The organism is Amphritea opalescens (assembly GCF_003957515.1).
Classification (GTDB): domain Bacteria; phylum Pseudomonadota; class Gammaproteobacteria; order Pseudomonadales; family Balneatricaceae; genus Amphritea; species Amphritea opalescens.
This window is the reverse complement of sequence record NZ_RQXW01000004.1, coordinates 173,015-288,357: the sequence shown is the minus strand read 5'-3', so window position 1 is coordinate 288,357 and position 115,343 is coordinate 173,015. Positions and strand designations below refer to the sequence as shown.

The following is a 115,343-nucleotide window of genomic DNA, read 5'->3' as shown; positions in this document are numbered from 1 at the left end:
ATTGTTTAAATTGAATAAGTGTATAACGGCGGACGTCGAGATTGTGTGTTATCCGTCGAATTGGGGAGCTGAATGCTGAATGATTGGCTGAAGACGGTTTGTTTAATGTTGAGTGGGGTCAAATCGGCGGGTGTTTTCTCGGTATCCACGGGAATGCCTGAGCTGATCTGCCATTGGCCTGAAGATCAAGAGGATGCCCTGTCTCCCTTTATCCAACAGGTCGATTTAGCGGTTGCCAGCGATAATCCGGTGATTAGCTATCTGAATGTAAACGGCGATTCGATTTGCAGTATGAGTCAGAAATTTACCGACCCCGAGGGACAGCGGTTTGTGTTTTTGGCTTGTTTTAGCGGTGCCGATGTGAACCCTCGTTACCAACTCTCGTTGATTGATTGGAGCCTCGTTTGGTATCAACTCTTGGCCCGAAATGTACCGGTAGCCATAGAGACGCCATTAGAAGGGCCAGCTGATCCTGAGCGAGAGGCGACGTCTTGGCTTCAGCGTCTTTATGAACGGGTGAAAGCTCATCGTTTCTACCTGTTAGCCGGTCTGCTTTTCCTGCTGTTCTGTTTATATCTGCCTGTCGATCACGCCATCAAGCCGCCGGTGGTTGTTGAAGGGCGTGTTCAACGCTCTATTACGATTCCGGTGGACGGGTTTATTAAGAGTATTGATGTGTTGGCGGGCGATGTGGTCAAGCAGGGGCAGTTGATTGCGTCTCTCGATGATGCCGATATTCGATTACAGCTCGATCAGCTAAAAAATGATGTCGCGGTGGCTGAAAAACAACATCGCCAAGCACTGTCGCAGCTTAATTATGCGGAAGCACAGCAGTTTTCACTGCAGGCGGATATTGCCAAAATTGATATTCAACGGCTACAGCAAAAGCTTAATCGATTGGCGTTGCGGGCTCCCATCACCGGGCAGATTATCAGTGGTGATATGGGGCGGGCTATTGGTTCTGTAGTGAAACAGGGGCAGGTGCTGTTTGAAATGGCTCCCGTTGGGCAATACCGGATCGTATTTGAAGTGGATGAAGCGGATATTCGTTATGTCAGCGGCGGCGATAAAGGCGAGATACTGCTAACCGGGCTGGGGAATCGAGCCTATCCGGTGGTATTGGATACGGTGTCATCGGTGTTTACGGCGCAATTAGGGCAACGTTTTTATCGTGTTGAAGGTCATATACAAGGGGAGGAAAGCCCGGATATTCGACCCGGGATGAAAGGGGTTGCTGATATCAGGGTGGGCCGCACACGACTCGGTGATGTTTTATTTGGTCCCTTGATTCAATGGGTGCGCTTTAAAGCGTGGCAGTGGTTGCCATGATCGAAAAAAAGATAGGGTTAACGGCGGATGGCCTGTGGGAGCAGTTGAAAAATGCTCAGTTAACCTGTGTGCCGAATATAAAATTTAGTCAGCGTGTTGATGGCGGAGAGTCTTGGTGGTTGATTCAAGCGACGGGCACTGAAAGCCAGTACCGTATTGATGATGTGACGCGAACGATTTTACAGCGTTTAAATGGACGTATGAGTCTGCAGCAGATCTGTCTGAGTGAGAAGGTTACTGTCCCTAAAGATGCCTTGGCTAAGCAGATTGCGCGGTTAATCGAGATAGGCATTGTGGTCCCCGTTGCTAAGGGTGCAGAACCGGTCGAACATCAAACGGGCCAAACAAAACGGCCCTTGAATCCCGTGAGTTTTGTGTTTTATACCTTTAATCCTGACCTTCTATTGCGACGACTATCACCGCTGATTCCTTGGCTTTTTCGCCCCTCGTTTGCGCTAATCTGGTGTTTGATGATCAGCTTGGGGGTATTCCTATGGCTGGAACATAAGTCTGAGCTGTATACCTATCTGCAGATGCGGGCGACCGATCCTATCTATCTTTTCTGGTTTTGGGCGGTTTATCCCGTTCTAAAACTGGTGCATGAAATAGCCCATGGACTGGCTGTCTGGAAAGGTGGCGGTCGGGTCAAAAAAGCCGGTTTGATGTTGTTGGTGTTTATCCCAGTGCCTTTTGTCGACGCATCGGATAGCTCGCACTTCGCCAATAAACGGCAGCGCATGCTGGTGGCCGCCGCCGGGGTGATGGCTGAGATGTTGTTAGCGGCTATTGGGTTAGTGGTTTGGTGTGTTAGTGAACAACCAATTTTGCAGGAAATAGGCTTTATTGTGGCTTTAACGGGGTCGCTATCGACTATTCTGTTTAATGCCAATCCTTTGCTTCGGTTCGATGGGTATTATCTTTTTTCAGACTGGATAGAGGTGCCCAACCTCGCGTCTCGGGCGCAGTTATATTTTCGTCAGCTAGTATTGCGTCGAGTATTCGGTCTTCATGTTGAAACGCCCGTGGTCTGTCAGCCACGGGAGCAGAAGTGGCTGTTGTCGTATGGGCCGGCTGCGCTATGTTATCGATTGTTTATTATTGTGGTCATCGTCGCTTTAGTAAGTGATTACTTTCTCTGGTTGGGGCTATGTATCGCGATTTGGGCTCTTTGGCTTCAGTTGCTCAAACCCTGTGGCATGTTCGTCTATGATCTTTGGGTTATGGCTCGTCGTCAAAATAACGTTTTACGTCCTGTTGTTGTACTGTCATCGACGTTACTCATTGCCTTGCTGGCGTTATTTGTTCCCTTTAAAACGACGTTTATGACCGAAGGCGTCATTGTCTTACCTGAACAGGCTCAGTTACGCTCGATGACTGATGGCCTTGTAACCGGATTGGACGCATCGGGTCGCCATGTCAACGCGGGAGATGCTATCTTTGTTTTGGATAACCCCGATCTGTTGGCAAAGCAGGCGAAGCTCAAAGCGGAGTTGACGATAAAAGAGAATTTACGTCATTCAGCCCTGTTGGATAAGTCGCAACGCGCTTCATTGTTAGTTGAACAGATAGGCGCTTTACATAAAGCCCTTGCTCATGTGGCTGAGGAGATCGGTGGATTATCGATTCGAGCTTCGCAGTCGGGGACGTTGGTTATTGATCGCTGGCAGGACCTCGAAGGGCGTTATGTAGAAAAAGGCGAGCTGCTGGGGTTTGTCTATCAGCCTGGGAATTTTGAGGTACAGGTGGTGGTTTCGGTGGCTCAGGCTGAGATGCTAAAGGAGGCTGGCGTGACGGCGGAGGTGCGATTCGCGAGTTATCTTGATCAGAGTATTAGGGTGGAAAATATTAGAGCGGTTCCTCAAGCTATCGACTTTTTACCCGATGCCGTACTGGGCTCAGCCTATGGAGGTGATATATTAGTGGATATGACGGATGAATCTAAGGTAAAAACGTTACATCCTATGTTTCAGTTCAATTTAGATCTGCCTGTCGCCAGTAGTGAGGTTTTTTTGACTGATGGGGTATTTAGAGAGCGAGTGCCAGCAAAAACGGTTTTCGTAAAGTTTACACATAGTCCTCATAGTTTAGCCCGGGAGCTAGCCTATAGGGCACGTGAGTTTTGGTTTGAAAAAATGCTTTAGTTTGTGGTTGATCGGATGATGCAAAACCATCAAAGGAGTTTGATTTGAGACCGTTGATCTATTTTTTTATCTGCCTGGGTGTCTTTACCCCAGTGATGGCGGAGTCTGAACAAAATGACACACTACCGGCATTGGATTGTATTATCAGCCCGTCTAAGAGTATTGATTTGAGTAGCTCCTCTCCAGGCGTGATCACCGAGGTGTTGGTGAAGCGGGGAGAGCGGGTGACAAAAGGGCAGCCAATCGCTCGGCTTGATGATCGTGTTGAGTTTGCGTCGGTCCAGTTGGCTAAGGCACGGGCGGCTATCCGTTCAGATCTGGATGGTGGATTGGTTAACCTGAACTATGATCGTCTGGCCTCTACTCGAGTGAGTGAAGTGTTTTTGACCCACGCGGCGTCTTCTCAGGATAAAGAGCAGGCAGAGCGGGCGGTAAAATTATCATCGGCCTCGGTTAAGCAAGCTAAAGAGCAGGCGAAAATAAGAGGGTTAGAGTTGGCGCGAGCAAAGGCAGTGCTTGAACAACGGCTCATTACCAGCCCTATTGACGGTGTTGTTCAGCGCAACCTGAAGTATCAAGGGGAATATGTGGATGAAGATCCTGTGGTGAGGCTTGTGGCTTTAAACCCTCTGCATATTGAGACGATGGTGCCAGTGCAGTATTTTGGTAAGTTAACTATCGGTCATACTGCCGAAGTCTATCCTGAAGTTGATGCTCAGCATGCGCGGGTTGCGCGGGTGATTGCAATCGACCCTGTGGGTGACGTCGGTAGTAGTGCATTTGGTGTACAGTTGGAAATGGACAACCCCGAGCTAACTATTCCAGCCGGTATTAAGTGTGATTTAAAGTTTGCTGATAAGGTATCTGAACAGCTGAATGAGCAAGATGCGGCTCCGTTAGAATAAAGGTAGGGCGTTGCGAGTGGGCCTTTAAAAACAGTCATCAATATGAGATGTGCGGAGGTAAAGAACGGCGGACACCTTGATTGAGGCGGGTACAATGAAGTGTTGAGGCTGCTTTCGTCTGTTTTCGGAAAAGTTTAGCCATAGGTGTCAGAGTAGGTTTACGCCTCAAAAGGCGGAGTGGGTGAATGAAGTTATGATGACTGTTTGTTCGCTGGTACTGTGAAGGCGTTAGTGGTGTAAAAAATTAGACCTGCTGTTTCTTAAGCAAAAGCTTGGATAGGTTGATTGTCATGCTGATGCATGTAATAGACGGGAGGTCTGATGTCAGAATTACGGATGAATAAGGCCCCAGCCATGCTCTTGCTGGAGAAGGCCGAGCCTCGGTTGTTATTGTCCGCGGACCCTGTGACATCGGTGTTGTCCGTTGCTATGGATTTCTCGGATGATATCGACAGCGACACTCTGGTTAACCTTGACCAGCTCGTGATGACCGACTTCCCTGATAATACCCCTGCCGTTGATATGCTCACGCAGTCTGATATTGAGTATCCCCAGTCGTTGTCGCCAGATGTTGGGCTGACCGGTCCAGAGAATGGTTTGAATGCCTCAACGTCCGTTTCTGAGCTGATTATCGTTGACAGTCGCGTTACCGATACGGCCACACTGCTTGAAAGTATTAGTCCTAATAGTCAAAACGCTTTGACGATCTTCATTAATCCAGACCATGACGGTGTCGATAGCATTACCGCTGCATTAAATGGTTATTCGGGTATACAAACCATACATCTGATCAGCCACGGTGCTGATGGCGCGCTTCAGTTAGGTAACAGCACCTTAAATAGCGATACCTTAGGTCAGTATTCAGACCAACTTAACCTTTGGGGGAACTCATTAACCGATACCGCGGATATCCTTATTTACGGTTGTAATGTTGCCCAGTCAGCAGAAGGCGAAGCCTTTGTTCAAGCATTGTCGAGCCTAACGACTGCAGATATTGCTGCCAGTGATGATTTAACCGGTGATGCGCTGCTCAGTGGCGACTGGCAACTCGAGTATCAGGTGGGTGAAGTCGATACAGTGACACCTATCAATCTAGCGTCTGAGGCTTGGTCAGGAGTGCTGGCAAGTAATCTCTGGTTCTCCACCGAAGGTGATGTGGATAGTATACCTCAGCCTATTACTTGGAATGATACTGATATTGTTAATTTCGAGCCCATTTCTTTTCTTGGGCTTGGGGGGTTTGGTACTTCTACTGGCGGCAGTATCGAGGTAACGGGTTTTGATATTGAAAGCTTTATCGATGACGAAGATACGAATATTGATGCGATTCATCATGTCACCACTGACATCAGTATTGGTACAGGAACTCCGATTGAACTAAAGGCGGGCGATATCCTGCTTTCATTGGCTGATGATCAAACATTAGACAGTTCAGATTCATCTAGCCTAGAGGTTGAAAAAGAGGATGTTTTCTTCTTTCGCCCGGATACTGTAGGCGACTATAGCAAGGGTACTTTTTCTTTGTTATTTACTAATCCCTCAGATAAAGACATCACGGGGATAACCTTAGTTGAAGAGACAACCGTGGTGGGCGATACAAGCCTGCAAGCCGGTTCTTTTTTATTCACGGTTGACGATGATGGCAGCAATGATCATGGAATTCATATCTTTAATCCCGGAGATCTGTCCGCTGATGCGAGGGATGGTACCGTCAAGACACTCATTGATGGCACTGAAGAAATTCTAGCGGGTCATGACCTGTTTAAGGATAAGTTGACCGGGATAGAGCTGGTTGAAAATGATTATTTGGTCGGCGGAGTTAACTTAGAAGCGGGTACGATCCTGATCACCCTAGATGGTGATCACGGGGTATCCGCTGATAATGTTGTGTCAGGTGAACGTCAGGATGTTTTTGCGTTGAATATGTCGTCAACAACAATAAACGCTTCGCTATTCTTCGATGGCTCAGATATAGGCTTAGAGGAGAGTAGTGATAGCCTTGATGCTATTAGTTTTTACGACTTCCAAGGGGCTGCTAACTCAGCTCCAACAGGTGGCGTTAGCATTGTCGGGGCAGCAACTGAAGATCAGGTTCTTACCGTTGATGTGAGCAGCTTATCGGATGACGATGGCTTAGGTACATTGAGTTATCAATGGCAACGTGATGGCAATACTATCGCTGGGGCGACCGCTAACCAGTATCAACTGGATGATATTGATGTTGGAACATCAATCAGTGTTGTCGTTAGTTATATGGATGGCGGTGGGACAGATGAGGTCGTTGTCAGTGCTGGGACGGCGGCTGTGGAAGCGGTCAACGATCCGATCAGTGGCTTGCCACAGGTTAACGGTGTTAGCGAAGAAAACCAGCAGTTGACGGCTAATACGACTGGTATTAGCGATGTGGATGGACTCAGCAATAGTTTCAGTTACCAGTGGCAGCGGTCCCTTGATGGCGCGAACTGGAATGATATCAACGGTGCTACCGAGGTGAATTACACCTTGGGCAACGCGGATGTTGGGCAATACATGCGCGTTGTGGTGAATATTACTGATGACCAAGGCTTCGATGAAGGCCCCTTGGTGAGCAGTGCTGTCGGTATGGTCAGTGCCGTGAATGATCCGATTACCGGCTTACCACTGGTTAGCGGTACAGCGGAAGAGGATCAGACCCTCACCGCCAATACCAGCGGCATCAGCGATGCGGATGGACTCAGCAACAGCTTTAGCTACCAATGGCAGCGTTCCACCGATGGTGCGATCTGGAATGATGTGAGTGGTGCCACCGGCGTGAATTACACCCTCGATGATGCCGATGTCGGCCAATATCTCCGTGTGGCCGTGAGTATCACCGATGATCAAGGCTTTGCCGAAGGTCCTTTAATCAGCAGTGCCACCGCGGCGATCGGTGCCGTCAACGATCCTATTCTCGGCTTGCCGCTGATCAGTGGCAGTGCTGTAGAAGATCAAACCCTCACCGCCGATACCAGCGGCATCAGTGATGTGGATGGCTTGAGTAACAGCTTCAGCTACCAATGGCAGCGTTCCGCTGATGGCGCGAGCTGGAGTGATCTAGCCGGTGCCACCGGCGTGAATTACACCCTCGATGATGCCGATGTAGGCCAATACCTTCGTGTAGCGGTCAGCATTACCGATGATCAAGGCTTTGCCGAAGGCCCGTTAGTGAGCAGTGCCACCGCGGCGATCGGTGCCGTAAACGATCCGATATCAGGCTTACCGCTGATCAGTGGTAGCGCTGAAGAGGATCAAACCCTCACCGTCGATACCAGTGGCATCAATGATGTGGATGGACTCAGTAACAGCTTCAACTACCAATGGCAGCGTTCCGCCGATGGCACCAACTGGAGTGACCTAGCCGGTGCAACGAACGCTACTTACACGCTGGATGATGCCGATGTCGACCAATACCTTCGTGTGGCGGTGAGTATCACCGATGATCAAGGCTTCGCTGAAGGTCCTTTATTCAGCAGCGCCACCGCTGCGATCGGTGCCGTGAATGATCCGATTGCAGGCTTACCGCTGATCAATGGTGCCGCGGAAGAGGATCAAACCCTCACCGCCGATACCAGCGGCATCAGTGATGTGGATGGACTCAGCAATAGTTTTAGTTACCAATGGCAGCGCTCGACTGATGGTGCCAACTGGAGCGACCTAGCCGGTGCAACGAACGCTACTTATACGCTGGATGATGCGGATGTCGGCCAATACCTCCGTGTGGCCGTGAGTATCACCGATGATCAGAGCTTCGATGAAGGTCCTTTAATCAGCAGTGCCACCGCGGCGATCGGTGCGGTGAATGATCCGATTGTCGGCTTGCCGCTGATCAGCGGTAGCTCAGAAGAAGATCAAACCCTCACCGCCGATACTAGCGGTATTAGTGATGTGGATGGGCTCAGCAATAGTTTCAATTATCAATGGCAGCGTTCCGCCGATGGTGCAAACTGGAGCGACCTAGGCGGTGCCACTGCGGCGACGTACACGTTGGATGATGCTGATGTTGGCCAATACCTCCGTGTGGCCGTGAGTATCACCGATGATCAGAACTTTGATGAAGGTCCTTTAATCAGCAGTGCTACCGCTGCGATCGGTGCTGTGAATGACCCGATTGCCGGCTTACCAACGGTTAGCGGCACAGCGGAAGAGGATCAAACCCTCACTGCCGATACTAGCGGTATTAGTGATGTGGATGGGCTCAGCAATAGTTTCAATTATCAATGGCAGCGTTCCGCCGATGGTGCAAACTGGAGCGACCTAGCCGGTGCAACTAACGCTACTTACACGTTGGATGATGCCGATGTGGGCCAATACCTCCGTGTAGCCGTGAGCATTACCGATGATCAAGGCTTTGCCGAAGGTCCTTTAATCAGCAGTGCCACCGATGTGATCATTGCCATGAATAGTCCTTACGAGGGTGATCTGGTTATTAGTGGCAATGTGGCTGTCGGCGAAGTGTTAACGCTGGATGATACGATTACTGATGCCGATGGCATCACTGCTAAAACCTATCAATGGTATCGCAATGGCGTGGTGATTAGCGGTGCCACGGGTCAAAACTACGTGCTGACCGCAGCCGATGTGGGTAAAGAGGTCTACGTGACGGCTCGTTATATCGACCTAGAGGGGCGTACTGAATCCGTCACGAGTAATATGGTTTTCTTTAGCGTTCCAGAAGTTGAGAGTGTTGCAGTTGTCACTTCAGAACTTGAAGTTGAGGCGTCTGAGGCGCCCGAGGTCGTTGTGGCGGCTGCGACGGATGTCATAAAAAGCATTGAATCTGCTATTGTGCCGTTGGATTCGACCAGTGCTATTGCGCCCTCAGAGGCAACCCAGTTTGTTATTGATGCTGCTAATAATGAAAGGGAGCAGTTTGGCGTTACACCGTTGAATAAAGCGATTGCCCAAGAGGTTAATACACTACGATTCCAGTCAGTGCTTAATACGATGACGCAACCTTTAGCGTTACAGCACTTCGATCAGTTTATGAGCGGTATTGACCAGCTTCAGACTGAAACCGAAGAACAGCATGCTTTGCAAACGATGATGATGGGGGGCGGGATTGCGGTGTCTTCGGGGTTGTCTGTGGGTTATGTGATCTGGTTGGCTCGAAGTGGTGTGTTGCTGAGTACGGTGTTAACGTCACTACCCGCTTGGCGCTTTATTGATCCCCTGCCTATTTTATCGAAGGCTTCTAGTGCCACGGGTTATGCAGCCGAAGATTCGGAACAGCCTGATGAATCGCTGAGTTCGATGGTTGAGGGCGGTGAAGATTCCGACGAAGAGCATACGGATGAGGAGTCCGATGAAGACGATGATACTGATAAGAGAGACCGTCCATGAATTGGTTTAAACGGCTTCTTTCTGCGCGAAGTACCACCAGTCGAATAGCACTAGGTCAGGTGAGTATGTTCATCAGTGTCGCGCTGGTTGCGATCATTATCGGTATTCTGCCTGACTTCTTAGGCGCTCGTTTAAAGGATCGTGTGGCATTAGCGGAAGCTGTTGCGGCAAACGGTTCTGTACTGATTACGCAATCAGATTTGATCCGGCTTGAGTCTGTATTAACACTGGTTGTCGAACGCAATGATGATATTTTATCGGCGGGTATTCGCAATGGGGCTCAGCGGTTAGTTGTCGAAGTAGGTAATCATCGAAATACTTGGCAGCAGAGTAGCGAAGATCGTCCTATTGATCAGCAGATGAGTGTACCTCTGGTTGCGGGCAATCAACCCTGGGGTGCGTTAGAGCTACGCTTTGAACCACTTTATGGCGAGGGTCTTATTGGTTTTTATCAACGTCCTACCGTGCAATTTTTACTGTTTTGTTCCGTTATTCTCTATCTGCTGTATTTCCTCTACTTACGAAAAATGTTGAAACAGCTCGATCCATCACAAGCGATACCGGATCGGGTGCGCTCTGCGTTGGATACCATGGCAGAGGGATTAATTGTTCTTGATAGAAAATTTCAGGTGGTCTTGGCGAATAAAGCATTCTCTGATCTTTTAGGCCGTTCATCCACTTCGCTCATGGGTTATGAAGTGCGTCGCCTGCCTTGGGGGCAAACGGATGCGGCGGACTTCCCTTGGCAGACCGCCCTTGTTAGCGGTGAGACGGTTATGAATAGTATCGTGCGTCTTGAGTTAGAGGGGGGTGTGCGTACTTTTATGGTGAACTGCTCTCCAGTGCTGGCTGATAAAGGGAAGCCAAGCGGCGTTTTGGTGAGCTTTGATGATATCACCGAGTTAGAAGAGAAAGAGATCGAGCTGCGGCGCTCAAAAGAGGAAGCGGAAGCCGCCAATCAGGCGAAAAGTGATTTTCTGGCGAATATGAGCCATGAAATACGCACGCCAATGAATGCGATTCTTGGTTTTACTGAGGCCTTGCGAAGAGGGTATGGCAAGGATGAGCAGAAAAATGATCATTATCTCAGCACGATTCTGGTTAATGGCGAACACCTATTAAACCTTATCAACGATATTCTCGACTTATCGAAGGTAGAAGCGGGCCATCTGGAAGTCGAATCCACTAAGTGTCAACCGTACCAGATTATCAAAGAGGTGATTCAGGTACTGTCCGTTAAGGCGAAGGAAAAAGGACTGGTACTGACATATAAGCCAGAGGGGAACATTCCTGAAACGATATTGAGTGATTCCGCGCGCCTGCGTCAGATCGTCACCAACCTGATCGGTAATGCGATTAAATTCACTGAGCAGGGGGAGGTCGTTGTGTCTACCCGCTTGAGTGATAATCGCAAACGGCTGGTGATTGAAGTGGCCGATACGGGTATCGGTATGACGGAAGAGCAGGCCGCTTTAGTATTTGATCCTTTTGTTCAGGCCGATGCTTCGATTACACGTCGATTTGGTGGAACGGGGCTAGGCTTAGCCATTAGTAAAAAGTTTGCCACGGCGATGCATGGTGATATTTATGCCACTAGCAAAGTCGGCGAGGGCAGTCAGTTTTTCCTTGAACTGGATATACAAACCGATGGCCCTGTCACCCTCATTAATGCACAGAGCATTCTCAACTGGCAAGACCGACTCAGTGTTGCCCAAGCATCCCGTTGGATATTTCCAAAGTCAAAGATCTTAGTGGTGGATGATGGGGCTGAAAACCGAGAGCTAATGCGGTTGGTGATCGAAGAACAGGGGATTGAAACAGATGAAGCCGAAGATGGTGTAGAGGCGTTAACGAAAGTCGCCTCGCAGCAGTATGATTTGATTCTGATGGATGTGCAGATGCCGCGTATGGATGGTTATAGTGCGGTGAAGGCGATACGTGATCAGGGGCTCAACGTGCCTATTATCGCGCTGACCGCTCATGCCATGAAGGGGATTGAACAGCGATGCTTTGACGCGGGCTACACCGGCTATATGAGTAAGCCGATCAATATTGATAAATTATTACTACTGTTGGTGAAAGAGTTAGGCGCAGTTAAACAGGCGGATAGTCTGTCTGACACAGCCGTCGGTGATGTGTTTAGTGCGGGGCAGCCGCCGAAAAGAGCCGAAGTGGTCTCTTCAACGTTAAGTGGTTTAACGCCACTGTATTCAGAGCTGCCGACAACTAACCCTAAATTCGCGACCATTATTGAGCATTTTATCGTTCGTTTAAATGATATTTTCCCCGCGATGCAAGCCTCTTTTCAAGACAATGATGATGAAGCATTAGGGCGTCATGCGCATTGGATGAAGGGGTCTGCTGGCTCGATAGGATTTCCACAATTAACCGATCTGGCTAAACAGCTGGAACAGGCGTTGGCGGATGGAAATCAGACCGATATTGAGATGCTGATGGTAGCGATAGAGCGCGTTGTCGCCCAGATCAATCTAGCGGGTCAGCGCGAAATGAGTGATCAACACTACTCGCCAGCGCCCTATAGTAAGCCCGCTGTGCCCGCCCACTGGACAGTGCCTGAACAGGTAACCTCTGATCTGGCTGAGCATGGCGAAAAATTCAGGGCAATAGTTAAAAAGTTTGTGGTTAAGCTGGGGCCAAGAATCGAAGAGATGGAACAGGCTGTAGAACGGCAAAACTTTGTAGCGTTGAAGGATCATGCTCACTGGTTGAAGGGCGCGGGTGGATCAGTTGGGTTCCATATATTTACGGATATCGCTATCGCTTTAGAAAAAGCGTCACGCATGGAGAGTCAGTCGGAGTGCGCCGCGTTACTCAAGGTAATTAAGCAGATTAATGATAGGATAAGTGTTTGAATATTGGGTTGTCCGAGATGGTCTTATGAAGGTACGAAAGGATAAGAATGCACTGATTATGATGGTTGATGATGAGCCTATCATGATGGAAATTGTTCAGGCTCATTTAGAAGAGGCTGGCTACTCCCGCTTTATCAGTGTTGAAGATTCATCCAAAGCCTTCGATGTATTAGCGCATCAACGACCCGATATCTTATTTCTCGATCTAGTCATGCCCGAAGTGAGTGGTTTTGATGTGCTGGAACGCATTCGTGCTCATCAAGAGTTTGCCTACCTACCGGTTATTGTTCTGACATCATCCTCGGACTCCTTCTCGAAGTTAAGAGCATTAGAGATTGGCGCTACCGACTTCCTCGCTAAACCCGTGGATGCCAGCGAGCTAAAACTTCGATTGCGTAATACGCTGACCCTGAAAGCCTATGTGGATCAACTGTCGAGCTTTGATGCGCTGACGAAGCTAGCCAACCGGAAGTCACTTCGAGAAAAAATGAGCTGGGCATTAAAGCTTGATCAACTAAATGAAAATAAAACCGCTCTGTTAAGTGTTGGTTTGGATCGCTTTGGTCAGGTCAACGAATCTTTCGGCATACAGTTTGGTGATGTGTTGCTCTATCAGGTGGCGCAACGCATTAACGATGTCGTGGCCAGTCGCAACAAACTGCTCGGTCTTGATCGCTCTGAAGCAGAGATCTATCCAGCACGGCTGGCGGGTGATGAATTTGGTGTTCTCATCCCCTCGGTCAATGGGCGAAATCATGCGGCGTCGATTGCTCGACAGATTATTGCAGGGATCTCCAAACCATTTAATATTAATGGCAAGGAGCTGTTTGTGAATGCCCGTATCGGTATTACGGTGGCGCCCGATGATGGCTTGTTGAGCGATGAGTTGATCAACACCGCCAGTACGGCGATGCGCCAGTCAAAAGTCGAGAATGTTGAATCTGTCCGTTTTTATTCACAAACCAATAGCCATGAATTAAAAGAGAAAATCGAATTAGAAACGGCTTTGCATAAGGCGCTCGAAAACAATGAGCTGTTACTGCATTATCAGCCAAAGGTTGATCTTCTAACGAGGAAAGTGAGAGCCGCTGAAGCATTAATCCGCTGGCAACACCCTGAGAAAGGCATGATCTCGCCGGTTGTATTTATTCCGTTGGCGGAAGAGAGTGGTTTGATTCTTGATATCGGTGACTGGGTATTGAATGAAGCCTGTCGGCAGGCAGCGGAGTGGGAGCGTTCTGGGCTTGGGGATATCGAGGTATCTGTCAATGTGTCCGGCCCACAATTTCAAGAAGCTAACTATAAGGCGCATGTAGAAACCGCGCTTAAGGCATCTGGCTTATCGCCCTCTTTGTTAATGTTAGAGCTAACGGAGAGCCTCGCTATGCACAATGTTGAGGCGAGCGTTAAGTTACTTTCCAGTTTAAAAGAGCTAGGGATCGGCTTATCGATTGATGATTTTGGTACGGGCTACTCATCATTGAGTTACCTGAAACGTTTTCCTTTAGACGAGCTAAAAGTCGATCGTTCATTTATCACCGGTATACCGGATAACGAAGATGAGGTGCGGATTGTCTTGGCTATCATCGCAATGGCAAAAGCGCTGCGGCTATCGGTGGTCATCGAAGGTGTTGAAACAGAAGAACAATTGACCCTGCTGCAAGGGACTCAGAGCGACCTTATTCAAGGGTTCTATTTTAGTAAGCCGCTGGCTGCGGATGATTTTAGACTGTTTGTTGAGCAGTTTAATCATTAGCGATTCACTCTTCCGATAAGAGAAAACGATCGCCGAGGCTGCCGGGTTTTATGCGGATAAAGCGTTAGGCTAAATGGCTAGCGGCTGACGTTTGTTGGTGTTTTAGCGATGCCTTTTAATCGACTAATCGACATTACTATATTGATAGACCTGCTGTTTTGGCGAGGCCGTCTGTTAAGGAGTGATCTATGTTAGATATGCTGGTGCGGAATGTGAACCTACCGGATGGGCGTAAAGGTGTTGATATTGCGATCAAGGATGGCAAGATTCTTGAGGTTGCTCCGGCGATACAGGGCCAAGCCGCTAAGGTGATTGATGGCTTGGGGTATTTAGCATCTCCGCCATTTGTCGATAGTCATTTTCATATGGATTCTGCGCTCAGTCTTGGCCAGCCCCGATTGAATCAAAGCGGTACTCTCCTTGAGGGGATTGAGTTATGGGGTGAATTGAAGCCTCAGTTGACCGTTGAGTCTATTAAGCAGCGTGCTTTAGATATGTGTCGCTGGTCGGTGTCTCAGGGAACCTTGTGTATTCGCAGTCATGTCGATATCTGTGATGATCGCTTATTCGCCGTCGATGCACTGCTCGAAGTACGCGAAGAGATGAAACCCTATATCGATCTACAGCTGGTGGCATTTCCGCAAGATGGATTTCTGCGCTATCGCCGTTCGCGGGAAAACCTATTACGTGCCCTCGATAAAGGAGTCGATGTAGTCGGCGGCATCCCCCATTTTGAGCGCACCATGAACGACGGCGCCATAGCGATACGTGAGCTGTGCGAAATCGCCGCTGCGCGTGGTCTGCGGGTCGATATGCATTGCGATGAAAGTGATGATCCCAACTCTCGCCATATTGAAACCCTGACTAGTGAAACCCAGCGACTAGGCCTTAACGGTAGGGTAACGGGATCTCATTTAACCTCGATGCACTCCATGGATAATTACTATGTGAGTAAATTGCTGCCATTGATGAGTGAAGCGGGTATTCATGCGGTGGCGAACCCTCTGATCAATATAACCCTACAAGGGCGTCATGATAGCTATCCTAAGCGCCGCGGTATGACTCGGGTGCCAGAGTTGCTTAACGCCGGTATCAACGTGGCGTTTGGCCATGACTGTGTGATGGACCCATGGTACAGCATGGGCACTCACGACATGCTAGAGGTGGCGAGCATGGGGTTACATGTTGCTCAGATGACTAGCCTGAAGGGGATGCAGCAGGCCTATGATGCGGTCACGGTGAATGGCGCTAAAGTGATGGGGCTAGAGGGTTATGGTCTTGAACCTGGCTGTCACGCCGATCTGGTTATCCTACAGGCGAACAGCCCGGTCGAAGCGCTGCAGTTAAAGCCCAATCGGTTATTCGTTATCAGGCGTGGTGTGGTGATCGCTAGAACCCCTTTACAACAACACTATGTCAACGTGACCGGTACAGAGGAGCCCGTGAATTTTTCAAAAGGTCTATTGTGAGTTGGCAATGATGTTGGCGACTGTGTCTATATTGCCTCTGTCATTGAACCGGTAAATATAGGATAGATGACTCAATATTATTTACCTTGAGAGCGTGCCAGTATGGTGGCTTTTCCTTTACGTATACCGTCGTATTTTTATGTTGCATGGCGATGCGTTTTTATTCGAAAGAACACGCCATAGCGATAAATTATCTATTTTAGCGATTTGCGAGTGATAATAATGAGATCTGCTACTTTTTTACTTTAGTCTATATGATCTCGGCTGCGATGAAATATATCGGTCTAAATAAATATAAGACGCGTTAAATTTAAAGCGTTGTTATGGTTTATCAACGTTTCTATTGCAAAAGCAAAACTAGACTTTGCTTTGTTTTATTGGTTTTTGGAGATGTTGGCGGCATATCGGTGTTTTTAATGTGATTTCGTGTGGTTCTGAATGCTTGTTTTGTGCTCGATTATTATTTTTGTCCTTTCAGTTTAGTTTCAGTATTAGCCTCTAAAGTGTGAATCATCAAGCAGCGACAACCAAATGTCAAAATGAGTAGTTGTTCATATGCCGGTTTGATGTAGTTGCTTATAAAAGAGCATTAGTGGTCTAGGCTTAACGAAGCCGCTCTACAGATAACCGTTAATTAAATGGTGTGTGATGCTTAAAACATGGCGAGCTTGAATGAATGTTTAACTGAAAAGTTAATTGTAAAAATAATTAAAGTAATCTTATCGATTTCATCTGGAGTAATACAATGAACAAGGCAAACTTAGCAGCAGCACTACTTCTCGGCGCATCCACTGCACTTCTTAGCACAGGTACGATTGCCGGCCCTAACAGTCAATTGAAAGTATCTGAAACCGCATCGGCTGAAGTTCAGGCGAAAGTGAATGGTTGGTTAGCCGGCGATAAAATTAGCGGCCGTAAAGATAAGTGTTTTGGTATTGCGCTAGCGGGTGAGAATGATTGTGCTGCCGGTGCAGGTACTAGCTGTGAAGGTACCTCGACTCAAGATTTCCAAGCGAATTCTTGGACTTATGCGCCTAAAGGTACTTGTGAATCCATCGTTACACCGAATGGAACAGGTTCTCTTGCAGGTTAATGAATGCCCCTCGCCTCCGCCATCGTTGATTGCGGGGGCGCATCTTGGTGCCGGCCTTGGTTTAAAGGCTGAGCATCTGGATGATATTTTAGCGTTGCCGACGGGCGAAGAGGTCTGCACTGGTGGTCATTTGTGGTTTGAAGTCCATACAGAGAACTACTTTGTTGCGGGCGGGCCTCGGCTAAACTATCTCCGAGCAATCCGTGAGAATTACGATCTGAGTTTTCATGGGGTAGGGGGCTCACTCGGTTATGATCATCAATCGATGCCTGAACATATCAAGCAGGTTAAAGCGTTAATTAATGAATTTCAGCCAACGCTGATCTCCGAACATGCCGTTTGGTCACGGGCGAGCGGTGCGTATTTTGCCGATTTGATGCCGTTACCTAGAACACAGGATGCTTTACAGTCATTAGTTGACGGGGTTGATCGATATCAATCAGGCATAGGGCGGCGTATTTTAATTGAAAATCCGAGTAATTATTTGGATTTTACCAGCGAAATGGATGAACCCCAGTTTTTAGTCGAAGCGGCACAGCGTAGCGGTTGCGGCTTATTAATCGACATTAATAACCTGTATCTCAGCAGTAAAAATACCGGTATTGATGCCGCGCAGTATTTATCACAGATCCCCGCTGAGTTGGTTGGCGAAATTCATATAGCCGGCCATGATCCAGATCCCGAGTTAGGCCAAGCGTTATTGATCGATAGCCACGCCTCACCCGTCGATTTGCCAGTATGGGAGTTATTGCAACATGCGTTAACACTGTTCGGTCACCGCCCTGTACTGGTGGAAAGAGATGCCAATCTACCGCCGTTTGCTGAATTAATGAATGAACGTCAGCAAGCACAAGGTTACTTAGATCAATGCCGTTATGAAGTTGCCTCTGCTAACGTTTCTCTAGGAGGAACCCGGTAATGTCACTTAGCCCTTATATCGATGCTTTTACAGACTACCTGCGTACCGGTGATGCCGGCGGCATGAATGACTATTGCGTTGATGCAACGCAGATAAAGCGATTAGCAATTTATCGGAATGGTTTTTATAAAGGCTGTATTGACGCACTAGCCGCTAATTTTCCGGTGTGCGAGAAAAGCCTAGGGCGAGAATACTTTAACCAGTTTGCCGGCCTTTATGTGGATCATTACCCGCCGGAGATTGGCACACTGGTCGGCTATGGTGAATATTTCCCTTACTTTATTAGGGATCTGCTGGCGGAATTAGAACAGCAAGGCGGCCCGATGCTCTTGCCCGCGAGTCTAGTTGATTTGGCGCGCTTGGATTATGCCTGGCTAACGAGTTTGATGAGTGCTGGTACGACGCAGACGCTAACCGCCGATAAAATTACTTGGTTGGTTGAACAGGGTGAGGATTTTACTCAAGCGCAGGTGACATTAAATGCCAGTGTTGACCTGCTGCGGTTTAATCCCGGCACCTTGAATCAATGGATTGGTTTTAAAATGAACAGCCCTGATGTCGAGCCACTACAGTTGTCTCCAGAAGGGCATATGAATCTGTCTGAATTGGCGCAAGCCGATAGCTCGATAGCGGTTGATACGGTGATGTTTTGGCAGCTCAACGGTGCAGTGCAAGCACGCTTACTGTCAGCTCCCGAAGTGGCATTGATGCGAGTGTTACAGGATGACGGCGTGCTGGAAAAAGCGTTTGATGCCGCGTTGGCTTTAGACCCCAGTTTTGATGTAAGCGATGTTTTCTCTGCCTGCCTGCAGAATGAAATATTAGATATTGATTTGACGAAATATAATTATAAAAGTTAGGACATTAACATGAAGATGGTAGAGAAGTTTCGCGCGCTATATGTGCAAATGGGTTTGCAGCTGTCTCGGTTTTTAGAGCCCCTGGCCCTGTTTTTTCTTCGTTTTATGGTGGCGAAGGTTTTTCTCGATTCCGGCTTGAGTAAGTGGGATGGCTTCCTGCAGTTTAATGTCGATAAATATGACCTGTTTATGTATGAATTTTTCTGCCCTGATCCTGTCAGGCCCGGGGCGTTGCAGTTGTGTAACCCTGAAACGCTCGATTATGTTGAAGGCTCATTTGTGGTGCGCATGATAGAACTGCTCGCCGTATTTGCGGGTATTGCCGAAGTTGTATTGCCTATATTGCTGATTATCGGTTTGTTGTCCCGTTTTGCGGCGCTTGGTCTGATCGGTATGACAATGTTTATTCAACTGGCGGTTTTCCCTACATGGGATCACTGGATTAACCCCGCATCTTGGTGGGCTATTTCTTTATTAATCATCGTGGCTCGTGGGCCGGGTATTCTATCGATCGATCGATTGCTGGGGCTGGATAGCAAGCCCGTAGTGACTAAATGATAGGTTGTACTCAAGGGATAACGAGCGCATAGTTATTAGGGTGAAGGAACCTTCTGTCATTTGAACGATTCGATTACGTTCATCGCGATCAGAAGGTTTCCATCTCATGTTTATGTGTATTTTATCTCACTCCTTGAGCGAGATGTTCCGCGCGTTTATCCTACACGGCTGCAGTTACCTTTCGGTTGATGATAAAGGTTTTGGCGGATGCTTGGGAGTGGAGCTTAAGTTTACGGTGAATGCTTTGTTTCCTAACAATCTGCATGAGTATATGGATTCAACAGGTGAAAAATTCAGCCGTATCCATTAAGCTATGCCGTAATTACCGCAATGATGTAAGGGGAATGAATGAAGATAGATAAAAGTGTTACTTTGGAAGACTGCTTAACGGATTTAACCTGCGAACAACTCGATACTATTCTGGCTAGAATACCCGACTTAGGTAAGCAAAAACAAAGGAAACGAGAGGAATACCTTTCAAGGAAATTGGCAAGATCCGGCGTTGCTGTCGATATGCCAAAAGCAAGGTCAGTCCTCACCGAAGCTGCAACATTAGGTTATGATTTTGGTGGTTTAGTCAAAGATATGGCGAGATATCAAAAAAACAAACGATAGTTAATGTGCCAGAAAGCTTTTTATTATAGTTAGCATAATATTTTAATTTATTGATTGCGCCATCTGAGTGCATTGCTTTTTATCGACTATTTTTTGTCGATAAATGAAAATATTTTGTACTGGTAAATTTCGTCTTAAGTAGCCTCGAACGTATAAAACGTCATTAATTTTTTGACTACTTTTACGGGTGCCTGTTAATTATGGTGTTAAGCGTTAAATAGACTCTTTATTCTTTGGCTTCTAATCACTGCGAATACCCTGATGAATAATAGGGTGACGATAGATTCTCTTTGGGAATATATTATTCATTGTTTTGCGCGCATGTCGTCTATCGGTTCGTATTAGGATTTGTTGATAAGCTTTGTGCTGTGTCTTGGTTTTATCGTTTTCTATTCAGCTGTTGGTGTTATTAGAAGTAATAGGTTTGCGCATTAAGCATGACAGGCAATTAGCATTGTTATATTGCTCTTTCAATCAATCTTGTTATCATCCCATCATATAGTCGGGGGGCCATTAGGCTGAGATTGAATTTTCCGAAACCCGTTGAACCTGATTCAGTTAACACTGGCGTAGGGAACTATACATCTAGCTTTGTATGATTTGCTCCTCAAGTGTCGTGAAATCTTCAGCTCGATAAGTTCCTATCTGCCCGTGCTAGGAGCTTTTATGTCAACTTCCATGTCTAATAGTACCGCAGTCCCGACAGTCTCATCAGCTTCTACGCCTATAGTGTTAACGATTGCGGGCTCAGATAGTGGTGGTGGTGCGGGTATTCAAGCGGATATTAAGGCGATCTCGGCAACGGGAGGATACGCTTGCTCAGTGATCACCGCGATTACCGCTCAAAACACCCTAGGTGTCTCCGCTATTTTCCCTATCCCGCTTAAACATGTTGAAAAACAGTTGGATGCGGTTTTTACCGATTTGAATATTATTGCCGTTAAAGTCGGTATGTTGGCCGATGCTGAGATCATCAAAATCGTGGCGGCTAAAATAAAACAGTATCAGCCTGCATTTTTAGTGATCGATCCGGTTATGGTCGCGACGAGTGGCGATTTATTGTTACAAGCCTCGGCGATCAATACGCTCAAATCAGAATTATTACCCCTAGCCGATATTATTACGCCGAATTTACCTGAAGGCGCGGCGTTGATCGGTAGTGAGGTACCCAACAACGAAGGCAGTATGGAGGCAATGATCAGCGGCCTTAGGCAACTGGGTGCCAAAACGGTGTTGCTGAAAGGGGGGCATTTAGAGAAAGATGAAAACAGTAATGATCTACTTATATTCCCTGATAATGTTCACCATTTGACGGCGAAACGGATCAATACCCGTAATACCCATGGTACGGGCTGCACACTTTCATCGGCGATAGCCTCCTATTTAGCGCAAGGTTATGATTTGTTGCAGGCGGTCCAGTTAGCTAAACAGTATATCTCCCAGGCGATTGCCCACGCGGATGAGCTAGATATTGGCCAAGGCCATGGGCCGGTCAATCATTTCTTTAATGGGCATGCGGATGTCAGTTGATTGTCGGTCACTGCCGGTCGATAACAGAGCGGTTAGTATCGACATCTCAGGGGGTTATCTGCGTTATCTTGACGTCGCTGAAGCGACGATCAGCGACCTTCATCTTACAATCCCCGCCCAAGCATGGACCTGTATTTTGGGTCGCAGTGGCTGCGGTAAAAGCTCACTACTGCGATATTTAGCCCACTTGCTTGACGATAAGGCGGAGTGGCGCGGTGAGTTAAGTACACAGCCGCTATGTGATCTGAAGGGTCAGATTGCCTATATGGCACAGCAGGATCTATTAATGCCGTGGTTATCGGTATTAGATAACGTGCTGCTCAGTACTCGGTTGGGCGCCAATATTCAAACAGGCGATAGAGCGGCTCTGAAGATTAAAGCGCAGGAGTTATTGCAACAAGTGGGGTTGGCGGATCAAGCCCATTGCTTGCCGCAACAGCTATCCGGCGGTATGCGTCAGCGTGTGGCATTGGCGCGGACGTTGATGCAAGACAAGTCTATCGTCTTGATGGATGAACCATTTTCCGCGCTAGACGCGGTTACACGTTACCGCTTACAAGATCTCGCCTACCGGTTATTAAAAGATAAAACGGTGGTGTTAATCACCCATGATCCCCAGGAAGCGATTCGTTTAGCTGACCGACTCTACATCATGCAGGGGAAGCCTGCGTTTGCTGAGTTATTAGTCGTGCCTACCTCAGAAACGCCGCGCCGTCTTGATGCTGAATGCGTTGTGCTTCAACAAACTATTATGACGCGTTTGGAGCAAGACTATGAGTGATCTGATTCAGCTGGATGCGATCTCCCGTAAGGTCAACAGCCAAGAACGGCTCTCTCATCCGTTAATACGGATATTGATCAGTGCGATGGTGATTATTGGTCTTTGGCAAGCGATAGTCGTTATATTTGAGATGCCGGCCTTTATTTTACCCAGCCCTCTGGATGTGTTTGATCGGCTGGTGGAAAGACATTCAATTCTTCTCAAGCATAGCTGGGTGACGGCTCAGGAGATCATACTGGGCTTGGCGTTTGGCTTAACCATGGGGCTGTTATTCGCGTTGCAGATGCTATTGTTTAAGCCGATGAAACGCTGGTTATTACCACTGTTAATCGCCAGTCAGGCAATTCCGGTCTTTGCCATCGCGCCGATATTAATGTTGTGGTTGGGTTACGGTATCGCTTCAAAAATCGTGATGGCGGCATTAATTATCTTCTTTCCGATTACCATCTGTTGTTATGACGGTTTACGGAATACTCCTGTGGGCTATCTAGATTTGGTCAAAACGATGGGAGCAAGCAAATGGCAGATGTTACGTCATATTCAATTTCCAGCCGCCTTGCCTGCGCTCGCTTCGGGGATTCGTGTGGCTGTTGTGATTGCGCCCATTGGGGCGGTTGCCGGTGAATGGGTGGGGTCCAGTGAAGGTTTGGGGTACCTCATGTTGCAAGCCAACGCGCGGATGATGATCGATGAGATGTTTGCCGCTTTATTTATATTATCAGCTTTATCGATCACGCTTTATTTTGTGGCCGATCGGTTATTAAAAAAACTAATTCCCTGGGAAATTTAATTCCCTGGGTCGTTATTAAGGCATCTATAGGATGCTTATCGAACAATCATCATATGAAAGGACATTTCATGAAAAAAAGTATTCTTGTTGGAGCGCTGGCGCTGGCCGCAACGCTGCTGTCGGCGACGGCTCAGGCGGAAACGAAGCAGCTTAGCCTGATGCTGGATTGGTTTGTAAACCCGAATCACGGCCCGATTATTATTGCGAAGCAGCGTGGTTATTTTGCCGACCAAGGTCTCGAGGTTGAGATTCAAGAGCCTGCTGATCCGAATATGCCTCCTAAATTAGTCGCTGCCAACAAGGTCGATTTAGCGATCAGCTATCAGCCAAATCTGACGATCGATGTCGCGGCGGGTTTGCCGTTGATCCGCTCGGCCACCTTGATTGCAACACCGTTGAATATGTTGATGGTGCTAGATAACGGCAAGATTAATGAGCTTGCAGACCTTAAGGGAAAGAAGATCGGTATCGCAATCGCGGGTACTGAAGAGGCGAGCATCGGCACTATGCTGAACACCGTTGATGTTAACTATGACGACGTTGATATCATCAATGTTGGCTGGGCGCTGTCAGCCTCACTGGCTTCTGGCAAGGTGGATGCTATCTGGGGTGGGTTGCGTAACTTTGAGACCAATCAACTGGCTCTTGAAGGTTTTCAAGGGAAGGCCTTTTTCCCAGAAGAGCATGGCGTACCCGTTTATGATGAGCTGATCTTTGTGGCTAATGCGAACAGTTACGATAAAGCGGCCATCATCGGCTTTAATAAAGCGATCGAGCAGGCGACGATTTATATCGTTAACCATCCACAGGACGCATGGAAAGAGTTTGTCGCGTATGCACCGGACACATTGAATAATGAGCTTAACAAAAGAGCTTGGAGCGATACCTTAACCCGTTTTGCCTTACGCCCATCAGCCATCGACCTAAAGCGTTATGATGATTATGCCGAGTTTATGTATTCGCAGCAGATCATTAAGACCTTACCTAAAGCAAAAGATTATGTCCCGATGTTTGAATGAGACTGTTTAGTTTTAACGGATATAGTGCAGGGAGCTAGTGGTTTCTTTTATCGATAAGCGGTTGGAGCGAGACGCTACCTAATTTATCTTGGAAATGCTGAGATCAATTTTAACATGAGTAAAATGCGCACTGATGTTGCGATTGGTCTCAGCGATTTTTTTATAATCCAAGATGCTTTTGAACAGCGCTTAGCCCGTTATTACCGTCGGTAGTTGTAACGCCTTCTAACCAAGGGTTCAGTACGTCAGGATTTTGCTTAAGGTATGTCTGTGCGGCCTCCATCGGTGACATCTCTCCATTCATGATGAGATCCATGATTTGGTTTTCCATTGATAAGGTAAATTTTAGGTTAGTTAATAACTTACCGACATTACCGCATTCTTCCTGATAGCCTTTGCGGGTAACCGTCCGTATTGTTGCGCCGCCAAAATTGGCCCCAAAATATTTGTCTCCACCTGTTAGGTAGGCCATGTCAAAAGTAGTATTCATCGGATGGGGTTCCCAGCCCAGAAATACTATAAATTGTTGACGCTTAATCTCACGTTTAACCTGACTCATAACACCTTGTTCTCCCGATTCAACAAGACGCCAGTTATTCAAATCAAAATCCTCGCTGTCGATCATTCTTTGTAATAATTGGTTGGCGGGTGATCCTGCTTCGATGCTGTATATACGTTTACGAAACTTTTGGCTAAATCTCGCTAAGTCGGCAAAGTCTTTTACGCCAGCGTCATGTACGTAACGTGGTACGGCCAAGGTGAATTTAGCACCAGTGAGGTTGGTACCGATGATATCTATGTCGCCTGGTGTGGCATATTTATCGATAAATTTTTGTTGCGCAGGCATCCAGTTGCCTAGAAATATATCAATTTCATTGTTTTTTAGGCCTTCGAAGCCGATGGGTACAGCGAGGATGTTCACTTCGGTGCTATAGCCTAGACCTTCCAATAAGGTGCTAGTTAATGCATTGGTTGAGTTAATATCAGTCCAGCCAGGGTCGGTAAATCGTACTTTTTTACATTGAGACGGCTCTGCTGCTACGATATTGCCTGCCAACAGGCAGCTAGCCATGCTGATAATACTGAGTAACTTACTTGCCTTGTAAAATGCAAACATAGAACATTCCTTATATCTTTTATTGAATGGCGAAGCGGTTGATAGAGCATTTTAGGTTTAAAGCCAACGGGCAGTGACTCTTTCTTATGGCTCTCTTTCAGTCATTGACTTGAGGGAATCGGGCTCGTTTTTCGAGATCATCCAGATCAACATTGTTACGCATGTACATTTTGCTGGCGTCGAAAATGGGTTGATGATCCCATTTTGGTTCTTTACCTAACTTATGAGCCGCGGCAATTAGACGGCGACGCTTTTGGCTGTTAATAACATCACGCGTAATGGCATCGGAATCCCAGCGTTTAGCTGCATCTTCCCGAAATGTATTGAGTAGTTCGGTGTGTACCGGTAGTTCAGCTAGGTTGATACGTTCTTGCGGATCATCTTTTAGGTTGAACAGCTGATCGGGATCTGCTGGGCTGCAGATAAACTTGTAATCACCTCGACGGATCATAAACATTGGTGCAATGACGCCCTCTCCCATATATTCACCAATGACTTCGTCATGACCTTTATCGCCCGTTAGATGTGGCATAAGGCTACGACCATCAATTGGCATCGCATATTCCGGTGCTTTACCATTATTGGCTAGTTCAGCAAAGGTCGGTAACAAATCCATAGTGGAAACAGACGCCTTCACTCGCTTAGCATCAAAATGCTTAGGTGCACAGATTAGCATCGGTACACGAGCTGACCATTCGAAATAACTCATTTTGTACCACAGGCCTCGCTCTCCGAGCATATCGCCATGATCACCGGAGAATATAATGATGGTGTTATCCATGAGTCCGGTATCTTCTAATGTTTTCAGTAATCGACCCACCTGATCATCAACATAACTGACCGCCCCATAATAAGCGCGACGGGCATTACGTATTTGTTGGTCGCTGATGTTATTACGATCCATCTGATATACGTGCAATAAACGTTGAGAGTGTGGGTCCTGCTCTTCGGGCTGTAGCTCAAAAGACGGTAGTTCAATCTCTTCATTCGTGTAACGATCCCAATATTCTTGGGGAATAGCATAAGGGTCATGGGGGTGCGTCATCGACACGGTAAGACAGAATGGGCGCTTATCAGAGCCACGAACATGATCAAATAGGTAGCGTTCGGCATGAAATATGACTTCATCATCGAAGTCCAATTGATTGGTGCGAATGGTCGGCCCAGCTTGTGTTACCGATGACATATTGTGATACCAGGTTGGACGATTCTCAAAATCCTCCCAGTTTGGAAACCAGCCGTAGTCAGCAGGGTAGATATCCGTGGTAAGGCGATCTTCAAAACCGTGCAACTGATCAGGGCCACAGAAGTGCATCTTGCCTGAAAGTGCAGTGCGGTATCCAGAAGAGCGGAGATAGTGAGCGAATGTAGGAATATCGGCAGGAAAATCGGCGGCGTTATCGTACGCACCTATTTTACTCGGTAGCTGGCCACTCATTAGTACGTAACGACTTGGCGCGCACAGAGGGCTATTACAATATGCAGAATCAAAAACAACCCCATTCTTAGCTAATGTATCAAGGTGAGGCGTTTTGGCCGTTTTTCCTCCATACATTGATAGAACAGGAGCGGCTAACTGGTCTGCCATGATGAATAATATATTCGGTTGATCCTGTATCATAATCTTTAAACCTCGGTTATCTCGTAGTGATTAGCTCGGAACTAATGAATACGTTTTTATTTTGATGGGTTAGATTTTTAACAGAAAAAAAGATACTGTAAACGGGTTAAAAACTAATGATATATATAAGTTGAGATTATGTTTCTTTCTGAAAGATTACCTTCAGCTCAGAGTCTGCTTATCTTTGAAGCCGCGGCCCGTCATAAGAGTTTTACGGGTGCAGCTCAGGAGCTGAAGTCAACTCAATCCGCCGTAAGCCAACAAATTAAAGGGCTAGAGAGCTATCTGGGTATAATGCTGTTCCGTCGTATCTATCGAGGGGTGGCGCTGACTGAAGAGGGGAAACATCTTTATAAGGCTGTCCAGGAGGGGTTTCAGGGGATTGCCAGTTGTCTAGAAACATTACAAAAAACTCGTTTACATCAAGTAATTAATGTCGCTACCGACTTTGCTTTTGCCGCTTATTGGTTGTTACCGCGGCTTCCTCGTTTTAGAGAGCTGCATCCGAAAATTGATGTGCGTATTATTACATCACAAGGGCAGCATGATTTTTTTGGGCAGAATGTTGATGTCGCGATTGTGTTTGGTGGGGCAAACTCAATTCATTCGCATGTATTTAAGCTCTTCGATGAAGAGGTTTTTCCTATTTGTAGCCCCCAGTTGTTTCATGACAGCAGTCCCATAGGGAGCCATAAAAAACTGGCGTCCATGCCATTATTGAAATTAGGAGCTGATGCCGGTCAAGGTTGGTTTGACTGGCATAGCTACTTTCAAGGACGTCGCAGTCAGATTGTTCCGGGAGAACCGGTATTGACCTTCAATAACTACACCTTGCTGATACAGGCCGCTATAGCCGGTCAAGGTGTGGGGTTGGGATGGTCGACATTGGTGGATGATTTGATTGATAGCAAGGTCTTGGTGGGGTTACGAGAGTTTAGTTTGAGTTCTGATCGTGGTTATTATGTTGTGGAGCCTCGGCCAAATGAGCTTGTAAATGCAAAACAACATTTTTTAGATTGGTTATGGGGTGAAAGTCCTGAAAATATAAGTGGTTAGGTCAACCTAACCATGTTTCATGAGCACCATAGAAGGATGTTAAGTGGCCACCAGTGACGGTTACCACCTTTGGTTTTATATGACTGTCCGTGATTGTAAAATCATAACTAGTTTTGTACATGGTTGTGCACATTCATCTCATGTTTAGTGAGGTGTTTTTCACTCTGCTATATCTGATTGCGTGATGATTCTGTTGTGTATTACCTAGCTGAATTAGAAAGTGCTTCTACTCAAGCAAAATCCATCGTGACGACGACACGTTTCTCCGCTGGTGTAATGAAAGGGGATCGATGAACCGCCCCTAATCCCTCATTGCCATACCAGCCTTCGCCTTTTAACAGAACGATATCTCCTTTGTTGACCTGCTGAATGTCCGTTACATCTGAGTATAGGCCGGATTCTGCGTCGCTTAATCCCATGTTACCGGCACCGAGCTTTCTGCGGTCCACATCGCCATTACGGAGCCACTCTGTTCCCGGCCCCTGATACGTGGTCACCAGACGACAACCCAATCTATCAATATGGAAGCGGGGACACATGGCGCGGTCTAATACCTGTAATCTCAGACCGACTTCATCAAGATCGAATAAGCAGCTATACATATCCACTAACAAAACAAGGTCATCAACAAAGGCAGCGTGTCCCGTTAAGTTCGGTAGGGAGGTGAGTGATTCAGCGGCCTGCTCAGGGTTGATGGCTAAGCGAAGATTGAAGTTTGGCTTAGTATCGACGAGTTCTTGGCAATAATGAGCGATTTCATCAGGTAGTGATCGCTGCACAACCACTAGGTTTATCTGTTCTTCGTAGATCGCGGTCATCGTCTCAGGTGAATCCCCGATGACAGCATTGGTGCCATTTGGGTAATCCGTTAAATAACCATTATCTTCTACCCGTTCCATAGCATTCACGGCAAGCACCTCTAGAATTAAAGATGTTATATCATAACATAAGCTGTCATGTATTGAGCAATAAAGGGCGATGTGTTGATTGGATGTTACTTACGGGAGCATAGTGTCAGGACTCGGTCGTTTTTGGGGGTTACCCTATCTACGTCATCACGCAGATCCGGACTGCTTTGGCATCTATCTTTTGTTAATGACGGGCTTAAGACGACTCATGGCCGACCTGAATGTAAGGATCTAAAATTTCAACGCCGGACATCGAGCTCATCCTGTTTCGAGTGCTATTTTTAGTACTGTCCGGCGCTGAAGCGGAAATACTCCAGCCCTTAGCCTGCTACTAATTGAGAGGCAGCATTATTAACGGCATTAATCATTACTTGGAGCATATTGTCACATTCATCTTGGCTCATGTTCAGCGGCGGATTGATGCGGATAATCCCATCAGCAGCTGCCACAATACAACCATTGTGCTCACACTCTTGTGCGACTTTTGCAGCGATAGTCGCCGATGAATGTCCATTAAAGTCACAAAACTCTAGCCCCCACATATGTCCGAAGCCTCTGATGTCACCGATAATCGGCGCGTCGGCGATAAGATTAAATGTCGAGCGAATGACCGCTTCGTTTAATGTGACTTGAGAGCACAGATTATCTCGTTCGACTATTTCTATCGCTTTTAAAGCAATGCTGCAGCCGACAGGATGACCTGCCATCGTAATGACCATTTTCAATGGCACCTGATGTTGTTGCAGGTCATCATAGATGGCTTTATCAACGGCGACGGCCGCTAAAGGAAAATAGCCAGCGGTGATGCCTTTACCAAGGGTCACCATATCAGGGCGAATATCTTCCTGCTGAAAAGCGAACCAGGTTCCTGAGCGACCAAAGCCTGTAATCACTTCATCGACGATTAATGTGATCTCATATTGATCGCATAGCTTCCGTAACAGTTTAAGGTAGCCTTTAGGTGGAACAATGACACCGCCCGCAAAATTAACAGGTTCAACAAATAAACAGGCAATTCGTTCAGAGCCAATGGCATCAACGGTGGTTTCGATCTGCTTCTGTATCTCAGCGAGCGAAAATAGTTCGTCAGTCTTAGCGTTTCGAGCACTAGAAATATGCACAAAGTCTGCGTTGTCTGGTCGACCTTCTACTCGAAATGCTTCAAAACCAGTAATGTATTGTGCTTGTCCAAGGTTGCCGTGATAGCTCCTATCTAATGATATGCAGACCGTTTTGTTTAAATGCCCAAGCGCCTGCCAACGTCGACGTGCGATGCTAAGTGCCATCTCATTAGATGATGACCCGCTAAGCGAGTACTTGATCATGTAGTTGCCACCTAACAATGTGCTCAGTCGTTCAGATAGGGCAATGCTAGAGGGGCTCAGGTGTTCAGGGGAACAGTAAGAGAGGTTGCTGAGTGATGCTGCGGCGGCGTCAACCAGTTCTGCATGACCATGCCCTAGGTTTAAACAACTGTGACCAGAAACCGCTTCATAAGCACGTTCTTTACCTTCGATATTAACCCATCCTCCGCAGCCTGAACTGACGACGGTTTCAGGAACATTGTTGCCTTCGAAGTCTTCGACCCATTGTGACCGTTGTTTCATTGTTCATCCTTTTATGGGCATATAGCCAGAGAGTGATCTGATGTGAGTTTTTAACATAAGTCGTGTTAAGCATGATAAACGCGTGATTAGACTATAAATAAAGACCTGAACCGATAGAAGTATTAGGGAAAGTTATTTTAAGGGGGCGATTGAGTGTCTATCCGTTCTAACGTGTGCGGTTGCTGTCGTGGCATTCATACTGCGTTATCGGATCGTTTATGCGTTATCGGTAAAGGCTTGTCTATCGTCGTTAATGGTGAAGTTGTAGGCGGTGTCGGCCTGAGTTCTGGACGCCTCAGCAAGATATGGTTTGTGCGGCAGTCGGTATTATCACTTTATTCAGAAAGCTAATCTGTCTGCGGCATAAGTCGTAGAGAGGGGATTGGGTAGATGGTGAGCGGGGTTGGTTGGATTTCACCCAGTTCCTTATAGGGGCTATGCAGCAAGGCTATAACAGAGAAGTCCAGAGAGTCCTCACACAGTTATCCACAGGATATGTGAGTAACTCTAAGGTTGCAGTAGCTAGTGGTAGCCGTAGAGGATGTTCGCTTTTGACCGTTTCCCCTCTTGCTGAGTGGAATGGACGCAGTGGATCAGCAGAAGCCGTCAGCTTCTTGAAAACGGGTGTCGAAACATTCGACACCCATTGAGGGGCTATTTTTAATCTATGGGGATGCTTTTTAGATTCTGCTGCTCAGTCGTTGGCTTTGCCTTCTGAGACAGCAGATGCCAGAGCGTTAAGCTTGGTTAATGTCTATCAACTCGCCAACTTCGTAACTCTCAATCGTGGAGTAAGCGCCACACCAATCAGACAACTCTTGTCTCTGGCTCTCTGATGGGGACTCATAGCGCTGTTGAGAGAGTACGTGACCCTGAATGCCGTCAGGATCTGAGTACCCAAAGTAGGTCAGCCCTTGTTTTTCAAGCTGGTTCACAAAGCTAGCAATGAACGCGTCCAGATCACTCTCGTTGCTAGTGGATAGCTTTACATGTATCTCAAAGAGATTAACGGCAAATTCACCCAGGTGCAGTTTTTTGCGTAGGCGGCGATTGTGCTTGTTTCGTACTTCCATTATGGATAATCCTTATGAAGTTGTATCTGTGTGGGTGCGGTTTGCGGAATAAGGTCGCTAGACTAGGTGCTTATATGACCAATTTAATTCTAGCTGTACTCAATATGACTCTTGAGACGGCGTCTTCATCCACCGATTAATAAAAAGGGGAGGCCAGAGTAAAGGGAAGCTACGCACAAGTCCAATTTTCAGTTTTTTAGCGACCTGATTATTCGGTTTGTAGAGTACTGATAAGCAGTTGCTGAGCATTGCGGTAACTCGATTCGAGTGATTGAAGTCCACTATGAAAAAGCGAAGAAGTCGTTGAACAAAGCGCCGCAACATATTACTTGATTACAGTACCCCTACAGCGCTGCATTTAGATACCCAAGCTGAAGCTGAAATATTTCCATTGGAGGTCGAGTATTTTTCCGACTTACCTAAAGCTGCCATATCCACCACTGGTGGGTGATGCTCGCAGCTATGCAGAACAACTTGCCAGGGCTGATGTGGCATTCAGTTTTCAGCTGGTTCGGGGGATGGTGCATGGGCGGCTCAGATCAGTATTCCGTACCGAGAAGGGCGGTGTAGTTCTACTACGGCATCTGTAGTCAGGTGCAACGGCTGTTGCGAGACTGAGATTCACGCGTGTAAATTACCTAGCGCAGTCAGTGACTGGTCAATGAGTGCCTTACGGTTACTCTGACGAGGGTATACGGCATAAATTGGACGTTTGAACTGTGGCGCATCGGCGACCTGAAACAGTGTGCTGTTATCCAGTTCCTGATGTACCGTACGTTCAGGAAGGTAGGCGGTACCACCATTGAGTAATAGCCAGTCTAAGCCCAGTTCACCATGACCTGAGGAGAGTTTGCGTTGTTGCAGTTGTGGTAATCGCTCCGAGTGAGCTGCGCTATAACCCCAGCCCCAATCCAGATAGAGATAGTCATTGGCGTCGACTTGTCCGATGTTAAGGCCCGCAGTTGTTGAAACCATCAGGAGCCTATCCTCCATTACGGGCTTGATAGTTAGCCCGGAAGTCGCATCAGTAATAAAGATCAGACCGATATCGACGTTACCGATCGCCACTTCATTAATCATTTCCTGAGAATAGTGAGCAGCCATATGGATGTTCAGCGACCTGTCTGCTTGCCACATATAACTGGTCCAGCGCAGCAGAATATCGTGAGCCAGTGCCGGGTGACTGCCAAGGCGCAGGGTTTGTATCTCCTCACTGTTATGCTGCATTTCCTGACGGGCCTGTTCCCAGCGCTGTTGCAGGGCTGCAGCGTGTGGGTAAAAAGACTGTCCATACTTTGTTAATACCATGCCGCTGTTACTGCCAGAAAAGAGAGGTTTTCCCAGCTGATTTTCTAATTGTCGGATTCTAGAGCTGACAGCAGATTTGGTTAGGCAGAGTAAATCTGCGCATAAACTCAGGCGTTTTACCTCTGCGAGTGAGAGAAATGTCCGGATTAGCTGCATTTCCATGGGGTATCTCCAATAAATAATCTTGAAGTTTTAGTGTACAAAATTTTTGAACGCTATGTGCTGAAAGTTGTGATACCTGTACTCAGGTGAAGTGCATATACTGCTAGATATAAGAATAAAGTTCTGACAAGTGAGGTAATTATGATCAGCAAAAGTAAGCGGCCTTTAGCAGGTTATCGAGTGGTAGATTTTGGCCAATATATTGCGGGTCCAGCGGTGGCGATGATGTTAGCTGATCAGGGGGCTGATGTCGTGCATATCGATCCGCCGGGTGGTGCCCGTTGGGATAATCCTGCAGAAGCAATCCTTAACCGAGGCAAGCGGTGTGTCACGCTGGATCTTAAAACTGAGGAGGGAGTGCAGCAGGCAATTCAACTGATACGTCAGGCTGATGTAGTGGTCGAAAACTTTCGGCCGGGAGTGATGAATCGGCTTGGCTTGGGTGCTGTCGCGATGCAGGTGATCAATCCGGCGCTGGTTTACCTCTCACTGCCAGGTTTTTCTGCCAAGGATGAGTCTCAATCTGCAATTCCGGCCTGGGAAGGTGTTATAGCAGCTGCGGTAGGGCAGTTCACGGATATGGGGTTGAATCGTATTTTGATGGGGATTAATCCCTCGTTTTCACCGTTGCCGCTGGCATCAGCATATGCTTCGGTGCTGGGGGCGACATCGGTTAACCTAGCGCTGTTTGCACGCGAGAAAAGCGGTCGTGGTGAGGTGATTGAAGTACCCATATCCGCAGCTCTGATGGAAGGTCTGGCTTATAACTCTATGTATGTAGATGAGTTGCCCGATCGCTATAAGTCCCCTCGGGAGCTGGAGATACAGCGTCGTCGCCGGGCAGGAGAGCCGCTCAACCTTAACTATGAAGACTTACAGGAGTTTCTCGATCCGTTTTATCGGACCTATGAGTGTAAGGATGGTCGTCCTTTCTATACCGTCTGCTCTTCTCATACACGACATCCTATCGATTGCCTGAAGGTGCTGGGTATCTGGGATGAGATAGATGCGGCAGGGATTCCAACTCACAGTGCCTATCAGGATCTTAAAGATTGGCCGGAGGATGCTGATTGCACCATTGTTTCATACCCCCTATCCCGTGATTGGGCCGACTATGTTTCTACCAAAATGAAGGTTGCTTTTAAAACCCGTACCGCTTACGAATGGGAGACGTTGTTCGGAGAGGCTGGTGTACCTGGCAGTGCTCACCGCGTTACAAGGGAGTGGATCCATTCCGAACACGCGCTGGCATCCGGTTTGATGCTTACGGTGGATGAGCCTAAATATGGGCCAATGCTTCAATTCGGCAATACCTGTTGGTTGCAGGGAGACACTTCCGTGATGGATAAACAGTGCGCTCAGCCGACCAGCGTTGAACAGGTGTTACAGGGGTGGGCAGAAGATACCCGAGAAGTAATATCGGTAGCTGCAGAAGCAGAGCCTGAGGGTTGGTTAGACGGTATCCGAATTCTTGATCTGACTAATGTAATAGCCGGACCGACGATTGCCGCTACTCTGGCACGTTTTGGCGCTGAAGTGATCAGTATCGACCCCCCAATACCGACGCTGGATCCATGGAACACCATTGTCTTTGGAATGCAGGCGAATCAGGGTAAAACCAGTGCGCTACTTGACCTGAAGAGTGGCTCTGGGCGTGAAGTGCTGCTGCGGCTATTGCCGGATATTGATGTGATCACTATCAATGCTAACGATGGCCAGCTTCAGCGGCTAGGTCTGAGTTATGAAGAGCTCAGAGAAATTAATCCGGAGATTATTCTATGTCAGTTTGATGCTTACAGTGGTCCGAAAGCGGGACCTCGAAGCGATTACTCCGGTTATGACGATCTGGCTCAGGCGACTACCGGTATTATGTCGCGTTTTGGTGGGGGTATTGATACTCCAGAGGAGCATGCACACTTCGGTACTATTGACGTTTTAGGCGGGTATTGCGCTGCACAGGCGGTTGCGGTGGCACTGGTTAACCGCGCCAAAGGCAATGGCGGCAGTGTTGCGCGCAGTTCCCTGATCGCAGCCGGTCAGCTGATTCAGGTTCCGTTTATGTATGATTACGTAAACCGTGAACCGTTTAATGAGCCTTCTGGTCGTCAAGTTAAAGGCTCCGATCCACTGTATCGTTGCTATCAGGCGGCTGATGGTTGGTTTTTTCTGGCGCTGAATAAGAAAACTCAGATAGAGGATTTCAAATGTGTGTTGAATCTGCCTGAGCTTGAGATCAGCATGGAATCTGATCGTCATCCACTGCTTGAAGCTCTGTTTATCACGCAATCAAGGCGTTATTGGGAGGAGCTGTTCTGTCCGTTGGATATTAGTTGTCAGCCATTAGTAACGATGAGTCAGCTGCGTGAGCAGAATATAATGGATGAATCTGAAGCTAATCTGGATGGAGCACAGAGTGTCGCCTTTATTCGTTTTGCGGATCATCCCTGTGGTTATCGGTTGGAGCTGATCGCACCTAATTCAGTCCGGCCACTGAGATCGAAAGTCCGGGTGCCTGTTGTTATGCCAAAATACGGCGCGCATACCGTTACCTTACTGCAGCAACTGCAATTCAGCGACAGTGAGATAGAGCAGATGATTGAGGAGGGTGCGGCGGCTATCCAGTGGAGCGACCGCTATATGCCGACTTAGAACCGGAGAGTATAGCTGTGTCTAGGGAAAGTCTGATTAAGTCCCGCCGCATAACATGGCGTACTGGTAATCCTCCCCTTTTTAATAGGTGCTAAAAGTAGAAGTTAAGCGACCATCAGCGGTGGTTTACCACCGCTGGGTGTGGAAAAGGTATTTAATGTCGGATAGCGGTTGTGACGTCGGTGATGGCGAGTCTGAATAACGATATTTTATCGAAGGAAGAGCAGAGCGCTCTACTTGAAAACCTACAAAGAAAGGGGCGTTTTCACGGCTTATTTTTCATGCAAACTCTACACGGGATTTTCTGTAGACATAAAAAAACCGAGGGCTAAGTCAGCACTCGGTTATCTATTTAGTAGTTTTAAATCAATGAGTTAAGTGGTACCAGTGGCCGGACTCGAACCGGCACGCTTTTAAGGGCGGGGGATTTTGAATCTAATTGGTTTACGATAACTACTTAAGTTTCAGTATCTTAGGTGGTATTATTGTGAACTCTACAGGTTTGTCTACATATGATTGGCTAGGGAGTGGCGCCCGCATGGATAAATTGGATTTCATTCAACTCGTTACTCGAATGGATGAAAAACAGTACCAGATATTGCTGTCTCAGTTGGATCTGAGCAAAGTGTTATCTCCTAAGACGGATGCAAATCTAACATCCTCAAAAGATACTGATTGGATTCATGTCAATGAGTACATCTCAGTGTATCGGCAGAAAAGTAGAACAAAATTCTGGTCTGCTAGGATCAAAATCGATGTGGATGGCAAAGTTAAAGAAAAGCGTTTCACTACCAAAAAAGAGCACCTTGAAGACGCTAAAGTGTTCGCTACTGAGCAGCGTTTAAAGTTGATGGGCAAGGTTGAGTCTGGTTACTCACTTGATTTGAATTCTGATCTGACATTCAGAGCCGTCGCTAACAAAACCATTGCAGAGATGCAGGCTGTCATCGATAACCCAACATTAAAAAATACGACATACAAAGACTATATCTCGTTACTGCAAAACCACATTATTGAGTTTTTTGGCGATACCAATATCAAGAATGTCGATTATCCGATGCTTATGGAGTATTTCGAGCAAACGACCGTGCGTTCGAAGTCTCGGATTGTTATGCAAAAGACCTGTATTCGTAAGGTCTTTGCCTACGCAGTGAAAAAACGACTGGTGAGCGCGCTACTGGTCCCTGACATGCCAACCGATATCGTTATTAAAGATCCGGACTATAATGTTCAACCATTCAGTGAGCATGATCTAAAAGTGCTTCGGGATAACTATCCTAGCTTTATTGAAGCCAGCCGGACGAGGCAAACAAGGCACTATCGTGAAGCATTTCAGCACTACTTTAGCTTCCTGTTATCCACCGGTGTGAGACCGGGTGAGGAGCCTAAAGGTATTGCGTTTAAGGACATATCAAAGCATTTAGATAAAGAGAGTGGCAATCACTACTATGTGATTCGATTACACAAAGGCAAAACGCAAACGAGTAAAAATAAGTATCGAGATATTGCGATTGATGCCACTGCGGTTCAGGCAATCGAGCATGTCAGTAAAACGCTGATGGGCTTGAAAACGGCAGAGCGTTTGGATTACTTGATTAAAAATTACCCAGATCGTTTTGTGTTTAAAAGCTATGTTTATGATACTTATCCGGCCTACGAGCGAATTTTCAGTCGACAGCAGTATTTGGATTACGTCAGTGACAAGTTACACCATGACAAGTATGTGACTTACAGTGCTCGACATACCTATATCAATAACCAATTGGCAGCCAATATCACCCACAATGACATCGCTGAACATTGTGGTAACTCGATTCAAGTGATTGAAGCCCACTATCAAAAAGCGAAGCTATTGAACAAAGCACCGCAACATATCGCTGGTAATATTGTTGAGTACAGTACCCCTACAGGCTTACGAGAGGGGCTTGAGAAGCTAGGTTTCCTACAAGCGAACCCGAACTATAAGCTATAAGAAAAAAGCGAAGCTGTTAAACCAAGCGCCGAAATATATCGCTGGTAATATTGCGGACTATAAAACCCCTACAGACTTACGCGAAGGGCTGGAGAAACTAGGCTGCAGACTCTCGCTGGCAATACGATTCGACTATTCTTTCCGATATTAACGTATGAAATACCGTTATTGAATATGCGTAAGGGGGAGTGTTGTTGTTTGAGTCACTTGCCGTAATACAAAACTGGTTTTGATACTGCTAACACCGTTTATTCTGTTTAACTTGTCGAGTAAAAAGCTCTGATAGAACGACATATCAGGCATCACTACTTTGATCAGATAGTCTGCATCACCACCTGTGATTAATGCACACTCAATAACTTCTGGAAACGTGCGGATCTTGTCTTCAAAGGTATTTAGTCGATCAGGTGCTTGCCTGTCTAAGCTGATAAAAATGTAGATACTGATAGGTAAGCCTAAAGCCGCTTGGTCTAGAAGGGTAACATGGTTTTTAATGATGCCGGAATCTTGTAGTTGTTTTACGCGACGGGAGCACGGCGATGGTGATAGACCAATACGCTCGGCGAGTTCTAAGTTGCTGATGCTTCCATCAGCCTGAATCTCTTCGAGAATTCGACGGTCAATACGATCAAGAGGTTTGTTTGGCATGTTTCACTCCTTTTTTGTTTTTTTGGGGCTATAGTCTCTAATTATTCGTTATTATAGGGTTAAAAACGCAAGAGTTCTCCTCGTTTATTTGGTTAAGATGAATTTTGTTTAATTCATTCACTTTCCAAGATAATTGACTGGCAGACGTTCTGTCATGAGGTAACGAACATGCACGATAAGAATAAACTTGCTTTTTCTACTCGCTCTATTCATAGCGGTTACGATGCAATGAGTTGTGAAGGTGCTTTGAATCCACCGATTTACATGACTTCAACGTTTGCTTTTGATAGTACTGCCCAAGGCGGTGCTCGTTTTGCCGGCGAAGAAGGTGGGCATTTCTACAGTCGTATTTCTAATCCAACGCAAGAAATCCTAGAAAAAAGAATGGCAGATCTTGAGGACGGGGAAGCTGCATTAGCTTGTGCCTCTGGTATGGGCGCAATCACGGCAACGCTTTGGACAATCTTATCTCCTGGTGATCGAATTTTGGTGGATAAGACGCTGTATGGATGTACTTTTGCATTTATGGAGCACGGTCTGAAGAAGTTTGGGGTGGATGTTTGTTTTCTTGATTTCACTGATTTGGATGCGGTGAAGTCTGAAATAAATAGTCAAACTAAAGCGATTTATTTTGAAACACCTGTAAACCCTAATATGAGAATTATTGATATTGCCGCAATAAGCTCTCTCGTTAAACAGGTTGATTCTGAAATTAAAGTCATTGTTGATAACACTTACTGTACACCTTATTTACAAAAACCTCTGACGCTTGGTGCTGATTTAGTTGTGCATTCTGCAACTAAATATCTAGGTGGTCACGGTGATTTAATCGCTGGGGTTGTTGTTGGTGATACAGATATGGTTACCAATATTAGACTGTATGGCATTAAAGATATGACGGGTGCTGTTATTGCACCAATGACTGCTTTCTTGATTTTACGGGGTCTTAAAACGTTAGAGCTTCGAATGGAGCGTCATTGTAGCAATGCTCAGAAAGTAGCAGATATGCTTGACCAGCATGAAGCGGTTGAGCGTGTTTATTTCCCCGGTTTAGCCTCAGACCCCTACCATGCACTTGCCACTCAGCAAATGAGTGGTTTTGGGGGAATGATTGCTCTGGAGCTAAAAGGTGGAATGGAAGCGGGTATTCAATTATTGGATGGTTTAAATCTGATCAAGCGGGCGGTCAGTCTTGGCGACGCAGAAACACTTTGTCAGCATCCAGCCAGCATGACTCATTCAGCTTATACGCCAGAAGAGCGAGCTAAACATGGTATTACTGAAGGACTGGTTCGTTTATCGATAGGCCTTGAAGCGGCAGAAGATATTATTGCCGACCTTAATCAAGCGTTAATGTCTTAACGCTTAGTTGACCTGGCTTACAATACCAATACAGCTGTGTTGTAAGCCGATCTTTATCTTAGATTATATGCCCGATTAATTGCGGCTTATTGAATCTGTTGATTTAAGAACTCTTACCGGAGTGTTGTAATGAATATCAGAGAAACTGGTTTTGAGCCTTTGACCGAAGAAGAAAAAGCGCTGGAAAATAAAGAATGGTTAGAAGCACTGGAGTATCTGCTCGGCGAGCAAGGAAAGGATCGTAGCCGTGAAATGTTACGTATGCTGCAAAACCATTTGCTGACAAAAGGGGTTAGTTTGGCTGAGGCAACGCTAAACACTCCTTATCGGAATAGTATCCCGACTCATGAACAACCGCGATATCCAGGTAATATAGAGCTCGAACAGAAGATCGAAAATATCATTCGCTGGAATGCGATGGCGATGGTATTGAGAGCCAATGATAATGGAAGTGGTGTCGGTGGGCATATAACGACCTATCAGTCGGCAGCAACGATGTTAGAGGTAGGTTTTAATCATTATTTTCGTAGCCGTAGTGAAGAATACGGTGGCGATATGCTTATGGTACAAGCACATGCTTCGCCAGGTGTTTATGCAAGGGCCTTCTTAGAAGGTCGATTGACTGAGCAGCAAGTAAATAACTTTCGTCGAGAGCTTGGCGATGGAGGTGGTCTTCCTTCTTACCCCCACCCTCGACGTTTGCCTGATTTTTGGCAGTCCCCGACGGCATCAATGGGGTTGTCCACGCCAACGGCAATATATCAGGCCCGCTTCATGAAGTATCTCGAGAACCGGGGACTTAAAGCTAAGAACGGCGGAAAAGTCTGGTGCTTTATTGGCGACGGTGAGTCTGATGAACCCGAGGTGATGGGAACCATTAATATGGCGACCCGAGACAACCTTGATAATTTAGTTATGGTTGTTAACTGTAATTTGCAACGACTTGATGGCCCTGTACGAGGCAATGGCAAGATTATTCAAGAGCTTGAGCGGAGTTATCGGGGTGCCGGTTGGGATGTTATCAAGGTTATTTGGGGAAGTGAGTGGGATGAACTCTTTTCTCGGGATGTTGACGGTGTACTGCAGGCTCGTATGGATCGTGCTGTTGATGGTGATTACCAGTTTTACACTGTATCTGATGGACAAACTGTTCGTGATCATTGGATCGATGGAGATCCCCGCTTAGAAGAGTTAATGAAAACGCTTAGCGATGAAGAGATTCGTTGTATTCGACGCGGCGGGCATGATCGGAATAAGGTTTTCGCTGCGTTTGATCAGGCGTCAAAAAATACCAATAAGCCTACCGTTATTTTGATGAAAACGGTTAAAGGCGAAGGTATGGGACATTCTGCCGAAGGCCAGAATACTGCTCACCAGAAAAAGCAATTCAGTGCTGAAGAACGTATCGCGATAGGTAAGCGATTCGGCATTCCAATGTCGGAAGAAGCCATGGCTGAGGCGCAACTTTATCTTCCTGAGCCTGAGAGTCCTGAAGCGATATATTTACACGAGAAACGGCATCAACTAAATGGTTACCTTCCTGCTCGTGAAGTGCGAGCGCCTGCTCTGACGACACCTGATTTGAGTTTGTTTAAGGGTGCTGTTGAAGGAACTGACAGAGCGCAATCAACAACTATGGCATTTGTGCGGATGCTGTCCGGTTTATTAAAAGATAAAGATATTGGCCGCTATGTGGTTCCTATTGTTCCGGACGAAGCACGTACTTTCGGTATGGAGTCTCTGTTTAAACAGTTTGGTATTTACTCCAGCGAAGGGCAGAAATACAAACCCGTAGATGCATCATCATTGCTGCCATATAAAGAGGCTAAAGATGGTCAATTACTTCAAGAGGGTATCTGTGAAACAGGAGCGATGGCATCTTTTCTCGCAGCAGGAACTGCCTATGCAAACTTTGGAGTACCCACGATTCCTTTTTATGTTTTTTATTCTATGTTTGGCTTTCAGCGTGTTGGCGACATGGTTTGGAGTTGCTCGGACAGCATGGCACGGGGCTTTTTGTTAGGAGCAACTGCCGGACGTACCACCTTGAATGGTGAAGGTCTTCAGCATCAAGATGGGCATTCTCATGTGACAGCATCCACGGTACCTAATATGAAGAGCTATGACCCTGCTTTTGCATATGAGTTAGCCGTTATTGTGCGAGAGGGTATTAAGCGGATGTTTGAGCAAGGCGAGAACATTTTTTATTACCTGACGCTGTATAACGAAAATTACCCTATGCCTGCAATGCCAGAGGGGATTGAAGAAAATATTCTTCAAGGTATGTATCGTTTTAAGAAAAATGACGAATCTGGTATGAAAGTTCACTTGCTTGGCAGCGGTAGCCTGATGCAGGAAGTATTAAAGGCTGCGGATATTTTACAAGAGCATGGTTGTAGCGCAGATATCTGGAGTGTCACCAGTTATAACGAATTGGCTCGGGAGGCGATGGAGGTTGAGCGGCAGAATATGCTTAATCCGGAAAACTCTTCTAAAAACTACGTTGAGCAGTTGATGGAAAGTGAACAAGGAGTTTTTGTTGCGGTGAGTGATTATATGAAATCGATGCCGAATAATATTGCTCGCTGGTTCCCTGATTCTTTTACCGCTCTCGGAACGGATGGTTTTGGTCTTAGTGAAGCTAGACCTGAACTGCGTGATCATTTCGAAGTAGATGCGCGTTACATCGCTTGGTCTGCCTTGGTTGGTCTATATAAGAAAGGCTCTATTACTCAGGAAAAACTTGATGAGGTACGTTCCACGTTACGTATACCTACCATGAAGTTGAATCCTGTTTCGCTATAAACCGCACACCTTTCTGATTTAAAAGGCCAATGATGGAGGTTTTATCCGTCTAGATTTATCTGGGCGGAGAAAGCCGAAAGGAGAAAAATAAAATGACGACAGAAACGATTTTGATGCCGGAAGTTGATGGCAGCGGAGAGGTTATTGAATTTTGCATTCAGCCTGGCGAACAGGTTGAAATCGGTGATGCAATGTTAGTGCTGGAATCAGATAAGGCTTCTATGGAGGTTCCGTCGCCTATTTCGGGTATTGTCGATAAGTGGTTGATAGAGCTAGGTGATTCAATTGAAACGGGCACCCCACTTTTAGCCATAAACGCTCAATCGAATCAATTACTGGAGACATCAGACAATAAGGTTAGCATGAGAGAGCCTGACCCTATAGCGCCAGATAATAGTGCCGTGATCATCACCCAAATAATGCTTGATGCTGGTGGTACAGGTGAGGTTGTTGAGGCCTGTGTTGCTATTGGCGACCTAGTTAGTGAGGGAGATATTTTATTTGTTGCTGAGTCGGATAAAGCCTCGATGGAAGTGCCTGCAGAGCATTCTGGAGTCATTACGAAATTGTTAGTCGATGTAGGCAGTACGATTGATAAAGGCACGCCACTGATTGAAATGCAGGTTACTGATAGTGTTGAACCTCCAGAAGTGACAACCGATGTTTTAAAGCCTGTGGAGATGGCTGCACTGAACACGGATGGCAATGGAGAATTAAAACCATCAGAAGTGGATTTTAAGGAACCAGTACAGCAAAGCATAAAGAGTGATGGAAACGTCTTTAATGCAGGGCCTGCAACAAGAAAGGCTGCTCGAGAGTTTGGTATTGATCTGGCGTTGTTGAGCGGCAGTGGCCCACGCGGTCGTATCATGAAGCAAGATGTTATTTCGTTTGCGAAACAAGCGGTTAAAACGTCGATAGAGGTTGGTCAGCAACCAGCGCAGAGCAGTATGACGGGGATTCCTCAGATACCGCTAGCTGATTTCTCTCGTTACGGAGAGATAGAAGAGAAAGGCATGAGTGGTATTGCGAAAGCAACCTCTGCTCATATGACTCGATGTTGGCTGAATATTCCTCATGTAACATTGTTTGATGAAGTGGATATATCGGATCTTGAAGCATTCAGAAGTAATCTGAAACCGGAAAAGCTTGGCTTGTTGCGTAAACCGACGATACTTCCTTTTATTGTCATGATTACGGCTAAAGCCTTAAAGGCGCACCAACAATTTAACGTTTCGATTGATAGCGCGAATAATAAAATCATTCAAAAAGCCTATATCAATATAGGCATTGCCATTGATTCACCTTCAGGGTTAGTGGTGCCTGTTATTCGTAACGCCGATCAAAAAAGTATTGTTGAGTTAGCTAATGAAATCATTGAATTAACATCCTTAGCTCGTGAACGTAAGTTAAAACCTGAGCAGATGCAGGGAGGGAATTTCACCATATCGAGCTTAGGACCAACGGGTGGTACAGGGTTTACCCCGATCGTAAACGGACCAGAGGTCGCTATTCTTGGAATCGCAAGGTCAACAGTCAAACCATCATGGGATGGTTCTAAATTCGAACCAAGCGTTATGCTTCCGTTATGTCTGTCTTTTGATCACCGCGCAATTAATGGCGGAGATGCTGGGCGATTCATGGGGTTTATTCACGAAGCATTAGTCGATATCCGGAATAACCTTCTGTAATTTTCAGGAGTTTTAAGACTTATATTAATGAGTGATTTAATTATGAGCCAAGTACCAAAGACGTGTAATGAATTAACAGTTCAACCTGAAATGTTAAGTGGCGCAGAAATGGTTGTACGTTATTTATCCGATAAAGGGGTTAAATATGTGTACGGTTACCCCGGTGGATCTTTACTACATATTTATGACGCTCTGTTTAAGCAGGAAAAGGTTCAGCACGTCTTGGTGAGACATGAGCAGGCGGCAACGCATATGGCTGATGGTTATGCGCGGGCAACAGGTAAACCTGGCGTTGTTTTAGTGACGTCTGGTCCCGGTAGTACTAATGCTATTACAGGAATAGCGACAGCTTATATGGACTCTATTCCCATGATTGTGCTTGCTGGGCAGGTCATGACTAATCAAATCGGTGAAGATGCCTTTCAAGAAACAGATATGATTGGGGTTACACAACCGATCGTAAAGCACAGTTTGACGGTGAGATCGTCTGAAGAGATCCCCGTCGTGTTGGAAAAGGCCTTTTTCATAGCCTCCTCTGGGCGGCCTGGCCCCGTTGTTGTTGTTATACCAAAAGACATGACGTTGCCAGATGAACGTGCGGAGTACTGTATACCTAACAACCTTTCTATGCGTTCGTATAAGCCAAAAACCGAAGGGCATCTGGGACAGATTAAAAAAGCGGTGGACTTGTTAAGGCAGTCTACTAGGCCTGTTATTTTAACGGGTGGAGGTGTCATTACCGCAGAAGCTTCAGCTATCCTCACTGAGTTTGCGCGACACCTTGGTCTTCCTGTGGCCAGTACTTTAATGGGGTTGGGGGGCTATCCCGGTCAAGATGAGCAATATTTAGGTATGATTGGTTTACATGGTGGTTATACTGCGAATATGGCTATGCATCATAGTGATCTGATTTTGAATATAGGTTCACGTCTTGATGATCGGATTACGAACGCCACAGATAAGTTTTGCCCAACAGCCCGTATTATTCATGTGGATATAGATCCTGCTTCAATTTCTAAAACGATCAGAGCAGACGTGCCTATTGTGGGTTCGGCTGAATATGTATTAACAGAGATGTTACGTCTTATTCGTAAGAATACGGATAGCGTTAACGGTGAAGAGCTCATACCATGGTGGCAAGAAATAAAAGCATGGCGTGAGCGTCAGCGGACATATGAATATCAAAGTCATAGTGATGAACAGATAAAACCGCAACAAGTGATCGATGCGTTATATCGAGTCACGAAGGGCGATGCTTATATCTGTTCTGATGTTGGGCAACATCAGATGTTTACAGCACAGCATTACTTTTTTGATAAGCCGCGACGGTGGATAAATTCAGGAGGTCTTGGAACGATGGGGTTTGGCTTGCCTGCTGCTATGGGGGTACAGATCAACCTTCCGAATGAAACTGTGGTGTGCGTGACCGGTGATGGAAGTATACAAATGAATATTCAAGAACTGTCTACTTGTTTGGAGTATAACCTGCCGATAAAAATCATCTGTCTTAATAATCAATCATTAGGCATGGTTCGTCAGTTACAGGACCTTAACTATAATGGCAGGCATTCTCAATCATATATGGAGTCCCTACCTAATTTTGTTAAGGTTGTTGAAGCTTATAATCATGTGGGGTTAGAAGTGTCGAAACCTGAGGAGTTAGATCAGGTATTGGAAAAGGCATTCGCGATAGAAGATAAACTTGTTTTCGTTAATATTTATGTCGACCCAGAAGAACATGTTCACCCGACTCAGATCCCTCGAGGTTCAATGCGAGATATGTGGGTATCCAAAACCGTAAGAACTTAATAGCAGATACAAATGTGGTTTTGTTATGAAGGGCTACCCGCACTAAATAGGGGGGGGGGGCTAGATAGCAGAATGAAGAATTGAAGGGCTACTTTAACTGCTGAAGTACTATCAGTTCAGTTGAGAAGAATAAAAATTAGAGGTGGATTGAAATGACTAAGCATGTAACATCAAGCCATTGGGGGGCAGGGATTGCTGACGTTAAAGATGGTAAATTGACAGGCGTCAGTGGTCACCCTGGCGATCCCGATCCGTCACCGATTAATGATAATTTTGTAGATTCCATCTACGGTTCTGCACGCATAAAAAAGCCTGCTGTACGTAAAGGCTACCTTGAAAATGGCCCCCAGCATGGAGGGAATAAACGAGGTGAAGAGCCCTTTATTGAAGTGTCATGGGAGACGGCGTTAGATTTAGCCGCGAAAGCTCTCGACACTACCCGACAAAAATATGGCAACGAGGCCATTTTTGGTGGCTCATATGGATGGGGCAGTGCCGGTCGATTCCATCATGCACAAAGTCAGTTGAAGAGATTTTTAAATTGCTCTGGTGGTTTTGTACGAAGTGAAGGTAACTATAGCTATAACACTGCTTTAGTTTTGTTACCTCATATTGTCGGGGATTTTGAAGGGTTGACTCGAAATGGTACTCGTTGGTCAACGATTGCTAAGGAGGGAGAACTTGTCGTTATGTTTGGAGGGATTCCTCTTAAGAGCGCTCAAGTTTCACCTGGTGGATGTTCGCGTCACCGGTTAAAAGGCGAGTTACTGGCTTGTCATGCAGCGGGTGTAAAGTTTATCGACTTTAATCCATGTAAATCTGATACACCGGCAGAAATTTGTGCTGAGTGGTTAGCTCCTATACCAGGATCAGATACCGCGATTATGCTAGGGCTTGCACATACTTTGCTGATTGAAGATTTACATGATCAGACCTTTCTTGAAAGGTATACGGTTGGATTTGATGAGGTAAAGTCTTACTTACTAGGTAAAAAAGATGGCGTGCCTAAAACCGCGGAATGGGCTAGTTTACAATCAGAAATTCCAGCAGAAAGAATCAGAGAGCTTGCTCGACAAATGGCTCGTTCGCGTACCTTCATTTGTACCGCTGCAGGCTTGCAAAGAGCAGAGCATGGGGAGCAAACCCTATGGGGCACAATCACGCTTGCTTCAATGCTCGGCCAAATTGGTTTGCCCGCAGGTGGATTTGCTATAGCTTATGGCTCTGATGGTGGTATTGGGTTGATGAACCGCCCTTTGAGATGGCCATCTTTTCCGCAGGGTAAAAATAGAGTTAAGACGTTTATCCCGGTGGCATGTATTTCAGATATGTTGTTGCACCCTGGAGAGGATTATAAATACAACGGTAAGGATCTCTCTTACCCCGATATCCGTATGATATGGTGGGCTGGTGGGAATCCTTTCCATCATCATCAAGACATTAACCGATTGATAAAGGCCTTTCAAAAGCCTGAAACAGTTATTGTAAACGAAATCAACTGGACGGCTACCGCACGGTTTGCTGATATTGTATTCCCAGTAACCACGACGCTCGAGCGCGAAGATATAGGCGGAGGGCAGCGAGATAATAGCCTCATACCCATGCCTAAGGTGATTGATCCTGTTGCGGAGGCACGTGATGAATATGATATATTTACTGAAATCGCTGAACGTCTGAATTTTGATAAGGATTTTACGTTAGATAAAACGTCACGACAGTGGCTGGAAGGAATGTGGCAAGATCTTTGTGTCATGTCCTCTGGTGTGGGTATCACGTTGCCGAATTTTGAGTCGTTTTTAACCGGTGATATTATTGAATTTGAAGATCCAAACCCTGAAACTGTTTTGCTATCTGAGTTCCGCCGTGACCCAGAACAAAATCCACTAACAACGCCAAGTGGAAAAATTGAACTTTATAGTGATCGGATAGCGTCATTTGGATATTCGGATTGTCCTGGTCAATTTACTTGGCTTCCCCCTACTGAATGGCTTAATTCTGAACAAGCTCGTTCTTTTCCGTTACATATGATTTCTGGTCAGCCAAAGACTCGGCTCCATAGTCAGCTTGATGCTGGGAAATATAGCCAAAGTTCTAAGGTGAAGGGGCGTGAACCGGTAATGATTCATCCTAAAGACGCCAATGCGCGTAATATTAAGGATGGTGATGTCGTAAGGGTGTTTAACGATAGAGGGGCTTGCCTTGCAGGGGCGGTCGTTACTGAAGATATCAGAGAGCGAACAATCTATTTGTGCACGGGGGCGTGGTATGACCCGGCAACTCCTGGAGAGACTAAGAGCCTTGATAAGCATGGGAATCCTAATATGCTTACGCATGACAAAAGGACGTCGAAACTTTCGCAAGGTACTGCAGCACATAGTGCGTTAGTTGAGCTAGAAAAATTTGAAGGTGAACTACCAGAAATAACAGTCTATGACCCTCCACTGAGTAACGATTAGTAGAGTCCTATGAAAGGTAAATGCTTGAGTACAAAACTGTGTCGAATGACACAGTTTTTTTTGCTTGTAAAATGAGAATATTTTTTATTTATATACAGAGGCGGGGACTAAGGTTTAATTTAATCGATGGAAGAATGAGGATAGTTTTAGTGTCTGTGAAAATTAGAAATCTATGGGTGAAAAGGGTCTTTAAGAAGAGGCTTTACATCATAATTTAATTGAAAGGCGCTATTAAATTTTTTTAATGTGTGAAAAATAAACAATCTTAATGATTAAAAATAATCGATGCGCTGCGCTCTTCTCTCGGCTGAAGACCAAAAAGTCGACGATAAGATGTGCTGAAATGCGCTACTGAGTTAAAGCCACAAGAGATTGAAATATCAGTTATAGTATCATTAGTGTGACGTATTAGACTTTTTGCCTTGGTGAGCCGTAACTCTAAATAGTATTTTGAGGGAGAGCTTTTTAAATGTTTATTGAATAGCCGTTCAATTTGTCGATTAGATACCCCTGTATATTTTGATAGGTCTTCCATGCTTAAAGGTTCTTCTAGATTACTTTCCATTAGAGAAATTATGTCTTTTATTTTTATAGGGGTGTTTTCATCATTAATAGAATGTGAAGGATGTTGATGGTCTTGAATTATTTGGTTATTAAGCTGATTATTTATTTTCATAGCCAGAGATGGGTTGTGCTGATTAATTATTATTTTAAGCATGAAATCTACCATGCCATTTCTGTCTGAACAGCAAAATATTTTTTCGTTTTGAACAAAAAGATTAGAAGAAATCTCTATGTTCGGGAATGTTTTTTTAAATGCAGGTAAATATTCTCGGTTAATAGTACAAGGCTGTCCTTCTAACAGTCCAGCTAAAGCAAGAAGGTATACTCCAGAACCTATGGCGCCGATTTTTATTTTTTTTGAATTTGCGGAAATAATCCAATTAATTATTTCACGATCTTTGTATTCTATTTTTTGACCACCAAATATGATCAGTGTATCGATTTCTTTTAAATTGACAGATTGAATATCTTTGTCAACCTGTATTCCTAGGCCTTCGTATGAAGAGGGGCTAATTCCGCCTTTGCTAACAATGACCCAGTCATATAAGTTTTCTTGAGAATCCCGGTTTGCTAAACTCAATACGTGTGTGGTAGCGACAAGGTCAGAAGCCGAAAATTCTGATTGCACAAGAAAGCAGAAACGATGCGGCTTAGTGCCTTTTTTTATTGAATCAGAATGTGTTTTTTTATTTATTATGTGTGCTTTGTTTAAGAGTGGTTGTTTTTTTATTGGGTTTCGTAACTGATTTAAGGTGCTTATACTTACTGGTTCCATATTCAGTCCTCCCATTTTTATATTTAAAAGGGCATGTAACTGCCCTTATTTAGAGCGATAAGTTTTCGAATGATTACATAAATCCTAAAATTCTAGGAATGAATAACGATAACTCTGGTATAAATGTCGTCACTAACATTACAGGGATAGCAACAAAAGCAATCAAGCTAAGAGCGGGTAATATCGCTTCATGAATTGAAACCTTCCCGATTTTACAGGCCATATATAAAATGGGTGCAACGGGTGGACTATTGGCTCCAATGACAACGGAGCAAGCAACAATCGATGCATAATGAACAGGATCGATTCCTATTTTTATCATTAAAGGCATAAATAAAGGCGCCAGCACTACAGTAACAGAAACATCGTCCATTATTGCCCCTGCTGCAATAAGAACTAAATTAATGATGATAAGGATCATAATTTTATTCTGTATTAATGATATTATGAAGTCACTTAACTCTTGGGGTACGCGTTCAGAAACGAGAATTCTTCCTATCATAAACGAAAATAGTAAGATTAAAATAATAGTACCTGTCGTTTCTGCAGAGGCGATTATGCTTTCTTTAAGTTTAAATAGAGTTAACTCTTTATAAAAAAAGAATCCAACAATTATAGCGACTAAAACAGCGACAGCTGCAGCTTCAGTTGGCGTGAAAATTCCACCATAAATTCCTCCAAGAATAATTAAAGGCATTGATAATGCTGGCATGGCGGATAAGAAGTTTTTCTTGAGGAGGTTTTTATTAGCAGATACATCTGGTGGAGATGTTTCGTTGAATGTGCGGCCTATACTTAAACGATTGAATATGACTAAGCCAATAATTAACAGTAGTGCTGGGCCTAGTGTTGCTGCAAACAATGCTGTTATTGATTGACGTGTGACGACACCGAAGAGGATTAACGTAACTGAAGGGGGTATCAGTATGCCGAGCAAAGATGAAATGCCCAAGAGAGCACTAGAATAACCTCTGGGATAGCCTCTTTTAGCAAGCGGGTCGATCATTATTGTGCCAATGGCTGCAACTGCGGCAGTCGATGTACCAGAAATAGCGCCAAAAATACTGGAGGTAAAAATCATTGAGGCGCCTAGACCGCCTTTGCGACCGGTGACTAGAACCTCAATGAAATTAACAAGCCGAGATGCAATTCCACCAACCTGCATTAGATAACCTGCAAATATAAACAGAGGAAGTGCTAATAAAATGACAGAGTTTAGTGAACGAAATCCTTGAAGTAATAACGTAGTAAGGTTTGAATCGAAAACGAAAGTTAAATATGCTAATACAGCGGCAAAAGACCAAACTATTGGGACGCCTAAAATCATTAATATTATAAGAATAAATATTGCCAAAATAGCCATTATTATAATTCCTTATGATTGTTGTTATATGGGGATCCTCGTAAGAAATCGCGAACGCCATATATAAAGCAAAAGACGCTGGCAGCAATAATAGCTGCTTGAGGAATAATTAAGGGTAAATTTAAGCCAGGAGTGCTTTGAGGTCTTTTTATTGCCCATCCTAATAACTTATATGCCCAGGTCATAAAGAAAATACAAGTTATTATTGTAATTAAAGATACCAGTCTAAAATGAATAACTTGCCAGAAAGGTGATTTTATTTTTTGATATAAAAGATCTACTGTAAGGTGCTCATTACGTCTACTGGCAATCATCGAACCGCTCATGTATAGCCACATTGCTGACATGAGTATCACTTCATGAAGGCCAATTATAGACCAGCCCATTACATAGCGTGAAAAGACTATGAATATCATTAATCCAGCAACAGTCAACGTGCTGATCACTGCTATCAAGATTAATAACTTCTCGAATATGACGTCTATTTGTTTTGTTAAGGTACTCATTTTTGGCCCAGTTTTGATAATTTGAATTCTTATTAACTGTGGAAATGATTTTTTACTATTAAAAATCGTGCTATAGAGTTTATGTATATGGTTTGTTCGCCCAATGAAAGCTCAAAGGGCGTATTTAATTTAACTCCTAATTATAACGCTGTGGCATTTTCTTTGATGGTGTCCATGATTTCTTTTCCGACAGCTTCTTCCATTAAAGGCCATACTTTTTCACGTACTACTGTAGCGTAGTCGTGGATTGTGGATTCAGGTGGTTCAATGTATTCCATGCCCGATTCTTTTGATTTTTGTACGTATAATGCATCGAATGCTTTACCATCTTGAAACTGTTTTTCCATGACTTTTTGAGCTGAACTTCTCACAATTTCTTGTTGTTCATCTGTAAGCTTTTCAAATGACTCGCTATTCATTGTTAATGCGCCGGTACTGAACAGATGTTTAGTACGTACGTAATAATCTAAGACATCACGAAAATATTCATAATCGAAGTAGATGACATTGCCTGCATCGCCATCGACAACACCTGTTTGAATTGAGGTGAATACTTCACCCCAGTCAATGGCTGTTGCTTGATAACCTAGTGCTTGCAGTGTTTGAGGGAAGGGAAATGAAGGTGGGGTTCTTACTTTTAGGTTTTCAGCTTCAGCTATATTTTTAGCATATGATCCTCGGGTGGCAACGCCAACGAAGCCTTCAGGCCAAGCTCCTAGAAACTTTAGGCCTTGATCATTGTAGATTCCGTTCAGCATGTTATTGGCCCACCCCCCCTGACCATAAGCTGTTAATGCTTCATCCCAATTGAAAAACATATATGGCGTGTATAAAACGGAAAGACGCTTATCATATGAAGTCATTGGCCAGTTGAGCATAAGATCAACTTCTCCAGCGACAAGAAGGTCGAACACCTCTTGCTGACCACCCAGCTGGTTTTGGTAAAAGACATCTACATGTAAATCACCGTTGCTTTCCTTATTGATAAGCTCTGCCCAATACTCTATGGCATTACCTGCAGGCGAGCCTTTTGCTCCAGAGTCTGTTGCTATCTTCAATGATGCAGCCATCGTCGTCATGCTTAGCAGCATAGAACCTGCAACTATTGTTCCTTGAAGAATTTTTTTTATATTCATAGGTCACTCCTCTTTGTATTTATTGAGCTCCCAGTCAGCATTGATTTGAAATACTGAAGCACCGGAAAATTGTTGCTATTCGATTAAGCCATACGGATTATCTGTAAGTCAACAGGATTAATATGATTTTTTTTGGCATTAAGCTTATTGACTTATATGTAAGCTGTATGACTTAATTGAGGCTGGTTTTTATTTTTGATTGTAAAAATATCAAGACTGCTCATAGCAGTTAGTAGCTGAGACTGAATAATAAATAGGTAAGCCATATGGATAAGTTTTCATTACTGCAGTTGGCCAAACACTCTCTAAAAGGCCATAAAAACTGGTCACCTCAATGGCGAAGCCCAGAGCCTAAAAAAACATATGATGTTGTTATTGTTGGCGGAGGTGGACAGGGGTTGGCGACTGCGTATTACCTGGCCAGTAAATATGGTGTAAAAAATGTTGCTGTGCTTGAAAAAGGCTGGATTGGTGGCGGCAATACAGGTCGTAATACAACGGTTGTTCGTTCGAATTACTTCTATCCTGAAAGCACAAACTTTTTTGATCACTCTTTGAAGCTCTATGAAAATTTATCAAGTGAGCTCAATTATAATGTGATGTTGAGTCAAGGCGGAATGACCGTTCTAGCGCATAGTCGTCATGATATGGAAATGCTAGAACGCTGGTCTAACTCACTACAGTTACAGGGCGTAGATGCTGAAATGCTCAGCTGTGCAGAAATAGAGAAACAGAATCCCCTCTTAGATATCTCAAAAAATGCTCGCTTCCCTATATGGGGAGGTTATATACAGCGACGGGGCGGTGTTGCGCGGCATGATGCTGTTGCCTGGGGCTATGCGCGTGCAGCAGACAGTCTCGGTGTGGATATTATCCAAAACTGTGAAGTCACTGATATTCAAATTTCAGGTAATAGTGTTTCGGGTGTATCTACTAATCAAGGGTTTATTCGGGCTGATAAAGTTGCCTTTGCTGTTGCTGGACATACTAGTGTACTTGCTGAAATGGCTGGTTTTTCTGTTCCTATTGTAAGTCAGCCTTTGCAGGCAATGGTTAGTGAACCCATTAAGCCATGTTTAGAAGGTGTGGTTGTCTCTCCATTAGTTCATGCCTATGTTAGTCAGTCAGACCGAGGTGAAATTCTCATTGGTGGAGGTGCAGATCGTTATCCATCATATGGTCAGCGTGGAAATCTGCCGGTATTAGAAGAAACGGTTACTGCGACTCTAGGGCTATACCCGAGTTTTAGCCGTCTTAAGCTAATGCGCCAGTGGGCTGGCATTGTAGATATAACACCTGATTCTAGCCCGATCATTGGTAAGACCTCAGTAACAGGTTTGTATATCAGCGGTGGTTGGGGGACAGGGGGCTTTAAGGCTATCCCTGCGGGCGGAGACACTCTTGCCTATACCATTGCCCATGATCAACCACATGAGTTAATAAAACCGTTCTCAATAGATAGATTCGCAAAAGGATCGCTTATTGATGAAGGGGCAGCCGCCGGTGTAGCACACTAACGGCTACGGACTATAGGAGAATAAAAAATGTTAAGAATTAATTGCCCATTCTGTGGTATCCGTGATGAAGAAGAATTTGATTGTGGTGGCGAAGCTCATGTTACGCGGCCAGAAAACCCTGCGAACTTGAGTGATGATGAATGGAGTCATTATCTATTTAACAAGGTTAACACTAAAGGCATTCTTTTAGAGCGCTGGCGTCATACCTATGGATGTCGGCAATGGTTCAATATGGCACGTCATACCGTGTCTCATGAAATTATTGAAATATACCCGATGGGAAGCTTTCCTTCTTTTAATGGAATGAACGTTGAAAATGTCGTGAAGGAGGTAGAGGCATGAACCTATCTAAGCAAATTAATCCACTCGATCGTGTCACTAACGCTCACCGAGTCAATCCTGCTAAACCGATATCATTTAAATTTGATGGTAAAACATATGTGGGCTGTGAAGGGGATACTCTAGCTTCAGCCCTGTTAGCGAATGATGTAACGGTTGTTGGACGAAGCTTTAAATTGCACCGTCCTAGAGGGCTTATGAGTGCCGGTATTGAAGAATCAAATGCGTTGATTCAACTAGAGTCAGGTTCGGGATACGATGAGCCCAATGCGCGTGCCACGCTCATTCCTCTATACGAAGGGCTGAATGCTAAGGGACAGAACTCATGGCCTAATGTCAACCGTGACGTATTTAGCGTGTTGAGTTTATTTCACCGAATGTTTCCTGCCTCTTTTTATTATAAGTCAATGATGTGGCCAAGCTGGCATTTCTATGAGGGGCTTGTTCGAAAAATGGCGGGCCTTGGTAAGTTGCCTGAGCTTCCTGATAAACAGCATTATGAAAAACAAAATATACACTGTGATGTGCTTATCTGTGGCGGGGGTGCGTCAGGCTTAGCTGCAACGTTAGCGCTTGCTCATACCGATAAAAAAGTTTTACTAGTCGATGCCCAAGAAGAATTCGGCGGTAGTCTTTTGGGTGAAAATAGAAGTATCGGAAGCCAAAGTGGTCTTGAATGGGTTGAGAATACTTTATCTCAGTTACAAGCGGCGCCTAACGTAACCATGTTATCAAGGACGATGATTAGTGGTTACTACGATCAGAATTTCTTAGTAGGCTCTCAACGAGTTACAAATCATTTAGGGCGCTCTAATGAGAATAAGAAAATTAGAGAACGGTTATTACGTATTAGGGCCGAACATGTTGTATTAGCTACAGGTGCCATTGAGCGCCCCTTGGTATTTCCTAATAACGATCGCCCTGGAATTATGCTGGCATCCGGTGTTCAGTGTTATTTGAATCGTTATGGCGTCAAAGCAGGACAGCGTGCAGTTGTTGTTTGTAATAATGATAATGCGTATCGCGTCGCGTTTGATATGGCCAATGCGGGGGTCGATGTTGCAGCCTTAATTGATACGCGTGCCAGTGTTAATGGCCCTTTTCAGTCCAAAATTAAAGAAATGGGCATTCCGCTGTATGCGGGAACCATGATTCGTAAGGTGCACGGACGCAGAAAGGTAAAAGCCGTATCTATTGCTGCACATAATGGTGACGGTCACTTAGGTAAAACCATTAAAACTATTGAGTGTGATTTAGTGGCGATGTCTGCTGGTTGGACGCCAACCATTCACCTCTATTCTCAGGCCGGAGGGCAATTAAGTTTTAATGATGAGCTTAAGTGTTTTGTTCCTAATCGGTGCGATCAGAATATATCGGTTATAGGGGCAGCTAATGGACGGTTTCATCTTGAAGAGTGCTTAACGGATGGATTACATGTAGTACCTAAGACATTAGGTACTACAGTTAATCCAGAGTTGAATATTAGTGCGTGTGATGAGTTCGCAGAAGAACCAAGTGAAGCTTATTGGTATACCAAAAATGAGAATTCAGAAAAGCAATGGCTGGATTTTCAATATGATGTGAAAGTGTCAGATATTGAGCTCGCGAATCGAGAGAACTTTCTTTCTATCGAACATGTTAAACGTTTTACCACGAATGGGATGAGCGTTGACCAAGGTAAGACGAGTAATGTTAACGCACTCGCTGTTATGGCTGAGCTGTGCGGTAAGAAAATAGAACAGGTTGGTACAACTAAGTTTCGCCCGCCATATCACCCGGTCACTATTGGAGCATTTGCGGGACGTGATATTAGGGAAAACTATTCGCCTCGGCTCGAAATGCCAGCCCATCAGTGGCATGTTGCCAATGGCGCACATATGGAAGATATGGGCGGATGGCAACGACCTGAATATTACTTACAGTCAGGGGAAGCAGAAGAGGATGCTATTCGTCGAGAGGTTTTGGCCGTGCGCCATAGCGTTGGAATGTTTGATGGTTCACCGCTGGGTAAAATTGAGGTTAAAGGACCTGATGCTGCTGCATTCTTGAATCGAATTTATGTCAATAATGTTGAGAGCTTAAAAACTGGCTTTGCTCGTTATGGCCTGATGTGTAATGAGAACGGTGTCGTCATGGATGACGGTGTATTTGTTCGATTGTCCGATGATCATTTTTTATTACATACAACAAGCTCTGGGGCTTCACGTATAAGCCTGTGGATGGAGGAATGGCTGCAATGTGAATGGCCTAACTTGCAAGTCGTTATTTGTAATGCGACTACGCAGTGGGCAAATGTGACGGTTAGTGGTCCAAAAGCTCGAGATGTTGTGGCGTTATTGGCATCAGATATCGATTTTAGTCGTGAAAGCTTTCCGCATATGCAAGTTCGGATAGGTACTGTTAATGGTGTTGATGCTCGGGTGCTAAGGGCAAGCTTTACAGGAGAGATCTCATACGAAATAAGCGTTCCAGCACGTTATGGGCAAGGCTTATGGGAGGCTATTTATAAAGCAGGAGAAGCCTATGGTATCACGCCCTATGGCATTGAATCTTTATTGGTATTGAGAACAGAAAAAGGGTATTTACATATTGGCGTTGATACCGATGGAACGACCAACCCGCTAGATCTTGGGTGGGGTCGAGCTATCGCTAAGAAAGAAGTCGACTTCATTGGGCGGCGATCGTTAAGTCGACCTAATGATACAAGAGATGATCGCTTTCAATTTGTGGGTATTGAGGTAGTCAACCCAAGTGATTCATTACCTGTCGGTGGACATTTTGTTAACTCAGCTAATCCTATTATTCCGGTGAAAACAATGGGCTATGTTACTTCGTCATATTACAGTCCTAATCTAGATAAGTGCATAGGGCTTGGGTTGGTTGAAGGGGCCTCCGCAAGGGCTGGGGAGGAGACATTTGTTTATTCAAATGGCAAGACTATAGCAGTCAAATTGGTTCAGCCTTCTCATTTTGATAGTAAAGGGGAGAGATTGAATGGATAAGTTAGCATTGCAGACAACCTTGAATAGTACATCTCTAGGACATGAAGAGGTGAATATCAGTGGAATTCGTATTAATCCGGTCAGTTCTTTTGGGATGGTTCGGCTGCAAGGCCCTGGAAATGATCGAGTATTTAAGGAGTTCGTAGGAACTGAAATTGTCAACCTTCCTGGGCCTAGTGAAACAGCGGTTACAAATGAGCTACGATGTCTTTGGCTAACGCCGAATGAATGGTTATTTGTAACGACTGAAGGACAAGAGGTTGAAGTTCTAAAAAAACTGCAACCTATCACAGTGGGGCGAGCTGCACTTGCGACTATGATTACAGATAGTCGAGCTGTATATGCCATTTCCGGTGATAAAGTTGAGCAATTACTCAGTAAAATATGTACTTTGAATCTGGAGTTGACATCATTTCCAATAGATCATTGTGTTATTACTAGAATGGTCGGCATCGCAGTAATGATTGTCCGTTTGGAAGAATCAATGTTTGAATTTTATGTTGATCGATCACAAGCTACATTTTTCTGGGAACGGCTCAAAGATGCTGCTTTGGAATTGTAAAATGAAAAGTATTATGGATAGTTGATAGTAAAGTTAATTACAGACTCTATATGGAGTCTGTAATTTAAATATAGGAAGTTTAGGTGGGATGTGAGTATTGATTAAATAAAGGTATATGCTGAATAATATTTTTATTTGATTATAGATTTAGCTGTTTTTAATATGACAGATTGTTTTTTACAGGTAAGTCAATGACACTTTCATTGGATTGTTTTTGCAAAGGTGCTTCTAATCCAGCTGCAGAGTAATCTATTATAATCTCCGCGTATTCTCTGTAACTTGCCGCGTCAATATCATTCATATATGTACGATTCAAATTTTTATATTCAGCTAAACCTTGCATCACACTGGTGATGAAAAAATTAAACCTTTGATGACGTATCTTTTCCGGTATGTGCGGTAGGCATACGGCTAAAAGAGCCTGAAATCTAAGCGATTGGCTTTCGGCTAAACGAATAAGGTATGCATAAGATTCGGATGCACCGTCGAATTCCATTCGAGCTAAAAATCGAATGGCAGGATACCCCCATTCCTCTTCTTCTAGTAGTCTAATGTAAGGGGTGATAAAGGCTTCTACTATATCATGTGCATCAACACTACCGGATAATTCAGCTTTAGCTTCCGCACTTTTTAGTGCTTTTTCTCGAGCACGGTTAAACCATTCCTGAATAAAGGTGACCAGAGATTCAAAAAGGCCTTGTTTGCTGCCAAAATGATAGTGAAGTGCTGAATTATTACGGTATCCAGCAGCCCTATTAATCATTCTCATCGAAACTGCATCTAGCTCACTCTCGGCAAATAGATCCAAAGCCGCCATCATGATGCGTTTTCTGCTAATTTCGCTTTGCTCGGTGTACACAATAGTTGTCATTGATAGTGTTCTAAGTCATTTAGCTTAATTTTTGCATGACTGACTTGTCTCTGTCAATGTAAGTGTGGATTAAAACAGTGCATAGGATGAATAGTGATCGCTAGTAGTAACGTAGAATAGCCTAGTTAGGTTATATTTTTTTTGAGAAGTATTTCTAGTTTTTAAGTAGTCTGAATTTTTTAAAAAATCAATGTCGTTTATGTGCATTTTTAAACAGACTGTTATTGTTGAAATATGAACTATTAATATTTGCTTTTATTTTGTTGTGTTTCTATTTTATTAGGTCGTTTCTGTTAAATCATTGCCGGTAATAATAAAGTATTTTCTTTCTATTAATGCTTTAATTAAATAACATTAGTTGAATGTAATGACAATTTAATTGTCAGTATAAGTTTAACCTGATTGGTTGGTTCGTGAATATTTATGCTGATTTTATGAGTTTATTTATATTAAACTAAAAGCTTTTTCTTAGTGCTGAATTTGGGTTTTGATGATCATGAAAATTAATAAAAAACACTCTACTCGTTATACATTGACTATTAATTGTCCTACAGCTCCAGGTGTTGTTGCCGGAGTCAGTACATATTTGGCAGAGAGAGGATGCGACATTGTTGAATCAGCTCAATTTGACGACCAGAGTGTTGGTCGTTTATTTATGCGTATTGTTTTCAATATAATGCCTGATTCGAAGTATAATTTTGATAATTTGGTTGATGGTTTCTCCGAAGTTGCCGAAAAGTTTAGTTTGAGTTGGAAAATGCGTGACTCTAACATTCCATCTAAAGTTCTAATTATGGTGTCGAAGTTTGATCATTGTTTAGATGATTTACTGTATCGTTACCATAAAGGTGAATTTAATATGGATATTACCGCTGTGGTTTCAAATCACCTTGATTTGCGGCCAATGGTGGAACGAGAAGGTATTCGGTTCATCTACTTGCCTGTGAGTCCAGAAAATAAGGTTGATCAGGAAAATAAGTTACTTGATATTGTTAAAGAAACGGAAACGGATCTTGTAGTGTTAGCTCGTTATATGCAAGTATTGACTGATAATTTGTGTAAGGAGCTTAGGGGACGGGCTATTAATATCCATCACTCCTTCTTGCCAGGATTTAAAGGTGCAAAACCTTATCATCAAGCCTTTGATCGCGGAGTGAAACTGATTGGTGCTACCGCACACTATGTGACAGCGGATCTCGATGAAGGGCCAATTATTACTCAGTCAGTACAAGAAGTTGATCATTCTCTTTATGCGGAAGAGTTAGTAGCCGTTGGACGAGATACTGAAACTAGAGCATTGGCGAAGGCTGTAAAATTACATATCGAACAAAGAGTATTTCTTGAGGGTAATAAAACAGTAGTTTTGCGATAAACTTAATGTTTTTAAAAATCAGCCAGACTATGTCTGGCTTTTTTATATTTTAAGTATATTGGCTCTATGCGTTTTTGTGGAGGTTAAATTGTATTGTTGAACGTGCCGATTATTTTTTATTGATCGGCACAGGTATGGAATGACGTTTTACTCTTGGTTAATGATCCATTTTGGTATAGAAAGGTTGTTTTGACGTAAGGTAATGGTAAGTGTATTTAAAAGTAAGCAAGCAATAGTCATCGGTCCAACACCCCCAGGCACGGGAGTGATTGCACCAGATTTTTTTGAGACGTTTATAAAATCGACATCGCCCACTAGTTTTGAATTATTTTCAGTATCTTTTATACGATTTATACCTACATCAATAATAGTGGCTCCTGGTTTTATCCAGTTTTCCTTAACTAGTTCAGGCTTGCCTACTGCTGCAATTAAAATATCAGCTTGACGACATTCGTCTTCAATACACGTTGTTTTAGAATGAGCTATTGTGACTGTGCAGTTTTCCTTAATGAGGAGTGAAGCCATTGGTTTTCCTACTATATTTGATCTGCCAAGAACCACCGCTTTGAGCCCACTAAGATCCCCCAATTGATCTTTCAACATCATTAGGCAGCCTAGCGGTGTGCATGGAATCGTTGCTTTGCCACCTGTAGACAAAAGTCCTATATTGATAGGGTGGAATCCGTCAACATCTTTTTGCGGCGCAATCGCATTGATGATCGCTTCTTCGTCAATGTGCCTTGGCAATGGGAGTTGTACGAGTATTCCATTAACGGAATTATCTTGATTTAGTTTGCTGATTAATTCTAATAATGCTTCTTGAGGAGTATTATCAGCTAGGCGATATTCAAATGAATTCATTCCCGCTTCTTTAGTCTGCTTCCCTTTACTGCGTACGTAAACTTGGCTTGCGGGATCATCTCCTACTAAAATTACAGCCAATCCTGGATGAATCCCTTGTTGTTTAAGCGATTCTACTTCATTTGCGATTCTTGATCTTAATTTGGCAGCTATTGATTTGCCGTCGATAATATTAGTCATTATTATTTTAATCCCTTTTTAAGTGATGATAAGCACCGGTTTGTTACACTGGATGGACTGTTTTTGATGTTTTAATTTTACCTGATTGAGGTGTTTTTGTTTTTTCTAAAGCGACTTTTTTTTAGCTATAGCGACGATGATGAAATGAGGATATATTAATTAATTTTTTATTTTTAAATGTGAAGGCATGACGGCCTTGACTTTATACGGCCTTATTTTTTTTGCGAGGCGTTGTAGATTTTTTTATGTTGATGGATTTTAAGAGTTTAATATTGTATATATTTTTTGTGGTGATTTTGTGTTTATTATTTGTATTCTATATGGTATTTATATTCCATAAATTATCTGTAGTATTTACTCATGACATTGTTTATATGTTTGCATTTTTTATTAAAAATAGTCTTATTTTAATTTATTTTATAGGTATTATTTAATATAAAAAAATTGTTTTTTGTGTCAATTTTATATTATCGATAATGCCGTGTTATTTGGAAAGGTTGATGTTAAATTACACTGTAATTTAATAAAAATGTATGATGTTAATTGGTATTTATCTATGTGTTAAGGAATACGGGCAGGCCCTTATTCTTAGGCAGTTAATATTTAGGGCGCCGAGCTTAAAGAAGTCTACATAGGGTAACCCTCACTGTTTAGCAGGTACTAAAAGTAGGGGGTATTGAGTAGATGGTGAGCCGAATTGGTTGGATTTCATCCAGTCCCTTATAGCGACTATACCGCAAGGCTATAACAGAGAAGTCCAGAGAGTCCTCACATAGTTATCCACAGGATATGTGAGTAACTGTAAGGTTAAAGTCGTCGCACATTCAACACCCATTGAGGGCTATTTCTAATCTATGGGGATGTTTTTTAGATTCTGCTGCTCAGTCGTTGGCTTTGCCTTCTGAGGCAGCAGAAACTAGGGTAACCCTCCCCCGGTAAATAACGGTGCTCAAAAGTAGAATCTCTTCGTAATCGATGCGCAAGATCGTTTTGCACGACCGAATCATTGTATTTATCGAAGAGACACCCTGAGAACCTGCCTATCACGACTTAAATTTAGACCTTCTCGAACAGCGAATCTTTATCAATGCGGCTCTATGTCAGACTGTGGTCGTCCCCTTGCGGCATGATAGTTTTGCTTGATCCATCGGCTTATATTGTTGAGCGTGATTGGCTCATTTTTATGTTTCGCCAGACGGTGTTTGTTGCGTTTTTCTACTTGTTGAACCGTTTTACGGTCTGGTTTCAGATAGTAACGTGCATGCTGAGCGCTACGAGGGTTTCCATAAACTTCAACGCTACTGACTGATTGATGACCCATTATTACTGCAATTGCTTCGGGAGGCATATCACTGGCTTTCAAATCAGCGCCCATTTGATGGCGCCATGAATATAGTGAAGGGTGTACTTTCCGTTTTGGCCATAGTCGCTGGGTTAACGTCTCTAACCGTCTTTGCACATAGCGGACAGGATCCACATAAGGCGCGGTTATTAACATCTCATGACATTCTTTTAGACTGTTAAACATAGAGCTGTCTTCTATTTCAAGGATACGATCAAGCCCCCTTGTGCCATCACGGTCTTTTTAGCGGAAGGTATGGCTATGTAGCAGCTTCCAATGAACTGAAGATTTCTGAGTTCAGCGGGTCGACAACCCAAGTGGCTAACAAGTGACACTCCGGCAAAAACCGTCTTTTCTTTTTGCTTAACTAAGTAATCCAGAAGTTGCTTTTCATCGGCGGTATTAACGGTTTTCTGTCTTTTTTGCTTAGGCTTTATTTGGCTGCGTTTGTTGCGGTCGGCAGTGATGGGGTTAATGGTTGCTCGAATCTTATCGGCTGCTTTGTAAAAGCCGTTCTCTTTTGCAACGAGGGACAGAGCCGCGCGTAAGCGCCTCCAATAATCCGGACGGTAGTCGGTTGCGCAGACCTTTAGCGCATCGTAAACGGTCTTAGCCGTAGGCTTCACTATTCCGTGCTTGGTATAAAAATGCTTTGCTAGTCTTCTGTATTCTTCCTTTGTTTTTTCATTCATGATGACACTCCATATCATTGTTTTTTGGCGACATCCTTGTCGTTAAAAATTAGTATAGTGCTTAATTTTCAAAAGGTTGTGTTTATTTTTTAGCTGGATTGGTCACTTTGAGTGTGTCGCTAAAACATCAAAAAAATGCTGATTTCAGTACATCTGAGTGCTATTGGTGTGTTAGCGTCTAATATGCAAATAAACTCAAATATTGCGATTATTTAAGCTATTTTGACCATGCGTAGATAATGCCTGATCAATGGGTAGTGGAAGCCGCATTATGAACGAGTGCTAAGCTTAGCCACTGTCTTTTTTGCATTAGCTATCTTCTGGTTAAGCTGTCAATTTTGTATGTTTGTTGCACCCAACTAGCAGCTCTGTGAGCTGCGCCCGCCATTCCAATGGCTGCTCCAAGCGTCAAGCTCTACTCAAAAATCACAAAAAGCGTGATTTTTTGCGTTCCAGCTTGACCCTTTCCGCATCCATTTTCATTCAGGGCGGGGGTTCTCACCCCTCTTCGCTCCTTCGTCGCTACGGGGGATTCCGTCGCCGGTACCCGTCGAACACCCCCATACTTGCCATGGCAAGTATGGTTAGAGCGGTTGGGTGCAAGTATGCCTGTTGGTGGCAATAATATCGGCGTTATTATTGTCATGCTCACCACTTACTGCCCGGATGGTCAGCAAGCTGTTCGCGCTAATTTTTAACGCGCAAACCCCAGCCATATTGTTTTTATGAGCTTGAGTGAAACCCGTCGCTGGGTTGCTGACTAATTCCACTCAAGCCCATTTATTGCTGTTCCAATTTACTTGTTATCAATAGCGGCAGCTCTATTTACTGTTGTGCAATTTAGATTGGCTTCAAGCGGTGTTATATTTATTCATCGAATAAACGTGTCGTGGGCAAACAGGACGTTGGGCATGGACAAAAAGAAACTTAGCGAAACGGATATCATCAGTAAGTTTATCCTTCCAGCGGTCAAGGCGGCAGGTTGGGATGATATGAGCCAGATTCGCCAAGAGGTGAAGCTGCGTGATGGTAAGGTTATTGTGCGTGGTCAGACCGCGGCGCGTAAGAAAGTCAAGTCAGCTGATATTGTGCTCTATCACAAGCAGGGCCTGCCTTTGGCGGTGATTGAAGCCAAAGCCAATAAGCATGAGATCGGCAAAGGGATGCAGCAAGGGCTAGGTTATGCCGCTCTGCTGGAAGTGCCTTTTGTGTTTGCCAGCAACGGTGACGGTTTTGTCTTTCACGATAAGACTAACCCCGAAGCGCTGGAAGCCGAGATCAGCCTAGATGATTTTCCGACACCGGCTCAACTTTGGCAGAAGTTCTGCGAGTGGCGCGGTTTTACGGCCGCTCAGTTACCGATTATTACCCAAGACTACCATGATGATGGCAGCGGAAAATCACCCCGTTATTATCAGTTGCAAGCGGTTAACAAAACCCTAGAAGCAATATCCCTCGGCCAAAATCGAATATTGTTGGTGATGGCTACCGGCACCGGTAAAACCTATACCGCGTTTCAGATCATCTGGCGCTTATGGAAGGCTAAACATAAGAAGCGTATTTTGTTTTTGGCCGATCGCAACATTCTGGTCGATCAGACCCGTATCAATGATTTTCAGCCCTTCGGTCAAGCGATGACTAAGATCACTGGCCGTACGGTTGATCCAGCCTATGAAATTCACCTTGCGTTGTATCAAGCGCTCACCGGCCCAGAAGAATCACAGAAAGCCTATAAGCAGGTTGATCCCGATTTCTTTGACCTTATTATCATCGACGAGTGCCATCGTGGTAGTGCAGCGGATGACAGTGCATGGCGCGAGATTCTGGAATACTTCAGCAGTGCCACCCAAGTGGGGCTAACCGCGACACCGAAGGAAACGGAAGAGGTCTCTAACACCGATTATTTTGGTGAGCCGGTGTATACCTATTCCCTTAAGCAGGGCATCGAAGATGGTTTTCTGGCCCCCTACAAAGTGGTGCGGGTGGATATCGATATTGACCTGCAAGGGTGGCGGCCCACCAAAGGGCAGGTGGATAAAAAAGGTGAGCTGCTGGAAGATAGAATCTACAACCAGAAAGATTTTGATCGCACACTGGTGATCGATGAACGTACCGAGCTGGTGGCGAAAACGATCACCAGCTACCTACAGCGCACCGATCCCATGGCGAAAACCATTGTCTTCTGTAATGACATCGACCACGCCGACCGTATGCGTCGTGCATTGGTGAATCTGAATCCTGAACAGGTCGCCAAAAACGAAAAGTACGTGATGAAGATCACCGGTGATGATGAGATCGGTAAGGCGCAGTTGGATAACTTTATTAATCCTAAAAAGCCCTACCCAGTGATCGCCACCACCTCTGAGCTAATGAGTACCGGTGTCGATGCCAAAACCTGCAAGCTGGTGGTATTGGATCAAACGATTCAATCCATGACCAAGTTTAAGCAGATTATTGGGCGTGGCACCCGTATTGATGATCGTTATAACAAACTGTGGTTTACCATCCTCGATTTTAAGAAAGCCACCGAGCTGTTTGCCGATGAACGATTCGACGGTGTCCCCGAGCGGATAATGATCGCCAATCCCGATGATATCATTGAGGGCGGTGCTGAATTAGATGACATTATTAACGGGGCTGATACGGAACATACCGATAGCGCCGTCGATGGGGACGAAGGTGTGGGTGAGCCGTCTGGTGTTTATGATCCTGTTATCGGGGATGGTAATCATGGCGATGGTGAATGGGATGAGGGTGAATCCAAAGTCAGCAAATATTACGTCAATGGCGTCAAGGTAAAAGCGATTGCCGAGCGGGTGCAATATTACGACACCGATGGCAAATTAGTTACCGAATCCTTTAAAGATTACACCCGTAAAGCGATGGCTAAACAGTTCACCTCGCTGGATGAATTTACCAAACGCTGGAACGCCGCGGAACGTAAGCAGGTCATCATCGACGAACTGGCCGATGAAGGTATTCTCTGGGAGGTGTTAGCGCAAGAGGTCGGTAAAGATCTCGATCCATTCGATCTTATCTGTCATGTGGTCTATGATCAGCCGCCGCTTACCCGTCAAGAGCGGGCCGATAACGTCAAAAAGCGTAACTATTTCACTAAGTACAGCGATACCGCTCAGACCGTGCTCAGCAGCCTGTTAGAGAAATACGCTGACGAAGGGGTGCAGGAGATTGAAAACATCCATGTGCTCAAGGTGAAGCCCTTTGATCAGCTCGGGCGGCCTATCGAGATCGTTAAAAAAGGCTTTGGTAACAAACAAACCTATCTCGATGCGGTGAGTGAGTTAGAGGCCGAGATCTATAGCCCAGAACCCCGTTCCGCTTAACACCTGTTTTTTATCCCCCGTGGCAGCCATCAGGCGATGTGGGTGATTGAAGCCTGATTATTTAAAAGAAAGCTTTCTAAGAGAGAATTATGTCGATCAGTTCTGCTATTAAATCTATTCAAGACATTATGCGTAAAGATGCCGGCGTTGATGGCGATGCCCAGCGTTTAGGCCAGCTTTCATGGATGCTATTTCTCAAAGTGTTCGATGCTCAGGAAGAAGAGCTAGAGATGGAAATGGATAACTACCGTTTTCCTATTCCTGAAAAATACCTATGGCGTAACTGGGCGGCGGATGATCAGGGGATCACCGGTGATGAACTGCTCGATTTTGTTAATGATGACCTGTTTGGTGATCTGAAAAACCTTGCCGCGCCAGTGGATCTGAACCCACGGGGTTTTGTGGTGAAAGAGGCGTTTAGCGATGCCTTTAACTACATGAAAAACGGCACCCTGCTGCGCCAAGTGATCAACAAGCTTAACGAGATCGATTTTACCGATTCCAGCGAACGTCATCTATTCGGCGATATTTACGAACAGATTCTGCGTGATCTGCAAAGCGCTGGTAACGCCGGTGAGTTCTATACCCCCCGCGCCGTCACCCGTTTTATGGTCAACCGTATCGACCCTAAGCTGGGGGAAAGTATTATGGACCCGGCCTGTGGCACCGGTGGATTTTTAGCCTGCGCCTTCGATCATGTGAAAGAGCGGTACGTCCATACCGCCGCCGACCACCAAACCCTGCAACAACAGATTCACGGGGTGGAGAAAAAGCAGCTGCCCCATCTGCTGTGTACCACCAATATGCTACTGCATGGCATCGAGGTGCCGGTGCAAGTGAGACACGGCAACACCCTCAATAAACCGCTCTCTAGCTGGGATGAAGCGATCGATGTGATCGTCACCAACCCACCTTTTGGTGGCACAGAAGAGGATGGTATCGAGAAAAACTTCCCCGCCGAACTGCAAACCCGCGAAACCGCCGATCTGTTTTTACAGTTGATTATCGAGGTCTTGGCAGGCGGGGAAAATGGCCAAGGCGGACGCGCAGCGGTAGTACTGCCCGACGGCACCCTGTTTGGCGAAGGGGTGAAAACCAAGATCAAAAAACTACTCACCGAAGAGTGTAATCTGCACACCATTGTGCGTCTGCCTAACGGTGTGTTTAACCCCTATACCGGTATCAAAACCAATATCCTGTTCTTTACCAAGGGCCAGCCCACTCAAGATATCTGGTTCTATGAACACCCGTACCCAGAAGGCGTAAAGAACTACAACAAAACCAAACCGATGCGTTTTGAAGAGTTCCAGACCGAGATCGACTGGTGGGGCGATGAGGCCGATGGTTTTGCTGCACGGGTCGAAAACGAACAGGCGTGGAAGGTGAGTATCGACGAGGTGATCGCCCGCAACTTTAACCTCGATATTAAAAACCCCCATGTCGGTGAACAGATTATTCACGACCCTGACCAACTGCTGACCGATTTCACCACACAGCAACAAGCGATCGGCGAACTGCGTAATCAGCTTAAAGCGATTCTGGCTGATGCCCTTGGTAAGGGGGCGTGAGCATGAGCAGTATCATTACCGACAATATTGATATCTGGACCTCGGCCATTAAAACCCGCTCCTCAGTGGGGCGGGGCAGCAGTAAAAAGCTCGATCTATATGGCATCAAGAAACTGCGGGAGTTGATTCTGGAATTGGCGGTGCGCGGCAAGCTGGTGCCGCAAGATCCCAACGATGAACCTGCCTCGGTATTACTGGAACGGATTGCCGCTGAAAAAGCGCAGTTGGTAAAAGAGAAAAAGATAAAGAAGCCTAAGGCATTGCCGGAGATTGGTGAGGATGAAAAGCCGTTTACACTTCCAGTTGGATGGGAATGGGCGAGACTTGGTGCCGTCGGGTATACCCAAACGGGTGGAACACCTAAGAAGAATCACTCTGAATATTTTGGAGTCGATATTCCGTTTATAAAACCTGCGGACATTCAAGTAAGTGGTATTAAGTACGATAATGAAGGACTTTCTCATGCAGGAGAGACCGCTTTAGGTCGGACTGCTCCTGAGGGCTCCATTCTGATGGTATGTATAGGTACTATCGGTAAATGCTATTATATCGATAGACCTTGTACCTTTAATCAGCAAATTAACTCAATAACCCCTTTCGTTGATATTACGGCATTCCTATTCAATACATTATCTGCAAATTACTTTCAGAGAGCCGCTTGGGCGCTTTCTTCTAGTACTACGATTGCAATTATTAATAAAGGTAAATGGGAATCTCTACCTGTTCCGTTAGCTCCTCTATCCGAACAACACCGTATCGTGGCGAAAGTCGATGAGCTAATGGCGCTATGCGATCAACTGGAACAGCAAACGGAAACCAGTATCGAGGCCCACGCCACGCTGGTGGAAACCCTACTAGCAACCCTGACCAACAGCGCCGATGCCGCGGAGCTGGAACAGAACTGGACTCGCCTTGCAGGCCACTTCGACACCCTGTTCACCACCGAACAGAGCATCGACCAGCTGAAACAAACCGTCCTGCAACTGGCGGTGATGGGTAAACTCGTCCCCCAAGACCCCAACGACGAACCCGCCGCCGTGCTGCTGGAAAAAATCGCCGCCGAAAAAGCGCAGTTGATCAAAGATAAAAAGATAAAAAAACAGAAACCACTGCCGCCGATTGGTGAGGATGAGAAGCCGTTTCCGCTGCCGGAAGGGTGGGAGTGGGTGCGTTTCTCATTATTATCGAATGAGGTGGCTACTGGCCCATTTGGTTCCATGATAAATAAAAGAGAATATATAGATGGAGGTGTGCCTTTAATAAATCCATCTCATATGGTTGATTCAAAAATATATGAAGATTCATCTATCTCTGTGACTAAAGAAAAAGCCCAAGAACTTGATTCATATAAAATTAAGAAAGGGGATATTGTTATGGCAAGGCGTGGCGAAATGGGGCGGTGCGCATTAGTAACTGAACGTGAACATCTCTGGTTATGTGGAACTGGTAGTTTTGTTTTACGGTTTAGTGAGACTATTTCTAGACCTTACATACTTCTCCTTTTTAGAACTTCATGGATTAAGGAATATTTGGGAGGTAAATCAATTGGTACGACGATGGTAAATTTGAATCATGGTATCTTGAATAAAATGCCGTTGTTATTACCTCCGGTTGCTGAACAACACCGTATCGTCGCCAAAGTCGATCAACTGATGGCCCTTTGTGACCAACTGAAAACCCGCCTACAGCAAGCCCAGCAAACCCAATTGCATCTGGCCGATGCGCTAGTGGATAGTGCGATAGAGGCATAGCCATAGCATACGGGCCGCCTTGGCTCAGTTATCACGAACAGTGACAGTCGCTGAAAGGTCGAGGGTTTGTTGTGACTGTCGATGAGCGTGCTTTGGTTTATCGGTAACGAATGACCGTTTAAGTGGTTATGGGTGCTCTTTTGTAGGGGCGAGTGGATTGATTCTATTGCCCCTGTAAACGATCTTGCTTCTGTTTTGCGATATGGCTGTCGGATACGGTTTTCACCTGTTCGTCAGGCTTTACACGCCGATACAACTTTGATGTTATTTAACATCGGTAACGATGTTGAAAAACACTCTACATGTGTACACATGTAGAGTGTTAATTGATCACGGTGAAGGGCTGTCACGTAGATAAGAAATTAAAAAACAATGTTCGCCATGGTCATAGAAAAGACAGCACGTCACTTTCTGTCACCATCTTTAGAATGATTGATTTTCGATGCTGTATTTGACTGTTCTCTGCTGAGTAGGTCGCACGCTATTTCAGGCTTTCTATAGGGCACCATGAGCTTCGAATGTCTTGGGTGTTTGACCTGAAACTTGGCTAGTTCTGAATAGAAAAAGTGCCCGCTATATTTGGTGGCTATCGTCTGTCATATCCGTTGGGTGTGAAAAAGGTATTTAATGTCGGATAGCGGTTGTTGGCGTCGGTGATGGCGAGTCTGAATAACGATATTTTATCGAAGTAAGAACTGAGCGCTCTACTTGAAAAACTACACAGAAGAGGGTGTTTTCATGGCTTATTTTTCATGCAAACTCTACATGGATTTTTCTGTAGACATAAAAAAACCGAGGGCTAAGTCAGCACTCGGTTATCTATTTAGTAGTTTTGAATCAATGAGTTAAGTGGTACCAGTGGCCGGACTCGAACCGGCACGCTTTTAAGGGCGGGGGATTTTGAATCCCCTATGTCTACCAATTCCATCACACTGGCGCAGACACTTAAACTCTACATGGCTCTACATGCCATTTTTAACGCTTGAACTTAACAATTTACTATAAAAATCAAATTGTTGCAGCAGTTTTTTTGCTAGAGGGGTTGAATTTTGAATCCCCTATGTCTACCAATTCCATCACACTGGCCCAAACGTGGAGCGTATTATACGTCTCGTTTTGATTTGGTCAATGAGATTCATGAAATTTATTTAAAATCATTTATCTCATGACCATTTTACTAACGCTCTACGAAGGCGCGTTCGATGACGTAATGGCCACTCTTCCCGTTACGGGCTTCGGTAAAGCCCATGCTATCGAGGATATTGGTGGTGTCTTTGATCATGCTAGGGCTACCGCAGATCATAAAACGATCATCATCCGTATTGAGGTCCGGTAGGCCAAGATCCTTCGTCAGCTTGCCTGTGGCGATCAGATCGGTCAGTCGTCCCTGATTACGGAAGCGCTCTCGGGTGACGGTCGGGTAATACAGCAGTTTGTCGCTGATCATATCGCCAAAGTATTCGTTGCTCGGCAGATGGTCTTGGATCACATCGGCGTAGGCTAGCTCTGACAGTTCACGCACACCATGGGTGAGGATGACCTGATCGTATTGCTCGTAAATTTCCGGATCTTTAATGATGCTCATAAAGGGTGCAAGGCCGGTACCGGTGCTGATCAGATAAAGATGCTTACCTGGTAACAGGTTATCGTTGATCAGCGTGCCAGTGGGTTTGCGACTGATCAGAATCTGATCGCCGACTTGAATGCGTTGTAATTTGGAAGTGAGCGGACCGTCTTGTACCTTAATACTGAAGAATTCGAGTGTATCTTCATGGTTGGCACTGGCGATACTGTAGGCACGCATGAGTGGGCGACCTTCGTGCTCTAGGCCAATCATGGTGAAGTGGCCGTTTTTAAAACGAAAACCGGGATCTCGGCTAGTGGTAAAGCTGAACAGGGTATCGTTCCAGTGATGTACGCTGAGAACTTCTTCGCGACCGATGTTTGACATGGAACTACCTCATATAGGTGAGTTGATAGTGATTGATGCTTAATTTGTGTAAGTAAGTTATAAAAATCTAGTTACTTATCTCTTAAGTGCATATTAGGCCGATCTGCTATATTGTTAAAGACGCTTATTGTGATAATACTTATCGGAAAAACTGGTTATGAAATATACCTTACGGCAATTAGAGGTGTTTATGGCGGTGGCGCATTTCGACAACATCTCCCGTGCTGCGGAGAGCTTGTCGATGTCACAGTCGGCGGCGAGCGGTGCGCTGCGTGATCTAGAGTCACAATTCGATATTCAGTTGTTTGATCGTATTGGTAAGCGGTTGAAAATTAATGAATTGGGGCGGCTGCTTAGGCCGCGCGCAGAGGCTTTGTTAGAGCAGGCGCGAAGTTTACAACAGGATATGACGCAGCATGAGGCGGTTGGGCAGCTGAAAATCGGTGCCACCATGACCATCGGTAATTATTTAGCGGTGGGTTTGATGGCCCGGTACCTCAATGAACAGCCCAGGGCAAAGTTGGATCTGCAGGTCGCTAATACGTCAGTGATTGCTGCTCGGTTGGTGAACTTTGAGCTGGATATCGGTCTCGTGGAAGGCGAGGTGCAGCATCCTGATCTAGAAGTGACCCCTTGGTTGACCGATCGGCTAGAGGTGTTCTGTGCTCCGGATCATCCTCTCGCGAGTAAGCATCAGCTGAGTGATACGGATTTGTTGGCCGCTCGCTGGGTGCTGCGGGAGCAGGGTTCAGGCACCCGTCAGGCATTTGATTGGGCGTTGCATGGGTTGTTGCCTAATCTCAATGTGCTGTTAGAGTTGGAACACGTTGAGGGTATTAAACAGGCGGTGACGCAGGGGTTAGGGATCGGCTGTTTATCCCGTATCGCCCTGCAGGAATCCTTTGAGCTGGGCACATTAGTCCCTTTGCGTGTGGCGGGGCGTGATTTTAGTCGCCAGTTATATTTAGTGATTAACCGGCATAAGTATCGCAGCGCGGGTATCGAACGCTGGATCGAGTTGTGTCATCAAGCCTAATGGTCGTTTAACGGGCCTGCTGATGGAGCGGCGTTTATCTCTACGACAACAAGTGGTTGGGGCGGTTATCGTCGGTTTTACAAATTTCTTACAAAATCGATAATTTCATCTGACTTTTCCACATCTGCCTGAGCGTAGAGTGAATACAGCGGTGGCTTTGTTCCACTAGACTCTCAATTCAGGAAGGTGATCATGAAAACTCAATCCGACAAACCGATGCTAAGACGCACAGTACGAACAATAGGCTTTGTGTTGCTGAGCCTGCTGCCCGGGCTAAGCCAGGCGAATCAGGTGAATCTCAATATTAATTTGGCGACGCCCGTGATGGAGGCCGATCAACGTCACCGTGCGTTTATTAAGGTGTCACTGGAAGGTTTTAAGCAGCAAGATCAGCAGGCGCGGATACCGGCGAATGTTGCGATTGTGTTGGATAAGTCAGGTTCCATGGGCGGGGATAAAATTCAGTATGCCCGTGAAGCCGCCATTATGGCGATTAAACGTCTCGATGAACGGGATATCGTCTCGGTGGTTAGTTACGATTCTCGGGTGCAGGTGGTGGTGCCAGCGACACAGGTACGTGATCAGCAGAGTATTTATCATGCGATTCGTGATGTTCATGCGAGTGGTAATACCGCCCTGTTTGCCGGTGTCAGTAAAGGTGCCCATGAGCTACGTAAATTTCTTAGCCGTAATAAAGTCAACCGAGTGATTTTACTCTCCGATGGGCTGGCGAATGTTGGCCCACAGTCGGCTTCTGAATTGGGCGAGCTGGGGGCTTCCTTGGCGAAAGAGGGGATCAGTGTCACCACCATTGGCCTAGGGCTGGGATATAACGAAGATTTAATGACCCGCCTCGCTGGCTTTAGTGATGGTAACCATGCCTTTGTTGAAAATGCGGCAGATCTGGCGTCGGTGTTTCAATATGAGTTTGGTGATGTGCTGTCGGTTGTCGCGCAGGGGGTCAATATTGAGATCCACTGTAAAAACGGTGTCACGCCTATCCGCTTGCTTGGTCGCGAAAGTGAGATTATGGGTAATCGGGTCACGACCCGCTTGAATCAGTTATATAGCGAGCAGGAGAAATTCGTTATTCTTGAGGTTGAAGTGCCTAAGCAGGCGGCTGAAACAGAGCTGGAATTAGTGTCGGTGAAGGTGGCTTATGACAACCTGTTTACTCAACATCAAGAGCAGTTAACGGGGCAGAGTATGGCTCGTTTTAGTGGTTCTGCCCAAGAGGTCGAAGCGGCTCGGGATGATAAGGCGCTGGAAGCGGCGGTGGAACAGGTCGCTAATGAATACAGCCGAGATGCCATTGAAGCACGGGATAGCGGTGATCTAGCAGGGGCGAAGAAGATTCTCCAAGATAGCGCCTCCTATTTAGGGTCACAGGCTGAATCTTTGAGTTCTCCCCGTTTGCAAGAGCAACAAGAGGAAGCCCTGCAGGATGCGGACGAACTTGAAACGAATCAGGATTGGAATAAACAGCGTAAAGAGCTGAAAGCACGGCAGTATAAACGTGCCACTCAACAAACCTATTGATGCGTGCCAACCTATAGCGCTGGGTGAATCTTCGGGTTTGCCCAAGCTACACCGGAAGAGCCTGTGAAAAGACGAACACCTGTATTGCTTGCTGTGATTATTACGCTGCCGTTGCTGCTGCTGGCTTGGTTCGGGGTGCGCTTGCAGTTAGATCAACAACAGGTGGTCGCCCATCAATTGAATAATTTGGTGACGAGCCGGCTGCAGAACATTGATGAGCAGTTTCAGGAGCACTTTTTTCTACTGCAACAGCGTTTTATTCGTCAGGCCGAGGCGTTGCAGCAGGATACAGCAGGGCAGTATAGCGTTGGGCCGGTGCGCCGCTTTATCGATCAGTCGGCGGTGATTAAGCAGATGTTTGTTTTATCGGCGACGGGCGAGCGTCGCTTTCCCCCTATCGATCAGCCGTTAAACCAGCAAGAGCAAGATTTTGTTGAGTTAACCCGAAAGCTGTTGCGTGAGCCTGAACGCTTTACCATGCCGGTGCTAGACCCGGTTGGGCAGACAGCAGCCCCGAGCGAGGTTAAGGTGGGCCGTGACGAGTTGCAGAGTGCGCAGCTGAGTGATTCGGTGGCACAAAAATCCCGTTACAGTGCCGATGCGGCTGTGCAAACCCTCGCGAATGCAGCGCCCCGCTTGCCTGATCAACCCCATGGATGGATAGCTTGGTATGCCGAGGCGGGTTTGCAACAGATCTTCTGGTGGCAGGATAGTGAGGGTAATACCGTCGGGTTTGCCTTGAACTCGGCGCGGTTGTTATCGGATCTCATCAATCTGCTGCCATCCAGTGCGGTTGCCAATGCAGAGGCACCATTATTCAGTGATGTTGATACCGATAGTGACATTCAGCTGGTGAATGATCGGGGTGAAGTGGCTTATCGCTGGGGTGGGCAGTCGCTAGATAGTGCACAAAAACCGTTACAAACGTTGCCACTGAGTCACCCCTTGGCGAGCTGGCATCTGGCCTATTATGCCGCCGAGTTACCCGCTGCGATTACCGGTTGGTTGGGGCTGATTGTTTTATTAGTGTTACTGGCCGCAGGTTTGTCGAGTCTAGCTTATCTGTTGTACCGCGAGCATAACCGCGAACTGCGTATCGCCGAACAACGGGTCAACTTCGTTAATCAGGTCTCCCATGAGCTGAAAACGCCGTTGACCAATGTGCGTTTATATACCGAGATGCTAGAACAGGAACTGCCCGATGACGAGCCGGTGGCACAGCGCTATTTGGGCGTGATCAGCAGTGAGGCGGGGCGACTGTCGCGTTTGATCGAAAATGTACTGAGTTTTTCGCGCGCTAAACGTGAAGGAGTGAGTGTTCGCTATCATCAGGGCGTCATTGATTCAGTGATTGAACAGGTGGTGGCGTTGTTCACGCCGGTGCTCAGTGCGCGGCACCTCAGCATTCGATTTAACGGGCAGGCGACCCAGTTGTGCCAGTTTGACAGTGAGGCTTTAGAACAGATTCTTAACAACCTGCTGAGCAACTGTGAGAAATATGCCGCTGAAGGGCGCTTTGTTGATATCAATAGTTGGCAGGCGGAACAGCCGGATGGTTTGTGCAGCTACATCCGTGTGACTGATTTTGGCCCAGGGGTGTCGGTAGAGGATGCGCAGAAGTTATTTGAGCCATTCTATCGGGGTAGCGACAAACTGACGGAAGGGGTGAGTGGTACGGGAATTGGCTTGGGCTTGGCGCGGGATTTGGCCCGAGCGCATCGCGGGGATTTAGTCCTAGAGCCGCGTACGACAACGCCACTTACCGAGGGGGTTAGTTTTTTACTGACCTTAGCCACGCCAGTGAATGGCCCCGAGAATAATTAGGCCATATCGATGATAAGACGGAAAACCGAATGAAATTATTAATTGCCGAAGATGATCTGCATATCCGTCAGGGGCTGGCGACTTTACTGGAAGCTGAAGGCTATGACTGTATCGAAGCGGCCGATGGTGAGCAGGCCTGGCAGTTATACCAGCAGCATCAGCCTGATCTGGTGCTATTGGATATTATGATGCCAAAACAGGATGGTTATGCGGTGTGTCGCCGTATTCGCCAGCACAACGAACGGTTGCCGGTGATCTTTATTACGGCTAAATCGGAAGAGATAGATCAGGTGCTCGGGCTTGAGTTAGGCGCGGATGATTACATTAAAAAGCCCTTCGGTAGCCGAGAAGTGATTGCTCGGATTCGCGCGGTGACGCGACGGGCGCAGCGTCCGCTGGTTGAACTGGCGGAGCCGGATAGCTTTGTCATGGCTGATCTTGAGATCAGACCCTCGGAGTTTCGTGCGTTGCGGGATGGTCAGGTGATTGAGTTAAGTTTAAGAGACCTGAAAATATTGCATTTGCTGTTCGAACAGCAGGGCAAAGTGGTGGGTCGTGATGCGCTGTTTAATCACTGTTGGGGGCGGGATTATTTTGCTAACAGTCGTACGCTGGATCAGCATATTTCTAAGTTACGTAAGGCGATCGAGTTGGATGCTAAGTCGCCGCGCATTATCACCACGGTGCATGGCGTAGGCTATCGTTTTGATGGCGTGTACTGATTGGGTCTGAGTTGAGAAAAGAAGCAAGGGGCTAAGAGGGCACTTGGTGCGCCCTCTTAGGTTATGTCTACTTGCTTTCGTGTTGCGCTTCACGCAGTTGCTGCTTGAGTTCGCGTCGTTTGCTGCTGGTGTCGTTAGCGTCGGCACCGATATGCGCTTCGCCCCGCTGCTCGGCCAGTTGCATCTGTTTCTGCCGTTCAATGAAGCGTTGACGCTGCTCATCGCTGAGGCTGTCATAGCAGTTCGGGCAGCTGATACCCGGTTGATACTGTTCGCTTTGCATCTGCTCTTCGGTGAGTGGCAAGCGACAAGCGTGGCACTGATCATAGCTGCCTTTTTCGAGCTGGTGGTTGACGGTCACGCGGTTATCAAACACAAAGCATTCGCCTTCCCACATGGATTGTTCCTGTGGAACCTCTTCTAGGTATTTAAGAATACCGCCTTCCAAGTGGTAGACCTCATCGAAGCCTTGCTCTTTCAGGTAAGCGGTGGATTTTTCACAGCGGATACCACCGGTGCAAAACATCGCGACCTTCTTGTTTTTTTGCGGATCTAGCTGCTCTTTAACGTAGTCAGGGAACTCGCGGAAGGTATTGGTGTTGGGGTTGATTGCGCCTTTAAAGGTACCCACCTGCACTTCATAGTCATTACGGGTATCCACCAGAGTGACTTCAGGGTCAGAGATTAGCGCATTCCACTCTTCCGGCTTCACGTAGGTGCCAACGATCCGTTTAGGGTCGATGCCCTCGACGCCCATGGTGACGATCTCTTTTTTCAGTTTAACCTTGGTGCGATGAAAGGGGTTGCTGTCGTCGATGGATTCTTTATAGCCGATATCGGCTAGCCGTGGATCATTCTGCAACCAGCTCAGCAGGGCATCGATGCCCGCGCGGCTACCAGCCACGGTGCCGTTAATGCCTTCCCGCGCCAGCAGCAGCGTGCCGCGCACATCGTTGTTTAACATGACGTTATGCAGCGGCTCACGCAGCGCTTCAAAATCTTCTAATACGACAAACTTATACATCGCGCAGACTATGGTCTGTGACATGGTATCTCCTCAGCCAATCGGATCGTAAGTCCGGAGCCTATGGTTAATAAAGGGTTAATAAATGGCTGATATAATTAAAAGGGTTAAAAAGATCAGGGCGGCATTATACGCGCATCTAAGCACTATTAAGACGGATAAAAAGTAGGGCTTTTAGATGTGCTGCGGCGTAAGTCAATTAGGCGTTTTGTAACTTGTTGATTAAAAAGAAGGTTAAGGCGTGAGTTGACGACTATGCAAGCCAGTCTTACGCTCGGAGATTTTTACTTCCTTTTTCTGAGCCATAGTAATGTCGAATTAACGCTTTGATTTAACAGGATGTGGCTATTATGCTTGAAGTACGTTTATGGCAGGGATGCAGCCTCGATAGGCACTATAACTCGTTGTTATGTGCCTTAGCGGCAAAAGCAATACTGCTTTGTAAAGATGACACAGGGAAAGAATATAATGAATATATTTAAAATGTTATTAAGCATCACCTTGCTTATTCCCACTTTAGTATTTGCCCAAGGCGGGAATGATCCTGTTGAAGGGATTGATATAATCATTAAAGAAGCAGGTGTATCAGGAAAAGTAGAATTAAATGAGACTCAGTTAAAAAGAGTCAGTGCGCTAAAAGACGAAGCCCGCTCATATTACCTTTCTGAAGTAATTCCTCCGATGCTGAACAAAGCCATGGGCGGAAAATACAATGAAAAAGAACTACAGAACATCCTGCTTAAACAGTTGCTCGCTAACCGATGTAACCCCTGTAAAGTTTTTGAAACTTTTTCGTACAAAGCTCAAGATTCACGAACAAAAGAGACTTATTCCGTCACGTTTAATCTACATACTCAAGTTGATATTTCAAAACCGCAGCGTAAGGTGGCTGAAGTGAGTGCTTCACGCGAACTTAAAGTGAAAGCCGTTCCCGATGCAATAAAATCTAAATAGGTCATTTCATAACACATTGCTGCAGTGGAAAATACTGGTCCGCGCTCGTATTTTCCGTTTTCACGTTTATTTACGGGGCCAAGGTGCCATCTGCTGTGAGTGAACGGCATGGTTAAGTAGCTAATTGGTTGTTTGGTAAGGTAATACCGTGCCTTCTAGTCTTTATGCGCTTTCTCTCGGCGCGTCGAACCGTGAGAGACGTATGTTCCCACGCTCTCCCCTGCCGTCATTGCGGTGTATCCCGTTGCTAAATCATTAGACTCTACTCGTTAATATAGCTGAAGTTTAAAGGGGACTCGGGTAGAATATGCCCCCTTTTGTCGGCTGAGTGCAGGTTGCGCAGTCAGTCATAGCTGAATCACTGAGTTTAGGTTAGCGTTTTTCTATGCAGGTTAAAGATTTTCATTTCGATCTACCCGATGAGCTGATTGCCCGCTATCCGTTGGAAAAGCGTAGCGATAGCCGCTTATTCTGTGTCGATGGCAATAGTGGTGAGTTTGAGCATCGGCAGTTTTTTGATGTATTAGAATGGCTCGAACCCGGTGATTTAGTGGTATTTAACAACACTCGGGTGATTCCGGCGCGCATGTTCGGCGAAAAAGCCTCTGGCGGTAAGATCGAAGTACTGATTGAACGGGTATTGGATGAGCGTTCGGCGTTAGCCCATATCCGTTCGAGTCGTTCGCCGAAGCCGGGTGCCGAACTGACCCTCGATGGTGGTTTGAAAGCAACGATGGTGCGCCGTCATGATGATCTGTTTGAGTTGGAATTTGATTTAGCGGAAGGGCATCTGATCGATGCCTTAGAGCAGTTTGGTCATATGCCGTTACCGCCTTATATGAAGCGTGAAGATGAGTTGTCGGATCGCGAACGTTATCAAACGGTGTATAACGAAAAACCCGGTGCGGTGGCTGCGCCGACTGCTGGTTTACACTTTGATGATGCCTTGATGCGCCGCTTGGAAGAAAAAGGTGTAAATAAGGCCTTTGTGACGCTGCATGTGGGGGCGGGCACCTTTCGGCCGGTGAAGGTAGATAATATTCAGGATCACAAGATGCATGCTGAATATATCGAGGTGTCTGAAGAGGTGTGTCAGGCGGTACGCGAAACCAAGGCGCGGGGAAATCGCGTGTTGGCGGTGGGGACTACCTCAGTGCGTTGCCTCGAAACTGCGAGTAAAAGCGGTGAGATTGAGCCCTTTTTCGGTGATACCGATATCTTTATCTTCCCCGGGTATGAGTTCCGTACGGTGGATCTGCTGATTACCAATTTCCACCTACCTGAATCGACCTTGCTGATGTTGGTGTCGGCGTTTGCCGGTTATGAGCATATGATGGCGGCCTATAAAGAAGCGGTGGCTCAGCAATATCGCTTCTTTAGCTATGGCGATGCGATGTTCTTGACCAAGCAAACGGTGAAGTGAAGCGGTTTTTATCGATGTTTTAAGTGTTAGTGATGGCTGGCGAGCCAAACTAATGGCGGCTGCAGGGCGGAAATAGTGATATCAGCCTTTAATTTATGTAATTAAGCCTTATATAGAGAAGAGATTGCAGCGCCCTTAGCGAAACCCGCGTTGAGGAAACTTACTTTTAGGAACGATTGTGACCAGAGAATGTTTTATGAAGTTTGAGCGTTTGGCGACCGATGGCAAAGCCCGTCGTGCCCGCTTGAGCTTTCCCCGCGGGGATGTGGAAACGCCGGCCTTTATGCCGGTGGGTACCTATGGTTCGGTTAAGGGGATGCTGCCGAAAGATATTGAAGCGATTGGCGCGCAGATTATTCTGGGCAATACCTTCCACCTGATGCTGCGTCCTGGTACCGAGGTGATTAAGGCCCACGGCGATCTGCATGACTTTATGCACTGGAAAGGCCCGATTCTCACCGACTCCGGTGGCTTTCAGGTGTTTAGCTTGGGCGCGATGCGTAAAATCACCGAAGCCGGTGTGCATTTCCAATCACCGGTGAATGGCTCGAAAGTATTTATGGGGCCGGAAGAATCGATGCAGGTTCAGCGCGATCTGGGTTCTGATATCGTGATGATCTTCGATGAGTGTACGCCATATCCAGCTACAGAGACTGAAGCGGCTGAGTCGATGCGGTTGTCATTGCGTTGGGCTAAGCGTTCTAAAGCTGCCCATGGTGATAGTCCTTCTGCACTGTTTGGTATTGTGCAGGGCGGCATGTTCCCGCACCTGCGGGACGAGTCGATCGAAGGCCTTAACGATATCGGCTTTGATGGCTATGCGATCGGCGGTTTGTCGGTGGGCGAGCCGAAAGATGAGATGGTGAAAGTGCTGGATCATCTGGCGTATAAAATGCCAGAAGATAAGCCTCGCTATTTGATGGGTGTGGGTAAGCCGGAAGATATTGTTGAAGGTGTGCGTCGCGGTGTGGATATGTTCGACTGCGTGATGCCAACCCGTAATGCACGAAACGGCCATCTATTTACCCGTAACGGTGTGGTAAAGCTGCGAAATGCTGCGAATAAAACCGATACCCGTCCGTTAGATGAAGAGTGTACTTGCTACACCTGCCAAAACTTTAGTCGTGCTTATTTGCACCATCTTGATAAGTGTAAGGAGATCGTTGGCTCTCAGCTAAATACGATCCACAACCTGCATTATTATCAGGAGCTTATGGCTGGATTGCGTAAGGCCATTGAACAGGGTAAATTGGACGACTTTGTCGATCAGTTCTACCATCTTAAGGGGATGGATGTTCCGCCTCTTAACGTTGAAGTTTGACTTTAAATGTTTGTTTTTATTAAGTATTAGGAGAAGCCTTAATGAGCTTGTTAATTTCTTCAGCACACGCTGCAGACGCTGCCGGACCGGGTGGTTTAGACCCAAGTATGTTCAATCTGATTTTTCTGGTTGGCTTCGGTATCATTTTCTACATGTTTATGTGGCGCCCTCAAGCGAAACGGGCAAAAGAACATAAAGCGCTACTCGGTGGGCTGACTAAGGGTGATGAAGTAATCACCGCTGGTGGCTTGATCGGTAAAGTTGTCCGTCTGAATGATGATTACATTGTTCTTAGCGTCAACGATACCACTGAACTGACGTTCCAAAAGACTCATGTCAGTGCAGCGTTGCCAAAAGGCACAATCAAACAGATCTAAGCATCAAATTGTAACAAAACGCCACTATCGTGGCGTTTTTTGGATGTGATGAAACCATGCCTTTAACAGGCTTGGTTTTTTAACCGTTTAAATCTAAATACTGGTGCCTAGGCGGGGCGTGCATGGTTGTTAACCATGTATCTATCCATCGCTGGGCTAGTTAGGGACAGAGCGCCATGCTCAATAAAAATCCACTGTGGAAAAACGCGCTGATCGTGCTGATATTGCTGATCGGCTGTATCTACGCTGCGCCTAACCTTTATCCTGATGATTATGCTGTACAGCTTTCCGGTACTCGGGAAGCGAATATTGTTAACCAGCCGTTGCTGGATCAGGTTAAGCAGGAGCTGCAGAAGGCGAATATTAGTGTTAAAGGTGATGAACTGACCGATAAAGGCGGGTTGATCCGCTTCGAAGATGGTCGTGCTCAGCTTGAAGCGAAAGAGATTATCAGCCGGACCTTGGGTGATAACTATGTTGTGGCGCTTAACCTGGCACCGACAACACCGGAATGGTTGAGAGCAGTGGGCGCAGGCCCCATGAAGTTGGGTCTCGATCTGCGCGGTGGTGTGCACTTCTTATTGGAAGTGGACATGGTATCCGCCGTTGCACAGCGTCTAGATGTTTACGTTAGCGAAATTAAGACCAAACTGCGTACCGAGAAGTTACGTTACCGTTCGGTTGATCATCGTGAAGACGGCAGCCTAGAGCTTAAATTCTCTACCGCAGATGTTCGAGATCAAGCCGAGTCGCTGCTGCGTAAGGATTACACGGAATTTCTGGTCAGCAGTGAAGACAAAGGCGGTGCGTTCTACATCAATGTCAATCTGACGGAAAGTCAAATCCGTGAGATCGAAGACTATGCGATCAAACAGAACCTAACCACCCTGCGTAACCGGGTGAATGAGCTGGGTGTCGCCGAGCCTCTGGTGCAGCGTCAAGGGCGTAACCGTATCGTTGTGCAGTTGCCGGGTATTCAAGATGCCGCTGCCGCTAAACGGATTATCGGTAAAACAGCGAACCTTGAGTTCCGTCTAGAAGCGACGACCGATGCTTCGCGGGCGACCACTGAGACCTATGACTTCCGTGATCAGAGTCGCCATGCGACCCTTGAGAAGGACATCATCATTACCGGTGCTAGCGTGTCTAATGCGCAGTCATCCTTTGATGAAAATGGTCAGCCGCAGGTGAATATCTCACTGGACGCCAAAGGTGGTCAGATGATGAACCGTACCACGCGGAATGCGATTAAACGGCGCATGGCGGTACTCTTTGTCGAGCATAAGAACCGGACACTGTATGAGACTGTGGATGGTGAGCAGGTTGCTAAGCGGGTTCCTTATGTTGAGAAACGGATTATCTCACTGGCAACGATTCAGAGTGTACTGGGTGCTAGCTTCCGGATTACCGGGCTGGACAGCGCCACAGAGTCTTCTGAGTTAGCGTTGCTGTTGCGGGCCGGTGCTTTGGCTGCCCCTATCTACTTCGTTGAGGAACGTACTGTCGGCCCAAGCTTGGGTGAACAGAATATTTCACAGGGTATGTTGTCAGTACAGATAGGCTTTGCTCTCGTGTTGCTATTTATGGTGGCGTACTACCGGGTCTTTGGTTTGCTGGCGAATATTGCGCTGACCTTTAACCTAGTGTTGTTGCTGGCGGTGATGTCGATTATGTCGGCCACCTTAACGTTGCCGGGTATTGCTGGTATCGTTTTGACCGTCGGTATGGCTGTCGATGCTAACGTGTTGATCTTCTCGCGAATACGAGAGGAGCTTAAAAATGGGTTGCCGACGCAATCGGCGATCAGTGCCGGTTTCGACCGAGCGTTCTCCACCATTTTTGATGCCAATATCACCACCTTGTTAGCGGCCGTGATTCTGTTTGCGATGGGGTCTGGTCCGGTGAAAGGGTTCGCGATTACCCTGTCGGTCGGTATTATCACCTCCATGTTCACTGCTATTCTGGTGACACGGATGTTGGTTAACTTGACTTACGGCGGTCGTGCGCTGAAAAAACTGTCGATTTGACGGAGTAGAGTAAGATGACGACTGAAAAAATCTATAACTTTATGGGGCTGCGTAAAATCGCAGCGGCCTTTTCAATTGCTCTACTGCTGATTTCGATCGGATCACTGGCGATTAATGGGCTGAAGTTTGGTCTGGATTTCACCGGTGGTTCACTCATCGAGGTGGGCTATCAGCAAGAACCGGATCTCAATGGTATTCGGGATAAGCTGGAAAATGCTGGCTATGACGATGCCGTGGTGCAAACCTTTGGTTCGCCGGTTGATATCCTTATCCGCATGGGTGTTGCTCATGACCCTAAGCTTGGTGATCATGTATTGGAAACACTGCAAAGCGGTGAGACCCAAGAGCTAACCCTACGACGTAACGAGTTTGTGGGTGCGCAGGTAGGTGAGGAGCTGCGAGAGCAGGGTGGTTTAGGCATGTTGCTGGCACTGTTTATGGTGATGGTATATGTGGCGTTCCGCTTCCAGCTGAAGTTCTCGGTCGCGTCGGTGACCGCCTTGGCACACGATGTGTTGATTGTGCTGGGCTTCTTCTCGCTATTCCAGTTTGATTTCGATCTGACGGTGTTAGCGGCGATTCTAGCGGTTATTGGTTACTCACTTAACGATACGATTGTAGTGTCTGACCGTATCCGTGAGAACTTCCGAAAACTGCGTAAAGGTGATGCACTCGAGATTATGAACGTCTCGTTGAGTCAGACCCTTGGGCGTACCTTAGTGACCTCGTTAACAACCTTGCTGGTGCTGGTGGCGCTGGCGGTGTTTGGTGGCGAAATGATCTTTGGTTTTGCTATCGCGCTGCTGGTGGGTGTCTGTGTGGGTACCTATTCTTCCATCTATGTGGCGGCAAACGTGCTGATCTTGATGGGGCTGACTAAAGAAGACCTGATCCCTCAGGAAAAACCTGAAGGCGAAGAAGTCGACGAGATGCCTTAATGGTTGTTCTTGTTTTAGCCTTGGTTTTTTGAACCGCTGGGCTAGCGACTGAAAAAACCGTGACCGTTGTCGCGGTTTTTTTTCGCCTGCGGATTGGCTCGATTTGGCGAGGCTGCGAGTCATCGCCTGTTTTGTGTCGGTTTGTTTTCTATTCGATTATTGCCGTCTCAGATAATGACGCTATTATTACGGCTGTAGCGGGAAGTGTTACTTCCGGCTTTTAAACGTGATTCTGGTTCGGCAAAGTGAGCCAGATTAAGGTATTGTTGAAGTATCGTTATTTCAAACCTACATAGCAGAAGATGATGCATGTCAGACTCAAAACATTTTTCTGAAGACCCACAAGCCGACCGCGAAGCGGAGAAGTATGAACGTCCGATTGCCAGCCGAGAGATGATCATGGCGCTGTTGGCGGAGCAAGGCGAGCCCTTGACCCGACCGCAGATTGAAGCATTGTTGGATATTGACGATGAAGAGAGCGTCGAGGCGTTACGCCGTCGTCTGCGAGCGATGGAGCGTGATGGTCAGTTAATGCGTGACCGTAAAGCCCATTATATTTTGCTGAGTAAGTTGGATTTGGTGGCTGGCCGGATCGCGGGGCATCGGGACGGTTTTGGTTTTCTTATTCCGGATGAGGGTGGTGACGATATCTTTCTCTCGGCCCGAGAGATGCGCCAGGTATTCGACGGTGATCGTGCGCTGGTGCGAGCTACTGGGGAAGATCGTCGAGGTCGGACAGAAGGCGCCATTGTTGAGGTATTAGAACGGAAAACCCGGAAGCTGGTGGGCCGCTTTCAAGGTCATGGCGGATTCGGTTATATGACGCCGGAAAATCAGCGGATCAGTAATGATATTCAAATCCTGCCTGATCCCGACGGCAAGTTAGACTATAAACAGGGTCAGCTAGTGGTGGTTGAGTTGATCTCACCGCCTTCTAAGCGAGCTAAGGCGACGGCTCGGGTGGTCGAAGTGCTGGGTGACCATATGGCTCCAGGGATGGAGATCAAGGTTGCTATCCACAACTATGATATTCCGAATGAATGGAATGATGCGATACGTCAGGAGGTGGGTGAATTAGGCCTTGAGGTACCGGATTCGGCGATCGAAAATCGAGTCGATCTGCGTGACTTACCCTTGGTAACCATCGACGGTGAAGATGCCAAAGACTTTGACGATGCGGTTTACTGTGAGCCGATACGTTCCGGTGGTTGGCGCTTATGGGTGGCCATCGCCGATGTTTCCTCCTATGTGCATCCGGGTAGTCAGTTGGATATTGAGGCGCATCTGCGGGGTAACTCGGTGTATTTTCCTGAGTTTGTGGTGCCCATGTTGCCTGAGGTGCTGTCGAACGGCCTGTGCTCGCTAAACCCAGATGTTAACCGTTTAGCGATGGTGTGCGAGATGACCATCAGTGATGCCGGTAAACTCACCGACTATACCTTCTATGAAGCGGTCATTCGTTCTAAAGCACGGCTAACCTACACCAAGGTGGGGGCTATGCTGGAAGAACCGGATTCCGAGCAAGGTATCGCGATGCGCCAGCAATATGCTGAGGTGTTGCCACATATTATCCATCTGCATGATCTCTATTTTGCTCTACGTCGCGCCCGTGAAGAGCGTGGCGCCATCGACTTTGATACCACTGAAACCCGTATTCTGTTTAGTGAAGAGCGCAAGATCGAAAAGATTATTCCGGTGGTGCGCAACGATGCACATAAGATCATTGAAGAATGCATGCTCTGCGCCAATGTGGCCGCGGCCAGTATCTTACAAAGTATGAAACAGCCCGCTCTGTTTCGTGTGCACGATGGGCCAAAAGATTCAAAACTGCAGACCCTACGTACCTATCTTGGGCCCTTGGGTTTGAGTTTAGGGGGCGGTGATGAGCCAACGCCACCGGATTATCAGGCGCTGTCTGAATCCTTAGAGGGGCGTGCCGATAAGCATGTTATCCAAGTGATGATGCTGCGATCCATGTCTCAGGCGGTATACAGCCCCGAACATAAAGGTCATTTCGGGCTGAATTATGAAGCTTATGCTCACTTTACTTCACCGATTCGTCGTTATCCCGATCTGTTGGTGCATCGGGCGATACGGGGCTTGATCCATTCGGATAGTAAGAGCAGCCATATCACCCGTCCGGCCAACTTTAAGCTCGATAAACGCTTTGCGCATCGTTACACCCTTGCGCAGATGGTTGAGCTAGGTGAACACTGTTCGATGACCGAGCGCCGTGCCGATGATGCGACCCGTGATGTGATGTCGTGGCTCAAATGTGAATATATGCAGGACTGCGTCGGCGATGAGTTCAGTGGTGTGATCTCGGCGGTGACGGGTTTTGGCGTATTTGTCGAATTGGAAGAGGTTTATGTTGAAGGCTTAATCCATATTTCGGCTCTGCCGGGTGATTACTATCACTATGATGCAGCTTTGCAACGATTGCATGGCGAGCGTAGCGGTAAATCTTTCCGTCTAGGGGATCGGGTACAGGTGCTCGTCGCTAGGGTGGATCTCGATGATCGTAAGATCGACTTTGAGCTGGTCAAAAAGCTCGAAGCGGGTGAAAAAACCGATGCTGATGCCGATAAACCCGAACCGAAACGTTTGAGTAAGCGGGAACTGCTGCGACAGGGCAAGCTTTCTCTGGCTGAGCTAGAAAGTCGACAGGGACGCAAGCCTGCAGGCCGTCCACTCGGTAGATCAGGCAAACCAGCATCGGGTAAGCCTGAGAGCAAGCGCTCTCGGCATACATCTGAATCCGAAGCACCTTGGGTGAAGTCGGATAAGCGCGACGCTAAGCCAGTCCGCAAACGTGGAGCCGAACCTAAGGGGAAGGCCTCGCAGCAGTCACTGGAAGCGAAACCGGCGAAAAACGGCGCCCGACTGAGTGAGACGGAACTAGAACTGACCCGCTTATCTCGAAAACCCGCTAAGGGGCTGAGTAATCGGGCGAAAAAACGCAAACTGAAAAAATTGCGGGGAAAACGCTCGGAGAAATAATCCGCTAACTCGATCGCCCTTATCGTTCGGCTGTTGTTAACGAGGGCTTTCATTGCAATGAAATAAAGGCAGATATCATCTTGGGTGGTATCTGCCTTTTTTTGTTTTATAGCTGGGTGTTGAGAAAAACGGGTATTTTTTCAGTCTGTTATCGCTGTTTTAGTGTCGAACTAGATGAGGATTACCCATTATGGGTAATTATTTTTTTATATTAGGTAGTATTAATTCATTGTTTTTATTATGTTTTATTTTTTCTATTATTTGTTGGGAATGTTTTTACGTGCTGCAGGCGATAAAATGATATTGACAATTATTGTTTGTAGTAAGTTGAGAAATTGTTCATACTGCTAACTGCACAAAAAGTAATCTATGCTTCTATAAAACTAAAATAACTAAATAGCATTGGATGCTGACTCTCCTGTTAGGTTGCCAGAGAGAGACTCCTCAGGATGAGGCCGAGGGGGAACCATGGAAAACAAAAAAATAACCCGCGCTATTGTTAGTGCGGGTTTCTGTTCTGTATTGCTCTGTTCTACCCAGGCCTCGGCCGAGGACTTGATGGATGTTTGGAAAGTCGCTGAAGAGAACGACACCAAATACCTTTCTGCCTATCATAAGTTCCGCGCAGACCAAGAGATTATCAACTTGAGTCGAGCGGATCTATTGCCAACGATATCCTTCCAATACGAACATACAGAAACCAGTAAAACCATCAATGAGTCGGACAATGCCGTTTTTTATGGTAACTCTGCCGATTATCCCACCGATAGTTATGGTCTGACACTTACCCAGTCAATCTTTGATTACTCCCGATGGCAGCGCTTTGATCAGTCCAAAATCAGTGCTAACCGGGCCGAGGTTGAATATACGTTATCCAAACAACAGTTGTTATTAAGGCTGTCAGAAAGTTACTTTTTAGTGCTTGAGCGTAGTGATCAGCTACGGGCGGTTGCAGCTGAAAAGAAAGCGATGCTGAAACATTTCGAGGTCTCTGAAAAGAAGCATAAAACGGGCCTTGTGAGAACGGTCGATCTGCAGGATGCCTCAGCGCGTTACCTAAATGCCTTGAGTAAAGAGATCGAACTACAAAGTCGTTTAATGGACAGTCGTTATGCTTTGCGGGAATCGTTAGGGACTATGCCGGGGGAGTTATCCCGATTACGCCCAGATATTCAGCTTGAGATGCCGGTACCTTCAGACCCTGAAGAGTGGGTTAAACTCGCTGCCAGACATAACCCCGAATTACATGCCTTGAACCTATCCCTAGATGAAGCGGATAAAGAGGTTAAAGCGTTACGCGGCGGTCACTATCCCACACTCGATTTCGTATTAACTCATGGTAATGAAGTGATTGAAGGGTCGCCCTTTGGTGGCGGCAGTAATATCGATACGACCGAGATATCAGTCCAGTTGAATGTGCCTTTGTATTCAGGTGGCAAAACCTCTGCCAAGCTGCGTCAAGCGATCGAAAAGCGTAGCAGTGTGCTTGAAGATCGCAACGACAAACAGCGTTCTGTTGAGCGTTCAGCACATGATGCGTATTCCCGTATCAATGAGGCTATTGTGCAAATAGGTGCGCTTGACAAGTCTTTGCAAGCACAGGAAGGACGCTTGAAGTCTAAGTTGGCAGGCTATCGTGGTGGTCAAAATAGCCTCGTGGAGGTTCTGGATGTTGAGCAGGATCTTTCCGATGCAAGACAGGCCTTGATCAAGGCTCGTTATGATTATGTGCTTAATGTTCTGCGCTTGAAATTTTCGGTGGGCGCTCTGCAGGAAGATGATCTGTCTGCCATCAATGGCTGGCTGGTCAGTCATGAATCATAACGGGCAGGCAATTCTTCCCTTTAACGCACTTTAGTCTAGAGCCGTACCTATTTACCACAGGTAGTTACTGAAGAAAGCTTATTGGTTAGCCGCTTTTTTCAAATGAAAAAATCATTGGATGAAAATTATGTCGTATATATTCAACCGTCTATTCCGAATGCGTTATGACAAATTCCGCAATTTAAGACAGTACATTTGGAGCAGTCAAGGAATCACTGCCCGACGACGTAATACTTATCTGATGGAACAGATGGAAAATCGTTATCTGCTGTCTGCAGATGCCGCCCCGCTTGCGTTAAGTGCCGAGCTACTTAACGAAGAGGTCATGGTCGAGCAGCTTATTGATGCAGGTCTAGCCGAAGCGAGTAATTCACAAGAGCTACAGTTAGTTCGTCAGCATGATGATGACTCGAGCAATGCTGATACGAGTAGTGATCCCCATGCGGATATTGAAAATCTGAATCTAGTCGATCTTCAGGTTGCAGCTGAGGAGTTAGAAAAATTAGCGGCAGTGCAGCCGAAAGAGGCTGAAGGGCAACCGAACGCTGAGGGTGAAACTGAAGCGGCCACTACCGTTACGATTCAACATATTCAACAGTTGAGTGGACATCAGTTTGTTGTCATTGACCGTTCAGTTGAGGATTATCGCGCACTGTTGAGCACCTTTATGGGGGATGCGGGTAGTGATCTTGAATGGCATGCAGAAACGACCAGTGCGGGCGATGTCTTGGTTGCGGATTGGTATCCTGCGGACGAGAGTGTTAACGAAACGTTAGTGGCTGATACGGAGTTGGCTGATGCGCTAGTCGATGCGCCGGTTGCACGTTCGCAGGCGGAGCGCGTCACGGTTGTTTTGCTAAATGCTGAAGGTGATGGTGTTGAGCAACTGGCCGATGTTCTTTCCGCCTATGAAGATATTGCCGCGTTGCATGTGTTATCGCATGGGGCAACCGGTTTACTGCGTCTCGGTACGGCTTCTTTAGGCAGTGCTTCGTTAGAGCGTTACCGTCAACAGTTGGAAGCTTGGGGGAAAGCATTAAAATCAGACGGTGATATTCTAATCTATGGCTGTAATATTGCTCAAGGCGAGGTGGGTATAGCGTTTGTTGACCGGTTGGCGGGTGCAACACAGGCCGATATTGCTGCGTCCGATGATTTGACGGGCAATCGCTTTATCGGTGGCGACTGGATACTGGAGACTGAGTCAGGCTATGTCACCCAGACCCTTGATCTGATGTCCACTGAACAGTTCTCTTTTGCCTCGAATGATCCTCTGTATAGCGGGCTGTTGGCGGCCGATAAATCGGTGGCTATCGGAGAGTTAAATGGCACGGCTGCACCGGTCATCCTAGCGGCAGGCACTGATACCATCAACTTTACCGGCGTTGGTAGTGATATTCGTATTACCGTGACCGGGAAAACCGCTACCGCGCCATTTAAAATTACTGCGCAGGCTGTCAATGAAGCCACGGGCGCACTCGTACCCAATACGTTACGTACTTTTCAGTTTGCCGACGGTGATGATGCCACTATTAAGAACATTAAAGTGGGCCGGCTTGGTTATAAAACCGAGCTTGAGTTACAGACTAAAATAGATGTTTTAGATACATCCACACTAGCGTCCGCCCACATCGCTATCAGTAAAAAGGGTACCGCTTTATCGAGTGATGATGCCTATAAATGGGTTAAAGACTATGCGGTGATGGGGATCGATCCTACCGCAACGGATGCAGCTACACAGTTAGATACTAAAAGCGCAGTTGCAGTGGTCACTACCGGAACCGGTGAGATTGGCAAATTATCGATCGGTAAAGCCCTGGATGCTGGGAATACCCGACTTATTATCGATGATATTGGTGCGCCAATCGATATTGATAGAGCGAATACGAATTACAGCGGCAAAATTGATCTGCTGTATAACTCTGGTGCTTCAAATACGGTGTTGACCAATTACGTTAATCTGTCGGCGGGCAATATCATTAAGGGGGTCGATACTTTAACGGGCTTTACTACCGCATCATTTGCCTCATTTACCGCCGATAAGGGCGATCAAAAATTTGATGTTACCGGTTTAACTGATGTGACGGTAGCTGCCGGAGCGGGTGAGGATTATCTCGTCGGTGGTGCCGGAAGTCAGACCTTAGAGGGGGGGGGCGGAACCGATAATTATGTGTTTAAAGACAATTGGGGCGCTGATCAGGTTATCGAGCAAGCGGATAGCAAAGATGGGTTAACGGTGATTAAAGGCGGCGATGCCGATATGCTGGACTTTTCTGCGCTGACCCAAGCTATCACCGTTGAGTTTCATCCATCAGTTAAATCGACAGAACCATTGTCGACCCCTACAGTGCCGGCTATTCCGGTGGTATCTGAAGTGTCGGATTCTGATCGAACGTCGACCGATCAATACGGCGTGCAGGTCTTCCAGGGCGCAAATGTAACGACCAGTGCACACTCAGTAAAAAATGCCATCAATGTTGAAAAAGTGGTCGGTGGGCTGGGTGATAACACCTATAAGTTCAATAATGACTGGGGACAGTTCTATCCGGATACGACGCCGGCACTGACAGAAACCGTTAACTTTTTTATTGATGACACTCAATCGACCAGCAAAAAAGGGACGTTGGATTTCCGTGAGGTCACCCACGACTTAATCTTTGAGTTGGATAGCGTCAGCACAATCTCTACCGGTACACCGGCGGTCACAACGATAACATCTTCAGTGAAAGTGACGGCTGTTGTCGAGAAGCAAATTAATATTGGGACGGCAGTAGCTCCCATCTTAAAAACAATTACTTACACCTATGTTGTGAACGCAGATAACGTTGCCAACATCATTGGTGGTCAGGGTAAAAATACCTACATTTTCAAAGATCAGGATGCCTTGCAGGGCAAGATTCTGACCGCGAAGACAACCGGTAGCTTGGCTGAAGGCTTGGTGACCGGTAATGTCTATGTGGCTGGCGCTAATATCGCCAAAACCGATGGCGTGAATATTCTGGACTATTCGCAATACAAGTCTACTAATACCAACGATGTGGTGGTTGACCTAGGTGAAACAACGCCGGGGGTCGCTAAGAAGGCGGTAACTGGCATTCTTAATACCGCCGATGGTGTCGCCGCTCCGACGGCTACCAACGAAGTACAAAAGCTGACAATTCCAAAAGTTAAAGCATCACCCACTGTCGCTCAAGAACTGACCAATATCACCAGTTTTAGGTTGTCTTTGGGTGGAGTGGAAACCATCGACATTAGCAATTCAGGTACTGCCGCTTCAATAGCAACAGAGATGGCTGCTGCGCTGAACTCTCTGGTGTTGAAAGCAACGCCGGTTACGACTACCAGCACAACTCCTCCAGCAACGACTCCAGTAACCCCTGCACCATTGGTGACGGTTACGGGGAGTGGTTCGGCTGCCGGCACCACGCCTTACGATTTCACTATTACGTTTCAATCGTTATCGGCTGGACTGAATATTCCAGAGATTAAGCTGATAGCGGAAGCTCGCCAAGAGAAAAGGACTACGGGGGGAACCACTCAAGCGACGATTGTTTTAAGTGCTGAGACTGAAACTAATCCCGATCCTCTTACTATCGTTAAAGCATATACATCCAGTGGGCCGACTGCCGAAGATCGTTACACCCTGACCACGACCGTTAAGACTCTAACCATTGATGCAGTTGAATTTACGGCGGCTAACACGGGATTAAAAGCGGGTGCCATTGATCGTATAGATGGTTTAAAAGGTACCACTGATTCCGGTGCGGGTACGGTTAAGAGCATGACCGTCTTAGGCGACTTTGGTTTGTTGGTTAATAGTACGGGGAGTGGTGATGACCTTATATTCTCTGATAACTATACCCAAGCTGTCAGTGTTAAAACTGGGCGTGTCTGGGATGGCGGTGATGGTCAAGATGTGATTACAGGCACACTTCAGGGCGATATCTTTTATGGCGGTTTAGGCAATGATGCAATCGGCGGTGGCGCAGGTGATGATAACCTCAGTGGTGGTGCAGGCAATGACCGAATCAGTGCTGGCTTAGGTGATGATGTTATCAGCGGCGGTGCTGGTAATGACCATCTCAGTGGTGGCCTGGGTGATGACAGTATCGTGGGTGGTACCGGTCATGACGTCCTCTATGGCGGTATAGGTGACGATACCCTTATTGGTGGTAAAGGCTACGATCATTATGTGTTCATCAATGATTGGGGCCAAGATGAAGTGATTGAAAGCCAAGCAGGTAAAGATGACAAAACCACGGATGCCGGACTAGAAACCCGTGGTGATGTGCTCGATTTCTCCAATGTTACCCAGGAGATGACCTACTTATTTAATAGTTCTAATCTGTTGGCGGGTACTGGTACTTTCATTAAAGATAAAACTAGCTGGACTAAAACCCTGTCTGGATTTGGTGATGTGTCGGGTCATTTTGCACTGACAGCCAATACGGTGCGTGTAAATAGCGAAGGCAATGCGAATGAAGTGCAACGACTATATCTAGGTGGCGCTAAATCTGGTGTTTTCACGGTAAAACTGAATAATTTTCCTAAACCCGATGGTACTTTTGAAACGACAGCACCGATCTCAATAACAGTCGGCGCCAACACGACGCTAACAGCGGCGAATATAAAAACGGCACTGGAAGCAAAGCTTAGAACACTACTGACGGATAATGGCGTAGCGCCCGTTGGTGATCTGGTATCGGTTAAGTCTGCAGGGGCAGGGACCGGTGCTTTTGATGTTGAGTTCAAAAAACCGATCTATACCAATATCCCATTAATGACGATTGTCAGTGCGACTGGACTGACCTATACGCCGCCGGTGGTCGGCACCGTGGTGCCGGGTGTTAATACCGTTGACACGACGACTCAATTAACGACTAAGCACACCAACGGCTCTATTAATATCGACCTAGGCCTTGCTGAATCTGGTAGCTTCACTTTAGGTTTTGAATATACTAAAACAGTGAGTGGCGTAGAAACGCCTAACCAGTCTGTATCTATTACAGTGCCTATCGCATCCGGCTCTACCCCTAACGATATTGCCGCCCAGATTCAGCAAGAATTAAACGATCATAGCTCACAAATATTTGCCAACGTGGTGGTTTCCGGTATCGGTAATAAGTTTGAAATTACCGTCTTAAACCCTGAAATTAGTGATCTTCATGCGGTCGCGATCACTAACGCGACAACACTTAAAGGCAAGCCCGACATCTGGTCTACTGTTGAGGGTTCTTCGGTTCGCGAAATTAAGCAACTGACACTCAATAATGTCACCGAAGGTAGCTTTGTTTTAACCATTGGTAAGTACTCCACCGACCCTATTGCTATTGATACGACAGCCGCATCTGTTGATCAGCAAAAAGAAAATACGCGCTTAGCTATCCAGACGGAATTAAATAAACTTAACCGTAATTTTGTGCAGAAATACACGGTAGAAGTCGTCACCGGTAGTTTTACTGATGCACTGAAAGAGTGGCAAATCACCTTTACAACACCGAGTGAAAATGATGTAACGGATATGTCTGTCGACGTGACAGGCCTATCCGGGACGAATAATTTACAGGGTCGTGTGACGACTCTGGCCGATGGTAGCGTGCCTGGCAATATTCACGCGTTTGAGACTATTCTGGCGCCTAATGCGGACGCGACCTTTATCTTTGGTTCTGCGTCGATAACCGACATGCTGGCGGCTATCGCCGTTCCAGAAGCGTTACGTAAAACAAATTCTGTCACCATCGACACCAGTACTTTGACAGCGAATGACCATGTATTGGATATCGATTTTAGTCAGGTTACGGATGAACTGAATTTTAATTTTGAGCAGGTTGGGGCGGTTAAAGAGGTTCAGCCACTCATTATCAGTAGCAGCACTGGAGGTGAGTTTGCGCTTGATTATAAGATTCAAGAAATTCAGCGATTGGCCTTTACCGGTGCGGAGCAGCCAAGTGGAACCTTTAAGTTAAGTTTTACCGATCCTGGAGGCTCTCACGCCGTTAAAACCACGGCAACGCCGATTCAAATTATTACCGATGCGGCTACCGGTAAAGTAGACGTTAAAGCCACTGCTTTAAAAATTCAAACCGAACTGAATAAACTGACATTCACATCCACTTCTGGCTCTCAGAATCTTAATGTGAAAGTGACCGGTGTGACGGTTGATGGCTCGCCTATAACAGCAGAAACCACCAACGAAAGCTTTAAAGCCAACAGTTGGAATATCAACTTTACCAACAAAGAGCTGGTCGATGTCGATCTGTTGCAAGTCACCTCTGCAACGGTGACCTCCGTGGTCACTACCGTCAAAGATGGTGTGCACAAAGTAACCGATAAGATTACCTTTGTTGCAGGGAATAAAGAGGCGAATATCACCGAGCTGAGCAATAAGCTGAACGAATTATTGGGTGACGGCTCGGTTACCGTTAAGGAGCAGCGCTTTGGTAGCACGGCGGCGCAAACTAAGCTAAATATTACCTTTAATAATCCGGGCGATGTGGTCTTAACAAAAGCCTTGAAAAATCTAGATGGCTCGGCTCTGGGGTATACCGCAGCGGTGACGGGGGCATTTGAGTTGGCCACGACTGCGGCTAAGGGCAAGGTTGATGGTAATACGGGTCAATTATCGCTTACTGTCGAGCGTGTTGCGCCAAGACCTACCGCACTAAGCACTGATGCTCAAGCGTCGGGTCTGGTTGACACATTACTTGGTGAGAGTGTTTTTGAAACATTTGTCTTTACCGATGTAGGTGAAAATACCATTGTGCGTGGTGGCGTTAATTCGAATACGTTCGCCATCTCGGGTAATACGACGTTCAAAGGAACGATTATTGGTGGTACAGGCTTTAAGCCTCTCTCCGCGCAGCTCAATGTTGACGGTTTGATCGATCTCTTGTCGCTAACACCACCTGATTTAGCCGTCAAAAATACTGTTGATATATCGGGGGGTAATTTCGCGGATCTGACCAAGATTTCGTATGTAAATTTAGCCGAAACCTCCAAATCATCCGTTGCTGTTGATACGGTTGTTGATGGTCATCGAGGTGCTGAAGTCCAACGTCTGTCTATCCCCGAAGCTCAGCGTGGCGGTTTTACATTAACCGTACAGGGTGACGCGACGACGGTAACCACGGCCCCTATCTATATGATGCCGCCGGTACAGCAACAGTTGTTGGTCACCGACGCGACGGACTTTAATCTGACCTATGTCACAACCATCGCTGGTGTTCAAACCGTTCAAACCATGACCGGTTTAAGCACCGGCGCCGCAACGGGTGATAATTCAACGGCTATTGCGGATAAAATAAATACGCAATTAGCCACAGAGTTTGGTTTGGCTACTGGTTCAAAGGTCGTTTCGGTGGCTAAGAATGAGGGAGGCTACCTCATTGCTTACACGAACCAGAATAACATGGTGGAGTTTACCGGCGTCCTGACGTCTGCGTCAGGTAGTGTGGCGGTATTTACGCAAGAAACAGCAACATCGCTTAATGATGTCGCTCTGGCACAGCGTATTGAAAACGCGATATACGCTGCGATGGCTCTGCCTGCGGGTACGCCAAAAGCGATTTTAGTCACGGCGGGTGACGCGGGAACATTTGATCTGCGCTGGCGTGTGGAGGGGGATAAAGCGGTTACTACGCTGACTAATATTTCTCTTTCTGCACCAGCGGTTGATCTCGTTTTAACGCCATCAGCGATGACTGCGCCACAAGTCCACTCAATTACTATTACTCACGGTGCCAATACTGATCCTTATAATTTATATATTGGTATTCATAAAACAGTAGATCTAGCTCAGGATGCCGATAAGGATGCTATTGAGGCCGCCTTACAGCAGCTTATTAATCAGCAATCGAGTTTGACGGGTACCGTGACGGTGACGGGCACGGGCACTGGTCCCTTCACTATTAGTATTGCGGGTGGCTCTGTTGCATCCATCGAGGCTAAGAACAGCAATTTTTCAACGGTATTATTGGGTACATCGACTATTACCAGTCAGTCGACCAATGGTCAGGAGGTTCAAACTCTTAATATTAACGGCGCCTCGCAGGGCATCGTGGGGCTGAAATACAACCTGAAGACCTTGGCTGATAACAGTCCGGTCACCGGCTCCGTCTATGTGGATGTTGCACTGCAAGTAGGCGAGACCGTCGAGACGCTTCGCACACGAATCGAAACGGCACTAAATAATGAATTAGGCACCAACGCGACAGCCACCGTTACCCTCGTTGGCGATAATTTCAGGATTAAACTGACACCGTCTACTACGCATATTGTCGAATCGGTGGGTGGCACTGGTTATGGCTTATCATCGGCCACGACCGATCAATCCTTAACGCCGGTAAAAGTAGGGTTAATTGATGCCTATCTGGATCGTACGGATAGTAGCAATGCTTCTCTAGTTGAGACCAACCGGATCTATAAATTTGCTATGCCGCCGGTGGTTACCAGTGAGGCTATTAGCGGGACATTCACGCTTAGCTTTGGTGGTGTGACCACCGGTTCCATTGATTATGACGCTAACAGTAGCACGCTGCTAACGAATATTAATGCAGCTTTGACGGCATCCTCTATCAATGCCTTACCCGCCACTTTAGTGGGAAGTGAGTTTGTCGTTGAAATCGTGGTTGATCTCAGTGCGGCTGCACAGCCTTTTATTGTTGATGGCTCAAACTTAGAGATTGTTAAGAGTACCGCCGTTGCTGCCCCCGGTGTGGCTGCCAATATTGTCACCATTGCCAATGGCAGCGCGGCTAGCAGTGTGGCAGAAAAACAACGTGTTACGTTGGTGGATCAGTCGCTGACCACCTTCCGTTTATCCGTTAACGGCGTCAGTACGCTGGATATTCCGGTTAATCAGAATGATGAGACGACTAAAGGCGCTATTCAGAGCGCACTGAATGCGGCCTTAGGTGCCAATAAAATTACCGTTACGGTCAATCCTGATAACAGCAAGACTAAGTCATGGATACTGGAAGTCACCGGAACCACTCGCCTTAGCGATACGGATAATCTTGTCGTTGGTGATAACGCTAATGCCATTACTGGCTATGCGAAAGACGACTTTACTCAAACGGTTTTAACCAGCTTATTGGGTAAACAGGCAGGTTTTACTGGCCGCATTCAGAATATCGATAATGTGACCTACGGTGCTGGTATCAACATCGCTTTAAATACGACACTTAACCCTGTTGCAGCGTTGGGCAATGCTTCATTGGGCAGCAATGTATTTGAGGTGGGTGGTAACTTAATTGAAAACTCAATTGCTAACCCTTATGCACAATTTGTTGCAAACGCAGTGCTTTCTACGGCGATTAACGGCGAACCTTCACTGTTTTCGGAAAATGTTGTGGCCCCCGGTGTTCATATTCTTGCGGGTGGTTGGGGGGCAGATACCTATAAGTTTAGTGGTTTATGGGGGGCTGCTGCTGTTATTGAAGCACCGGATATCCAGGTTCTAGGTGTCAGTGATTTCTTTGATACATTAGATCTTTCTGAGGCTGGTTATGGTCTTAAAGGTCAGTTGGGTAGCGGTGAAGTTAAAAATACCTTGCACTATGATATCTGGGAAATTACCACCGATAACATTAGCGAACTCACCGATCTGATCAGCGTGGGTCGAGATGATGCTGAAGTCCCTCTGCTATCGATTGGTGCTAATTTTATTATGGTCCGTGACGAGATATTCGGATCAGCATTGAAGCGATTTGGCATTCCGTTGCCTGAAGACATTTTGTTGGGTAACTACGTTTTTGCTACCGGCATTGAAAATATTGTTGGCGGTGGTGGTGACAATATATTCACTTTCCATAGTGATGCTCGTTTACGTGGCGTGATCTCTTCTGAGGGCGACATTACCCTTAACTATCAAAACTACGATACTGAACTTGATGCTGCCGGTAAGGCTATTGGTGTCACAGTAGATGGTACTGCGGGTATTGCTTATACCTTATGGGAAGCGGTTGAGGTGCCGGTTTGGGGGGAAATCGCCGAGTCTAAAGTCCTGTTTGGCAGTGCGACCTCCGTATTGGGTGAGCGTTGGAGTTCGCTTTCCGGTTTGATTAATTCAGCGGTTGCTGCGGATTCGCAGTATAGCCTGTCTAATAACGCCGTGGCCGGCTTTACCAAAGTGATCGGTTCGAGCGGTGATGACACCTTTGTTGGTAACAGTAATGATAATATTTTTGTCATTGGCCAGGGTGGTGTCGATACGATTGATGGTGGTGAAACCGATGAAAACGGCAATACCCTTAGTTTAGAAGGCCAAAGTGCAGACTATTCTATCGATTTAGCGCTGGGCACAGCGTTACGAGCTCAGGGGGATGAACAGCAATCTTTAGTGCTTAATGCTGTTGAGGGCGACCAGTTTACCCTCGAGTTACCTTCAAGTGATGATTCGGCGGTTGGTGGCTTTACCACTGCGGATATTGCTGTTGGAGCAAATGCCATTGCGACCGCCGCGAATATTAAAACTGCGCTTGAATTATTCCTTGGGGCTAATAATGTCGACGTAACCCCCGATGACGTGACGGCGGGTAAGTTTGCGATTACCTTCTTGAATCTGGATCGATTTGATAATCCCGAACAGCTGATCTTTACTCCAACCCACTTAACGGCTTCGAGCGATACGTCGGTTCAATCGGCGGTTGCGGCGCAGTCTCCATTAGATGGTACTGAGCGAAACTACATTCATCAGATTGCTTTAGGCAGTCAGGTGAGCGGCGGTGAGTTTACGCTTAGCTTTGATCACCCCGATGGTTCGAGTGGCTTGGTCAGCGCTGTTATCCCAGCATTGGCCGATTATTCGGCGATGATGCAGCAGATTGAAGATAAACTGAATGGGGTTGCAGACTTGGCGGTCAATGTGACTCAGCCGGATCCTGCTTTGGCAGAAGATCAGCGTAACTTCACTTTAAATATTGAATTTATTACCCCGGCCTACACTGATGTGACGAATGTTAGTTTGGCTACAGGGAACCTAGAAAATGGATCGACCATTGTCACTGTTTTGGATGGTTCTATCATTGTCGCCAACTACAAAAATATCCAAAACTTGGAAAGCGGTGAAGGCAATGATGTCTTTATCAATAATAGCGGTGGTGTGGTTGTCACGGATCTGGTGGATAGAAGTACAAATCCGACCGAGCCCGCTTCGTTTGAGCTAGATTTTACTGCGAATAGCTTTAATGAAGGTGAATTAGTCACCCTGTCTTTTGCCAATTTTGAAACAACCGCGGGTGTGACACCCGATCCCGCGCGTTTGGCGGCGGTTTTTGCTATTGGTGCTGACAATGCGGCAACACTCAGTAATATAACAGCGGCACTGGATGAGCTGGCGGGTATCACGGTTGCGGTTAGTAGCGCGGTTGATGGTAAGTTTACGGTGCTATTTTCAGCCTCGCCTGCCCCTGTGGTGAGCGACTTTAAGGTGGATTTGGCTAAAACCACTTTTACCTTTAATGACAAATTTGGTCAGGATCAGGTCTTCTCCACCGGCACATCAGATGTGCTTGACTTTTCTTCGATCGCGGAAACGATTACTCAGTCGGCACCGCAAGCAGATGCCGATGGTGAATATACCTCATACTCTTACAGCGACGAATCCGGCACCCTCCATGAGGTCAAAGCTTACGGCACCTTCGAAACAAAAGGTCTAGGGAATATTGCGACAGGAGAAGGGTTGTGGACAGCCTTCAAATCATCTCAAGGCTTTGGTGATATTGTAACGACGACCGCAGCCGTAGGGAGTGGCGCGACACTTAACGCGACCGCTGCAACCGATATAGCGACGATAGACGCGCTTAAAACTGAAGCAATTGCCCGGTGGACAGAGGTATTGCCGGCGGCAGCATTGACCGGTTTACAAAATATTACGGTTGCCGTGGGGGATATTGGTGGAAATGTTGTCGGTAGAACGGTGAGTGCAGCCGGCACGAATGGTTTGGATTACACCATTACGCTTGATGATAATGCCGCCGGTGCGACTTGGTATTTAGACACAACGGCAAGCGATGACACCGATGATGGTGTTTATGATGGCATTGACTTGCTGACGGTATTAATGCACGAAATGGGGCATGTGTTAGGCATGAGTCACCCTGATTTCGCTACCACCGATCTGATGATGGAAGAGATTGATAAAGGTCAGCGTTTGTTGCCAACATCGGATCACTTTAAGAGCTTGTCGGATCAAACCAAGTTAAGTATTGGCTTGGGCGAACTGGCCACTTGGTCATCGCATATAGGCACTAAAATTGATAACTATCTGGATGACTCAACGGCTATTCCGTTTACTGATTTATCGTTGTCTGACCTATTGGGAGATAAAGTTACCAATTTAGATGGCACGATTCAAACCAAAGTGCAGTCCTTTGTCGACACCATTGATGCTTATCTCAACCTAAATAGTTCGGCCACGACCAAAGACCTCTTAGAGCATTTACAAACCATCGGTTCGACTGATGGCTTTGCCATCAATGTCGCCTCATCCTCGAATTTAAAAGAGTATAGCGTTGCGCTGACGCTCGAAAGCTTTAGTGAATTGGTCAATCTGGATCTGAATGAACTGATTTCATTTGGTGACTTTGATTTTGATTTGCCGATTGATATTACTCAGTCTCAGCCTCTGGTGATCCGTGGCGGTATCGACTTTATGTTTAACTTTGGTGTTGACGATGACGGCGCCTTCTATGTTCGAGACCCTGGGTTAGATGCGCACTTCAATTTTGGCGAAGAATATATTGATATTGTCGGTATGACGGCGGGTTCTGCTGACACCACACCGGCAACTGTGACTATTGCCGGTGATCATGTCGGCGCGATAAAAAGTACCAGTGCCGGTCAATTTATGGTCGGTGATAGCTTTTACCTACAGGGGTCAGGCTATACCGATGAGCTCTACACGGTTGCAGCGATAGAATTAAGTCCCGATGGTAACTCGACGATCATTACGCTCGAAGAGGAAATTTCAGCCTCAGATCTGTCCGATGAGATTGCTGGGAATCTGATAAAAGCCTTCGATTTTGGTGTTAATTTAGGGCCAGTTGGCTTTGAGGTGAATGACGCAGCGCTATCCTTAGGTGCATCGATTGGTATGGGCTTCGATGGTGTGCTGAATTATCAGGACATGCTCAACGATAACACTGCATCGCTAATGGGATTGCCGAGCTTAGAAGGTGATGCTCACTTTGAGGTGTTATTGCCGGTATCACTCTCGGGTGCGCTGGACGGCTTTAGTAATGAAGTCGGTTTTATCACCGCTAGCAGCAGTGGTTTGCCTGAAGATGCCTCCATGGCGCAGTTCCTTGCCAGTATTCCAAGCTCGGTTCAGTTTGATAATTTAGAAGAGGTCTTCTCATTAGGTGGCTTGTCACTCGATATGATTATCGGTGGCATCGATGAACTTCTTAAAGATGTTGTCGGCACCGATCGCGAAGTATTGGGTCAGCAGACCGGTAATACCGTTAATTTCTATGAAGAGCGCTGGGGGGCGGGGGGTACACTGGCGACGGACAGCTATAAAGTTGCTCCGGTCGGTGGTCCACAGGCCAGTCGTTATGAAATTCTTGAAGATGGTAAAGGCATTACCCTGCTTGAATGGACAGATACAGACAGTGGCGATAGTTTCTGGGGTGTTGAGCTATTCGAAAGCGATGTGCGTGTTGTTCAAACCTACGTCCATACGGCATGGGAATTAATGGGTAGCTATGATGCTGACGATGTCTTGGTTGAGCGGATTACCGAAAATGAGGTAACAGATGCTACCTTTATCGATACAACGGATAACTCCTCTACGACGGGCGAAACTCTGTCGCGCTTCAACATTAAGGATGGCGTGCTCTATGACAAAATCGCCCTCATTGACGCCAGTCTTGCTGATATCTTAGGTGATAGCGGTGTCAGTTTTGCGGCGGGCCTGAGTAGTGCCGTCAGCACTGTGCGTGATGCGGCGCGAAATGTTCAGCAGCTGGAAGATATGCTCAACGAAGAGCTGCGCATTTTATTGGCGCCTCTGGGTATTGCCTCAGACGCCGACATGGTTGATATGAGTTATCTCAATTCAGCGTTTGATTTCGATCTAAACCTAGACCTGATTGCGGAAAAAGAGTTCGACCTCGCACTCGATATTGATGATCTTGGTTTAGACACATGGTTAGGCCTGTCGGCCGGTGCCTTAGATGCCATCAATGTGGAAGCGAATGCGAAAATAGATCTGAGGGCTGAAGCTGGCTTAGATCTCGGCTTTGGCTTTGATTTAAGCGATGTACGTACACCGATTTTTTACATCGATGAAATGACAGGTATCCATGCTTCATTGCATGGCGGGGTTGACGATCTCGATATTGAGCTAGGCTTTGACGCAGGCGCGTTGGGCACCATCGGTCTGTTGGGCAAACAGGGTAGTGCTAATATCGATTTAGGTTTTTACGCCAATATGGGCAATCCTAGCGCTGACGCGAATGGTAACGGCTATCTAGATTTAACCGAAGTGACAGATGGTTTCCAAGCCTCGGCTTTTGGTTCTGCTGACCTGAACCTACCGATGTTCTTCCCGATTGAAGCACTGCCTCTGGGCGGAACAGATAAAGACCTTGATGCTGATGGCGTTGCGGATAACGTCCTATTTGCCAAAGCAGCATTTAGTATCGATCAAAGTCAGAACTTTGTGAGTACCTTCGATTATAACCTGCCGAAGTTCGATATGAATTTCGATGTTATCGTACTGTTATTGGATCTGTTGAATGATCCGAAAACGGTTCGGGAAGGTCTGGAGGGTGCGTTCTCAGCGATCAACGAAGTGGCTAACGGCATCGATAATATCGAACTGCCGCTGGTGGGCGGTGAACCGTTTGATGATCTGGCGAATAGCCTGCGTAGCATTGAAACCAGTGTGCTGGGTGAAAAAGATGCCAGCGGTTATATCAACGGGTTAGGCAAAAAATTACAAGATCTTGAGGCGGTCGGCGGCAAAGTTTTTGAAACATTGCTCAATGAGGTCCGCCAAGGGCTTTATGACGGGCTGAAAACCATCAATAGCCCACTGTTCTCCTTTGTGGTGCCATTGTTAGATGCTTCCGGCGCCGTTCAATATGATGAAAACGGCAAGATTAAAACACGCTTACCCACCAGTGCAGATGATATTGAGTTAACCTTCTCAGCTAATGGCTTATTAAGCTTCGATATCAAGTTTGGCGGTGTGTTGGTTGATGGTGAACTTCCGGTTGATTTCACTGTGGGTATGCCCGGTTTAGGCTTAGATATTGATGCCGCTTTAATTGCTGAAATTGATTACCTGATGGGCTTGGGGATTGGCTTAGGTAATATGGCGGCGGTAGGTAGTGGACCAGATTTTGGCCTGTTCCTCGATACATCGGGTATTAACGCGAAGGGTGAAGAGATTGCGCTCGATGTCGATGCACGTCTTAAAAATGGTTCCACTGCACAGGGGACATTGGGCTTCCTAAAGGTTGATGTGACTGACCAAACGGCTGGTGAAGTGCTGCAATATGATGCGGCGGGCAATGTCATCAATGACAAAGGTGCAGGCATTAGCGGCCACTTCGGTTTTGATATTAAAGATATAGGTGGGAAAACCGGAACCGTCGCTGCTGATGGGCGTTTGGAGTTAGGCGAAAAAGTTGAATTGGTTATCAACGCCAATGCCTATGCTGAGGCGAAGCTGTTTACTAAGGTATCAACGTCGGCTGCCGATGTGTTGCCATCTATCGATACCACCATCGTTTACTACCAAGATTTAGCCAGCGGCTCACTATCTACGACGAGTGGTGCGAGTATTTCGTTTGGCGATCCGAATATCACTCTACAAAATGTACGCTTAGACGCAGGCTCGGTGTTTGAAAGCTTCCTCGGCGATACTTTCGAGACCATTGCCGATATTATTTTGCCTCTTAAGCCGGTTATCGATCTGCTCAATACCGAGATCGATATGGGTGTGGCTAAGCTTAAGATTCTAGATATTGCTTACCTTCGTTTGCCAGCCACAACCGTTGATACCGCGAAGAAAGTGATCGCTGCGCTGGCCGCTACCATCGACTTCTTAGAGAAAGCACAAACATTAAAATCGGCCGGTTATATCGATTTTGGTGATTTTAATTTAACCGGTGGCTATGCGACGGATACATCCGCGGCCGTCACATCACAAAATATCGCCGGAGCTAAATCGGAAGCTGACCGTAATGCACAGCTTGGTTCTCATGCGTCAACCATTGCCGGTCCGTCACAAGAGGGTGTAGAGGGTGGCACATCCAGTACCAATCAGTCGTCAACTAATAATCGGGCCACCTTTGGTAACCCCGCAGGACAGAAGAACTTCAGAATTCCGATTCTGGAAGATCCTGCCAGTTTGCTGCAATTTATTACCGGTCGTGGCGAAGTCGATCTGTTTTGGTACGACTTACCTGATTTGGATCTGTTTTTTGAATATCAGAAAACCTTTCCCGTTTATCCGGGTTTCAATGTCGGCTTTTTCGGCGAAATTGGTGCCAGCACTAACTTTGATTTTGGCTTTGATACCCGTGGATTCCGTGAATGGATGGAAACCGATTTTGATGTGGCTGAAACCTGGCGCTTATTTAATGGTTTCTATTTAGATGATCACGGCATTGAAAATACCGTTGAGGATCAAGCTGAAGTAACACTGCGCGCTGCGGTCGGTGTTATCGCTAGTTTGGGGCTTGGTGGTCTAGTTGAGGCGGGCGTTAAAGGAGGCATTGAAGCGATTATTGGTTTTGATCTTAACGATATGGAAACCAACTTCCTCGACGACTTGCCGGTCGGTGATGGCAAGCTTTATGGCTCCGAACTGATTGAACGTATCACCCATGGCCCGCAATGTCTGTTTGATATGACGGGTTCACTCAACCTATTTTTAGAAGCTTTCTTATGGGTCGGGATTGATGCCGGTATCAGTAAGATCACCCTGTTCGAAGCGCGTAACCGTTTTGTGAATCAAGTGTTGGCAACGTTCGAGCTGGAGTGTATTCATCACGCGCCGGACCATATCGCTTCTTGGGAGAATGATGACCAAAGCACGGGTAACCTGATCTTAAGTTATGACAAAGGTGCGGATGCTGATGCTCACAATTATACGGTTGATGTTATTACGCCGGATATCGATTTAACCCTACAGAAGCTGTCAGAAGAGGGATATCTCGATACGGAGTATTACACCAAAGCGGAAGAAACCGCGCTGCGTGATCGTATACGTACCTTGAAAAGTGACAACCCGGGTGAAGATATTATTGTTGTGAGTACCGGGCTTGTGGCCGAGGTCTATCTTGCTAAAAATGTCAGCACATTAACGATTGCGGGCACCTCCGGTAACGACCGGTATAGCTTAAAACGCTTAAATGGTCGAGTCGATTATATTGATGTGGAGCTCGGCGGTGGCAGCGACTTCATTGAGATGATTGCCGATACTGAGAATACGGAGATCTTGGCCGGTTTGTATATCAGTGGTGGTGCGAATAGCGGTGCTGCATTGGTAGCAGGGGTTGAAGATGATGTTATCTCTGTCGATGCGGGTTATTTCGGCTCCGGTAATGCTAATGATACTTATGAAATCGTCACCGGTGACGGTAATGATCAGGTGGTGGTGACCGGTGAAAATTTTGCTTACGACGGCTTAACGGTTCGGGGTAATGCCGGTGATGACATTATCTTTACCGGTGAAGGTCACGATCGCGTCTTTGGTGGTGACGGTTTCGATACCATCGCCACGTATGGTGGTAATGATTATGTTGAAGGTGGCGATGAAAATATAAGCACTGATATAGCGACCTTTACCGATCCGGATGGCAATCTACGGTTAACGCCAATCTATCAATTGGATGGTACGCCTTACGCCCATTATAACGATCAAGGGATGCCAACTGACGGTGCGGGCGGGGCTGCTTTAACGGTGACTAAAGAAAACTCACAGTTTAGAACCCAGTTTGGTGATTACATTGACGGTGGCTTAGGCGATAACACTATCAGAGGTGGTGCCGGTAATGATGAGATATCGGTGGGTGGTGTCGATGATGACGGTAATCCTATTCTGGGTGGGGTGAATGATATTCAGGGTAATGCTGGAGACGATATCATTAATGCTGGCACCGGCTCCGTTAATGTTGATGCCGGTGATGGTGATGATACCGTGGTCTGGAATTATGCACCGTTAGCGGCCGGCGCCAATCTGGTTATGCTGGGCGGCTTGGGTACCGATAGCTTTGATATCACGGTGAATGACGATGCTAGTCATGTCGATCTACGTAAGCTCAATGCAGCGCTTTTCTTAGCCGATGGGGTGACCAAAGATACCCGGGCTAAATTAACCATCGATTATGCGTCTGATTATATTATTATGGATGATATCGAGTCATTAAAACTCGATACTCAGAAAGAAAGTGATGACATCACCATTGGCGATTTGATGGATACTGGGTTGCTCAGTGTCGATATCACTCTAGGTCAGGATAAAGCACGAGAATGGCAGCCAGACCGTGATGTTGACGGTAACTATCAGGTTTATCCTGCGGATTACTCCGCCTTCCTTGCACAAACTCCTCAGTTGGATGACAACGGGGATGCGGTCAAAGACTCTAATGGCAACGTTATTTATGTGCCGGTAGAACCTCAGAGCTACATCACCAATGTGCGTCAGGGCGAATACTTCTATCGTTTCGATTTACAAGAGGGAGGCCAGTATCTGACCACCTCCAATGGTGCCCCGGTACTCGAATCGATTGTCAATGTTGCCGATTATTTAGCGTCGTCACCTGAAAATAACCAGCAAGAACTATGGTTGGCTGACGGGCTGGATAACGTGACGCTGTTTTACGGTTACGATGAGACCAAAGCCGACGACGGCCGTACAGCGGGCAATTCAGCAACGATTACTGCCGGTATGAGTGCCGCAGAGGTGCAAGCTGCACTTGAGTCTATAACCGCTATCGGCGTGGGTAACGTGACTGTTACGCCTGCCGCAGCGGCAACTGAAAGCACTCATGGTACGCAAGCGAACCCATGGGTGATTACCTTTGACGGTGCGACCACTGATTTGAACAGTAACTATTTAGTTCTGGCGCATCAGTATTTAGTGCAGAAGCATAGCGGCCCAATGACTGAGCGTGACGATACGCGTGCGCAGCAGTATCTGTATCATCTGGATGTGGTGGGTGCTGACTATTTGTCGAATACTGATCATACCCCTGATGTCACCACCATCACCGATACCATGAGTGAAGTCCCACGCAATGGTGCGCAGCTGTTGGCCTTTGATGTGCTGGATTACAACGAAGACGCACCTGTGGAGGTGAATGGTATTGTTTGGTACAACAACGAAGGTGTTGCTGTATCGTCATTAATGACAACAGACGAAGTGCAGACTGCACTCGAAAGCCTGACCGATATTCCTGCCGACAGTGTGGGCGTGAGTGGACAGGGAACGACGAATAATCCTTGGTTGATTCGCTTCTCTGATAACTCTGATAACCCGTCTGGGTCGGCGGATGAAGCCACCAAAGGTGTGGATGGTAACTTCCATACCCTCGAATTTGTTGTCGGTGGTAATGTCTTAGACGCTGGAATCATCACTAAAACAACGGTATTGGGTGATGATATTAATCTTCCGACTAATATCGAGCAGTCATTTACGCTTCCTGCGAGTAGCAAAATAACGGCTGTCAGCTACGGTGGCGGCACGGTGACCGTCGATGCTGATGATACGCAAGCGTCCATAGAACAGGCATTGTTAGCGCATTTCGGTATTGATGATGTGGTCGTGACTGAGGGTGATACTGCCGGCAGTTGGGTTGTCCAAATACTGGATGCTATTACTGATGCTGATGGTAACTATAGTCTCTTGAATTTTGAGTTAGTGGACAGTGTCTCTGGCGTCAGCACACAAACGGCGATATCTTCGACGCTGACTGACCATGTGGTTTTCCCAGCTAATGATCGTCAGGCGCTCACTATTCCCGCCAATGCTTTTGCCGCTGAATTCGCCTATAACAGTCAGACGGTAGCGATCTCCTTAGATCTGCAAGCCTCAGAAACGGTGACATTAGCACAAGCCACGGCTAACGCCATCGAAGCAGCACTGCTAAACCATCCCGATATTAGTGCGGTTAAAGCGGTCTCGGGTTCTGAGCCCGGTCAGTGGGTTGTACAATTATTGGATGCTGCCACGGATGGGCAGGGTGACTTCTTTGGTTTGAGCCTGACTGTATCAGAGCATATCGCTGATGCATTGGTAGTTCCGGCTAGTACTACAACGTTAGAAAACCCAAGCTATGTTGACGGCGTTAGCGATCCCGCAGATGCGGTGTACAGTTTCACTAATGGTGAGCAGAAACTCAACTTTAGTACTGACACAGCGATGGTCTGGTACGGTACAGAGAAAGTGTTATTGAATCGCAGTATGAGCGAGGCCGATATTTTGGCTGCATTTGATGGCATAGATGCTCTAAGGGCATCAACGGTGGCGGTTGTTCAAGCGGTCGATGGTTTGGGTGACCCTGACTGGACGATGACGTTCTCGCCTCTGGATGCGAGTAATATCTCTTATGACGTGATGAAGTTGGCTGAAATCTCGTCTGTTGCGGTTGTTGATCAAGCCAGTATTGAGTCACAGGTGTTGGAAAATGCTGGGCGGGTTCAGAACCTCACGTTGGCTGGCGGCCCTGTTTCGCTTTGGTATGGTGATAAAGCGATTGATCTCAGTGTGTTGAGCGCTGCAGCGATAGAAACGACGTTAGAGAAATTTGATTCAATTGATGACGTGCATGTCACAGGAACAGGCGCGGTTTCCGATCCCTGGCAGGTTACTTTCTTGCAAGCAGAACGGTCGGATGATGGTTCATATCTGCAGTTACGTTCCGACCAATACACATTGAACAGTTCGGTCATTCAGGCTTCAACTGCGTTCTCACGAGATTTGAGCAACGGCGTTGCTGCGACACAAACGTTGTATCTGGAAGACTGGCAGGATCATGCTTATTTCTCCTACAACGGCGAGTCGGTAGTCTTACAGCGTGATATGAGCGCGCTTGAAGTGGAGTTGTATCTTGAAACGCTTGATACCATTACCGATGTTTGGGTCGGTGGTACGGGTATTGAAAATGACCCATGGACCGTTGCCATCATTGATGCAGACCAGAATAGCGGTGCTAACTATGTATTCGAACGCTTTATTAATATCCAGAATATGGAAGTTAAAGCGGATGTAAATACGGCTGATAACAAACAGCAGCAATACATCGATAAGGCAGATGTTGTTGCCGGGACTTATCTGTATTACGGTGATTTTAGTGTTGAACTAAAGGCCGCCGATCTAACGGCGGCGGGTTTGCAAACGGCTTTGATTAACGCTGGCATAAATGTCGTTGTTTATGATGAAACTAGCGTTTTCAGGATAGAGCTTGTCAATGCCGCGAGTCAGGCCATTATGGTCAACCCTGCAGGGGGCGGTTTAATTGATAAGTTAACGGTAGCGCAGGACATTAATGTCCAAATGACGCTGCCTTTGGGTGTTTCCAGCACAACCTTTACTCACCCAGACTATGCTTCAATTACGGTTGATTTGACCGCGCTGAACGCAGCTAAAGCCGCAGGAGATAGCGTTGCAATGACTGCGGCCGCGAATGCGGTTGTTACGGATCTCGAAGCTCAGTTTGGTGCTTGGAGTGCTGTTGATCAATTGGGTGTGGCGACGCAGATCATTGTTGCTGGTGATGGTTTAAGCCGAAATACGATGTTTACTATTGAGTTAAACGGGTTCTCATCACAGACACCGATCACTCAAACCTATGATTTCAGCGGTCCAGGTGTACAGGCACTGATTGATAATATTTCATCCAGCTACAAAGTTATCGAGCGGGTGGACACTGCAGGTAACTGGAACATTGAGCTCGATGGTGCCGGTGATTACGCCGTGTTACCGCTTAACTCATCGACAGGCACGGCTGAGGGATATTTATCATCGTTCCAGACCATTGAGCAAAATGTACCCCGTATGATTGAGAAGCCAACGTGGTCGATCCCTGACGGTGGTGGTGAAGCTGTACTGGACGGAGGCACTGATTGGTTTGAAGATCCTACCTACAATACCGATAACGCTAACGATAGCGTGTTAATTGAAGGTGGCGATGATGCCAGTATCCGAGATTACTTTACGGTCGGTCACGAGCTGCAAGACACCGGTCTTGTTGATGCGAGCCTCGATCCTATCCTGCAGAAAAATACCGATACTGTGCAGGTTGTTCACCGTCGGGTTGATTTAACCGAAGCGGATAACCTCAGCGAACGTCAAGTAACGATCACGATTCGCGGCATCGATCGCAAAGCGGATGAAGCGGATACCACCGATAAATTCGACACCATTAATATTAATGCCTTGGGCGGTGACGATTTCATTATTGCCGGCTTTAGTCCAAATGAAGAGAATATTCTGGGCAACACTATTAATTCTGATTCGGTCATACTGTCCCGTGCGGTGGATAACCTTGGCCTCAGCGGTGGTGACGGAGATGATCGTTTAATCGGGAGTCAATATAACGATCGTATCAATGGCGGTGAGGGCAATGATGTTATTACGGGTGGCCGTGGTACCGATATCTTTGAAGATGTCGATCTTGATGATAATGACATTGACACCTTGATAGAACAACGTGATTTGAACTTCAGCTTGTCGGATGATTCATTCAAGGTAACAGGCCAGCAGCAATCATTGCTTGATCCGACAGAAGACGTTGCTGTGTATGAAGATGAAACCAGCGTTGGCGTGTTTGAGCAGTTTGAAATATACGGCGGGGCGAGCAGCAATAACTACGGCGTTTTAGATTTTACCAAAGGCGCCTATTTCGACGGTGGCTTTGGTTCCGATAGCTATGTGACGACCCTGAGTGGGGTTGTCGATGATCAGTCAAACGTTCATATCATGGACAGTGGCACGGGGGCCACTGAGAGCGATACGTTAGAAATTCGCGGTGCCGATGATGCGGATGATCTGTTCCACCTAGATGTCGATACTCAGTATCAACTGTTAGAGAGAGCGAGAGATTCAATAGCCGATGCGTTGAGCGATTTTGTGCTTAGCTATGACAATATAAGCATCAATGTCCTTACCACTGATACGGCCAGCAGCCTACAAACTACATTGGCGAATGCGGGTATCACGGCTCGCGTGGCCGAGGTGGGCGGCGATGCGCTGATGATCGAGCTGATAACCGCACCGCAAACGTCAGAAGAAAAATTCATGCGTTTTGAGGTGTCGGATGCCGCGGCGGCTTCGGTCTCTGTTATTCGCTCATTTGTCGAGCGTTTGGCCGAAGATGGCACGGGTGATACGTTGCTAGCGGGTAAGCCCGATATCGATGCTATGTTCGAGCGCAAAGATAATGAGATTCAGGTTTACAGTATATTACCGGGCCAAACCGGCAGCTATACCTTGAGTTACGATGGTTTCACAACCGACTTATTAAGTAGCACCGATGATGCAGCTGCTATTAAAGCGGCGCTGTTGTCGCTCATCGACCCAGCGAGCGGTGAGAATGTCATCAGAGAGCTGAACATAAAAGGTACGGGGACTAGCCGCGATCCTTGGTATGTCAGCATTAACGATGCGACGCAAGATATCCAAGGCAATTTCTATGTATTGCAATCGAACAATGCCGCGCTGATCAACAAACCGGTTGATATTGCGGATGCGATTGCCAGTACGACACCCTCAATCTCAATGGCAGATCCAGAGTTCTATCAACGGGTTTATTACACTGATGGTCTAGGTACTGTGTTGGTGCATGGTGGCGGCGGTAACGATACCTTCGTTGTCGATGGCACGATGGCTTCTCTGAATGTTTCTGGTGATGAAGGTGATGATAACTTCTTAATCGGACGGGTTATTGACACGCATTTTGTTGATGATGGCCATGGCGAGTTAATTGAGGTGGTCAAGGGGCTGAATGGTATTACCGCCGGTGTTAATGACAATAGCTTCTTTTATGGCGGTATCGGCGACGACTATTTTGAGGTTAACCATAATATTGGTCAGCTGTCCTTATACGGTGAAGCGGATGACGATACCTTCTTCCTGAAATCCCATTTACAAAGTGGGGTATCGGCTTCAAGTGTGGTAAATGACACCGGCGGTGGCGGTATTGTTGCTGGCGCAGGCGATGAGAATAATCTCACTGCCGAAGATGAAAAAGACACCATGATTAACTACGTGCAGAATAATCGTGTGTCTATTTATGGTGGTTCTGGTTTCGATACGTTGATTCTATCGGGCACACGTCAGGGTGATGAGTTTAATATTTTCACTGACGAAAACGATAAGCAGTACATCTATGGTGCAGGCCTTAAAATTGAAGGTGTTAGCGGCATTGAGCGATTAGCTTTGCTCACCGGGGCAGGTGAGGATGTTATTAACCTCTATGGCTTGAATGCCGATATCACACTGTTATTGAGTTTGGGTTCTGGTGATGACCACATCAATTACGGTGGTGCAGCAGACACCTTTGAAGTTATCTATCCTGAATCCAATGCGACTTACACGGTTGAGCAGGATGTGTTGCAAGACGTACTGGATGCGCAAAGTGTGACTAATAATGAAGTTGTCTTTTCGAAGCGGGAAAACAGTTTTGATGCTGCCGCATGGGAAGCATTCTTCCAAAAATGGGTGAAGGCAGATGCCAATCCTGTTATTGATGAGGCCCATTGGCGGTTATTTGAGGCTAACTTAACCGTTGCTTTAAAGCTCTTCGCTCAGGGTGTTGAACGGGCTCGCTACTACCCGGTGAATGGCGTCAGCTTGTCTAGCCTCGAAAGGAAAAACTTCGATTCCTGGACATTCACTGTTCGTCAGGACAATACCGCAGCCGTTGATGCTTATGTGCTAAATACCAATTTGCTCGAAGAAGCGTTGAACTTTACGGGTCAAGAATGGGGACAAAATTTCTCTGATGGCGATTGGGAAAATTACTTCGCCAGTTACGCGCCGATCGAAGATGTCAAAGTTAGCGAATTGGGGCATGCGATCGCGCCAGCGTTGCCGGATGAAATTGATTTTGACCTGCTCAATAGTCTCGCTGATACGGGGTCGATCAATGCCGGTAATAACACGCTGGATGATGTTTTCTTCGGCACCTACTTAAACTGGGTAATAGGCCAGACAGTCACCGGCAGTATTATTCAAAGTGATGGAGTTCGTTTAGGCTCATCTAATAACGACCCAGAGATTGATAACTGGGGCTATGACCCCGATCTGTATTTGACGGATCTATATACGCGTAATGTGCCGGTTTATCATCAGGCGAGTTACTGGTTCTTTGGCACGCATCACTATACCTATACCACGGCTTGGGAGGGGGTGACGGGTGTCGGCGAAGAGAAGTACGC

At 46.4% G+C, this 115,343-nt stretch carries 63 protein-coding genes, 1 tRNA gene and 1 riboswitch (1 of these 65 cut by a window edge); of the genes, 46 read left to right on the top strand and 18 right to left on the bottom strand.

All coding sequences use genetic code 11. The annotated features are described in order from the left end of the window. Positions 1–72: 72 nt before the first annotated feature. The 16 genes from EH243_RS06505 to EH243_RS06430 all read left to right on the top strand — a co-directional run bounded on the left by EH243_RS06505 (position 73) and on the right by EH243_RS06430 (position 23,996). On the top strand, positions 73–1,329 hold the full coding sequence (locus EH243_RS06505; RefSeq protein ID WP_126157828.1) for an efflux RND transporter periplasmic adaptor subunit: 1,257 nt from the start codon (positions 73–75) through the stop codon (positions 1,327–1,329). Beyond that, positions 1,326–3,470 carry a biotin/lipoyl-binding protein gene (locus EH243_RS06500; RefSeq protein WP_126157827.1) on the top strand — a complete coding sequence of 715 codons (2,145 nt, stop codon included), beginning with the start codon at positions 1,326–1,328 and terminating at the stop codon, positions 3,468–3,470. The genes EH243_RS06505 and EH243_RS06500 overlap by 4 nt, the downstream gene beginning before the upstream one ends. A gap of 44 nt (positions 3,471–3,514) precedes the next feature. After that, positions 3,515–4,375, top strand: coding sequence for an efflux RND transporter periplasmic adaptor subunit (locus EH243_RS06495; RefSeq protein ID WP_126157826.1), 861 nt, complete (start codon positions 3,515–3,517; stop codon positions 4,373–4,375). Positions 4,376–4,696: 321 nt separating this feature from the next. Then, complete coding sequence (locus tag EH243_RS06490; RefSeq protein WP_126157825.1) at positions 4,697–9,733, top strand: DUF4347 domain-containing protein; 5,037 nt, start codon at positions 4,697–4,699, stop codon at positions 9,731–9,733. Continuing rightward, entirely contained in the window at positions 9,730–12,606 is a 2,877-nt protein-coding gene (locus EH243_RS06485; RefSeq protein WP_126157824.1) for a response regulator, read from the top strand. The genes EH243_RS06490 and EH243_RS06485 overlap by 4 nt, the downstream gene beginning before the upstream one ends. Positions 12,607–12,631: 25 nt before the next feature. Continuing rightward, positions 12,632–14,362, top strand: coding sequence for a putative bifunctional diguanylate cyclase/phosphodiesterase (locus EH243_RS06480; protein WP_126157823.1), 1,731 nt, complete (start codon positions 12,632–12,634; stop codon positions 14,360–14,362). Between the two features lie 188 nt (positions 14,363–14,550). Further along, a complete protein-coding gene (locus EH243_RS06475; RefSeq protein WP_126157822.1) occupies positions 14,551–15,831 on the top strand; it encodes an amidohydrolase family protein in 1,281 nt (426 codons plus the stop codon). 745 nt (positions 15,832–16,576) lie between these two features. Further along, positions 16,577–16,924 (top strand): BufA1 family periplasmic bufferin-type metallophore, encoded by a 348-nt coding sequence (locus EH243_RS06470; protein ID WP_126157821.1) that lies wholly within the window; start codon positions 16,577–16,579, stop codon positions 16,922–16,924. Further along, positions 16,899–17,843 (top strand): MNIO family bufferin maturase, encoded by a 945-nt coding sequence (bufB, locus tag EH243_RS06465; RefSeq protein ID WP_126157820.1) that lies wholly within the window; start codon positions 16,899–16,901, stop codon positions 17,841–17,843. The genes EH243_RS06470 and bufB overlap by 26 nt, the downstream gene beginning before the upstream one ends. Further along, positions 17,843–18,703 (top strand): HvfC/BufC N-terminal domain-containing protein, encoded by an 861-nt coding sequence (locus tag EH243_RS06460; protein ID WP_126157819.1) that lies wholly within the window; start codon positions 17,843–17,845, stop codon positions 18,701–18,703. Before bufB ends, EH243_RS06460 begins: the two co-directional genes overlap by 1 nt. 9 nt (positions 18,704–18,712) lie before the next feature. Then, positions 18,713–19,261 (top strand): DoxX family protein, encoded by a 549-nt coding sequence (locus EH243_RS06455; protein WP_126157818.1) that lies wholly within the window; start codon positions 18,713–18,715, stop codon positions 19,259–19,261. Positions 19,262–19,609: 348 nt separating this feature from the next. Further along, positions 19,610–19,876 carry a hypothetical protein gene (locus EH243_RS06450; protein WP_126157817.1) on the top strand — a complete coding sequence of 89 codons (267 nt, stop codon included), beginning with the start codon at positions 19,610–19,612 and terminating at the stop codon, positions 19,874–19,876. Between the two features lie 493 nt (positions 19,877–20,369). After that, a riboswitch (TPP riboswitch) is annotated at positions 20,370–20,469 on the top strand. 73 nt (positions 20,470–20,542) lie between these two features. Further along, complete coding sequence (thiD, locus tag EH243_RS06445; protein WP_126157816.1) at positions 20,543–21,406, top strand: bifunctional hydroxymethylpyrimidine kinase/phosphomethylpyrimidine kinase; 864 nt, start codon at positions 20,543–20,545, stop codon at positions 21,404–21,406. Further along, positions 21,396–22,187: an ABC transporter ATP-binding protein gene (locus EH243_RS06440; protein ID WP_126157815.1), complete on the top strand. Its 792-nt coding sequence runs from the start codon at positions 21,396–21,398 to the stop codon at positions 22,185–22,187. Before thiD ends, EH243_RS06440 begins: the two co-directional genes overlap by 11 nt. Continuing rightward, a complete protein-coding gene (locus EH243_RS06435) occupies positions 22,180–22,977 on the top strand; it encodes an ABC transporter permease (protein ID WP_126157814.1) in 798 nt (265 codons plus the stop codon). The genes EH243_RS06440 and EH243_RS06435 overlap by 8 nt, the downstream gene beginning before the upstream one ends. 68 nt (positions 22,978–23,045) lie before the next feature. Next, positions 23,046–23,996 carry an ABC transporter substrate-binding protein gene (locus EH243_RS06430; RefSeq protein WP_126157813.1) on the top strand — a complete coding sequence of 317 codons (951 nt, stop codon included), beginning with the start codon at positions 23,046–23,048 and terminating at the stop codon, positions 23,994–23,996. Between the two features lie 160 nt (positions 23,997–24,156). Here the strand turns inward: EH243_RS06430 and EH243_RS06425 are convergent, their stop codons facing one another. Together EH243_RS06425 and betC are read right to left on the bottom strand one after the other, a co-directional pair. Further along, positions 24,157–25,113 (bottom strand): choline ABC transporter substrate-binding protein, encoded by a 957-nt coding sequence (locus EH243_RS06425; protein WP_126157812.1) that lies wholly within the window; start codon positions 25,111–25,113, stop codon positions 24,157–24,159. 97 nt (positions 25,114–25,210) lie between these two features. Beyond that, on the bottom strand, positions 25,211–26,734 hold the full coding sequence (gene betC, locus EH243_RS06420; protein WP_126157811.1) for a choline-sulfatase: 1,524 nt from the start codon (positions 26,732–26,734) through the stop codon (positions 25,211–25,213). A 138-nt stretch (positions 26,735–26,872) separates the two neighbouring features. On the opposite strand from betC, the gene EH243_RS06415 reads away from it, so the two are divergent. Continuing rightward, the gene (locus EH243_RS06415; protein WP_126157810.1) at positions 26,873–27,790 is read left to right on the top strand and encodes a choline sulfate utilization transcriptional regulator; all 918 of its coding nucleotides are present in this window, start codon (positions 26,873–26,875) and stop codon (positions 27,788–27,790) included. 230 nt (positions 27,791–28,020) lie between these two features. On the opposite strand, the gene EH243_RS06410 is transcribed toward EH243_RS06415, so the two are convergent. Together EH243_RS06410 and EH243_RS06405 are read right to left on the bottom strand one after the other, a co-directional pair. Continuing rightward, positions 28,021–28,689: a DUF1826 domain-containing protein gene (locus tag EH243_RS06410; protein WP_126157857.1), complete on the bottom strand. Its 669-nt coding sequence runs from the start codon at positions 28,687–28,689 to the stop codon at positions 28,021–28,023. Between the two features lie 329 nt (positions 28,690–29,018). Beyond that, positions 29,019–30,305, bottom strand: coding sequence for an aminotransferase family protein (locus EH243_RS06405; protein WP_126157809.1), 1,287 nt, complete (start codon positions 30,303–30,305; stop codon positions 29,019–29,021). Positions 30,306–30,458: 153 nt separating this feature from the next. Here EH243_RS06405 and EH243_RS06400 point away from each other — a divergent pair, with 153 nt between their 5' ends. Continuing rightward, entirely contained in the window at positions 30,459–30,656 is a 198-nt protein-coding gene (locus tag EH243_RS06400) for a hypothetical protein (protein WP_206441538.1), read from the top strand. Between the two features lie 386 nt (positions 30,657–31,042). On the opposite strand, the gene EH243_RS06395 is transcribed toward EH243_RS06400, so the two are convergent. Together EH243_RS06395 and EH243_RS06390 are read right to left on the bottom strand one after the other, a co-directional pair. Then, on the bottom strand, positions 31,043–31,378 hold the full coding sequence (locus EH243_RS06395; RefSeq protein WP_126157808.1) for a 50S ribosome-binding protein YggL: 336 nt from the start codon (positions 31,376–31,378) through the stop codon (positions 31,043–31,045). A gap of 621 nt (positions 31,379–31,999) precedes the next feature. Further along, a complete protein-coding gene (locus EH243_RS06390; protein ID WP_126157807.1) occupies positions 32,000–32,848 on the bottom strand; it encodes a LysR family transcriptional regulator in 849 nt (282 codons plus the stop codon). Between the two features lie 141 nt (positions 32,849–32,989). Between EH243_RS06390 and EH243_RS06385 the strand changes: the two genes are divergently transcribed. Next, positions 32,990–35,497, top strand: coding sequence for a CoA transferase (locus EH243_RS06385; RefSeq protein ID WP_126157806.1), 2,508 nt, complete (start codon positions 32,990–32,992; stop codon positions 35,495–35,497). A 538-nt stretch (positions 35,498–36,035) separates the two neighbouring features. Further along, positions 36,036–37,469: a site-specific integrase gene (locus tag EH243_RS06380; protein ID WP_126157805.1), complete on the top strand. Its 1,434-nt coding sequence runs from the start codon at positions 36,036–36,038 to the stop codon at positions 37,467–37,469. Positions 37,470–37,634: 165 nt separating this feature from the next. Here EH243_RS06380 and EH243_RS06375 read toward each other — a convergent pair whose 3' ends face one another. Further along, positions 37,635–38,117: an Lrp/AsnC family transcriptional regulator gene (locus tag EH243_RS06375; RefSeq protein ID WP_126157804.1), complete on the bottom strand. Its 483-nt coding sequence runs from the start codon at positions 38,115–38,117 to the stop codon at positions 37,635–37,637. 168 nt (positions 38,118–38,285) lie between these two features. Between EH243_RS06375 and megL the strand changes: the two genes are divergently transcribed. From megL to EH243_RS06350, 5 genes are all read left to right on the top strand, one after another. Continuing rightward, entirely contained in the window at positions 38,286–39,479 is a 1,194-nt protein-coding gene (gene megL, locus EH243_RS06370) for a methionine gamma-lyase (protein WP_126157803.1), read from the top strand. A 129-nt stretch (positions 39,480–39,608) separates the two neighbouring features. Next, the gene (gene aceE / locus EH243_RS06365) at positions 39,609–42,284 is read left to right on the top strand and encodes a pyruvate dehydrogenase (acetyl-transferring), homodimeric type (RefSeq protein ID WP_126157802.1); all 2,676 of its coding nucleotides are present in this window, start codon (positions 39,609–39,611) and stop codon (positions 42,282–42,284) included. Between the two features lie 92 nt (positions 42,285–42,376). Continuing rightward, entirely contained in the window at positions 42,377–43,975 is a 1,599-nt protein-coding gene (locus EH243_RS06360) for a 2-oxo acid dehydrogenase subunit E2 (protein ID WP_126157801.1), read from the top strand. Between the two features lie 90 nt (positions 43,976–44,065). Next, positions 44,066–45,784, top strand: a complete 1,719-nt coding sequence (locus EH243_RS06355) for an acetolactate synthase 3 large subunit (RefSeq protein ID WP_126157856.1) — start codon at positions 44,066–44,068, stop codon at positions 45,782–45,784. 152 nt (positions 45,785–45,936) lie between these two features. Continuing rightward, on the top strand, positions 45,937–48,240 hold the full coding sequence (locus EH243_RS06350) for a molybdopterin-dependent oxidoreductase (protein WP_126157800.1): 2,304 nt from the start codon (positions 45,937–45,939) through the stop codon (positions 48,238–48,240). A gap of 265 nt (positions 48,241–48,505) precedes the next feature. Here the strand turns inward: EH243_RS06350 and EH243_RS06345 are convergent, their stop codons facing one another. From EH243_RS06345 to dctP, 4 genes are all read right to left on the bottom strand, one after another. Beyond that, positions 48,506–49,579, bottom strand: coding sequence for a GlxA family transcriptional regulator (locus tag EH243_RS06345; protein ID WP_164549058.1), 1,074 nt, complete (start codon positions 49,577–49,579; stop codon positions 48,506–48,508). A gap of 73 nt (positions 49,580–49,652) precedes the next feature. Further along, on the bottom strand, positions 49,653–50,942 hold the full coding sequence (locus EH243_RS06340; protein WP_241235007.1) for a TRAP transporter large permease: 1,290 nt from the start codon (positions 50,940–50,942) through the stop codon (positions 49,653–49,655). 2 nt (positions 50,943–50,944) lie between these two features. After that, positions 50,945–51,448 carry a TRAP transporter small permease gene (locus EH243_RS06335; RefSeq protein ID WP_126157797.1) on the bottom strand — a complete coding sequence of 168 codons (504 nt, stop codon included), beginning with the start codon at positions 51,446–51,448 and terminating at the stop codon, positions 50,945–50,947. A gap of 140 nt (positions 51,449–51,588) precedes the next feature. Then, complete coding sequence (gene dctP / locus EH243_RS06330) at positions 51,589–52,584, bottom strand: TRAP transporter substrate-binding protein DctP (protein ID WP_241235006.1); 996 nt, start codon at positions 52,582–52,584, stop codon at positions 51,589–51,591. Between the two features lie 266 nt (positions 52,585–52,850). Between dctP and EH243_RS06325 the strand changes: the two genes are divergently transcribed. From EH243_RS06325 to EH243_RS06310, 4 genes are read left to right on the top strand one after another with little or no spacing between them, the layout of a single operon-like run. Beyond that, complete coding sequence (locus EH243_RS06325) at positions 52,851–54,101, top strand: sarcosine oxidase subunit beta family protein (RefSeq protein ID WP_126157796.1); 1,251 nt, start codon at positions 52,851–52,853, stop codon at positions 54,099–54,101. 27 nt (positions 54,102–54,128) lie between these two features. Next, positions 54,129–54,443 carry a sarcosine oxidase subunit delta gene (locus tag EH243_RS06320; protein ID WP_126157795.1) on the top strand — a complete coding sequence of 105 codons (315 nt, stop codon included), beginning with the start codon at positions 54,129–54,131 and terminating at the stop codon, positions 54,441–54,443. Then, positions 54,440–57,442, top strand: coding sequence for a sarcosine oxidase subunit alpha family protein (locus tag EH243_RS06315; protein WP_126157794.1), 3,003 nt, complete (start codon positions 54,440–54,442; stop codon positions 57,440–57,442). The genes EH243_RS06320 and EH243_RS06315 overlap by 4 nt, the downstream gene beginning before the upstream one ends. Continuing rightward, positions 57,435–58,004, top strand: coding sequence for a sarcosine oxidase subunit gamma (locus tag EH243_RS06310; protein WP_126157793.1), 570 nt, complete (start codon positions 57,435–57,437; stop codon positions 58,002–58,004). The genes EH243_RS06315 and EH243_RS06310 overlap by 8 nt, the downstream gene beginning before the upstream one ends. A 157-nt stretch (positions 58,005–58,161) precedes the next feature. Here the strand turns inward: EH243_RS06310 and EH243_RS06305 are convergent, their stop codons facing one another. Next, a complete protein-coding gene (locus tag EH243_RS06305) occupies positions 58,162–58,875 on the bottom strand; it encodes a TetR/AcrR family transcriptional regulator (protein WP_126157792.1) in 714 nt (237 codons plus the stop codon). Between the two features lie 496 nt (positions 58,876–59,371). Here EH243_RS06305 and purU point away from each other — a divergent pair, with 496 nt between their 5' ends. Beyond that, on the top strand, positions 59,372–60,247 hold the full coding sequence (gene purU, locus EH243_RS06300; RefSeq protein WP_126157791.1) for a formyltetrahydrofolate deformylase: 876 nt from the start codon (positions 59,372–59,374) through the stop codon (positions 60,245–60,247). A gap of 147 nt (positions 60,248–60,394) precedes the next feature. Here the strand turns inward: purU and folD are convergent, their stop codons facing one another. From folD to EH243_RS06285, 3 genes are all read right to left on the bottom strand, one after another. Beyond that, positions 60,395–61,288, bottom strand: coding sequence for a bifunctional methylenetetrahydrofolate dehydrogenase/methenyltetrahydrofolate cyclohydrolase FolD (gene folD, locus EH243_RS06295; RefSeq protein WP_206441535.1), 894 nt, complete (start codon positions 61,286–61,288; stop codon positions 60,395–60,397). A gap of 1,084 nt (positions 61,289–62,372) precedes the next feature. Then, positions 62,373–62,663: a hypothetical protein gene (locus EH243_RS06290; protein ID WP_164549057.1), complete on the bottom strand. Its 291-nt coding sequence runs from the start codon at positions 62,661–62,663 to the stop codon at positions 62,373–62,375. A gap of 164 nt (positions 62,664–62,827) precedes the next feature. Further along, complete coding sequence (locus EH243_RS06285; protein ID WP_126157788.1) at positions 62,828–63,322, bottom strand: hypothetical protein; 495 nt, start codon at positions 63,320–63,322, stop codon at positions 62,828–62,830. Positions 63,323–64,233: 911 nt separating this feature from the next. Here EH243_RS06285 and hsdR point away from each other — a divergent pair. The 3 genes from hsdR to EH243_RS06270 all read left to right on the top strand — a co-directional run bounded on the left by hsdR (position 64,234) and on the right by EH243_RS06270 (position 69,985). Further along, on the top strand, positions 64,234–66,666 hold the full coding sequence (gene hsdR / locus EH243_RS06280; protein ID WP_126157787.1) for an EcoAI/FtnUII family type I restriction enzme subunit R: 2,433 nt from the start codon (positions 64,234–64,236) through the stop codon (positions 66,664–66,666). Between the two features lie 89 nt (positions 66,667–66,755). Further along, entirely contained in the window at positions 66,756–68,234 is a 1,479-nt protein-coding gene (locus tag EH243_RS06275; protein WP_126157786.1) for a type I restriction-modification system subunit M, read from the top strand. 2 nt (positions 68,235–68,236) lie between these two features. After that, positions 68,237–69,985: a restriction endonuclease subunit S gene (locus EH243_RS06270; RefSeq protein WP_206441533.1), complete on the top strand. Its 1,749-nt coding sequence runs from the start codon at positions 68,237–68,239 to the stop codon at positions 69,983–69,985. An 850-nt stretch (positions 69,986–70,835) separates the two neighbouring features. Here EH243_RS06270 and EH243_RS06265 read toward each other — a convergent pair. Together EH243_RS06265 and EH243_RS06260 are read right to left on the bottom strand one after the other, a co-directional pair. Beyond that, positions 70,836–70,922, bottom strand: a tRNA-Leu gene (locus EH243_RS06265). A gap of 240 nt (positions 70,923–71,162) precedes the next feature. Next, entirely contained in the window at positions 71,163–71,936 is a 774-nt protein-coding gene (locus EH243_RS06260; protein ID WP_126157784.1) for a ferredoxin--NADP reductase, read from the bottom strand. Positions 71,937–72,093: 157 nt separating this feature from the next. On the opposite strand from EH243_RS06260, the gene EH243_RS06255 reads away from it, so the two are divergent. From EH243_RS06255 to EH243_RS06240, 4 genes are all read left to right on the top strand, one after another. Then, positions 72,094–72,972: a LysR family transcriptional regulator gene (locus tag EH243_RS06255; RefSeq protein ID WP_126157783.1), complete on the top strand. Its 879-nt coding sequence runs from the start codon at positions 72,094–72,096 to the stop codon at positions 72,970–72,972. A 192-nt stretch (positions 72,973–73,164) separates the two neighbouring features. Then, a complete protein-coding gene (locus tag EH243_RS06250) occupies positions 73,165–74,511 on the top strand; it encodes a vWA domain-containing protein (protein ID WP_126157782.1) in 1,347 nt (448 codons plus the stop codon). Between the two features lie 63 nt (positions 74,512–74,574). Next, positions 74,575–76,335, top strand: coding sequence for a sensor histidine kinase (locus EH243_RS06245; RefSeq protein WP_126157781.1), 1,761 nt, complete (start codon positions 74,575–74,577; stop codon positions 76,333–76,335). 29 nt (positions 76,336–76,364) lie between these two features. Further along, positions 76,365–77,057 (top strand): response regulator transcription factor, encoded by a 693-nt coding sequence (locus EH243_RS06240; RefSeq protein WP_126157780.1) that lies wholly within the window; start codon positions 76,365–76,367, stop codon positions 77,055–77,057. Positions 77,058–77,124: 67 nt separating this feature from the next. On the opposite strand, the gene trhO is transcribed toward EH243_RS06240, so the two are convergent. Continuing rightward, entirely contained in the window at positions 77,125–78,105 is a 981-nt protein-coding gene (gene trhO / locus EH243_RS06235; protein ID WP_126157779.1) for an oxygen-dependent tRNA uridine(34) hydroxylase TrhO, read from the bottom strand. Positions 78,106–78,549: 444 nt separating this feature from the next. On the opposite strand from trhO, the gene EH243_RS06230 reads away from it, so the two are divergent. From EH243_RS06230 to EH243_RS06190, 9 genes are all read left to right on the top strand, one after another. Then, entirely contained in the window at positions 78,550–79,035 is a 486-nt protein-coding gene (locus EH243_RS06230; protein ID WP_126157778.1) for a hypothetical protein, read from the top strand. Positions 79,036–79,420: 385 nt separating this feature from the next. Beyond that, entirely contained in the window at positions 79,421–80,458 is a 1,038-nt protein-coding gene (queA, locus tag EH243_RS06225) for a tRNA preQ1(34) S-adenosylmethionine ribosyltransferase-isomerase QueA (RefSeq protein WP_126157777.1), read from the top strand. Between the two features lie 196 nt (positions 80,459–80,654). Beyond that, the gene (gene tgt, locus EH243_RS06220; RefSeq protein WP_126157776.1) at positions 80,655–81,779 is read left to right on the top strand and encodes a tRNA guanosine(34) transglycosylase Tgt; all 1,125 of its coding nucleotides are present in this window, start codon (positions 80,655–80,657) and stop codon (positions 81,777–81,779) included. A 41-nt stretch (positions 81,780–81,820) separates the two neighbouring features. Next, positions 81,821–82,156 carry a preprotein translocase subunit YajC gene (gene yajC / locus EH243_RS06215; RefSeq protein ID WP_126157775.1) on the top strand — a complete coding sequence of 112 codons (336 nt, stop codon included), beginning with the start codon at positions 81,821–81,823 and terminating at the stop codon, positions 82,154–82,156. Between the two features lie 176 nt (positions 82,157–82,332). Further along, positions 82,333–84,183, top strand: a complete 1,851-nt coding sequence (gene secD, locus EH243_RS06210; protein WP_126157774.1) for a protein translocase subunit SecD — start codon at positions 82,333–82,335, stop codon at positions 84,181–84,183. Between the two features lie 14 nt (positions 84,184–84,197). After that, positions 84,198–85,121, top strand: coding sequence for a protein translocase subunit SecF (gene secF / locus EH243_RS06205; protein ID WP_126157773.1), 924 nt, complete (start codon positions 84,198–84,200; stop codon positions 85,119–85,121). Positions 85,122–85,430: 309 nt separating this feature from the next. Continuing rightward, entirely contained in the window at positions 85,431–88,121 is a 2,691-nt protein-coding gene (gene rnr / locus EH243_RS06200) for a ribonuclease R (RefSeq protein ID WP_126157772.1), read from the top strand. A gap of 468 nt (positions 88,122–88,589) precedes the next feature. After that, a complete protein-coding gene (locus EH243_RS06195; RefSeq protein WP_126157771.1) occupies positions 88,590–89,945 on the top strand; it encodes a TolC family outer membrane protein in 1,356 nt (451 codons plus the stop codon). Positions 89,946–90,072: 127 nt separating this feature from the next. After that, positions 90,073–115,343, top strand: partial view of a DUF4347 domain-containing protein gene (locus EH243_RS06190; protein WP_164549056.1) — the 5' portion only. The gene runs 12,523 nt beyond the window's last position; 25,271 of the gene's 37,794 nt are visible here — the first part of the coding sequence; its start codon is at positions 90,073–90,075; its stop codon lies off the right edge, out of view.

Bases quoted from the DNA above. Each gene is read 5' to 3' on its own strand.
- betC (WP_126157811.1), bottom strand. From the start codon at position 26,734: ATGATACAGGATCAACCGAATATATTATTCATCATGGCAGACCAGTTA.
- queA (WP_126157777.1), top strand. From the start codon at position 79,421: ATGCAGGTTAAAGATTTTCATTTCGATCTACCCGATGAGCTGATTGCC.
- EH243_RS06355 (WP_126157856.1), top strand. From the start codon at position 44,066: ATGTTAAGTGGCGCAGAAATGGTTGTACGTTATTTATCCGATAAAGGG.
- EH243_RS06450 (WP_126157817.1), top strand. From the start codon at position 19,610: ATGAAGATAGATAAAAGTGTTACTTTGGAAGACTGCTTAACGGATTTA.
- EH243_RS06390 (WP_126157807.1), bottom strand. From the start codon at position 32,848: ATGGAAATGCAGCTAATCCGGACATTTCTCTCACTCGCAGAGGTAAAA.
- EH243_RS06310 (WP_126157793.1), top strand. From the start codon at position 57,435: ATGGATAAGTTAGCATTGCAGACAACCTTGAATAGTACATCTCTAGGA.
- EH243_RS06460 (WP_126157819.1), top strand. From the start codon at position 17,843: ATGTCACTTAGCCCTTATATCGATGCTTTTACAGACTACCTGCGTACC.
- dctP (WP_241235006.1), bottom strand. From the start codon at position 52,584: ATGAATATAAAAAAAATTCTTCAAGGAACAATAGTTGCAGGTTCTATG.
- EH243_RS06395 (WP_126157808.1), bottom strand. From the start codon at position 31,378: ATGGAAGTACGAAACAAGCACAATCGCCGCCTACGCAAAAAACTGCAC.
- EH243_RS06405 (WP_126157809.1), bottom strand. From the start codon at position 30,305: ATGAAACAACGGTCACAATGGGTCGAAGACTTCGAAGGCAACAATGTT.
- yajC (WP_126157775.1), top strand. From the start codon at position 81,821: ATGAGCTTGTTAATTTCTTCAGCACACGCTGCAGACGCTGCCGGACCG.
- EH243_RS06325 (WP_126157796.1), top strand. From the start codon at position 52,851: ATGGATAAGTTTTCATTACTGCAGTTGGCCAAACACTCTCTAAAAGGC.
- EH243_RS06350 (WP_126157800.1), top strand. From the start codon at position 45,937: ATGACTAAGCATGTAACATCAAGCCATTGGGGGGCAGGGATTGCTGAC.
- EH243_RS06230 (WP_126157778.1), top strand. From the start codon at position 78,550: ATGAATATATTTAAAATGTTATTAAGCATCACCTTGCTTATTCCCACT.
- tgt (WP_126157776.1), top strand. From the start codon at position 80,655: ATGAAGTTTGAGCGTTTGGCGACCGATGGCAAAGCCCGTCGTGCCCGC.
- EH243_RS06255 (WP_126157783.1), top strand. From the start codon at position 72,094: ATGAAATATACCTTACGGCAATTAGAGGTGTTTATGGCGGTGGCGCAT.
- EH243_RS06270 (WP_206441533.1), top strand. From the start codon at position 68,237: ATGAGCAGTATCATTACCGACAATATTGATATCTGGACCTCGGCCATT.
- EH243_RS06500 (WP_126157827.1), top strand. From the start codon at position 1,326: ATGATCGAAAAAAAGATAGGGTTAACGGCGGATGGCCTGTGGGAGCAG.
- EH243_RS06195 (WP_126157771.1), top strand. From the start codon at position 88,590: ATGGAAAACAAAAAAATAACCCGCGCTATTGTTAGTGCGGGTTTCTGT.
- secF (WP_126157773.1), top strand. From the start codon at position 84,198: ATGACGACTGAAAAAATCTATAACTTTATGGGGCTGCGTAAAATCGCA.
- EH243_RS06260 (WP_126157784.1), bottom strand. From the start codon at position 71,936: ATGTCAAACATCGGTCGCGAAGAAGTTCTCAGCGTACATCACTGGAAC.
- EH243_RS06250 (WP_126157782.1), top strand. From the start codon at position 73,165: ATGAAAACTCAATCCGACAAACCGATGCTAAGACGCACAGTACGAACA.
- megL (WP_126157803.1), top strand. From the start codon at position 38,286: ATGCACGATAAGAATAAACTTGCTTTTTCTACTCGCTCTATTCATAGC.
- EH243_RS06240 (WP_126157780.1), top strand. From the start codon at position 76,365: ATGAAATTATTAATTGCCGAAGATGATCTGCATATCCGTCAGGGGCTG.
- EH243_RS06385 (WP_126157806.1), top strand. From the start codon at position 32,990: ATGATCAGCAAAAGTAAGCGGCCTTTAGCAGGTTATCGAGTGGTAGAT.
- EH243_RS06425 (WP_126157812.1), bottom strand. From the start codon at position 25,113: ATGTTTGCATTTTACAAGGCAAGTAAGTTACTCAGTATTATCAGCATG.
- EH243_RS06485 (WP_126157824.1), top strand. From the start codon at position 9,730: ATGAATTGGTTTAAACGGCTTCTTTCTGCGCGAAGTACCACCAGTCGA.
- EH243_RS06455 (WP_126157818.1), top strand. From the start codon at position 18,713: ATGAAGATGGTAGAGAAGTTTCGCGCGCTATATGTGCAAATGGGTTTG.
- EH243_RS06475 (WP_126157822.1), top strand. From the start codon at position 14,551: ATGTTAGATATGCTGGTGCGGAATGTGAACCTACCGGATGGGCGTAAA.
- EH243_RS06505 (WP_126157828.1), top strand. From the start codon at position 73: ATGCTGAATGATTGGCTGAAGACGGTTTGTTTAATGTTGAGTGGGGTC.
- EH243_RS06320 (WP_126157795.1), top strand. From the start codon at position 54,129: ATGTTAAGAATTAATTGCCCATTCTGTGGTATCCGTGATGAAGAAGAA.
- EH243_RS06335 (WP_126157797.1), bottom strand. From the start codon at position 51,448: ATGAGTACCTTAACAAAACAAATAGACGTCATATTCGAGAAGTTATTA.
- EH243_RS06345 (WP_164549058.1), bottom strand. From the start codon at position 49,579: ATGGAACCAGTAAGTATAAGCACCTTAAATCAGTTACGAAACCCAATA.
- thiD (WP_126157816.1), top strand. From the start codon at position 20,543: ATGTCAACTTCCATGTCTAATAGTACCGCAGTCCCGACAGTCTCATCA.
- EH243_RS06480 (WP_126157823.1), top strand. From the start codon at position 12,632: ATGAAGGTACGAAAGGATAAGAATGCACTGATTATGATGGTTGATGAT.
- EH243_RS06440 (WP_126157815.1), top strand. From the start codon at position 21,396: ATGTCAGTTGATTGTCGGTCACTGCCGGTCGATAACAGAGCGGTTAGT.
- EH243_RS06410 (WP_126157857.1), bottom strand. From the start codon at position 28,689: ATGGAACGGGTAGAAGATAATGGTTATTTAACGGATTACCCAAATGGC.
- purU (WP_126157791.1), top strand. From the start codon at position 59,372: ATGAAAATTAATAAAAAACACTCTACTCGTTATACATTGACTATTAAT.
- trhO (WP_126157779.1), bottom strand. From the start codon at position 78,105: ATGTCACAGACCATAGTCTGCGCGATGTATAAGTTTGTCGTATTAGAA.
- EH243_RS06340 (WP_241235007.1), bottom strand. From the start codon at position 50,942: ATGGCTATTTTGGCAATATTTATTCTTATAATATTAATGATTTTAGGC.
- EH243_RS06415 (WP_126157810.1), top strand. From the start codon at position 26,873: ATGTTTCTTTCTGAAAGATTACCTTCAGCTCAGAGTCTGCTTATCTTT.
- EH243_RS06285 (WP_126157788.1), bottom strand. From the start codon at position 63,322: ATGAATGAAAAAACAAAGGAAGAATACAGAAGACTAGCAAAGCATTTT.
- EH243_RS06275 (WP_126157786.1), top strand. From the start codon at position 66,756: ATGTCGATCAGTTCTGCTATTAAATCTATTCAAGACATTATGCGTAAA.
- EH243_RS06490 (WP_126157825.1), top strand. From the start codon at position 4,697: ATGTCAGAATTACGGATGAATAAGGCCCCAGCCATGCTCTTGCTGGAG.
- bufB (WP_126157820.1), top strand. From the start codon at position 16,899: ATGGAACAGGTTCTCTTGCAGGTTAATGAATGCCCCTCGCCTCCGCCA.
- folD (WP_206441535.1), bottom strand. From the start codon at position 61,288: ATGACTAATATTATCGACGGCAAATCAATAGCTGCCAAATTAAGATCA.
- EH243_RS06305 (WP_126157792.1), bottom strand. From the start codon at position 58,875: ATGACAACTATTGTGTACACCGAGCAAAGCGAAATTAGCAGAAAACGC.
- hsdR (WP_126157787.1), top strand. From the start codon at position 64,234: ATGGACAAAAAGAAACTTAGCGAAACGGATATCATCAGTAAGTTTATC.
- rnr (WP_126157772.1), top strand. From the start codon at position 85,431: ATGTCAGACTCAAAACATTTTTCTGAAGACCCACAAGCCGACCGCGAA.
- aceE (WP_126157802.1), top strand. From the start codon at position 39,609: ATGAATATCAGAGAAACTGGTTTTGAGCCTTTGACCGAAGAAGAAAAA.
- EH243_RS06470 (WP_126157821.1), top strand. From the start codon at position 16,577: ATGAACAAGGCAAACTTAGCAGCAGCACTACTTCTCGGCGCATCCACT.
- EH243_RS06430 (WP_126157813.1), top strand. From the start codon at position 23,046: ATGAAAAAAAGTATTCTTGTTGGAGCGCTGGCGCTGGCCGCAACGCTG.
- EH243_RS06315 (WP_126157794.1), top strand. From the start codon at position 54,440: ATGAACCTATCTAAGCAAATTAATCCACTCGATCGTGTCACTAACGCT.
- EH243_RS06380 (WP_126157805.1), top strand. From the start codon at position 36,036: ATGGATAAATTGGATTTCATTCAACTCGTTACTCGAATGGATGAAAAA.
- EH243_RS06360 (WP_126157801.1), top strand. From the start codon at position 42,377: ATGACGACAGAAACGATTTTGATGCCGGAAGTTGATGGCAGCGGAGAG.
- secD (WP_126157774.1), top strand. From the start codon at position 82,333: ATGCTCAATAAAAATCCACTGTGGAAAAACGCGCTGATCGTGCTGATA.
- EH243_RS06290 (WP_164549057.1), bottom strand. From the start codon at position 62,663: ATGGGCGCTGATTTGAAAGCCAGTGATATGCCTCCCGAAGCAATTGCA.
- EH243_RS06375 (WP_126157804.1), bottom strand. From the start codon at position 38,117: ATGCCAAACAAACCTCTTGATCGTATTGACCGTCGAATTCTCGAAGAG.
- EH243_RS06435 (WP_126157814.1), top strand. From the start codon at position 22,180: ATGAGTGATCTGATTCAGCTGGATGCGATCTCCCGTAAGGTCAACAGC.